This is a genomic window from Xanthomonas hortorum pv. cynarae, from assembly GCF_002939985.1.
GTDB lineage: Bacteria > Pseudomonadota > Gammaproteobacteria > Xanthomonadales > Xanthomonadaceae > Xanthomonas > Xanthomonas hortorum_D.
The window spans coordinates 1-97699 of record NZ_MDFM01000019.1; the positions used below are offsets into that span (position 1 = coordinate 1).

At 64.5% G+C, this 97699-nt stretch carries 90 protein-coding genes, 1 tRNA gene, 1 other RNA gene and 1 pseudogene; 45 read left to right on the forward strand and 48 right to left on the reverse strand.

Annotation, left to right across the window (positions count from 1 at the left end):
• Positions 1–368: 368 nt before the first annotated feature.
• The 3 genes from hda to XcyCFBP4188_RS13740 are packed head-to-tail and all read right to left on the reverse strand — an operon-like array spanning position 369 to position 3345.
• Positions 369–1070 (reverse strand): DnaA regulatory inactivator Hda, encoded by a 702-nt coding sequence (gene hda / locus XcyCFBP4188_RS13730; protein ID WP_104592313.1) that lies wholly within the window; start codon positions 1068–1070, stop codon positions 369–371.
• On the reverse strand, positions 1067–2236 hold the full coding sequence (locus XcyCFBP4188_RS13735) for an AI-2E family transporter (protein ID WP_006453205.1): 1170 nt from the start codon (positions 2234–2236) through the stop codon (positions 1067–1069). The genes hda and XcyCFBP4188_RS13735 overlap by 4 nt, the downstream gene beginning before the upstream one ends.
• On the reverse strand, positions 2233–3345 hold the full coding sequence (locus XcyCFBP4188_RS13740; protein ID WP_104592314.1) for a DUF2066 domain-containing protein: 1113 nt from the start codon (positions 3343–3345) through the stop codon (positions 2233–2235). The genes XcyCFBP4188_RS13735 and XcyCFBP4188_RS13740 overlap by 4 nt, the downstream gene beginning before the upstream one ends.
• Before the next feature lie 22 nt (positions 3346–3367).
• On the opposite strand from XcyCFBP4188_RS13740, the gene purM reads away from it, so the two are divergent.
• The 5 genes from purM (at position 3368) to XcyCFBP4188_RS13760 (ending at position 6942) form a co-directional block, all read left to right on the forward strand.
• Positions 3368–4501, forward strand: a complete 1134-nt coding sequence (purM, locus tag XcyCFBP4188_RS13745; RefSeq protein WP_172839265.1) for a phosphoribosylformylglycinamidine cyclo-ligase — start codon at positions 3368–3370, stop codon at positions 4499–4501.
• A gap of 14 nt (positions 4502–4515) precedes the next feature.
• Positions 4516–4650: a hypothetical protein gene (locus tag XcyCFBP4188_RS23585; protein WP_267929414.1), complete on the forward strand. Its 135-nt coding sequence runs from the start codon at positions 4516–4518 to the stop codon at positions 4648–4650.
• Between the two features lie 36 nt (positions 4651–4686).
• Positions 4687–5340 carry a phosphoribosylglycinamide formyltransferase gene (gene purN / locus XcyCFBP4188_RS13750; RefSeq protein ID WP_006453201.1) on the forward strand — a complete coding sequence of 218 codons (654 nt, stop codon included), beginning with the start codon at positions 4687–4689 and terminating at the stop codon, positions 5338–5340.
• Between the two features lie 66 nt (positions 5341–5406).
• On the forward strand, positions 5407–6255 hold the full coding sequence (locus XcyCFBP4188_RS13755) for a DUF3108 domain-containing protein (protein WP_043911315.1): 849 nt from the start codon (positions 5407–5409) through the stop codon (positions 6253–6255).
• 3 nt (positions 6256–6258) lie between these two features.
• Positions 6259–6942: a DUF3108 domain-containing protein gene (locus XcyCFBP4188_RS13760; protein ID WP_006453199.1), complete on the forward strand. Its 684-nt coding sequence runs from the start codon at positions 6259–6261 to the stop codon at positions 6940–6942.
• Positions 6943–7824: 882 nt separating this feature from the next.
• Here XcyCFBP4188_RS13760 and XcyCFBP4188_RS13775 read toward each other — a convergent pair.
• The 3 genes from XcyCFBP4188_RS13775 to XcyCFBP4188_RS13785 all read right to left on the reverse strand — a co-directional run bounded on the left by XcyCFBP4188_RS13775 (position 7825) and on the right by XcyCFBP4188_RS13785 (position 9765).
• Positions 7825–8148 (reverse strand): hypothetical protein, encoded by a 324-nt coding sequence (locus XcyCFBP4188_RS13775; protein ID WP_006449248.1) that lies wholly within the window; start codon positions 8146–8148, stop codon positions 7825–7827.
• Positions 8145–9419 (reverse strand): UDP-N-acetylglucosamine 1-carboxyvinyltransferase, encoded by a 1275-nt coding sequence (murA, locus tag XcyCFBP4188_RS13780; RefSeq protein WP_006449247.1) that lies wholly within the window; start codon positions 9417–9419, stop codon positions 8145–8147. The genes XcyCFBP4188_RS13775 and murA overlap by 4 nt, the downstream gene beginning before the upstream one ends.
• A 118-nt stretch (positions 9420–9537) precedes the next feature.
• Complete coding sequence (locus XcyCFBP4188_RS13785; protein ID WP_016905061.1) at positions 9538–9765, reverse strand: BolA family protein; 228 nt, start codon at positions 9763–9765, stop codon at positions 9538–9540.
• A 53-nt stretch (positions 9766–9818) separates the two neighbouring features.
• On the opposite strand from XcyCFBP4188_RS13785, the gene XcyCFBP4188_RS13790 reads away from it, so the two are divergent.
• From XcyCFBP4188_RS13790 to XcyCFBP4188_RS13865, 16 genes are all read left to right on the forward strand, one after another.
• Entirely contained in the window at positions 9819–10820 is a 1002-nt protein-coding gene (locus XcyCFBP4188_RS13790) for a KpsF/GutQ family sugar-phosphate isomerase (RefSeq protein ID WP_104592315.1), read from the forward strand.
• Between the two features lie 48 nt (positions 10821–10868).
• A complete protein-coding gene (locus tag XcyCFBP4188_RS13795) occupies positions 10869–11417 on the forward strand; it encodes a KdsC family phosphatase (protein WP_046933221.1) in 549 nt (182 codons plus the stop codon).
• Positions 11414–11989 carry an LPS export ABC transporter periplasmic protein LptC gene (lptC, locus tag XcyCFBP4188_RS13800; protein WP_104592316.1) on the forward strand — a complete coding sequence of 192 codons (576 nt, stop codon included), beginning with the start codon at positions 11414–11416 and terminating at the stop codon, positions 11987–11989. The genes XcyCFBP4188_RS13795 and lptC overlap by 4 nt, the downstream gene beginning before the upstream one ends.
• A complete protein-coding gene (lptA, locus tag XcyCFBP4188_RS13805) occupies positions 11967–12530 on the forward strand; it encodes a lipopolysaccharide transport periplasmic protein LptA (RefSeq protein ID WP_104550254.1) in 564 nt (187 codons plus the stop codon). The genes lptC and lptA overlap by 23 nt, the downstream gene beginning before the upstream one ends.
• Positions 12530–13249 carry an LPS export ABC transporter ATP-binding protein gene (gene lptB, locus XcyCFBP4188_RS13810; RefSeq protein WP_006451272.1) on the forward strand — a complete coding sequence of 240 codons (720 nt, stop codon included), beginning with the start codon at positions 12530–12532 and terminating at the stop codon, positions 13247–13249. Before lptA ends, lptB begins: the two co-directional genes overlap by 1 nt.
• Before the next feature lie 40 nt (positions 13250–13289).
• A complete protein-coding gene (locus XcyCFBP4188_RS13815; RefSeq protein ID WP_006451271.1) occupies positions 13290–14729 on the forward strand; it encodes an RNA polymerase factor sigma-54 in 1440 nt (479 codons plus the stop codon).
• 87 nt (positions 14730–14816) lie between these two features.
• The gene (gene hpf / locus XcyCFBP4188_RS13820) at positions 14817–15134 is read left to right on the forward strand and encodes a ribosome hibernation-promoting factor, HPF/YfiA family (RefSeq protein ID WP_006451270.1); all 318 of its coding nucleotides are present in this window, start codon (positions 14817–14819) and stop codon (positions 15132–15134) included.
• Between the two features lie 21 nt (positions 15135–15155).
• A complete protein-coding gene (locus XcyCFBP4188_RS13825; RefSeq protein ID WP_006451269.1) occupies positions 15156–15614 on the forward strand; it encodes a PTS sugar transporter subunit IIA in 459 nt (152 codons plus the stop codon).
• Entirely contained in the window at positions 15611–16561 is a 951-nt protein-coding gene (hprK, locus tag XcyCFBP4188_RS13830) for an HPr(Ser) kinase/phosphatase (RefSeq protein ID WP_006451268.1), read from the forward strand. The genes XcyCFBP4188_RS13825 and hprK overlap by 4 nt, the downstream gene beginning before the upstream one ends.
• Positions 16558–17430 (forward strand): RNase adapter RapZ, encoded by an 873-nt coding sequence (gene rapZ / locus XcyCFBP4188_RS13835; RefSeq protein WP_023904637.1) that lies wholly within the window; start codon positions 16558–16560, stop codon positions 17428–17430. Before hprK ends, rapZ begins: the two co-directional genes overlap by 4 nt.
• Positions 17431–17758: 328 nt before the next feature.
• A complete protein-coding gene (locus tag XcyCFBP4188_RS13840) occupies positions 17759–18151 on the forward strand; it encodes a PTS sugar transporter subunit IIA (RefSeq protein WP_006451266.1) in 393 nt (130 codons plus the stop codon).
• Positions 18144–18413 (forward strand): HPr family phosphocarrier protein, encoded by a 270-nt coding sequence (locus XcyCFBP4188_RS13845; protein ID WP_005913389.1) that lies wholly within the window; start codon positions 18144–18146, stop codon positions 18411–18413. Before XcyCFBP4188_RS13840 ends, XcyCFBP4188_RS13845 begins: the two co-directional genes overlap by 8 nt.
• Positions 18414–18471: 58 nt before the next feature.
• Positions 18472–20202 carry a phosphoenolpyruvate--protein phosphotransferase gene (gene ptsP, locus XcyCFBP4188_RS13850; protein WP_043909400.1) on the forward strand — a complete coding sequence of 577 codons (1731 nt, stop codon included), beginning with the start codon at positions 18472–18474 and terminating at the stop codon, positions 20200–20202.
• Positions 20203–20263: 61 nt separating this feature from the next.
• A non-coding RNA gene (locus tag XcyCFBP4188_RS13855) (sX9 sRNA) lies at positions 20264–20341 on the forward strand.
• 152 nt (positions 20342–20493) lie between these two features.
• Positions 20494–21855, forward strand: coding sequence for a magnesium transporter (gene mgtE, locus XcyCFBP4188_RS13860; protein WP_006451264.1), 1362 nt, complete (start codon positions 20494–20496; stop codon positions 21853–21855).
• Between the two features lie 54 nt (positions 21856–21909).
• Complete coding sequence (locus XcyCFBP4188_RS13865) at positions 21910–22770, forward strand: carboxylesterase family protein (protein WP_006451263.1); 861 nt, start codon at positions 21910–21912, stop codon at positions 22768–22770.
• 34 nt (positions 22771–22804) lie between these two features.
• Here XcyCFBP4188_RS13865 and cydB read toward each other — a convergent pair whose 3' ends face one another.
• The 7 genes from cydB to XcyCFBP4188_RS13900 form a co-directional block, all read right to left on the reverse strand.
• On the reverse strand, positions 22805–23821 hold the full coding sequence (gene cydB, locus XcyCFBP4188_RS13870) for a cytochrome d ubiquinol oxidase subunit II (RefSeq protein WP_043909397.1): 1017 nt from the start codon (positions 23819–23821) through the stop codon (positions 22805–22807).
• The gene (locus XcyCFBP4188_RS13875) at positions 23821–25218 is read right to left on the reverse strand and encodes a cytochrome ubiquinol oxidase subunit I (protein WP_006451261.1); all 1398 of its coding nucleotides are present in this window, start codon (positions 25216–25218) and stop codon (positions 23821–23823) included. Before XcyCFBP4188_RS13875 ends, cydB begins: the two co-directional genes overlap by 1 nt.
• 442 nt (positions 25219–25660) lie before the next feature.
• On the reverse strand, positions 25661–26890 hold the full coding sequence (locus XcyCFBP4188_RS13880; protein WP_006451260.1) for a membrane dipeptidase: 1230 nt from the start codon (positions 26888–26890) through the stop codon (positions 25661–25663).
• 333 nt (positions 26891–27223) lie between these two features.
• Positions 27224–28612, reverse strand: a complete 1389-nt coding sequence (locus XcyCFBP4188_RS13885; protein ID WP_046932764.1) for an amino acid permease — start codon at positions 28610–28612, stop codon at positions 27224–27226.
• Between the two features lie 277 nt (positions 28613–28889).
• On the reverse strand, positions 28890–29951 hold the full coding sequence (locus tag XcyCFBP4188_RS13890; RefSeq protein ID WP_104592317.1) for a pectate lyase family protein: 1062 nt from the start codon (positions 29949–29951) through the stop codon (positions 28890–28892).
• A gap of 609 nt (positions 29952–30560) precedes the next feature.
• Positions 30561–31502, reverse strand: coding sequence for a proline iminopeptidase-family hydrolase (locus tag XcyCFBP4188_RS13895; protein WP_104592318.1), 942 nt, complete (start codon positions 31500–31502; stop codon positions 30561–30563).
• Between the two features lie 185 nt (positions 31503–31687).
• Positions 31688–32452 (reverse strand): LuxR family transcriptional regulator, encoded by a 765-nt coding sequence (locus XcyCFBP4188_RS13900; RefSeq protein WP_074057357.1) that lies wholly within the window; start codon positions 32450–32452, stop codon positions 31688–31690.
• 194 nt (positions 32453–32646) lie between these two features.
• On the opposite strand from XcyCFBP4188_RS13900, the gene XcyCFBP4188_RS13905 reads away from it, so the two are divergent.
• The 4 genes from XcyCFBP4188_RS13905 to XcyCFBP4188_RS13920 all read left to right on the forward strand — a co-directional run bounded on the left by XcyCFBP4188_RS13905 (position 32647) and on the right by XcyCFBP4188_RS13920 (position 37402).
• On the forward strand, positions 32647–34032 hold the full coding sequence (locus XcyCFBP4188_RS13905) for an APC family permease (RefSeq protein ID WP_104592319.1): 1386 nt from the start codon (positions 32647–32649) through the stop codon (positions 34030–34032).
• A gap of 344 nt (positions 34033–34376) precedes the next feature.
• Positions 34377–35774, forward strand: a complete 1398-nt coding sequence (locus XcyCFBP4188_RS13910; RefSeq protein WP_006449228.1) for a trypsin-like serine peptidase — start codon at positions 34377–34379, stop codon at positions 35772–35774.
• 127 nt (positions 35775–35901) lie between these two features.
• On the forward strand, positions 35902–36306 hold the full coding sequence (locus XcyCFBP4188_RS13915; protein ID WP_006449229.1) for a hypothetical protein: 405 nt from the start codon (positions 35902–35904) through the stop codon (positions 36304–36306).
• Positions 36307–36394: 88 nt separating this feature from the next.
• The gene (locus XcyCFBP4188_RS13920) at positions 36395–37402 is read left to right on the forward strand and encodes an MBL fold metallo-hydrolase (RefSeq protein ID WP_104592320.1); all 1008 of its coding nucleotides are present in this window, start codon (positions 36395–36397) and stop codon (positions 37400–37402) included.
• 15 nt (positions 37403–37417) lie between these two features.
• On the opposite strand, the pseudogene XcyCFBP4188_RS13925 reads toward XcyCFBP4188_RS13920, so the two are convergent.
• The 4 genes and pseudogenes from XcyCFBP4188_RS13925 to XcyCFBP4188_RS13940 form a co-directional block, all read right to left on the reverse strand.
• Positions 37418–38936, reverse strand: a pseudogene (locus XcyCFBP4188_RS13925) (tryptophan halogenase family protein).
• A 40-nt stretch (positions 38937–38976) separates the two neighbouring features.
• Complete coding sequence (locus XcyCFBP4188_RS13930) at positions 38977–40005, reverse strand: cupin-like domain-containing protein (RefSeq protein ID WP_104592322.1); 1029 nt, start codon at positions 40003–40005, stop codon at positions 38977–38979.
• A gap of 25 nt (positions 40006–40030) precedes the next feature.
• Positions 40031–40792: a SapC family protein gene (locus tag XcyCFBP4188_RS13935; RefSeq protein WP_104592335.1), complete on the reverse strand. Its 762-nt coding sequence runs from the start codon at positions 40790–40792 to the stop codon at positions 40031–40033.
• A 448-nt stretch (positions 40793–41240) separates the two neighbouring features.
• Positions 41241–44399 (reverse strand): TonB-dependent receptor, encoded by a 3159-nt coding sequence (locus XcyCFBP4188_RS13940; protein WP_167393551.1) that lies wholly within the window; start codon positions 44397–44399, stop codon positions 41241–41243.
• Between the two features lie 445 nt (positions 44400–44844).
• Between XcyCFBP4188_RS13940 and XcyCFBP4188_RS22635 the strand changes: the two genes are divergently transcribed.
• Positions 44845–45198 (forward strand): hypothetical protein, encoded by a 354-nt coding sequence (locus tag XcyCFBP4188_RS22635; protein ID WP_160113179.1) that lies wholly within the window; start codon positions 44845–44847, stop codon positions 45196–45198.
• Here the strand turns inward: XcyCFBP4188_RS22635 and XcyCFBP4188_RS13950 are convergent.
• Together XcyCFBP4188_RS13950 and soxR are read right to left on the reverse strand one after the other, a co-directional pair.
• On the reverse strand, positions 45195–47201 hold the full coding sequence (locus tag XcyCFBP4188_RS13950; protein WP_104592325.1) for a M1 family metallopeptidase: 2007 nt from the start codon (positions 47199–47201) through the stop codon (positions 45195–45197). The genes XcyCFBP4188_RS22635 and XcyCFBP4188_RS13950 overlap by 4 nt on opposite strands.
• Before the next feature lie 593 nt (positions 47202–47794).
• Complete coding sequence (soxR, locus tag XcyCFBP4188_RS13955; protein WP_043907482.1) at positions 47795–48241, reverse strand: redox-sensitive transcriptional activator SoxR; 447 nt, start codon at positions 48239–48241, stop codon at positions 47795–47797.
• 112 nt (positions 48242–48353) lie between these two features.
• Between soxR and XcyCFBP4188_RS13960 the strand changes: the two genes are divergently transcribed.
• Entirely contained in the window at positions 48354–49724 is a 1371-nt protein-coding gene (locus XcyCFBP4188_RS13960) for an MFS transporter (RefSeq protein ID WP_104592336.1), read from the forward strand.
• 374 nt (positions 49725–50098) lie between these two features.
• Here XcyCFBP4188_RS13960 and XcyCFBP4188_RS13965 read toward each other — a convergent pair whose 3' ends face one another.
• From XcyCFBP4188_RS13965 to pdxH, 9 genes are all read right to left on the reverse strand, one after another.
• Positions 50099–51265 carry a glutathionylspermidine synthase family protein gene (locus XcyCFBP4188_RS13965; protein WP_104592326.1) on the reverse strand — a complete coding sequence of 389 codons (1167 nt, stop codon included), beginning with the start codon at positions 51263–51265 and terminating at the stop codon, positions 50099–50101.
• A 1-nt stretch (position 51266) separates the two neighbouring features.
• A complete protein-coding gene (locus tag XcyCFBP4188_RS13970; protein ID WP_006449069.1) occupies positions 51267–51845 on the reverse strand; it encodes a DUF1190 domain-containing protein in 579 nt (192 codons plus the stop codon).
• 12 nt (positions 51846–51857) lie between these two features.
• Complete coding sequence (locus XcyCFBP4188_RS13975; RefSeq protein WP_006449070.1) at positions 51858–52262, reverse strand: DUF350 domain-containing protein; 405 nt, start codon at positions 52260–52262, stop codon at positions 51858–51860.
• A gap of 37 nt (positions 52263–52299) precedes the next feature.
• Positions 52300–52977 (reverse strand): YjfK family protein, encoded by a 678-nt coding sequence (locus XcyCFBP4188_RS13980; RefSeq protein ID WP_006449071.1) that lies wholly within the window; start codon positions 52975–52977, stop codon positions 52300–52302.
• Positions 52974–54056, reverse strand: coding sequence for a potassium channel family protein (locus XcyCFBP4188_RS13985; RefSeq protein ID WP_006449072.1), 1083 nt, complete (start codon positions 54054–54056; stop codon positions 52974–52976). The genes XcyCFBP4188_RS13980 and XcyCFBP4188_RS13985 overlap by 4 nt, the downstream gene beginning before the upstream one ends.
• A gap of 25 nt (positions 54057–54081) precedes the next feature.
• The gene (locus XcyCFBP4188_RS13990) at positions 54082–54852 is read right to left on the reverse strand and encodes a PspA/IM30 family protein (protein ID WP_006449073.1); all 771 of its coding nucleotides are present in this window, start codon (positions 54850–54852) and stop codon (positions 54082–54084) included.
• A 12-nt stretch (positions 54853–54864) separates the two neighbouring features.
• Positions 54865–55281 (reverse strand): YjfI family protein, encoded by a 417-nt coding sequence (locus tag XcyCFBP4188_RS13995; RefSeq protein WP_006449074.1) that lies wholly within the window; start codon positions 55279–55281, stop codon positions 54865–54867.
• Positions 55282–55407: 126 nt separating this feature from the next.
• On the reverse strand, positions 55408–55878 hold the full coding sequence (gene aac(6'), locus XcyCFBP4188_RS14000; protein ID WP_104592327.1) for an aminoglycoside 6'-N-acetyltransferase: 471 nt from the start codon (positions 55876–55878) through the stop codon (positions 55408–55410).
• Positions 55875–56474: a pyridoxamine 5'-phosphate oxidase gene (pdxH, locus tag XcyCFBP4188_RS14005; protein WP_006449076.1), complete on the reverse strand. Its 600-nt coding sequence runs from the start codon at positions 56472–56474 to the stop codon at positions 55875–55877. Before pdxH ends, aac(6') begins: the two co-directional genes overlap by 4 nt.
• A gap of 206 nt (positions 56475–56680) precedes the next feature.
• On the opposite strand from pdxH, the gene XcyCFBP4188_RS14010 reads away from it, so the two are divergent.
• The 4 genes from XcyCFBP4188_RS14010 to hemE all read left to right on the forward strand — a co-directional run bounded on the left by XcyCFBP4188_RS14010 (position 56681) and on the right by hemE (position 59837).
• Positions 56681–57223, forward strand: a complete 543-nt coding sequence (locus tag XcyCFBP4188_RS14010) for a shikimate kinase (RefSeq protein ID WP_006449077.1) — start codon at positions 56681–56683, stop codon at positions 57221–57223.
• Positions 57220–58332, forward strand: a complete 1113-nt coding sequence (aroB, locus tag XcyCFBP4188_RS14015; RefSeq protein ID WP_104592328.1) for a 3-dehydroquinate synthase — start codon at positions 57220–57222, stop codon at positions 58330–58332. Before XcyCFBP4188_RS14010 ends, aroB begins: the two co-directional genes overlap by 4 nt.
• Before the next feature lie 179 nt (positions 58333–58511).
• Positions 58512–58763: a WGR domain-containing protein gene (locus tag XcyCFBP4188_RS14020; protein ID WP_006449079.1), complete on the forward strand. Its 252-nt coding sequence runs from the start codon at positions 58512–58514 to the stop codon at positions 58761–58763.
• 9 nt (positions 58764–58772) lie between these two features.
• Complete coding sequence (gene hemE, locus XcyCFBP4188_RS14025; protein ID WP_006449080.1) at positions 58773–59837, forward strand: uroporphyrinogen decarboxylase; 1065 nt, start codon at positions 58773–58775, stop codon at positions 59835–59837.
• Between the two features lie 483 nt (positions 59838–60320).
• Here hemE and XcyCFBP4188_RS14030 read toward each other — a convergent pair whose 3' ends face one another.
• From XcyCFBP4188_RS14030 to XcyCFBP4188_RS14060, 7 genes are all read right to left on the reverse strand, one after another.
• Complete coding sequence (locus XcyCFBP4188_RS14030; protein WP_006451927.1) at positions 60321–61751, reverse strand: replicative DNA helicase; 1431 nt, start codon at positions 61749–61751, stop codon at positions 60321–60323.
• A gap of 219 nt (positions 61752–61970) precedes the next feature.
• Complete coding sequence (locus XcyCFBP4188_RS14035) at positions 61971–62525, reverse strand: NADPH-dependent FMN reductase (protein ID WP_006451926.1); 555 nt, start codon at positions 62523–62525, stop codon at positions 61971–61973.
• Positions 62526–62783: 258 nt separating this feature from the next.
• Entirely contained in the window at positions 62784–64724 is a 1941-nt protein-coding gene (gene asnB / locus XcyCFBP4188_RS14040) for an asparagine synthase (glutamine-hydrolyzing) (RefSeq protein ID WP_006451925.1), read from the reverse strand.
• A 40-nt stretch (positions 64725–64764) separates the two neighbouring features.
• Positions 64765–65409 (reverse strand): glutathione S-transferase family protein, encoded by a 645-nt coding sequence (locus tag XcyCFBP4188_RS14045; RefSeq protein ID WP_043910040.1) that lies wholly within the window; start codon positions 65407–65409, stop codon positions 64765–64767.
• Between the two features lie 266 nt (positions 65410–65675).
• Complete coding sequence (locus tag XcyCFBP4188_RS14050; protein WP_104592338.1) at positions 65676–68243, reverse strand: DUF3857 domain-containing transglutaminase family protein; 2568 nt, start codon at positions 68241–68243, stop codon at positions 65676–65678.
• Positions 68244–68301: 58 nt separating this feature from the next.
• The gene (locus XcyCFBP4188_RS14055; protein ID WP_174555976.1) at positions 68302–69477 is read right to left on the reverse strand and encodes an acyl-CoA dehydrogenase family protein; all 1176 of its coding nucleotides are present in this window, start codon (positions 69475–69477) and stop codon (positions 68302–68304) included.
• Positions 69478–69649: 172 nt separating this feature from the next.
• Positions 69650–70441 (reverse strand): glycine zipper 2TM domain-containing protein, encoded by a 792-nt coding sequence (locus XcyCFBP4188_RS14060; protein ID WP_006451921.1) that lies wholly within the window; start codon positions 70439–70441, stop codon positions 69650–69652.
• Positions 70442–70586: 145 nt separating this feature from the next.
• Between XcyCFBP4188_RS14060 and XcyCFBP4188_RS14065 the strand changes: the two genes are divergently transcribed.
• Together XcyCFBP4188_RS14065 and XcyCFBP4188_RS14070 are read left to right on the forward strand one after the other, a co-directional pair.
• Positions 70587–70802, forward strand: coding sequence for a DUF6116 family protein (locus XcyCFBP4188_RS14065; RefSeq protein ID WP_006451920.1), 216 nt, complete (start codon positions 70587–70589; stop codon positions 70800–70802).
• Positions 70802–71584: a TatD family hydrolase gene (locus XcyCFBP4188_RS14070; RefSeq protein ID WP_006451919.1), complete on the forward strand. Its 783-nt coding sequence runs from the start codon at positions 70802–70804 to the stop codon at positions 71582–71584. The genes XcyCFBP4188_RS14065 and XcyCFBP4188_RS14070 overlap by 1 nt, the downstream gene beginning before the upstream one ends.
• A 36-nt stretch (positions 71585–71620) precedes the next feature.
• Here the strand turns inward: XcyCFBP4188_RS14070 and XcyCFBP4188_RS14075 are convergent, their stop codons facing one another.
• On the reverse strand, positions 71621–72457 hold the full coding sequence (locus tag XcyCFBP4188_RS14075) for a tRNA threonylcarbamoyladenosine dehydratase (RefSeq protein ID WP_006451918.1): 837 nt from the start codon (positions 72455–72457) through the stop codon (positions 71621–71623).
• 76 nt (positions 72458–72533) lie between these two features.
• Between XcyCFBP4188_RS14075 and XcyCFBP4188_RS14080 the strand changes: the two genes are divergently transcribed.
• Together XcyCFBP4188_RS14080 and XcyCFBP4188_RS14085 are read left to right on the forward strand one after the other, a co-directional pair.
• Entirely contained in the window at positions 72534–72962 is a 429-nt protein-coding gene (locus tag XcyCFBP4188_RS14080) for a hypothetical protein (protein WP_043910037.1), read from the forward strand.
• A gap of 121 nt (positions 72963–73083) precedes the next feature.
• The gene (locus tag XcyCFBP4188_RS14085) at positions 73084–73563 is read left to right on the forward strand and encodes an outer membrane lipoprotein (RefSeq protein WP_104592329.1); all 480 of its coding nucleotides are present in this window, start codon (positions 73084–73086) and stop codon (positions 73561–73563) included.
• Positions 73564–73651: 88 nt separating this feature from the next.
• On the opposite strand, the gene XcyCFBP4188_RS14090 is transcribed toward XcyCFBP4188_RS14085, so the two are convergent.
• Positions 73652–73867: a cold-shock protein gene (locus tag XcyCFBP4188_RS14090; protein ID WP_003483561.1), complete on the reverse strand. Its 216-nt coding sequence runs from the start codon at positions 73865–73867 to the stop codon at positions 73652–73654.
• Positions 73868–74094: 227 nt separating this feature from the next.
• Between XcyCFBP4188_RS14090 and XcyCFBP4188_RS14095 the strand changes: the two genes are divergently transcribed.
• The 3 genes from XcyCFBP4188_RS14095 to XcyCFBP4188_RS14105 all read left to right on the forward strand — a co-directional run bounded on the left by XcyCFBP4188_RS14095 (position 74095) and on the right by XcyCFBP4188_RS14105 (position 77218).
• A complete protein-coding gene (locus XcyCFBP4188_RS14095; protein WP_006451915.1) occupies positions 74095–74580 on the forward strand; it encodes a DUF456 domain-containing protein in 486 nt (161 codons plus the stop codon).
• Between the two features lie 221 nt (positions 74581–74801).
• Positions 74802–75935 (forward strand): phospholipase A, encoded by a 1134-nt coding sequence (locus tag XcyCFBP4188_RS14100; RefSeq protein ID WP_043910034.1) that lies wholly within the window; start codon positions 74802–74804, stop codon positions 75933–75935.
• Positions 75936–76105: 170 nt separating this feature from the next.
• Complete coding sequence (locus XcyCFBP4188_RS14105) at positions 76106–77218, forward strand: sterol desaturase family protein (RefSeq protein ID WP_104592330.1); 1113 nt, start codon at positions 76106–76108, stop codon at positions 77216–77218.
• A 459-nt stretch (positions 77219–77677) separates the two neighbouring features.
• Here the strand turns inward: XcyCFBP4188_RS14105 and XcyCFBP4188_RS14110 are convergent, their stop codons facing one another.
• The 4 genes from XcyCFBP4188_RS14110 to XcyCFBP4188_RS14125 form a co-directional block, all read right to left on the reverse strand.
• Complete coding sequence (locus XcyCFBP4188_RS14110; protein ID WP_172839264.1) at positions 77678–78391, reverse strand: carbonic anhydrase; 714 nt, start codon at positions 78389–78391, stop codon at positions 77678–77680.
• 112 nt (positions 78392–78503) lie between these two features.
• Positions 78504–79139 carry a glutathione S-transferase family protein gene (locus tag XcyCFBP4188_RS14115; protein ID WP_006450878.1) on the reverse strand — a complete coding sequence of 212 codons (636 nt, stop codon included), beginning with the start codon at positions 79137–79139 and terminating at the stop codon, positions 78504–78506.
• Between the two features lie 14 nt (positions 79140–79153).
• On the reverse strand, positions 79154–79615 hold the full coding sequence (locus XcyCFBP4188_RS14120; RefSeq protein WP_225306883.1) for a hypothetical protein: 462 nt from the start codon (positions 79613–79615) through the stop codon (positions 79154–79156).
• 159 nt (positions 79616–79774) lie between these two features.
• Complete coding sequence (locus XcyCFBP4188_RS14125) at positions 79775–81292, reverse strand: fumarate hydratase (protein WP_006450877.1); 1518 nt, start codon at positions 81290–81292, stop codon at positions 79775–79777.
• A 264-nt stretch (positions 81293–81556) separates the two neighbouring features.
• Here XcyCFBP4188_RS14125 and XcyCFBP4188_RS14130 point away from each other — a divergent pair, with 264 nt between their 5' ends.
• Both XcyCFBP4188_RS14130 and XcyCFBP4188_RS14135 read left to right on the forward strand, forming a co-directional pair.
• Positions 81557–83437, forward strand: a complete 1881-nt coding sequence (locus tag XcyCFBP4188_RS14130; protein ID WP_006450876.1) for an ABC transporter ATP-binding protein — start codon at positions 81557–81559, stop codon at positions 83435–83437.
• Positions 83438–83645: 208 nt separating this feature from the next.
• Positions 83646–84425 carry a ferredoxin--NADP reductase gene (locus XcyCFBP4188_RS14135; protein WP_006450875.1) on the forward strand — a complete coding sequence of 260 codons (780 nt, stop codon included), beginning with the start codon at positions 83646–83648 and terminating at the stop codon, positions 84423–84425.
• Between the two features lie 158 nt (positions 84426–84583).
• Here the strand turns inward: XcyCFBP4188_RS14135 and XcyCFBP4188_RS14140 are convergent, their stop codons facing one another.
• Positions 84584–85081, reverse strand: a complete 498-nt coding sequence (locus XcyCFBP4188_RS14140; protein ID WP_006450874.1) for a glutathione peroxidase — start codon at positions 85079–85081, stop codon at positions 84584–84586.
• 495 nt (positions 85082–85576) lie between these two features.
• Between XcyCFBP4188_RS14140 and XcyCFBP4188_RS14145 the strand changes: the two genes are divergently transcribed.
• Positions 85577–87775 (forward strand): M3 family metallopeptidase, encoded by a 2199-nt coding sequence (locus XcyCFBP4188_RS14145; RefSeq protein ID WP_174705845.1) that lies wholly within the window; start codon positions 85577–85579, stop codon positions 87773–87775.
• 93 nt (positions 87776–87868) lie between these two features.
• On the opposite strand, the gene XcyCFBP4188_RS14150 is transcribed toward XcyCFBP4188_RS14145, so the two are convergent.
• From XcyCFBP4188_RS14150 to XcyCFBP4188_RS14160, 3 genes are all read right to left on the reverse strand, one after another.
• Complete coding sequence (locus XcyCFBP4188_RS14150; RefSeq protein WP_006450872.1) at positions 87869–88369, reverse strand: MarR family winged helix-turn-helix transcriptional regulator; 501 nt, start codon at positions 88367–88369, stop codon at positions 87869–87871.
• Between the two features lie 66 nt (positions 88370–88435).
• On the reverse strand, positions 88436–89281 hold the full coding sequence (locus tag XcyCFBP4188_RS14155) for a DUF3298 and DUF4163 domain-containing protein (protein WP_104592333.1): 846 nt from the start codon (positions 89279–89281) through the stop codon (positions 88436–88438).
• A gap of 49 nt (positions 89282–89330) precedes the next feature.
• The gene (locus tag XcyCFBP4188_RS14160; protein ID WP_006450870.1) at positions 89331–89615 is read right to left on the reverse strand and encodes a GNAT family N-acetyltransferase; all 285 of its coding nucleotides are present in this window, start codon (positions 89613–89615) and stop codon (positions 89331–89333) included.
• A gap of 215 nt (positions 89616–89830) precedes the next feature.
• Between XcyCFBP4188_RS14160 and XcyCFBP4188_RS14165 the strand changes: the two genes are divergently transcribed.
• Entirely contained in the window at positions 89831–90019 is a 189-nt protein-coding gene (locus tag XcyCFBP4188_RS14165; RefSeq protein ID WP_006450869.1) for a hypothetical protein, read from the forward strand.
• 159 nt (positions 90020–90178) lie between these two features.
• On the opposite strand, the gene XcyCFBP4188_RS14170 is transcribed toward XcyCFBP4188_RS14165, so the two are convergent.
• Positions 90179–90787 carry a rhomboid family intramembrane serine protease gene (locus XcyCFBP4188_RS14170; protein ID WP_006450868.1) on the reverse strand — a complete coding sequence of 203 codons (609 nt, stop codon included), beginning with the start codon at positions 90785–90787 and terminating at the stop codon, positions 90179–90181.
• Between the two features lie 7 nt (positions 90788–90794).
• Entirely contained in the window at positions 90795–92360 is a 1566-nt protein-coding gene (locus tag XcyCFBP4188_RS14175; protein WP_043909084.1) for a POT-type proton-dependent oligopeptide transporter, read from the reverse strand.
• Between the two features lie 296 nt (positions 92361–92656).
• Here XcyCFBP4188_RS14175 and XcyCFBP4188_RS14180 point away from each other — a divergent pair, with 296 nt between their 5' ends.
• The 3 genes from XcyCFBP4188_RS14180 (at position 92657) to XcyCFBP4188_RS14190 (ending at position 97016) form a co-directional block, all read left to right on the forward strand.
• Positions 92657–94426, forward strand: coding sequence for a M14 family metallopeptidase (locus XcyCFBP4188_RS14180; protein WP_006450866.1), 1770 nt, complete (start codon positions 92657–92659; stop codon positions 94424–94426).
• A gap of 123 nt (positions 94427–94549) precedes the next feature.
• On the forward strand, positions 94550–96787 hold the full coding sequence (locus tag XcyCFBP4188_RS14185) for a beta-glucosidase family protein (protein ID WP_046932638.1): 2238 nt from the start codon (positions 94550–94552) through the stop codon (positions 96785–96787).
• 142 nt (positions 96788–96929) lie between these two features.
• Positions 96930–97016 (forward strand) — tRNA-Leu (locus tag XcyCFBP4188_RS14190).
• A 210-nt stretch (positions 97017–97226) separates the two neighbouring features.
• Here the strand turns inward: XcyCFBP4188_RS14190 and XcyCFBP4188_RS14195 are convergent.
• Positions 97227–97475, reverse strand: coding sequence for a hypothetical protein (locus XcyCFBP4188_RS14195; protein WP_139051623.1), 249 nt, complete (start codon positions 97473–97475; stop codon positions 97227–97229).
• Positions 97476–97699 lie beyond the last annotated feature (224 nt).

Sequence of the window (97699 nt, forward strand, 5' to 3'; positions counted from 1 at the left end):
GGCCCACGTCGGCTCTCGACACCCAGACTGGCAGAATCCGAACAGATTAAGGCTCGGTGGCGGCATCCATGCCGCCACACGGTCCTGCAAGCGGCGAGGACACCGCACCAGAAAGTTAGTCGGATGCTTTGTTGAAAACATGCACACCGACCATCTCCACTGGCCCTTGTCCGCCCACCGTCGCGGGACCTTACGCGGCATGGATGCCGCGTAAGAGCCTACATGGATGTACTTGCGGCGTGTCCCGCGATGGTGGGCGGGCAAGGGCCCTGCAGCCAAACAGCAGATCAGCCGCCCTGAAACTGATCTATCAGTAGTGTTCAAGACCCCTCGGAACACGCGGTAAACGCAGTCGTTTGGTAGCCGCTCTAAGACCCACGACCCTCAAGCACCCGCCGCAAAAACGGCACCGTGATACGGCGCTTGGCAGCCAGCGATTCGCGATCCAGCCGATCCAGCAAGGCCACCAGCCCAGCCAGTTCGCGCTCGCTATGGATCAGCAGCCAATCGATTGCTGCCTCGTCCAATGCCAGCCCCCGGCGTTGCGCACGATCGCGCAACACCGCAGCACGCCCCGCATCGTCGAGCACCGGCAGGCTGATGCGGATGCATTGCGACAGCCGCGAGCGCAGATCCGGCAGTACCAACGCCAGGCCATCGGGCATCTGCCGCGCGGTGTACAGCAGCGTCGTGCCGGCAGCGCGCGCTCGGTTGTGGAAATCGAACAAGGCCACTTCGTCGTCGCGCTGCCCGGCAATGGTGTCCAGACCATCCAGCACGACCAGGCTGCGCCCTTCCAGTGCTTCGAGCGCGTCGCGCAATCGACCTGCCGCCGCATGCAGCGGCAGATAGGCCGAAGCGCGGCCGGCCTGCTCGGCTGCCGCGCACAGCGACAACGCCAAATGCGTCTTGCCGGTGCCGGCGGGGCCAGCCAGATACAGCCAGTCGCTCACCTGCCCCGCAGCCAAGGCCTGCAATTGCGCGAGTAACCCCCCGGGCGCGGCGATGTAACTATCGAAGCGCTGATCGGGCGGCGCGCGCAACGCCAGTGGCAACTGCGGAACACTCACAACCGCTCTGCATCCTTGCCGGGTTCGACGATCACGCTGCGCTCGGTGGTACCCGATTGCAGCACGATGCCGGCGCGCTCGCCTGCGTACAGATCGCTGTGGGTGTACTGCTCATGTGCGTAGCGCAGCAACACGTTGGCCACCGCTGCCACCGGCAGCGCCAGCAGCATGCCGAGGAAGCCGAACAACTGGCCGCCTGCCATCACTGCGAAGATCACCGCCACCGGATGCAGGCCGATCTTGTCGCCGACGATACGCGGAGTCAGCACATAGCTTTCCAGCAATTGGCCGACCGTGAACACCACACCCACGCCGATCAGCAACTTCAGATCTAGGCCCTGCGCCTGCACCACTGCTGCCAGCAAAGCGAGCACGATGCCGGTGGTGGCCCCCAGATACGGAATGAAGCTGATGAAGCCGGCAATGATGCCGATCAGCAGCCCCAGATTGAGCCCGATGATAGACAGGCCGGTGGCGTAGATCACGCCCAGCGCCAGCATCACCAGGAACTGGCCGCGGATGAAGCCACCGAGCACATCGTTGGATTCGAGCGCCAGCCGGCTCACGGTGCCGATGTAGGCACGCGGGATGACCGCTGCCACGCGCTCGACCAGGCGGTCCCAGTCGCGCAGGAAGTAGAACGCCAGGATCGGCAGTAAAGCCAGGTTGATTACCCAGGTCACCATCGCAAAGCCCGAGCGCTGCACGTAACCGAAGAAGGTCTTGGCGGCGCCGCCGGCCTGCTCCCAATGGCTGCGGATCCAGTCGATCAGACGCTCCGGGTCCAGCCAGCCCATCAGCTCCACGCCGGTTTTGGCTTCCAGCCATGGAATCGCGGTACTGATCGCCCAGGTGCGCATCTGCGGCAGCGCATCGATCAGGGTCATGATCTGGCGCTCGATCATCGGCACCAGAATCATCAGCGCCAGCACGAACAACAGCAACGCCAGCACGAATACCAATGACACCGCCATGTTGCGCGAACGCCCGGCGCGCTCGATGCGATCCACCAGAGGGTCGCCCAGCCAGGCCAGCAGCAGCGCCAGCACGAACGGTGTCAGGATCGGCGATAGCAGCGATACCACCCACAACACGCCGACAATCACCGCCACCCATTTGAGGCGGCGCAGGAACAGGGCGATTTCGGCTTCAGGAGTCAAAGTCATTTCAGGCGGTACTCGGCGTGCTCGTTTTCGAGAATGATCGGGCCCTCGGTCGGTACCGAAACGGGTACCAACGGGCTGTTGTCGCCGAGCATACGGTTGAGGCCGGAAATGCCCGTGAGCAACTCCAGATCCACTTCCATGCGGTCGCCGTTGGCACTGACCGGGCGGATGCTGCGCACCACCGACACGTTCTGCAGCGCAGCCGAGACACGCAGGTAATCGTCGGCGCTGGCGATGCCGGTGATGACCGCGCGGTACACGCCGGGCACGCCCGAATCCACGCGCTTGGCGTAGCGCTTGACCAATGCATCGGCCGCGCCGTCGGCACCAGCGGCCATGGCGCGACGCGCATCACCGTCGCTGCTGGTCCAGCTGGACAGCACATTGCCGTTGTCGACGAAGACCCAATCGGCGGTCCAGCCGGCATCGGTGCGGTAGAGCTTGCCGATCAACTGCATCGGCGGGCTGTATTTGGCCGAGGCGCGCGACACCGCAGCGGTGTCCTTGCGCCAGATTGCGCCGGCCAGTGCCTGCTCGGCGGCCGCGCCACTTGGCAGGCCGAGCCGGTAGCCACGCTCAATGGCCCGGTCCAGCACGCTGCGCGCGGCATTGGCCTGGGTCACGCTGACCAGACGCGGGCCGCTGCCGTCGTCGATGGCCAACCACAGCACCGGCTTGGGACGCGGCAGCGGCCACACCGGCAAACCCAGCGCCGCGATCAGACTGTCCACATCGGTTTGCCGGAAGCGCGCCACCAGGGTGGTACGGAAGGTCGGCGCGCCGGTGCGCGAGGTGCCCTGATCCTGGCGGTAATCGTAGCTTTCGACGTAGTTGGGCGCATTGCGCAGCGCCTGCGACACCCCGGGGCGGCTCATCGCGCCGCGATCGCCGGACACCTTGCCCAGTACCGCGCCCAGCGCGCGCGCCAGGGCGCCAGGGCGATCGGACTCGCTCTGGCTGTTGACCGGTACCTCGGCATCGTAGGCACTTTGCGCCTTGGCGACATCGCCTTCGGTACGCAGATCGGCCTGTGCGAGGGCCGGCAGCACGGGCGCGGCGACCACGAGGGCGAGAAAGAAAGCGAGACTGCGGCGCATCGACGGTTCCATGACTTAAGCGTATCCGGGTGAATTGTTGCCCGAATGGGACGCCAGCGCCAACGTGGCTGCTAAAATCGCCGCCTTTACAGCCGAGCCCTCCCCGCCCGTGACCAGCCCAACGCCTTCCAATTCCTCGCCCATGACCTACCGTGAGGCAGGTGTCGACATTGATGCCGGCAACGCGTTGGTCGAACGCATCAAGCCGCTGGTCAAGCGCAGCTTCCGGCCGGAGGTGATGGGTGGCCTGGGCGGTTTTGGTGCCTTGTTCGACCTGTCGGGCAAATACAAGGAGCCGGTGCTGGTGTCCGGCACCGACGGCGTCGGGACCAAGCTCAAACTGGCGCAGCAGTTGGGCCGGCACGACACCATCGGCATCGACCTGGTCGGCATGTGCGTCAACGACGTGCTGGTACAAGGCGCCGAGCCATTGTTCTTTTTGGATTATTTCGCCACCGGCAAGCTGGATGTGGACACCGCCGCAGCCGTGGTCGGCGGCATTGCGCGCGGCTGCGAGCTGTCCGGCTGCGCCCTGATCGGCGGCGAAACCGCCGAGATGCCCGATATGTATCCGCCGGGCGAATACGACCTGGCCGGCTTCACCGTGGGCGCGGTGGAAAAATCGCAGTTGCTGGATGGCGCGCAGGTGCGCGCAGGCGACGTGCTGATCGGCATTGCCTCTTCCGGCCCGCATTCCAACGGCTATTCGTTGATCCGCAAGATCTACGAGCGCGCCGGCGCCCCGGCCGAGCTGGTGCTGGAGGATGGCGTCAAGCTGATCGATGCGCTGATGGCGCCGACCGCGCTGTACGTCAAGCCGATCCTGGCGCTGCTCAAGTCGCACGGCGAGACGATCCACGCCATGGCGCACATCACCGGCGGCGGACTGACCGAAAACATCATCCGCGTGATTCCCGATGGTCTGGGCCTGGACATCGATGCAAAGGCCTGGACGTTGCCGCCGGTATTCGCCTGGCTGCAGCGTGAAGGCGCAGTGGCCGATGCCGAAATGTGGCGCACCTTCAACTGCGGCATCGGCTTCGTGCTGATCGCCGCGCCCGAGCAGGCCGCCGCGCTGGACCAGGCGCTGGATGCACAGTCGCTGGCGCATTGGCGCATTGGCCAGGTAGTGACGGCGCAGGGCGATGAGCGCGTGCGGATCGGTTGATCCAGGAGACCTGCATGGACGCTTCCCCACTCACCCGGCAGTTCCTGCGCCTTCCTGCCATCGGCAACGTGCTCGACGTATTTAAGCCGGTAGTGCTGCTGCGTCCGCAGGTCAGGGCACTGTTCGTGCCTTTCACCGCTGCAGCGTGACACGCACTGCCCCATGACATCAGCGAATCCGACCGAATGAGTCTGCGTCTGGCCGTGCTGGCTTCCGGCCGCGGCAGCAATCTGCAAGCCATCCTCGATGCGATCGCCTGCGGCCGCCTGCAGGCAGAGGTGGTCGGGGTATTTTCCGATCGCCCGCAGGCGCCGGTCCTGCAGAAGGTGGGCGAGGAACGGCGCTGGAGCGCCAGCCCGCGCGACTTCGCCGACCGCGCTGCCTTCGATGCCGCGTTGGGCGATGCCATCGCCGCCGCGCAGCCGGATTGGGTGATCTGCGCCGGTTACATGCGCATCCTCGGCGAGCCGCTGGTGCGTCGCTTCGCCGGGCGCATGCTCAATATCCACCCCTCGCTGCTGCCCAAGTACCGCGGCCTGCACACCCACGCCCGCGCACTGGAGGCCAGCGATGCCGAGCATGGCGCCAGCGTGCACCTAGTGGTGCCGGAACTGGATGCCGGCACGGTGATCGCACAGGCACGCGTGCCTGTGCTACCCGACGACACCGCCGACCAGCTGGCCGCCCGCGTGCTGGCGCGTGAACACCCGTTGCTGCTGGCCACGCTGAACCTGCTCGCGAGCGGGCGCGTGGCGGTGCACGGCGACAGCGTCCACATCGACGGTCAGTGCCTGTTTACGCCACTGCGACTAGAGTCCGATGACACCGCACTCGCCTGAATGCGGATACGCCCTCCTCATCCTGCCTCGGACATCCTCGCGGGCCCCGTGCCCCGCTCTCAGCGCATGAACGTCATCCCGATCGCCGCCGCGCTGTTGACCACCGCCCTGCTCGCCCAAGCCGGTACCGGCCGTGCGCAACAGGCCCCTGCCGTGCCTGTGCCAGCGACTCCTGCGCAAGCTACTCCTGCTCCTGCCCCGGTTGCGGCGCCGCCGGCTGCGCCGGCCTCTGCAGCTGCACTGCCTGCCAGCACCTGGACGCCACCGCCACTGCAACCCTTCGTGGCGACCTACCAGGCGTTTTATCGCAGCAAGGAAGCCGGCGATGCCACCATGCAGGTCAGCCATGGCGAGGGCAGCCAGTGGCGCATCGACATGTCGGTGCGCGGCCGCAAGGGCTTTGCCAGCATTCTGGGGTTGAACCTGGAGCAGAGCACCGTGTTCCGGGTCGATGGCGACACCTATGTGCCGCTGAGCCAGAGCACCGTGCGCAAGGCGATGTTCTTCGGCAAGAAGGTCACCGGCGTCTACAACTGGCAGACCGCCAGCGCGCAGTGGGACGGCGATCTGAAGAAAGAGCGCCAACAGCCGATTCCGCTGCAGCGTGGCGACCAGAGCGCGCTGTCGTTGAACCTTTCGCTGATGCGCGACGCGCAACCCGGGCGCAGCCTGAGCTATCGCTACGTCGATGTCGGCCGGGTGCGCAAATACGATTACAAGGTCGCCGATGCCACCGAAGTGGTGCAGGTCGGCGACCTGAGCTACGACGCGTTGCGCGTGCACCGCGTCAACAGCGGCGACAACGAAACCATCCTCTGGATCGCCAACGGGGTTCCGACTCCGGTGCGCATCCTGCAACGTGACAAAGGTGAGGATCAGGTCGATCTGCGCCTGGTCGAATATCAAGGAGCCTGACCCATGAAATCCATTTCCCGCACGTCTTCGCTGATTGCCGCTGCCGCACTGGCCGTGGCCAGCCTGCCCGCACTCGCCGTGCAGCCGTTCCAGGCCGATTATTCGGCCAACTACATGGGCATGCAGGCCAACGGCACCATGACCCTGGCCGCGGCCGGCGACAAGCAGTGGCGCTACACGCTCACCATCCAGAACCAGCTGGCCAATCTGACCCAGAGCACCGTGTTCGAAGAGAGCAACGGTCAACTGCGCCCGGTCAGCAGCAACGACACCTCGTCGATGATGGTCAAGCGCCGCAACGTCACTGCCAATTACGACTGGAAGACCAGCCAGGCGACCTGGGGCGGCGACATCAAGCCGGACCGTCGCGGCCCGGTCAAACTGCAGCCCGGCGACATGGATGCATTGCTGATCAACCTGGCGATCACCCGCGACCTGGCCGCCGGCAAGCCGCTCAACTACCGCATGGTGGACGAAGGCCGCATCAAGCCGATGAGCTACAAGGTTGTCGGCAAGGAAACCATTACCGTCAACGGCAAGCAGGAACAGGCGACCAAGGTGTCGCGCGTGGACGGCGACAAGGAACTGATCGCCTGGGTGGTCAAGGACCTACCGGTGCCGGCACGTTTGCTGCAGAAGGAAAAGGGCCAGGACGCACTGGACCTGACCATCAAGGCGCTGCGCTGAGCGCGCCAAAGTTTCGACCAGAGGCTTCATTGCCAGCGTAGTTCCGGTCGTAAAGTTGTTTAGTGCAGTTGGTAGAGTTGTTTAGTGCAGTCAAATGCTTGCTGAGTCGAGGGCGCGGTGCCCTCGCCGCTCGCGGGACACGCCGCAAGTACGTCCATGTAGGCTCGGTGGCGGCATCCATGCCGCCACACGGTCCCGCAATCGGCGAGGACGCCGCACCAGGAAGTTTGCCGGCTGTTTTATTGAAAACCATGCACACCGACCATCTTGACTGGTCCTTGCCCGCCCACCGTCGCGGGACCTTACGCGGCATGGATGCCGCGTAAGAGCCTACATGGACGTACTTGCGGCGTGTCCCGCGATGGTGGGAGGACGAGGGCCCTGCAGCAAAGCCGCAGATCATCTGCTCTAGAAGCGANCTATCCGCATTGTCCAACTACTCAAAGCCAACCAATCTTTCGAGTCGGCGCGTCGTCATAGATGCAGTCAAATGCTTAGGTCAAAAGTCAAGTTAGTCGAGCGTGCGGTGCCCTCACCGCACCAGAGAGTTAGTCGGTTGCTTTCTTAAAAGCTTGTTGGTTGCTCGGCTTGCGTTGGAAAGCTGACCGAACTCACCGTTATCCGAACAACATGCATCGTGCATTGCTTGCACCATGCACACCGACACTCTCGAATGGTCCTTGCACGCCCGCCGTCGCGGGACCTTACGCGGCATGGATGCCGCGTAAGAGCCTACACGGACGTACTTGCGGCGTGTCCTGCGATGGTGGGCGGGCAAGGACCCTGCAGCCAGACAGCAGATCAGCCGCTCCACAAGTGATCTGTCCGCACAGACTGATCACTTGCCCCAAAGGTGATACATCCGCACCCACCTATCACCCCTCAGGGCTTGGCCGCAGCCTTGTCATCGCCAGTACTGAACACCGTGCGGCAATCCACGCGGATCTGCGCATCGGTGCTACGCCAATAGAACAGGTCGCAATGGCGCTTGCCTTCCACGGTCTTCTTGACCGCCACCGCATAGAACGACTGCGCAATCTCGTCGCGGCTGGCAGTGCCGTCGTTGTTCCAGTCCATGTCCTTGAACTCGACGCCTTGGGTGATCGCCATGCCCACCGACCAGGCGTAGGCCAGCCACGCCAGGATCAGCACGATCACGCCAAGCAACACCTTGCGGCGGGTGGTGAAGCGTCCGCGCAGGATCATGCGGTGCGCTGGATGGTCGCGCCCAGCGCCCCCAGCTTCTCCTCGATGTTTTCGTAACCACGGTCCAGGTGGTAGATGCGATCGATGGTGGTATCGCCGTCGGCGACCAGCCCGGCCAGGATCAACGACGCCGAGGCGCGCAGATCGGTTGCCATCACCGGCGCGCCGCTGAGGCGTTCGGCGCCGCGCACGATCGCGGTGTGGCCTTCGACCTGGATATCCGCACCCAGCCGCAGCAGCTCGTTGACGTGCATGAAGCGGTTTTCGAAGATGGTTTCGTTGATCACGCCCACCCCGTCGGCCACGCAGTTGAGCGCCATGAATTGCGCCTGCATGTCGGTCGGAAATGCCGGGTACGGCGCGGTGGTCAGGCTCACTGCGCGCGGGCGCTTGCCGTGCATGTCGAGCGTGATGCTGTCGGCGGTGGTGGTGATCGTCGCGCCGGCTTCGGTGAGCTTGTCCAGCACCGCGTCCAGGGTTTCCGGACGCGCGCGACGCACGGTGACGCTGCCGCCGGTCATTGCCGCAGCGACCAGGAAGGTGCCGGTCTCGATACGATCCGGCAGCACCGCGTGGTGCCCGCCACCCAGGCGCTCGACGCCCTGCACCACGATGCGCGGCGTGCCGGCGCCTTCGATCTGCGCACCGAGCGCGATCAGGCAGTCGGCCAGGTCGGTGACTTCCGGCTCCATCGCCGCGTTCTCCAGCACCGTGGTGCCTTCGGCCAGCACCGCAGCCATCAGCACGTTCTCGGTGCCGGTGACGCTGACCATGTCGAACACGTAGCGCGCACCCTTCAGACGCCCATTGCTGGTGGCCTTGATGTAGCCGTTTTCCACGTTGATGTCCGCACCCAGCGCCTGCAGGCCCTTGATGTGCTGGTCGACCGGGCGCGAGCCGATCGCGCAGCCGCCAGGCAGCGACACTTCGGCGTTGCCGTAACGCGCCAGCAGCGGACCGAGCACCAGGATCGAGGCGCGCATGGTCTTGACCAGCTCGTAGGGCGCGACCTGATGGGTGACCGAACGCGGGTCGACCAGGATCGAGCGGCCCTTGGCCAGCGTGCCCTCGTCGATGGTGACCTCGGCGCCGAGCTCGCTGAGCAGCTTCACCGTGGTGATCACATCGTGCAGGTGCGGCACGTTGCTGATCTCCACCGGCGCATCGGCCAGCAGGGTCGCGCACAGGATTGGGAGCACCGCGTTCTTGGCGCCGGAAATATTGACCTCACCGTGCAGCGCTTGGCCGCCGGTCACTACGATTTTTGCCATGGGATCTCAGGGAATCTGAAAAGGATGTCGGGGGGAATGAGATGGGTCGCCGGGAGCCTGTCGGGCGCTTGCGATCGAGGCGGATGAGCAGCCCGACCAGCCAAGACCCGACAAACGCTCAGCCTTCGTCGGGGGTCAGCGTCTTGAGCTGCAGCGCGTGGATCGCCCCGCCCATCAACTCGCCCAGGGTCGCGTAGACCATGCGGTGGCGCGCCAACGGTGCCTTGCCGGCGAATGCGGGGCTGATCACGGTCGCCTCGAAGTGCACGCCGTCGTCGCCGTGCACGTCGACGCGGGCTTCGGGCAAGCCGGATTCGATGAGTTTACGGATGGTTTCGGCGTCCAAAGGGCGTTTCCTCATAAAATGAGCGCACATTCTACTCTTCACCCGAGTCCCGCATGGCCGTCTCGCACCTGCCCACCGCCACCGTCAGCGACGCCAGCCTGGTCGCCAGCGGCCAGCGCGTGCTCGAGATCGAGCGCAAGGCGCTGGCCGGCGTAGGCGCGCGGATCGGCAGCGAATTCGCCGCGGCCTGCCGGCTGGTACTGGCCTCGCGCGGGCGTGTGGTGGCCACCGGCATGGGCAAATCCGGGCATATCGCGCGCAAGATCGCCGCCACCCTGGCCTCCACCGGCACCCCGGCGTTCTTCGTGCATCCCGGCGAGGCCGGGCACGGCGACCTGGGCATGATCACCGAGGCCGACATCGTGCTGGCGCTGTCGTACTCGGGCGAATCCGACGAAGTGCGCATGCTGCTGCCGGTGCTCAAGCGCCAGGGCAACTCGATCATTGCCATGACCGGGCGGCCGGCCTCGTCGCTGGCCCAGGCCGCCGATGTGCATCTGGATGTGAGCGTGTCCGCCGAAGCCTGCCCGCTGCATCTGGCGCCCACCTCCAGCACCACCGCCTCGCTGGCGATGGGCGATGCACTAGCCGTGGCGTTGCTCGATGCGCGCGGCTTCACCGCCGATGACTTTGCGCGCTCGCATCCGGCCGGCAGCCTGGGCCGGCGCCTGCTGCTGCATATCACCGATGTGATGCACAGCGGCGATGACCTGCCGCGCGTGCGCGAGGACGCCAGCCTGAGCGAGGCACTGATGGAAATGAGCCGTAAGCGGCTGGGCATGACCGCGGTGGTGGACAACGAGGGGCGGCTGATCGGTCTGTTCACCGACGGTGACCTGCGCCGCGCACTGGACAGCGACATCGACGTGCGCAGCGCCGGCATTGCGCAGGTGATGACGCGCAACCCCCGCACCATCGGCGCCGACCAGCTGGCCGCCGAGGCGGCGCGGCTGATGGAGGATTACAAGATCAACGGTTTGATCGTGGTCGATGCGCAGCAGCGCGCGGTCGGCGCATTGAACATTCACGACCTGTTGCGCGCCAAGGTGGTTTAACAGGTTCAGTTTCAAACGTTGGAACCCCGTTCTCACCGATTCGTACCGATGCCCTATTCCCCACTGCAGCACCTGCCCGCCGAGCTGATCGACCGCGCCGCGCGCGTTCGTCTGGCCTGTTTCGACGTCGACGGCACCCTGACCGACGGCCGCCTGTATTACGACCACGCCGGTAACGAGAGCAAATCCTTCAACGTGCTCGACGGCCAGGGGCTCAAGCAGCTCGACCATGCCGGCATCCATGTTGCGCTGATCACTGCGCGCGCCAGCCTGTCGGCGGAAAAACGCGGCCAGGATCTGGGCCTGCATGTGCAGATCGGGGTCAAGAACAAACGCCTGGCGGTGCTGGCCCTGTGCCAGGAGCACGGCCTGTCGCTAGACCAGGTGCTGTTCATGGGCGACGACCTGCCCGACCTGCCGGCCTTGCTGGCGGTCGGCCTGCCGGTGGCACCCGCCAACGCGCATCCGTGGATCGCCGAGCGCGTGCAGTGGCATACCCAGGCCCGTGGCGGCGAAGGTGCCGCGCGTGAAGTCTGCGATGTGGTGCTGGCTGCGCAAGGCCAGGTCGAGGGCATCATCGAAAGGTTCTCCGCATGAGCTGGAACTGGCGCACCACCCTGGGCGTGGTGCTGTTCGCCGCCGCCGTGATCTCCGGCTGGTCGGCCTGGCAACAGCGCGCCCGCCCGGTGGCGGCGGCGGTCGACGACTCGCGCGCCGATTACGTGTTGCGCGATTTCGAACTGATTGCGCTGGACAAGCAAACCGGCAAGGAATCGATGACGCTGCGTGCGCCGGAAATGCACCGCAACCGCGCAGACCAGACCTCGGACATCACCACGCCGGTGTTTCTGCTGCCCGACAACGCCAACCAACCGTGGACGCTACGTTCCAAGACCGGCTGGATCAGCCCCAAGGGCGACGAACTACGCCTGCGTGGCGATGTCTCCGGCGACAGCCCCACCACCGGCGCGACGCCGCCGACCACGTTCCACACCCAGAGCCTGGACGTGTTCCCGCAGCAGAACCTCGCCAAGACCGCCGCCCCGGTGAGCATGAGCCGGCCGGGTATCATGCAGAGCGGGGTCGGCTTCGAGGCCGACCTCAAATCACGCCAGTACAAGCTCCTTTCTCAGGTCAAGACCCGCTATGAACCGAATGCTGCCCGCTAAACTGGCGTTTGCCGCGCTGCTGCTGCCCGCCCTTGCGATGGCCAAGACCAGCGACCGCAATCAGCCGATGGCGATCGATTCCAACGCCAACGATTGCAACATGCTCGACGACAGCGGCAAGTGCCGCTTCAGCGGCAATGTGGTGATCACCCAGGGCACGCTGGAAATCCACGCCGACACCGCCGATATCTTCCAGAAAAACGGCCAGACCGACCGTGTGGTGCTGGTCGGCAAGCAGGCCACGCTCAAGCAGCAGATGGACGACGGCGCGATGATGAACGGCCAGGCCGACAACATCGAATACCAGGTCGCCAACGAAGTCATCGTGCTGACCGGCAATTACAAGGTCGACTCGCCCAAGGGCACCAACGCCGGCCAGCGCATGGTCTACAACACCAAGACCGGCAACATGCAGAGCGGCGGCGACGGCAGCCGCGTGCGCACCATCATCCAGCCGAAGAATGCGGCGCCTGCGGCGGCGACGCCTGCTCCGGCACCTGCGGCCAAGCCCGCCGCTGCCAAGCCGCAGGGGAAGAAGTAATGCTGGTCGCCACCGGTCTGCGCAAGAAGTACAAGCAACGCGAAGTGGTCAAGGAATTCGGCCTCACGCTCGAGGCCGGCGAAGTGGTCGGCCTGCTCGGCCCCAACGGCGCCGGCAAGACCACCTGCTTCTACATGATCGTCGGCCTGGTCGAGGCCGATGCCGGGCGTATCGAGCTGGACGGCCGCGACCTCACCGCCGAGCCGATGTACGCGCGCGCCAAACTGGGCGTCGGTTATCTGCCGCAGGAGCCCTCGATCTTCCGCAAGCTCACCGTGGCCGACAACATCCGCCTGGTGCTGGAGCTGCGCGAAGACCTGGACAGTGCGGGGCGCGAGAAGGAACTGACCTCGCTGCTGGAAGAACTGCAGATCACCCATGTGGCCGACCAGTTGGGCGCCAGCCTGTCCGGTGGCGAGCGGCGCCGTTGCGAAATCGCGCGCGCGTTGGCCGCCAAGCCGCGCATGATGCTGCTCGACGAACCCTTCGCCGGTGTGGATCCGATTTCGGTCGGCGAGATCCAGCGCATCATCATCCACCTCAAGGAACGCGGCATCGGCGTGTTGATCACCGATCACAACGTGCGCGAAACCTTGGGAATCTGCGATCGCGCGTATATTCTCGCTGAGGGGGGCGTGCTGGCGCAGGGGGCACCAGACGCATTGCTAGCCAATCCCGACGTCCGTCGCGTGTATCTGGGGGAAACTTTCCGCCTTTGAGTGCGTCGCCGCGACATCGATTTTCTCAGTCATTGCCTGCATGAAAGCCCGGCTTCAGACATCGCTAGGACAACAGTTGGTCATGACGCCGCAATTGCGTCAGGCGATCAAGCTATTGCAGATGTCCACCACCGAGCTGGAACTGGAAATCGCCGAAGCGGTGGAGACCAATCCGCTGCTGGAGTGGGCCGACGAAGCCGCGCATGCGGCCAGCGAATCACCGATCGCATCATCGTCGGCCTCCTCCACCGACGACACCCCGCGCGAAGACCCGACGCCTGCAGAGCGCGACGACGACTGGTCGCAGGACGAACTGCAGTGGACCGGCTCGGGCAGCGGCGGCAGCTTCGACGACGACGAGTCCGGCGATGCCGCCGAGCGGGTGGCCGAGTCGGAAACGCTGGCCGATCACCTGCTGTGGCAGTTGCATTTATCTCCGCTGTCGCCACGCGACCGCCAGATCGGCGCGATGCTGATCGATGCGCTGGACGAAGACGGCTACCTGCGCGAACCGCTATCGGCCATCCTCGAAACGCTGGCGCTCGGCGCGGCGGTGGACGAGGCCGAAGTGCTCACCGTGCTGCACCAGATCCAGCGCTTCGATCCGGTCGGCGTGGGTGCGCGCAATCTTGGCGAATGCCTGGCGCTGCAACTCGCCGTGCTCGACCCCGCCACGCCAGGACGCGAGTTGGCGTTGCAGATCGTCGCCGGCCCGCTGGAGCGTCTGCCGCGCAGCGGCGTGGCCGGGCTGGCCCACGAACTCAAGCGTTCCACCGTCGATGTCGACCAGGCAGTTCAGCTGGTGCGCTCGCTGGACCCGCGCCCGGGCAAGCAGATCGGCGACCTGTCGCAGGACACCTACGTGGTGCCGGACTGCGTGATCTGGCGCCAGCGCGGCGTGTGGCGGGCCTCGCTGGCCGGCCGCGCGCAGCCCAAGGTCACCATCCACCGCGGCTACGAGAACCTGATCCGCAGCTGTGGCGAATCCGATGCCGGCTATCTGCGTGGGCAGCTGCAGGAGGCGCGCTGGCTGCTCAAGAGCCTGGAAGCGCGCGGCGAAACCCTTCTACGGGTGGTGCGCTGCCTGCTGAAGCACCAGGCCGGGTTTCTGGAATTCGGCGCGCAGGCCTTGCGTCCACTGACCCTGCGCGAGATCGCCGGCGAGCTCGGCCTGCACGAATCGACCATTTCCCGCGCGATCGCCCGCAAATACGTGCGCACCCCGCGCGGCACCATTGCGCTGCGCTCGTTCTTCGCCTCCGGCATCGACACCGACAGCGGCGGCGAGGCCTCCAGCACCGCCATCCAGGCGATGATCCGGCGCCTGATCGATGCGGAAAACCCGCGCAAGCCGTTATCCGATGCCAAGTTGGCAGATCTGCTGAAAACTTCCGGCGTCCCTGTAGCGCGGCGCACCGTTGCGAAGTATCGTGAAGCCATGAACATTTCCGCCTCCCACGAACGCGTGCGCATCGCCTGACGTTGCAACCACCGCAACGCCGGCCTGTGCCGGGTTTGTCGGATCACCGGAAAGGTTCATTGGCCCACCGACCAATGGAGGTATCCGATGCGTATCGAGACGTATGGCCACCAGCTTGAAGTGACCCCCGCCCTGCGGGAGTACGTGGCAAGCAAGCTGCAGCGACTGCAGCGCCATTTCGACCAGCACTGTGAAGTTCGAACGCAGCTGGCCGTTCGCAAGCCAGACCACCATGTGGTCGCCACCGTCAACCTTCCCGGTCGCACCCTGCACGCAGATGCCAGCGGCTCCACCATGTATGCGGCCATCGACCTGTTGGTCGACAAGCTGGACCGCCTGGTGCTCAAGCACAAAGAAAAGAAATGTAACCACCACGCACGCGAGGTGCGCGACAATCTCGCATGACGCTTCTCGCTTGATGCCCTCATGCCTTTAACCGATCTGATGGCGGCCGTGCGCACCGTGGTGTCGCCGGCCGCCGATCGCGACACTGTCCTGCATACCGCTGCCGATCTGCTGTCCTGTCGTCAGGCCGGCGCCGACGAGCTCTATGCCAACCTGTGCGAACGCGAAGCGCTGGGCAGCACCGCCATCGGCCACGGCATCGCCATTCCGCATGGGCGCTGCCCCAACCTCACCGAGCCACGCGGCGCGCTGCTGCGACTGAACACGCCGGTGGCCTTCGGCGGCGATGAACCGGTGGATCTGATCTTCGCGATGGCAGTGCCTGCGCATTACACCCATCAACATCTGATGCTGCTGTCGGAACTGGCCGAGCGCTTCTCGGATGCGGAATTTCGCCTGCAATTGCGCGCCGCACCCAATGCGGACGCCTTGATGGCGCTGCTCATCGACGCGCCACCACCACAGGCCAGCGCCGCATGAATACCAGCATCACCGCACGCGAACTGTTCGACCAGCAGCGCGACAAACTGGCGCTGCGCTGGGTGGCCGGCCAGAAAGGCGAACACCGCGAGATCGAAGCCGGCAGCAACAATGCGCGGCGCCCGTCGCTGGCCGGTTATCTCAACGTGATCTACCCCAACAAGGTGCAGATCCTGGGCACCGAAGAGCTGGCCTGGCTGGACTCGCTGGATGCACGCCAGCGCTGGGAGACGATCGAGAAGATCATCCAGGTGCAGCCGCTGGCGCTGGCGCTCAGCAAGAATCAGTCGTGCCCGGAAGACCTGCGCGCGGCCGCGGACGAATCCGGTACGCCGTTGTGGATCTCGCCCAAGCGCGGCCACGAACTGCTCAATCATCTGTCCTACCACCTGGCGCGCACGCTGGCACCACGGGTCACGCTGCATGGCGTGTTCATGGAGATCTATTCGATCGGCGTGCTGATCACCGGCGAGGCGGGATCGGGCAAGAGCGAGCTGGCGCTGGAACTGCTCAGCCGCGGCCACCGCCTGGTGGCCGATGACGCGCCGGAGTTCACCCAGATCGCCCCCGACGTGCTCGATGGCACCTGCCCCGAATTGCTGCAGGACCTGCTGGAAGTGCGCGGCCTGGGCGTGTTGAACGTGCGCGACATGTTCGGCGACACCGCGGTGAAGAAGAACAAGTACCTGCGCCTGATCGTGCACCTGACCCGCCCGATGACCGAGCCCACCCCGTCCGGTTACGAGCGCCTGACCGGCGATTCCGGCAGCCGCCATGTGCTGGATCTGGACGTACCGCTGATCACCCTGCCGGTGATGCCCGGCCGCAACCTGGCGGTGCTGACCGAGGCAGCGACGCGGCTGCATATCCTGCGCACCAAGGGCATCGACCCGGCGGCGATGTTCATCGCCCGCCATAGCAACCTGCTGGAGCGACGCACGCCATGAGTACCGCGCCCTCCACGTTGATGATCGTGAGCGGGCTGTCCGGCTCGGGCAAATCGGTCGCGTTGAAGACCTTCGAAGATCTCGATTACTACTGCTCGGACAATCTGCCGGTGGAACTGCTGCCGGATTTCGTGCGCAGCCGGCTGCGTGGCAACCCGCTCGGCGATCAGCGACTGGCGGTAGGCATCGATGTGCGCAGCCGCAGCGATCTCACCCAATTGGCGCAATGGCGCCAGGCCGCGCAGGAATACGGCATCGAAGCACGGCTGCTGTTTTTCGAAGCCAGCGACGAGGCGTTGATCAAGCGCTATGCCGATACCCGCCGCCGCCATCCGCTCAGCCACCTCGGCCTGGCATTGCCGGAAGCGATCACCCGCGAGCGTCAGTTGACCGAACCGCTGCGCGCGCAGGCCGATGCCATCATCGACACCAGCGCGCTCAACGTGCACCAGCTGCGTCGCCGCGTGGTCACCGAGTTCGCGCTCGGCACCAGCGACCGGCTCTCGCTGCTGTTCGAATCCTTCGCCTACAAACGCGGCGTGCCGGCCGAGGCCGACTTCGTATTCGATGCGCGCGTGTTGCCCAATCCGCATTGGGACCCGGAGCTGCGCCCGCTGACCGGCCGCGATGCCGGCGTGCGCGAGTATCTGGACAAGGAGCCCGATGTGGTGCGCTACAGCGCGCAGATCGTGGACCTGCTCGACACCTGGCTGCCACGGCTGCGCAACGACACCCGCAGCTACGTGACCATCGCCTTCGGCTGCACCGGCGGCAAGCACCGCTCGGTGTATCTGGCCGAGCGCATGGCGCGGCATGCACGCGAACAGGGCTGGCCGGAAGTGGCGACGTTTCATCGCGAGCAGGATTGAAATCCCGGGAATCGAGAATGGGGATTCGGGAATCGTCAAAGCGGTGCCTTGCAGTTGTGTGAGGTCTGTAACCAGGGCGTCGCTGCAACTTCGCAGCGCATGCTGGTGCTGCTGCCCAACAGATGCGGACTGCAGCGCTCGCTTGCGGTTCGACACGCATCACGACACACCCCACATCACATGTCATCACGACACCGGCAGCAGCGCGCTGCCTGCACGCGTCATAGTCAACCTGTTGCAGCGCTCGCCTAAACGGCTATTCATCTCGCAACACATCGGTGCCGGCAAACGCTATCGCGCAGTCATGCCGACCTGTTAACGTTTCGGCATGGCCTGTGGCATTCTCCTCATTACTCATCCCGGCATCGGCGCGGCGTTATTGAACGTGGCGACGGGGCTGTTGCGGCATTTGCCGCTGAAGACCGAAGCATTCGATGTACCGCTCGATGCAGACCTGGACGCCTTGCTGCCCCAGGCGTCATCGGCGATGCGTCGGGTCGACAGTGGCGACGGCGTGCTGGTCATGACCGACCTGTATGGCGCCAGCCCCAGCAATCTCGCCAACCGGTTGGCCAAGCTGGGCACGCCGGTTCGCCGGGTGTCCGCGCTGAGCCTGCCGATGCTGCTGCGGGTGATGAACTACCCCGAACAAGGTTTGCAGGAGCTGCCCGCCACCGCGGCGGCAGGCACCCGCAACGGAGCGATCATCGACGATGCTTGAACGCGAACTCATAGTTTCCAACCGACTCGGACTGCATGCGCGGGCAACCGCCAAGCTGGTGCAGACGCTGTCGTCCTATCGCAGCAACGCCACCCTGGCGGCCAAGGGCCGCGAGGTGAATGCCAAGAGCATCATGGGCGTGATGTTGCTGGCCGCCGGCCAAGGCACCAGCGTGGTGGTGCGCCTGGATGGCGAGGACGAAGCCGAGGCCTTGCAGGCGCTGGTGGACCTGTTCGAGCGTCGCTTCGACGAGGACAGCTGAGCATGCGCCACCTCGCTGCGGTGCATACGGACACCACGCGGCTGCGCCAAGGCCGCGCATGAGTCTGCGCTTGCGCGGACACGGTGCCTCGCGCGGCAACGCACTCGGGCGCGCACGCGTGCGCCAGAGCCACATGCTGGAAATCGCCGAGCAGCGCGTGCCCGCCAACCAGGTGGAAACGCAGCTGCAGCGTCTGCATGTGGCCATCGAAGCGGCACGCACCGAAATGCAGCAACTGCGCGACCGCCTGCATGGCGCGCTGGCGCGCGAGGTCGGCGAATTCCTCGAGCTGCATGCATTGCTGCTCGACGACCCTGAGCTGCTGCAAGGTCTGGACGAGTTGATCCGCACCCATCGCTACAGCGCCGACTACGCCTTGCGCGTGCAGCGCGACCGGCTGGCGGCGGTGTTCGACGGCATGGAGGATGCCTACCTCAAAAGCCGCATGGACGATCTGGATCATGTGATCGGCCGCATCCACGCGTTCTTGCACAAGCGCGCGCCCGACCTCAAGGGCGTGGCCGGCGAGATTCTGGTCTGCGACAACGTGGCGCCGTCCGAACTGGCGCAGCTGCAATCGCAGGGCGTGGTCGGCATCGTCACCACCGCCGGCAACACGCTGTCGCATAGCGCGATCCTGGCGCGCAGCCTGCATTTGCCGTTGGTGGTGGGTGTGAGCGATGCGCTGCAGCGCATCGACGATGGCGATGTCTTGATCGTCGATGCCGGTTCGGGCCAGGTGATCGTCGATCCCAAACCCGAACATCTGCGCGACTACCGCGAGCGTCTGCGCGCGCTGGCCAAGGAACAGCGCGAGCTGGGCCGGCTGCGCTCCAAACCCACGCGCACGCGCGACAACGTCGATATCACGCTGCTGGCCAATGCCGAATCGCTGGAAGACGTGGCCAAGGCGCATGCGCTCGGCGCCAGCGGCCTTGGCCTGTATCGCACCGAATTCCTGTTTCTGCAGCGCAACGAGCTGCCCGACGAAGAGGAACAGTTCCACACCTATCGCGACACCGTGCTGGGCATGAGCGGCCGCCCGGTCACCATCCGCACGCTGGACCTGGGCGCCGACAAGGCCGACCGCACCGGCCTGACCCTGAGCGACGAAGACAACCCGGCGCTGGGCTTGCGCGGCGTGCGGCTGTCGCTGGCCCGCCCTGCGGTGGCGCAGGCGCAATTGCGCGCGATCCTGCGGGCCTCCGGCTACGGGCCGGTGCGCATTCTGGTGCCGATGGTCAGTGGCCGCGAGGAAATCCAGCTGCTGCGGCGACAGATCAAGAAGCTGGCCGTGCAACTGCGCGAACAAGGCCACGAGATCGCCGAGCACATTCCGCTGGGCGCGATGATCGAAGTGCCGGCTGCGGCCCTGGCGCTGGACTGCTTTATCGACGATATCGATTTTTTGTCGATCGGCACCAACGATCTGGTGCAGTACCTGCTGGCGGTGGATCGCAACAACGAGGCCTTGGGCGAGTTGTATTCGCCATTGCATCCGGCGGTGCTGCGCCTGATCGCGCAGGTGATCGCCACCGGGCGCGCGTATGGCAAACCGGTGGCGGTGTGCGGCGAGATTGCCGGCGACCCACGCTTCGTGCCGATGTTGCTGGCGTTGGGGCTCACCGAGTTCAGCCTGCATCCGGCCACGTTGCTGGAAGTGCGCCGTGCAGTGCGCGACATCCACCTTGGCGAGTTGCGCGTGCAGGGCGAAAAATTGCTGCGCGCACGCGACCGCAAGGGCATCGAGAAGTGGTTGGCGACCGTTGCGCAGGGTTTGCTGCGCTGAGAGCACCAGTAAACCTGCTGCGCTCACCGCCAGACGGGTACAGCCGATACTCGGCATCCTCATGTATCGCGGATAGACGTCGGCTCCGAGCGCGCCGTCCCTTCTCCAGCTGACGGCCGCTCGCCAGGTTTTTTCAGCCGCTCCGGCTTGGCGGCTGCATCGCGCAGGCGATGTTCAAGCGCGTTGCGCGCGGCACTGTATGTTTCGTCACCATGCGCAAGCGATAATGCCGTGCTGACTCAGCACCGCGTCCTGCACTAGGGACGTGTCTACTTTTCAAGGGAGCTGCGCATGGCCGAAGCCGTCCGCCACGACAAGACCGCGCGCCAGCTCCGATTGCTGTCCGACGCACTGGATAGCGGGCGCCTAGGGCCGGTGCGCCGGCTGGTTAACACGCTGGCACCGGCGGAGATCGGCAACCTGCTCGAATCGCTGCCCCCCGGCAAGCGCGAAGTGGTGTGGGGGCTGGTCGACCCGGAAGACGACGGCGAAGTGCTGCTGCATGTCGGCGACGAAGTGCGCGAAAGCCTGCTGGCCGACATGGACACCGACGAGATCGTGGCTGCGGTCGAAGACCTCGACATCGACGATCTGGCCAATCTGGTCGAAGACCTGCCCGACACCGTCATCGACGAAGTGCTCAAGTCGATGGATCGCGAAAACCGCGAGCGGCTCGAGCAGGTGCTGTCGTATCCGGAAGACACCGCCGGCCGTTTGATGAATCCGGACGTGGTGACGGTGCGCGCCGACGTCAATGTCGATGTGGTGCTGCGTTACTTGCGCCTGCGCGGCGAGCTGCCCGACCACACCGATCACCTGTACGTGGTGAGCCGTCGCCATCAATACCTGGGCCGCGTGTCGCTGGCCGCACTGGTGACGCATGAGGACAGCACGCCGGTCAATCGTCTGATCGACGACGAACAACCGGCGATCGATGTGGGCGATGGCTCCGACGAGGTCGCACGGCGCTTTTCGGATCACGACTGGATCTCTGCGCCGGTGGTGGACGACAACAACATCCTGCTCGGCCGCATCACCATCGATGACGTGGTCGACATCATCCGCGAGCAGGCCGAGCACCAGGCCATGAGCGCGGCCGGCCTGGACGAAGACGAGGACATGTTCAGCCCGGCGCGGCGCGCGTTCCGCCGCCGCCTGATCTGGCTGGGCATCAACCTGTGCACCGCGTTCCTGGCCTCCAGCGTGGTCAGCGAATTCGAAGGCACCATCGCCAAGCTGGTGGCGTTGGCGGCGCTGATGCCGATCGTGGCCGGCATGGGCGGCAACGCCGGCACCCAGGTACTGGCGCTGATGGTGCGCGGCCTGGCGCTGGGCCAGATCGGCTCGTCCAACGTCATGACCCTGCTCAAGAAGGAACTCACCGTGGCGCTGATCAACGGTGTGGTGCTGGGCGTCGGCCTGGGCCTGATCGTGCTGGTCTGGTTCCGTCAGCCGATGCTGTCGCTGGTGATCGGCACTGCGCTGACCTTGAACATGCTCACTGCAGCGTTCGGCGGTGTGCTGGTACCGGTGACGTTGAAACGCCTGGGCTTCGACCCGGCGCTGGCCGGCGGCGTGATTCTGACCACGCTGACCGATGTGATGGGCTTCTTGAGCTTCCTCGGCCTGGCCACACTGATTCTGCTGCCGTAGCGCGGGCTGTGCACGTTGGGATGAAACTGCAACACAAAATCGCCGCACCGCGACATGCCAGCGCACCTGCGTGCGGCGATACTGCAGGCATGTCATCGGTTCGGTCAGGAGTGCTGCGTGATTCGTCGCTGCCTTGTTCTTGTGGTCTTCGCGCTGGTGCTTGCCGGCTGTTCCAGCATGGGTGAGCGCCACCACGATGCACGCCGTGGCCACTTCGTCACCCGCACGCTGGAGATCGAAGGACGGCTGTACCGCTATCAGGTATTCGTGCCGGCCTCGAAGATGCCGCAACCGCTGCCCATCGTGCTGTTTCTGCATGGCTCGGGCGAGCGCGGCGACAACGGGCGCGATCAGGCCGAAGTGGGCGTTGGTCCTCACCTGAGCGAACACACGGCCGAGTTTCCCGCGTTGGTGGTGCTGCCGCAGGTGCCCGACGACGAAGAGTGGCTGGGCGTCAATGCACGCATGGCGATCGCTGCACTGGATGCGACCAGCGCCGAGTTCGCTGCCGACCCGCAGCGCACCTACCTCACCGGCATCTCGATGGGCGGCTACGGCGCCTGGGAAATCGGGCTGATGCAGCCGCAGCGTTTCGCGGCGATCGTGCCGATCTGCGGTGCGCTGAAGGCACCGCGCGACGAGCGCCGCACGCTGTACGTCAGCCTGGTGGCCAAGGAAGCCGACCCGTATACCGCCGCGGCCACCCAGCTCAGGCACGTGCCGATCTGGATGTTTCATGGCGCCAGGGACGATTCGGTACCGCCGCACGACGACCGTGCGCTGTATCGCGCCGCCAAAGGTATCGGCGCCAATGTGCGTTACAGCGAATATCCCGAGGGCAACCACAACACCTGGGACGCGACGTACGCGGATCCGGCGATGTGGGAATGGATGTTCAAGCAGCGCCTGCGTTGACACATGACACAGCGCAACGCCGCCGCATCTCCCATCAATGGTGATACCCGGTGTCCGCCGTGACCTTGCCGCGGAACACGCGATACGACCACACCGTGTAGCCCAGGATCAGCGGCAGCAACACCACCAGGCCGACCAGTGCGAACATCTGCGAAGACGGCGGCGCAGCGGCCTGCCAGATCGTGTAAACCGGCGGCACCAGATACGGCCACATGCCCAGCACCAGGCCCGCAAAACCGAGCACGAACAAGCCCATCGCCAACAGAAACGGCGGCGTATCCGGCCGCCCCGCCTCGGTCGAACGCCAGAGCGCGAACCCCACGAGGGCGACCAGCACCGGCACCGGCATCAGCCACAGATAATGCGCGCCGCTGAACCAGCGCTCCATCACATGCGATTGCAGCGACGGCAGCCAGGCGCTGACCAGGCCGATCAAGATCAACACGCTGATGGTCAGCGGCCGGCTCAACTGACGCGCGAGCTGTTGCACATGGCCTTCGGTCTTGAGGATCAGCCAGGTGCTGCCGAGCAAGGCATAGCCGAACACCAGCGCCGCACCGGTGAGCATCGCGAACGGACTGAACCAGCCCCAGATGCCGCCGACATAGCGGTCGTTCTCGATCGGCAAGCCCTGCACCAGCGCGCCCAGGATCACCCCTTGCGCAAAGGTGGTCAGGATCGAGCCGGCGGCAAAGGCATTGCTCCACAGCCGCCGCGAGCGCTGCGCCTTGAAACGGAACTCGAACGCCACCCCGCGGAACACCAGCGCCATCACCATCAACAACACCGGCAGATACAGCGCCGACAGGATCACCGCATACGCCTTGGGAAACGCAGCCAGCAGCCCTGCTCCGCCCAACACCAGCCAGGTTTCGTTGCCGTCCCAGATCGGCGCGGCGGTGTTCATCATCAGATCCAGTTGCGTCTCGTCCTTGCGAAACGGCGCCAGGATGCCGATGCCGAGCACGAAGCCATCCAGCACCACGTACATCAGCACCCCGAAGCCGATCACCGCGAACCACGCCACCGGCAACACACTCGTCATGTCCATCATGCGGCTCCGTCGATCGGTTCATCGGCCGCTGACAGCGGCCGTGCAGGCGTGTGCTCGCCGTGGTCCAGCTGCGGCGCGTCGTGCGGGGTCGGCCCGATCTTGCCGATCTTGACCAGGTACCAGATGCCCCAGCCGAACACGAACGCATAACCGGCCACGTACACCGTCAGCGAGATCGCGGTCATCAGCGTCGACTGCGGGCCCACCGCGTCGGCGGTACGCAACAGCCCATAGACCACGTACGGCTGACGACCCATCTCGGTGACGAACCAGCCCGACACCAGCGCGATGAAGCCGCTCGGCAACATCCAGCGCCAGGTCGCCAGCAGCCAGCGCCACTGCAGCAACTTGCCGCGCCACCACGCGAACGCCGACACCCAGGCCACCAGCAACATCAACGAGCCGACCCCCACCATGATGCGGAAGGCGAAGAACACAGGCGTCACCGGCGGGCGATCGGCCGCCGGCACCGAGGTCAATGGCGCGATGCTGCCGTCCAGGCTGTGGGTCAGGAGCACACTGCCCAGGCGCGGAATCGCCACCTCGTAATCGTTATGCTCTGCCTGCGCATTGGGCAGCGCAAACAGCACCAGCGGGAAACCCTTGCCCTGCTCTTCGTCATGCCAATGCGCTTCGATCGCCGCGATCTTCATCGGCTGGTGCTTGAGCGTGTTCAAGCCATGCATGTCGCCGACGAAGATCTGCAGCGGCACGGTGATGGCCGCGAAGGCCACCGCCAGCTTGAGCATGCGTAGGCCGGACTCACGATGCACGCCGCGGTGCAGATACCACGCACCGACCGCACCCACCACAAAGCAGGTGGTGATGAACGAGCCCAGCGCCATATGCGCAAGCCGGTACGGAAACGACGGGTTGAAAATGATCTGCAGCCAGTCCTGCGGATGCACAATGCCGTCGACCACCTCATACCCGGCCGGGGTCTGCAGCCAGCTGTTGGACGACAGGATCCAGAATGTGGAGAACAATGTACCCAGCGCCACCATGCAGGTAGCGAAGAAGTGCAGGCGTTCGGAGATACGCCCCCAGCCGAACATCATCACGCCCAGGAAACTGGCTTCCAGAAAGAACGCGGTGAGCACCTCGTAGCTCAGCAGCGGGCCGATCACGCTGCCGGCGATGCGGCTCAGCTCCGGCCAGTTGGCGCCGAACTGGAAGGCCATCACGATACCGCTGACCACGCCCATGCCGAACGACACCGCGAAGATCTTCTGCCAGAAGAAATACAGCTCGCGCCACACCGGCAGGCGGGTGCGCAGCCAGCGCCATTCCAGAAAGGCCAGCAGGCTGGACAGCCCGATGGTGAATGCCGGAAACAGCACGTGGAATGCGATGACGAACCCGAACTGGATCCGCGATAACAGCAAGGCATCCATGGAGAGCCCTCCTGGAAAGTGAGGAAGCATCTGCGCGCAGACGGCAGGTCAATCGCCACAAGACAGTGCGGTGTTCGATCGCGACGTCTGCGCTACGGAATCATCATAAGGACGGTCGTGCTCGTTCCCGATGCGACACGGCGTCGCATCTGCGGCAAATTGCCGCGCTTGCGCTGCAACGCGATGCTACGCCTGGCTTGCGATGCAGCACGGATTTCCTGGGCGCGAATGGGATCGCAGCGAGGCTGTTGCAGCAAGCCGCCACGTCGCTGACCAGCGCACTGAGCGCAGTCGAGCCGACCGTCGACAGTAACCGCGCGCGGATGCCTGCCGACGACGCGGGCAGCGCCGCCGCGTCCCCGACGGCCGTCACCGTAAGGCACGCAACACCGCAGACCTACTCTCTTACTTTCCCATCCGAATGCAGGTGTACTGGAAAACGCTACGGCCGCGCCCGCTCCCAGACCCGTAGGAAATTGCCGCTATACACATCGACGATGCGTTGGGTGGGCCAGCCGGCATCCATCATCGCCTGCGTGAGCCTGGGCAGATCCGCACCGCTGCGCATCCCGGTCGGCAAGCTGGAAATGCCGCCATCGAAATCGCTGCCGAAACTCAAGTGTTTCCACGGATCTTCGACAATCCCCATGTCGGCGATCTGTTGGGCGAAGGCTTCGTAATAGCCGATGACAAACGCCAGATCGGCATCCATGTTCGGCTTGCCGTCCGCCAGATAGGAATGCTGCAAAAAGTAAGGCGCCAGAATGACACTGATGCAGCCGCCGGTCTGCACGATGGCGCGGATGGCCGCGTCGTCGAGCCCGCGGTCGAGATGGCGCGACGGCCGCGTCTGCGCACCACGGGTGATGCTGCGCGATGCGCCATGCGAGGCGAAGGCCGGCACGTTGCGGCGCGCGCAAATGTCGCACGCATCGAGTATTCCCTGGCTCGACGTATGCGAAAGATCCACCAGCAGTCCAACCTCGATACAGCGCTCCACGACCTCCCTGCCGAACGCCGACAGCCCCGCGCCCTCGATCCCGCGCCATGGATTGAGCGGCGCATAGCCGGACTGGGAGATGTCAGTATGGCTGAAATGATTGAGCGTCACATAGGCGGCCCCGGCCTTGGCAGCGATGCCCAGGCGCTCCAATCGCAGCGCCTGGGTGCGGATGCCGCGTGGACCAAGCATATGCGCGCCTTCCAGCGACAAGATGGCGCAGCAAAGACCCTCGGCCCGAATCGCGCGTAGCTCAGCGGCGCTGCGTGCCAGCCGCATCCGACCGTTACTTGCCGCCACCACTGCCTCGACATAGCGCTGGTGATCCACCCAGTGCTTCCAAGGGTCGAGAAAAGGCGCGCCGATGAGGTTTTCCCATAACGCGTGGGCGCTGAAACAGGCGCCGCCATAACCGCCCGCGAGAAAGTCCGGACCACTCACGTGGTGCATCAGCGGTTGATTGCGACCTCTCGGCGAGGTTTTGAACATCAGCCAGATGATCAGCGAGCGCCGATGCGCTTTCCAGTCGCCTTTCCAGAAATCGTAGCCGGCCACGCGCGACAGATACAGGGAGTCCAGATGCGTGTCGACTGGATAGGCCAGCGCATGCACTGCATCCAGCGTGTGGGCGGCAGGCAAGGCAGCAGAATTCTCGGACGAAACGGCATTCATGCACGAACCCCGGCAATGACTCCTGAAACAATCAAAGAATAAAAGCGGCCATCAAAACTACTAGCGGTTACGTTTTGTTAGCCACTTTAAAACGATGCATTTTTATCGTTATTGATTAGTAATTAGATATTCTCTAATCAACGTAATGCAACGGACAGCAGCGACCAAAGGACAGTAACTGAACTGGATCAGCAGATCCAGAAGATCGCCTGTCTGACAGCAAGCAAACCGCAAGATTGCTAGCGTGTTTCTCGTTTCGACGGTGTGCACGAGCGCACTGCCGCCTGTTTACGCTGCTGCATGATCATGCGCTCCGCACGTGGACCCGGATGGTCACGTCCGGCCACGGACGCGTCGCGCCACTTCGCTGACCACCGCAATGACCGCAGTCAAACCGACCATCGACAGGAACTGCGCGCGGGTGTCTGCGGACGAGGCCAGCAGCACGAAGATCACCGCCAGGATCGCCAGCGCCAGCAGGGTCAGAAACGGATACCCGCGCATACGGAATGGCAATGTGATGCCGGCGCGGTCGGCGCGTGCGCGCAGGATCAGCTGCGACAGCAACGAGATCGTCCACACCAGCAGGCAGGTGGCACCGACGATATTGAGCAGCATCGGCAACACCTTGTTGGGATACAGCAACTCCAGCGCCGCCGCCGCGAAGCCGAACAACACGCTGGCGATCACCGCCACCAGCGGCACTTGCTCGCCGCTGGTCCTGCCGAGCAGGCGCGGCGCTTCGCCGCGTTGTGCCAGCGAAAAGATCATCCGCGAGGCACCATATAGATTGGCGTTGAGCGCCGACAACAAGGCCACCACCGCGACCAGGGTAATGGCGGTGGCCGCGCCGGGGATGCGCGCCACCTCCAGCACCGCAGCGAACGGCGAGCTGAGCGCTGCGCTGGTCCACGGCACCACTGCCACGATCACGCTGATCGAGCCGATGTAGAACACCAGGATGCGCCAGGCCACGGTGCGAATGGTGCGTGCCAGGCTGCGGCCCGGATCGGCGGTTTCCGCGGCGGCCACCGCCACGATCTCGGTGCCACCGAAGGCGAACACCACCACCAGCAACGCCGAGCCGACGCCCACCAGACCCTTCGGCGCGAATCCGCCGTGCTGGGTGAAGTTGGATAGCCCCGGCGACACCACACCCGGCAACCACCCCGCCAGCAAGGCCACGCCGATCAGCAGGAACACCACGATCGCAACAACCTTGAGGATGGCGAACCAGAATTCGAACTCGCCGAAGTTGCGCACGCCCAGCAGATTGATCGCCGTAAAAGTGGCCATGAACACCACCGCCAGCAGCGGCACCGGCAACGCCGGCCACACCGAGGCGAGCAAGCCTGCCGCACCGACCGCTTCGGCCGCGATCACCACCACGATCTGCAGCCACCACAACCAGCCCACTGTCGCACCGGCGGTCGGCCCCATCGCATCGGCCGCATACACCGAAAACGCGCCACTAGTCGGCTTGGACGCGGCCATTTCGCCCAGCGCATTCATCACGATGATCACCAGGGCTCCGGCGATTAAATACGACACCAGTACCGCCGGCCCCGCCGCGTGGATGCCCACGCCCGAGCCCAGAAACAGCCCGGCACCGATCGCCGTACCCAGGCCCATCATCATCAATTGCCGCGGTTTCAGCGCATGGCGCAACGCGGGCGCGGCGGACGGAGCGTTCTCAGCAACGGGATCGGTCGGAAGCGGCATGGACGGGCTTGAAGAGATGGAATCGCGACACGATACCGCGTCGCGGCGCCTGCCGCGCCTCTTGACGCGGGCCTGGCGAAAGAGTGGACAAGCCAGGCAATCGCGCCTTGCCTCATCGTATCAGCAGGTCGTTCGCACTGGCCTCCAAGTGCGTGACACGCTCCAGACCTGCTTCACTGCACGCAGCTGGTGGGCAAATCCGCCGCACGCTGCATGCCGCATACAAAGATCCCCGGGCAAGCCGGGGATCTTTGTCACTGCAACGTCTTGTGGCCGATCATTCCGCCAGGTTCTTGCCGGCACCCGCAGTGGCGATCACCTTGGCCTTGACCTGCGCGGCCGGGGTGATGCTGTAGGTGTAGCCCAGCGGTTCCGGGAACACCTTGGTGGTGATCCAGTTGGTGGCGTTGGCGTAGGGCTTGCTGCCATCCGGCGTGCCCCAGGTGATGCCGCTGCCGACGTAGTTGTTGATCAGGTCCCAGTAGCCGATCTCGCTGCTGTCGCGCGAGGTCACCGGGTTCTTGATGTTCTCGAAGTAGTTGGATTCGATCTTCGCCACGCCGCCCATGCGCACGTTGATGCCGGAGGTGGTGACGTTGTTGAAGTAGTTGTTGTAGATATGGCTCAGCCCGCGCCGCTGCAGCGGCACGCGCGACTCGACATTCTCGAAGCGGTTGTGGTGATAGGTGGTGCGCGCGGCCGAGTTCTTGGTGTCGCTGTCGCTGAATCCATTGAGCGCGACCTTTTGATAGTTGTAGACGTGGTTGTAGGACACGGTGACGTGGTGCACGCCCTTCTTCATGTCGATGCCGCCATCGAAGGAGGCATCGCCGGCACCGGAGCACTTGGTCAACGAGGCGAACACGGTGTTGTGATCGACCCAGATTTTGGACGGCGAGCCGCTGGAATTGCCTTCCAACGAAATCGAATCCGCATCTTCGCCGCCTTGCAGCAAGCCGATGGTCATGTTCTGGATGATGATGTTGTTGGCGTTGCCCACTACCCACACACCGAAGTTGGCCGCCGAGCCATTCGCGCCCTTGATGGTGACATCGCTCTTGTTCTTGATCTGCACGGTCTTGGCCGGCAACTTCCACTGCGCGCAGACGTCCTTGATGGTGCTGAAGTCGAACTTGCCGGTGTAATTGAGCACCAGCCCGCCACTGCAGGAATAGCTGTCAATGGCGGCCTGCATCGCTTCGAAGGTGGCGACGTTGACCGGGGTCTTGTTGCCGCCGCCAGTGGTGGCGGCACCGTACCCGACCGGGCCGGCGATGGCACTCGCGGCGCAAGCGGACAGTGCAAGCGCGAGTGCGCCATTGAGTGTCTTGATGATCATGCAGCCTCTCCCAAATGAAATCGAAAAGCGATGCGTGGCGTCGGCGCGATTGCATCGACGGTGGCAAAGCGGTGCGTGGGGGCCGCATTCTTCGCGCGGTTTAAAACATAAAACAATTATCCATCTCTGAAACTTTGACGCAGCACGGTGTTCTCCTCGCAGGACATGCAAAAGAGACAGCGAGAGACACGCAGGACAGGACACTGCGGTGATGTGCGCGATGTTTTTTCTATGTATGCAAACGCATGCCGATGCTGTGGTTGCTCACACGCGTGTTCACTTGCGCGTGGTAATGGCAAATGCGTTTTTCAAGCATGCACGCGGATAACAAGGTGCTGTGCGTGGGAAGCAGCACACGACCGCGCTGTCGAAGTTGTCGGCAAAATTGTCGGCGATATCGACGCGCAGCAGCAAAAGCGCTACCGCATTGTCATGCGTGCAGATTGGGCGCTATGACGCGCCGCCTTGCTGGTGATGGTGCGTGATAAGGCATGCGAAGCGAAAGCAACGCAGCTAACGCGCAGTCGGCACCCGAAACGCTAGGGAGTGCCATGCCGAGCACGCTCAAGCTCGCATCCAGGCCCTCACACGCACACACACGCCATCAACTCACACAGCGCGGTTGGCCAACACCGACGCGTGCACCAGTTGCTCGCCGGGCCATGGGGTGTGATCGTCGAGGAAGTTGCCGACCAGCCGCATGCAGGCTGCGCGCTCTTCCACGTGCGGCATATGACTGGAATTGGCGAACACATGCCACTGGGCGTCCGGGATCAGGCGTGCGTAAGGCTCGACGGTTTCCGGCGTGGCCTCATCGTATTTGCCGGACAGCACCAGCGCAGGCGCTGTGATGCGATGCAGGCGTTCGATGATGCTCCAGTTGCGCAGGCTGCCCACCACATGGAATTCGGTCGGGCCGTTCATGGCGTGATAGACGGTGGGGTCGGCATCGATGGCGGCGAAGGTGCGCGCCACTTCCGCAGGCCATGGCAGCAGGCGACACACATGCTGCGCATAGAACGCCTGGCTTGCAGCGAGGTAGGCTGGGTGATCCAGCGTGCCGGCGGCTTCGTGCTCGTCCAGTGCCGCCTGGATGTCCTCAGGCAGGCGCGCACGCAAGCGCAACGCGGCAGCGCGCCACAAGCCCATCGATGCCGGCGAGTTGGCGATCACCAACGCACGCAGACCGGCCGGCCGGCGCACCGCATGTTCGGCTGCCAGCATCCCGCCCCAGGATTGCCCCAGCAACGCGTACTGCGACAGTCCAAGCTGGGTGATCAGGGTGTGCAGCTCATCCAGAAACAGCCCCACCGTCCAGAAGCCGGGGTCGGCATTGGGAAGATGGGTGGACTTGCCGTTGCCGAGTTGGTCGTAATGGATGACCGCGCGGCCATTGGCAGCCAGGTCCGTGAAGCTGTCCACATAGTCGTGGGTGCAGCCGGGGCCGCCGTGCAGGACGATCAGCGGGCAGGCGTCACTGCGCAGATCGCCGGTGATGCGGTACCAGGTACGGTACCCACGGAATTCGACGTAACCCTCAGTGGACTGCATGACCTGCGCCTGCCTACGGCAATAGTGAGCGCTCAGCCTAGCGACCCGGCCCGCGCGCGCTAACTGGTAAAACTCTCAGGTTCGCAGCAGTTTCAGATGCGCGGTTGCGCGCGCCATGGTGTGTGAACCAGGCGACGCATCCAGCCCGCCGATCGCACGCTGCGATCGATAGCCGCAGGCTTGGTTTACGGCTCCAGCAATCGATAATGCATCCCGCGCACCACTGCCTCGACGCGATTGCGCGCACCCAGTTTGCGTGCGGCCGAGTTCAGATGCAGATTCACCGTGGCGGTAGAGCGATTGAGCGCGGCCGCGATGCTTTTGGCGGTCAGCCCTTTGGCCGAGTACTGCAGGCACTCGCGCTCGCGGCGGGTCAATGCGATGTGGTGACAGCGGCGTTCCTGCGGATCCAGCAGTTCCTGCGCGCGGGCCTGAAACGCGTGTGCCAGTAACAAGAATGGCGACAGCTGCGCTTCGGCCAGCCGTGGTGCCTCGGCCGCAGCCGCATCGACCGCGCCACTGAAGGTCGCGAATGCACCGCCAGGCAAATGCAGGGGCACGGTGACACCGGTTCCCATGCCGCTATCGCACAGATAACGCGTCACCTGCCGATGCTGGCCGCCGACATATTCCACACCTTCCTGATCGCCGTCGGTACGGTACGACCACACGAACGGCGTCATGCGCCGCGTCGCACGCTGCTGAACAGGGTCATGTTGGTAGTAACCGTGCTCGCACCAGACGTGCCGCATGTCGCCCGGCGCGTTGCGCTGCATGAACACCGATGGCGTGATCAGCGCGCCCTCCATACTCAACGGGACCGGCGCGTAGTCGTAGACCAGCGACTGGAATCCAAACGCACAGACGTCGCGAAACACTCGATCCAGGCAGGCATTGAGCGTATGCAGCGCCTGCAAATCTCGGCCCAGGCTGGCCAGCGTGTCGAACATGGTGGGTCCTTCGATGACAGCAGGTGCCGCTGGACGACATCCAGCATGGAAAACCTAGCACTTTTACCAATGGATGGGCTTGCCGGCCACATTATCGTCACAATGCCGGTCAGCTAGCTGCAACGCAGCATTCATGGACAAGCGCCCCACCGCGCCTGTCGTGCGACCCGGCCTTCCTTTGAGCGGATACCTGCATGACCGACACACCACGCCGCGACGACGCGGCCACGCTGGAACGCTTTGGCTACACCCAGGAGCTCAAGCGACAGCTCACGCTCAAGGATCTGCTGATCTACGGGCTGGTGTTCATGGTACCGACCGCGCCGTTTTCCATCTTCGGTGGCGTATTCGATATCAGCGCCGGGATGGTGCCGCTGACCTACCTGGTCGGCTTCGTGGCGATGCTGTTCACCGCCTTGAGCTACCAGCAGATGTCGCAGGCGTTTCCGGTGGCCGGTTCGGTGTATGCGTACGTGGGGCGCGGATTGAGCAGCGGCATGGGGTTTCTGGCCGGCTGGGCGATCCTGCTCGACTATCTGTTGGTACCGACGCTGCTGTACGTGGTTGGCGCCAATGCGATGCACAACGTGTTGCCGGCGGTGCCGCAGCCGGCGTGGATCGCGTTTTTCGTGGTGCTCAATACAGTGGTCAATCTGCGCGGTATCGAAACCACTGCGCGGGCCAATCGTTTCTTTCTGTATGCGCAGTTGCTGGTGCTGGCGGTGTTTGTGGTGCTGGCGAGCCTGGCGATCCAGCGCGGCGTCAACGGTGCGCACTGGAACCTTCGTCCGTTCTACAACCCGCAGGCGTTTTCGCCGCAGCTGATCTTCAGCGCGTTGTCGGTGGCGGTGGTGTCGTTTCTGGGCTTCGATGCGATCTCCACGCTGTCGGAAGAAACCCGTGGCGGCAACCGGGTGGTCGGGCGCGCCACCTTGATGGCGCTGCTGATGGTGGCCGGCCTGTTGGTGCTGCAGACCTGGCTGGCCGCATTGCTGCAGCCGAACCTGCAGCGCTACCCCAGTGCGCAGGCCTCCAACGATGCGTTCTTCGAGATCGGCCGGCTCATTGCCGGGCCGTGGCTGCAGATCGTCATCGCGCTCACGGTGGCGATCAGCGCCGCGATTGCCAATTCGCTGGTTGCGCAGGCGGCCACCTCGCGCCTGTTGTTCGCCATGGCACGCGACCGTCAGCTGCCGGGGTTCTTGCGCTACATCCATCCGCGTACCGGCGTGCCTCAGCGCGCCATCCTGCTGGTGGCGGGTTTGAGCATGGTGTTGGGCGAAGTGTTTGTCGGCCAGATCGCGTTGCTGTCCTCGTTGTGCAACGTCGGCGCGCTCACCGCCTTCATCCTGTTGCACGTTGCGGTGCTGTGGCACTTCCGTGGGCACGACCGCAGCCTGCTATTGCATGGTGCGACGCCGTTGATCGGCATCGTGATCCTTGGCTACGTGTTGATCAATGCCGACCGGCACGCTCAACTCGGCGGCACCGCGTGGATGGCGGTGGGGCTGTTGGTATTGGCATTCCTGAAAGTCAGCGGTCGTTCCACCGAGTTTCGCGCCAGCGACGCGTTGCAGTAATCGCTGCTGCGCAGGGAGTCCGCCGCATGCGGGACTTACGGCGCTATTGCAGGCGATCGCACCGTGCACCGATTGCCCACCTTGGCGGTCGCTGGTCGACCTGTTTTGTTGCCGCCATTCTGGCACTTGTCCGCTTTCATCCACTGACAACGCACACGCTTCGTGGCCACGCGTGCCGACAGGTGCAAATGTGTCTGTATGTTTATTGATCTTTGATCTCTGAACGAGATTTTCAGCACATATTCACCTCTGAACATTCGCTAGCCTCGTTCGGCGCCAACGCTGGCGCTCGGTTGTTGTGGCCCCCGCCGCAGCTCACCGGTCCATGACGACAAGGACTACCCATGAATCGCAAGAATGCGTTGTACCTGGCGCTGTTTTCCGCCCTTTCCGGCTCCGCACTGGCAGCGCCGCCGACCGAGATGGACGCAGCGCCGGTGAGCACTGCGCCGCAAGCGGCCAAACTTGGCGCGGCAACATTGCAATCGGCAAGTCTGCGTGGCGGCATCCTGCCCACGCGCGTGGTGCAACTCACTGCGCCCACCAGCACCGAGATCGGTCGCGTGCGTGAGCGCCGCATTGCACAGGTCAAACATGGGCAGCCGTTGCAGATCGGTTTTTCGCGCGCAGTTGCCAAGCCTTTGGTGAATCTGCGCACGCTCGATTGGCAGATGGCCAATGATGGATCGCGCGTTGCAACCCTGAAGGTCAGCTCTGCACAGGCGGCCTCCCTGCGTGCATCGTTGACCTTGCGTGGTGCCGGCGCAACCCCGGGCGATCCGTCCAAGGTGACGCTGCGCTTTGCCGGCGACGACGGCCGCGTGTTCAAGCAATCCGGTGCAAGCTTCGCTGCCGGCGGCAACGACATCGGTTGGTCGCCGACTGTGAGCGGCGAGAATCTGTTGGTCGAACTCTCGCTGCCGGCCGGCCAGTACCCGGAGAACTTCAGCCTGAGCATTCCGCAGCTCTCGCATCTGGATATCAGCCCCACCGCCAGCGCGCGCGACATGATGACTATTGCCATTGGCGAGAGCGATTCCTGCCAGAACGATATCGTCTGCCGCGCAAATCCCACCGCCGGCTTCACCAGTGCGGCCAAAGCAGTGGCACGCATGGTGTTCACCACCAGCCAGGGTTCGTTCCTGTGCACCGGCACCTTGCTCAACAACACCAACTCGCCCAAGCGCAATCTGTTCTGGACTGCGGCGCATTGCATCAGCACGCAGACCGTTGCCAACTCGCTGCAGACCTACTGGTTCTACGATGCGGCCAGCTGCAACGGCAATACCGCCAGTTCGCAGGCAACCACGCTGACCGGCGGTGCGTTCCTGCGTCACGCCAACACCACACGTGACACCGCGTTGCTGGAGCTGAAGACCGCACCGCCGAGCGGCGCGTTCTACGCCGCCTGGAACAGCGCGGCGATCGGTGCGACCGGCACTGCCATTGTCGGCATCCATCACCCGTCCGGCGACGTCAAGAAGTACTCGCTGGGCAGCGTCAACGGGCTGAATACCTCCATCGACGGCAAGAGCCCGCTGTACCGCGTGGTCTGGAACGATGGCGTGACCGAAGGCGGCTCGTCCGGCTCGGGCCTGTTCACCGTCGCCAGCGGTGGTGCGTACCAGCTGCGCGGCGGCCTGTATGGCGGCTACTCGTTCTGCAGCGCGCAGACCGATCCGGACTACTACTCGCGCTTCTCGGACGTGTATTCCAGCATCTCCACCTACTTCGGCCCGTAAGCGGTTGATGCACGTGGCAGGCGGTGTCTCGCCTGCCACGTGCAGCTGCGCTTGGCGGGTGTGCAGCACTTCATCTGCATCGGCTTGATAAGGCAGACTTGGCAGCTCGTCCTTCACCTGGATCGGCATGCCCGTTCAACGCAATCGCTCTCTCATCGCCGCACTTGCACTGGCGACCTTGTCGCTGCAGGTCACCGCCAGCGCAGCCGGCAAGCCCGCCAATCGCGAAGAGGTCAAGGCATACGCGCTGCAGCTGTGCCTGGACAACAACTACGAGCGCAGCGGCAAATATGCTTCCGATCAGCTGCGCGATCGCTCGTATCTGCTGACGACCTATGCGCTGGACAATGCCAAGGCCGGCGCCACCGACCGCCTGCATCGCTATGTCGCCGAGCAGACGGAGGACTTTTATCGCGCCGAAGTGCCGATGAAGGACGAAGCGCGGCGAGGCCCGTTCAACAGGATCTTTGCGCAATGCATGGGCTTCTATCGTTCGCCTGCACTGAGCGAGTTCATTGCGCAAACACTCTGACTTGTCTTGCGTCGTCGCACGCCTGACGGGCTCGCGCTAGTCTGATACAGCCCCAGCACACTTACTCGATACGTCGACAGGAGCCGCAATGCCCGCACCTTCTACACGCCGTTCCCGTCGCGAGGTGCTGCGCATCGCGCTGGCTGCGGGCACGCTGAGCATGGCAAACCAGCTCGGTGCTGCAATCCGCGGCGGGCAGAAGGATGCAGATTCGTCATCGGATCCGCTCTCGCCAGCGCCGTTCCCGGCCAACGGCAGCGTGCTGGTCCTGCTCGGCACCAAGGGCGGCCCGACGCCCTCACCGCTGCGCGCGGCAGCCGCCAATGCGTTGGTCATCGACGGGCAGCCCTACCTGATCGATTGCGGCAACGGGGTTGCGCAGCAACTGGCCAAAGCCGGCATCCGCCTGCCTACGTTGCGCGATATCTTTCTCACCCATCACCACTCCGATCACAACGCCGACCTGCTCAACGTGGTGTGGCTGGCATGGGCAAGCGGGCTGCAGACGCCGGTGCATCTCTACGGACCGCCCGGTATCGCAAGGATGGTGGATGCGTTTGTCGAGATGAATGCCATCGACATCGATGCGCGCATTCGTGAGGAAGGCCGCCCACCGTTCAAGCAGCTGATCAAGGTGCACGAGTTCGACCAACCCGGCACGGTGCTGCAGAACGACCAGGTCACCGTCACCGCTACACTGGTGGATCACTACACGCTCAAACCTGCATTTGCGTACCGCTTCGCCGCGCGCGACCGCACGGTGGTGTTCTCCGGCGACACGCGCTATCTGCCCGCGTTGGCCGAGTTCGCAAAAGACGCCGACATCCTGGTGCACGAGGTGATGTATTTGCCCGCGCTGGAAAAGATGCTCAAGACCAACGATAACGCGCCGACCTTGCTCGACCATCTGCTCAAGAGCCATTCCACCAGCGAGGAGGTGGGCAAGATCGCTGCAGCGGCCAACGCAAAGATGCTCCTGCTCAATCACTTCGTCCCCGGTGGCGACCCGGCGATCACCGATGCGATGTGGAGCGAAGGCGCGCGCAAACACTACGCCGGGCCGATCGTGGTCGGCAAGGATTTGGTGCGGTTGTAGCTGGCCAGATGGGCACTACGCCACCACCGGGCTACGCAGCCCCCCACGCGCTTGCGCCAGCTTTGCAGTACGCATCGATAAACGCCTGCTGCGATGGCATCTGTTCCACAGCGCGCTGGATCGGCTGCGCGATGCCGTCCAGCAGGCGATGCAGATCGCGATCGGACACTGCGCGCGCCAGCGGGTGATGCTGCGCAGGGATGAGGCCCTGCCCCATCAATACATGCGTCCAGGAGTCGACGCGAAACAATTCATCGGCGCCTTGCCAGGCATGCGCACGTTCGCGCCAGGCGCGTAGGCGCAAGGCGAGCGATTCGGGCAGTTCCATCTCACGGCATTGGCGCCATAGCGGTTCGTCGCGCTGGGTGGCGTGGTAATGCAGGATGATGAAGTCGCGCACGTGTTCCATTTCGGCGCGGCTGATGTCGTTGAACAGTTGCACCTGCGAGGGTGCGATGCCGTCTGCGGGGAACAAGGTGATCAGGCGCACCACCGCGGCGATGGTGAGATGGATGCTGGTGGATTCCAGCGGTTCGATAAAGCCGCTGGCCAGACCTAGCGACACCACATTCTTGTTCCAGGCCTTGCGCCGGCGGCCGGTGCGGAACGGCACCAGCCAGGGATCCTTGAGCGCAGGCGCGGCCGCATCGCGCAGCAGCTTGGCGTGGGCTTCGTCATCGGAGAGATGGCGGCTTGAAAACACCAGGCCGTTGCCGACACGATGCTGCAGCGGAATATGCCAGCGCCAGCCGGCCTGGTGCGCGATGGCGCGGGTGTATGGCACCGGCGGACCGGCGGCTTCTGTCTGCACCGCCACCGCGCGGTCGCACGGCAACCAGTGGCTCCAGTCTTCGTAACCGGTGTGCAACGCCTGCTCGATCAGCAAGCCACGAAAACCGCTGCAATCGATGAACAGATCGCCATCGAGGACCTGCCCGTCTTCCAGCACCAGCGTGGCGACGTCCCCGCTGTCCGGTTGCAGGGTCACTTGCTGGATCTTGCCTTCGATGCGCTTGACGCCAAACGCTTCGCTGCGTGCGCGCAGAAACTTGGCATACAACGCCGCGTCGAGGTGGTAGGCGTAATTGACCGCAGGCTCGCGCAACAGTGCGAAGCGATCCACGCGCGAGGCCACGGTTTCCAGACAGTAATCGCCGAACGTGCCAGGCATGCCACGCCGCTGACTTTCCAGCCATAGATGGTGAAAGGCGCACACCAGCGTGCTTTGCCCGGTGATACCGAACGGATGGATATAGCGCTCGCCCTGGCGACGCCAATGCTCGAAGAAGATCGACAATTTGAAGGTGCCGGCCACTGCGCGCAGAAACTCCTGCTCGTCGATCTGCAGGAAACGATGAAAGGTGCGGATCGGCGGCACCGTGGACTCGCCCACGCCCACGGTGCCGATCTGCTCGGACTCGACCAGGGTGATCTCGAGCAGCTCGCGGAACTGGTGCGACAGCGCGCAGGCAGCGATCCAGCCGGCAGTGCCGCCACCGACGATAACGACCTTGCGAATCGGGGCCTGGGTCACTGCGCACTCCTGTGGGATGCATTTAGGGCGGTATGGACCATCAGCGGTTGAGCTTGCCGATCAGCATCGCGCGCAGCTGTCGCGCGAGGATCGGGTCGATCGGGCCCAACACGTGTCGCGCCTGTTCGGGCAGGTGTTCGCCAGCACGCTCGGCGGGACCGAAGACGTAGTAATCGAACAAGGCGCGCCAGGCGTCTTTTTCGGACGCGGGCCGGTCGCGAATCGCCCATAGCGCGTGATACAGCGCAGGCATCGGCGCCGGCAACTGCGCGGGTGCGCTGCTCCACCAGTAGTTGACCAGCACATTGAACGGCTGCAGCGATTGCACGTGATGCCACCACATGCTGGGAATGAACAACGCATCGCCGGGTTCCAGCACGGTGGTACGCGCATGCGCCAGCGCAGCGGCAAATCGCGGATAACGCTGCAGATCCGGGTTGGCGATATCCACCATGCTCACCACCTGCCCGCCCGGCGTGGGATCCAGCGGACCGGGATACAGGTTGGCCACCTGCTCCGGCGGAAACAGCGTAAAGCGGCGCTGCCCCACTGCGCAGCACGCCAGGTTGTTGGGCGCATCGTAATGACACGAAGCGATGACGCGATTGCCGATCCAGATGCTGGGCTGTACGGCGATGCCGCCGGCGGCGAAATCAAGATCGTTGCTTGCACGCAGGCCGGGCAGGTGGTCGTCGACCGGCAACGACGCCAGATAGTACGTGGGCGGCTGCGGGTCATCGCGATGCGCGGCGATGGCCTCCAGCAAGGAGCTCAGCGTGCCACGCTGCACATCGAAATTCAGCGCACTGCAGTCGTCGGTGTAAAACGGCCGGCTGGCGATTTCCGGGCCGCCATGGGAATACTGCAAGGCATGTCCGCTGTCGTGCGCGCGCAGCACCGCCATCGCCTCGTGAGGGCTGCGCAGCCCGGCCTGCACCAGCGACCAGTCGCGTGCGATGCCACGCACTACCACTGGTTCGGCGGCGGCGCAGAGCGCAGAAAGCGGCAGCGCGTCAGGTCGGCAGTCTGTACGCTCTGCGATGGGCGCGATTGCGGCAATTGAAGACATGATGGAGGCGCTCACAGCCATGCGCTCAGGCATACGCTTCAGCAGCGGGCGCGGCCTGCGTGTGTTGCAGGCGACGTTGCTTCTCTGCCATCAGCCGACGCACGTTATGTAGCGATGCCAGCATCAAGAATGCGCCTTCCAGATAACCGGCCTGATGCAGTTGATGCAGCGCCTGCGCATCGAGCGCGGCAAGCCGCTCGCGGTCGATCGCGAACAGACCTTGCAGATGAGTGGCGTGGTTGGCATCCAGCGTCACGTCCAGCTGCACCGGCTGGATCAGGCCCAGCGCATCGAAGGCGGCCGCCATCGCCTGGCCCGCGTCCACGCCGTCGCGAATGCCACGCAGCACACTGATGATGTGCTCCAGATACGGGCTATGACCTCCCTGCGGCAGAAACACCGCCTCGCCTTCGTCGCGGCTGACCCGCGGGTGCTCCAGGTCGACATGGATCACCGGCTCCTGCACCAGGGCACCGTCGATGCGTTGCTCCTGGAAACCGATCAGAAACGGCCCCTTGGCGACGATGCCCGGCAGGTAACTGGCAGTCCAGCGCCCGTCCTGCAGAAACAGATTCTCGTCCTGTGCAAAGCCCAGCAGCGCCACCGCCTGGTAGCCGCCGGTGGCAGGATCCTTGCGAAAAAACAGCGGGTATTCGCGTTGCAGCTCGGCGAATTCGGTGACGAAGGCCGGCACCAGGCCGAGCGCGTCGCCGAACTCGGCGCCAAAGCGCAGGATGACGCGGATGTCGTGATGCGCCACGTTGTTGAGCACTGCGTATCGCGTCATCTGAAGCTCCAGCAGTGATCCGCGATGGACGACCGCATTGCGGGGATATGAATCGATCATGCGGCGACATGCGATGCCTGCTGGTGTCGAGCATTGCCAAAAAGCAGAGAGCCAGCAAGCGGCACAGCAGCATTGGTGGCAGGCCTGCACAACCGGCGTCGCGGCGATGCCCCGGCCACCATTGTGCTGGCGGCAGTTGCGTGTCGGCGATCGCAGCGGATGCGCCTGGGCATCCAGCCCCGCAGTGCAGTCGCGGCCGCCAGCCGGATCAGTGGCCGCGCAGGCATCACGACTTAACTCTCTGCGCGGAGCGGCCAACCAACTCCAATGCGCTGCCGTCGGAGCGCACGAACGGTGCGCTCTGAGCAGCATGCGCACGGGCATTCCCACCCCGCCGCACACCGCACAACGCGCACCTGAGGTGCGCGCAGCGGCTTGTCAGTCGCTCTCAAAACGCGTAACGCACACCCAGCGTGTAACGCGGTTGCTGGTCGATCAGGCGGATCATCTGCTTGTCAGAACGCCCATGCCAACGCACGTCTTCACCGGTCAGGTTGATCGCCTCAAAGCCCACCGACAGCTGCTTGCTGAAGCTGTAGCTCACGCTCAGGTCCCACTGCTGGTAGGCCTCGACGTAGTAAGGATTGCGGTTGGCGCCATCCTGGTTTGCCGCGATCAGATACTCGTCGCGCCAGTTCCAGGCCAGACGTGCGCTCCAACCGTACTTTTCGTACATCAGCATGGCGTTGGCGGTGTCGCTCAAACCGAGCAGTGCGAACTGGTCGCGATCGATCACAGTGTTGTCGAAGCCCACATCGCCTTCGACGATGGTGTAGTTGGCGTAGATACCGAAGCCAGTGGTGTCGAAGAAGTACTGCCCGCCCAGTTCCCAACCATGGATGTTGGCCTTGTTCTGGTTGACCGGCCGCGACACATCGAACTGATACAGCGGGTCGGAGGCATTGCCAACGATGTCGTAGGCATTCTCCAGGGCCAGGCTCTGCGCGGAACTGCCGTTATAGGCGGCCAATCCACCGGTGGCCGCGGCGTTGCGCAACAACGCCATCGCCGCGAACAGCGAGGTGTCGTTGGCCGAGCAGGCGCCCGCAACGTCGTTGCCGGAGGCGCCAACCTGCGCAGCGCAGGCACCGCTCTGCAGGAAGGCCAGGGCCGATTGCGCATCCGGCCCCGAGGTGGGATCGGTCAGCCCATACAGCGATTCGCGCGACACCGTGTTGCCGATGAAGTTGCTGACGCGCTTGTTCCAGAATGTGGCAGACACATAGCTGGCGTCGGCGAAATACCATTCCAGCGCCAGATCCAGGTTGTCCGATTCCAACGGATCCAGCGTCGGGCTCTGCGAGCTGCCGGAGGCACGGGTGGAGGGGTTGATCAGGATCGAACCGCTCGGTGTATTCGGCGTCGGGCCGGCGATCAGATTGTTGTAGGGCGCACGCGCAATGGTCTGGCCAAACGAAGCGCGTCCTTTCAGCTGATCGGTGATGTCGATGCTGAAGTCGAGATTGGGCAGGATGTAGTTGTAGCTGGTCTTTTCGCTGAAGGGCTGCAGCTCGGTGGAGCGCAACAGCTGGAAGTCGTTGTTGGCCTGCCAGAGCAACGCAGTGGGCGTGGCCACCTGCGAGGTGGATTCCACATCGGTGCGCTCGTAACGCAAGCCCAGCCGTGTGTTGGTGGTCATGCCGGAGATATCGCCCTTCAGTTCAAGCTGCACGTAGGCGGCGCGGGTCTTCTCTTCCACTTGATTGTCGGCGCTGTAGTTCGGGTTGTAACGGGTGGTGGCGCCGTACTGGCTGCCACCCCACAGGGCCAGCTGATCGGCATCGCCGCGCCAGGCATTGGGCGCCGCACCGTTGGCGTTGAAATCCTTGAACATGCCGGTGATGCTCACCGGCCGCAGCAACGCCTGCATACCGGGCTCGTTGCCGGCATTGGCCACACTCCAGTCGCCAAGCGTGGAGTTGGTGTCGCTGGTGAGCCGGTTCATGGTGGTGTTGGCGCTGCTCACGCCGAACTGAAAGCGGCCGTCGTCGAAGTCGAAGGTGCCATCCATGCGCCCTTCCTTGATCTCGGTCACCTGCGATTGATAGTAGATGCGCAGCACCTGCGAGCCGAGCTCGGCGGGGGTGAAGTCCGGATTGACCACGCCGTTGGTGCCAGCCAGGGAATCGGCAGCGGTGGGATACCAGGTGCGTGCGCCGATCGGCAAGGAATTGTTGAACGACAACTCCTGCCCCCATTGACCGCCGCAGGACGGGCCGTTGACGCAGTTGTTGGTGCCGGCGAAGCTGAAGTAGGTGGCACTGCCGCCGGTGACCGGGTCGTTGGGCATGCTCTTGGTTTTCGAGTTATGCGCATCGAACGACAACTGAAAGCGGTCGCTCACCTGCCAATCGGCATTGAAGCCGAGCGAGCCGAGCGTGTACTTCTGCTCGTTGCGCTGCTGCTCCATGCCGAAGTCCTTGGCACCGTTGGGCACATCGCGCAGATAGATCGGCGTTGCCACCGCCTGGCCGGTATCGAAGGTCAGATCGGTAAAGCTGTTGGCGCGTTGCAACCAGATGCCCTGCTCGCCGCGTTCTTCGCGGATCTCGTTGGACGAATAGGTGTAATCCAGGGTCAAGGTCAGGCTGTCGCTGGGTGCGAACTGCACCACTGCCTGGCCGTTGGTGCGCTCGCGCTGGAAGTCGGCGAATGCATAACGCAGGTCGTTGGGCATGCCGTACAACTGGCCGATCGCCGGTGCGTTGGTCACCACCGCATCCGGGCGCAGCGCCGGGTCGGTCCCGGTCCAGCGCTGGATGTTCCAGGTGTTTTCGGTGGCCTGCACCGAGCCGCCATGGCGCTTCTGGTAACTGCCGCTCAAGCCGATCCCGAAGGTCTTGTCGGGATTGGTATAGCTGAAAATACCCGACACTTCCGGGGTGAGCGAATCGCCGAACGGCTGCGAACGGTCGGACACCATCTTGGCGCCGGCATTGGCCACCACACCCTCATGATTGAACGGCTTGTCGGTCTGGATATTGATGGTGGCGCCGATACCGCCGCTGGGCGCGGTGGCGCGGCTGGTCTTGTAGACCTCGATCCCGGTGATGGCTTCGGAGGCGAGCTGGGCGAAGTTGAAGGCGCGCGTACCCACATCCACGCCGCCGATCGGTGTCTGGCCGGGTGCACCGAATGCGTCGGCACCGGGAATCAGCCGGCCGTTGAGCGTGACCGTATTGAACTGCGGGCCGAAGCCGCGCGCGGTGACCTGCGCGCCTTCGCCATCGCGACGTTCGATCGAGATACCGGTGATGCGTTGCAACGACTCGGCCAGGTTGGTGTCGGGAAATTTGCCGATGTCTTCGGCACTGATCGCATCCACCACACCGGCGGCATCGCGCTTGATGCCCATCGATTGATCCAGGCTGCTGCGAATGCCGGTGACGTTGACCGCATCGAGCGTGGTGGTGGTTTGCGCGCTGGATTGCGGCGGCGGCACTGGCGGCGCGGGAACGTCCTGCGCAAAGGCCGGATTGATGACCAACAGGCCACCGACGAAGGTAAACATGGCCTTGGAATTGAAATTGCTCAACGTACGACGCATCGATCTATCCTCGGGTCTGGAGTCCAACACCCACGGCCGTAGTCGCAGAATGCGACGCGGCGACTGTCTGGCCACGCGCCTTGCACGGCACGCGACATACCTTCCGTTGCAGAACGTCATCTGATCCACCGCATCGAACCAACGGCGGATCCCCCTGATGCCAACCGTGCGCGTGCCACGTCCATGACGGACGCAGCCTGCGACGATCTGTACAGCACGTGCGACTGCCTTCCCTACCCTTGGATATATTGCCGCCGCAGCCCCTGTGCGCCACGGCGTTCAATCGGCTGCTACCGCTCCATCAAGCGTGATAGCGCTACCACGCGGCGCAGACTAGTCATGCGTGTCGGTGCTTGTCACCCTGCGTTGCAACAAACATGCGGTGACACATCCAGACACTCAACAACACGCGCGCTTGAGCCCGTACGGCATACGCAGACCTGCCGTGGCTGTAAGCGTTATCAGCAGCGACTGCAGTGATTGCGCTCTGGTATTGGCGCTTCACGCCGGGGCGATGATCGCCACAACGCCGCTGTCAGAAGTTGCGCAAATTGTTATTGCGATCGCACTACGCAAGCGCGGCACAACGGCACTGTTGACGCTGCAAGGCGACACCATCGCGCAACCATGCGAGCACATCCGCTACAGCAATGCGCGGCTTCGATGGACATGCAAGCAGATACAAAAAACGGCGCAATCGCTGAAATCGATTGCGCCGTTTTTCGGTACGCATCTGTCGTGTGCTGCACATCGCTCATCCGCGCCATTGCAGCGCGGACGATTGCATCGGCGCCGCTAGCCGATCACGTCCAGCTGGTTGTCGCCCCGCTGTGCATCGGGCAACACGTGATCCGGATCCAGTCGCACATGCAGCACTTTCTGCGTGGTCGGCAGCGTCAGCGTGGGTGCGGTGTTCTGCAGCCAGGTTTCCACCGGCACGCGACGATCGAGGTGGCTGCCGTCGGCCAGATCCACGCGCACGGTGGCCGGCATCACCAGTTTCTGGCTGCTGCGCAGCGTGAGTTGCACGCCCTTGGCAGGATCGTGATCGACGTAATGCGCCGCGCTGATGCCCATATCCAGCTGCCAGTTGTTGAGATACCAACCGCGCCACCACCAGGCCAGATCTTCGCCGCTTTCGCTTTCCATCAACCGGAAGAAATCCGATGGCGTGGGATGTTTGTAGGCCCAGGTGGCGATGTATTTGCGAAAGGCCGGATCGAAGCGTTCCGGCCCCAGGATCTGCTCGCGCAACAGCACCAACCCCAACGCGCCCTTGAAATAGGTCAAGGAATGGCGGTAGGTCTCGCTGGTGGAATCGGCGTTGTCCATCAGCGTCGGCGCGCTGGTGTCGGCCAGCAACGGCAGGATTTCGTCGACCGGGTTGCCACCCTTGGGCGCATATTCCGAATCGCGCTTGGGCGCGTATTCGCCCTTGTTGAAGGCATCCGATGCGTACACGTCGATAAAGGTATTGAAGCCTTCGTCCATGAAGGCGTGGCGGCGCTCGTTGGAACCGACGATCATCGGGAACCAGGTGTGGCCGATCTCGTGTGCGGTAATCCAGAACAACTCTTTGCCGCTGTCTTCGAAACCATCGAAAACGATGCCCGGATACTCCATGCCCGCGCCATAACCGCCCAGATTGATCGCGGCCGGCCACGGATACGGGTACCACTGCGAGAAATGTTCGATCGCGCCTTTGACGTATTCGGTGGAGCGGTTCCACTTGTCCGCGCCCATACCTTCCACTGGATAGACCGACATCGCCAGCGATTGTTTGCCGCCCGGCAACTTGATGCGTGCAGCATCCCAGACGAATGCAGGCGATGCAGCAAACGCCACGTCACGGGTGTTGTCCATATGGAAGCGCCAGGTCTGGGTGCCCTTGCCCGTCGGCTTGGCCGCACGTGCAGTCACCTCGGCAGGCGTGCGGATCAGCACCGTGCGATCGCTGCCGCGGGCCTGCTCCAAACGTTGCTGCTCGGTGCGGCTGAGCACCTCGGCCGGATTGGTCAGCGCGCCAGAGCCGGCGACCAGAAAGCCTTCCGGCACGGTCACCGCGTAGTCGAAGTTGCCGTATTCCAGATAGAACTCCGAGCCCAGATACGGCTGCGTGTCCCAGCCGCGCAGATCGTCATACACCGCCATGCGCGGATACCACTGCGCAATCTCGTAGATCTCGCCCTGCTTGCTGGCACTGAACGCGGTACGCCCGCCCCAGGTACCGGGAATCGTGTAGCGGTAGCGGATATGCACGGTCAGCGCCTTGCCCTGCCCGGCCAGCGGCTGCGGCAGGTCCACGCGCAGACGGGTGTCGTCGACGACGAAGTGGGCCGGCTGGCGGCGCCCGCCATCGTCGATCTCGATGCTGGCGATCTGCATGCCGTCGGTGAACTGGGTGCGGCGCGATGGCCGGCTGGCGGCAGCGCGTGCATCGGCGCGGTAGATGTTCTGGTCCAGCTGCAGCCACAGCACGTCCAGCGTGTCCGGGCTGCGGTTGGTGTAGCGGATCGCCGCCTCGCCGGTGAGCGTGTGGGTCGCCGGGTCGATGCTGGCCTTCAGGTCGTAATCCGCACGGTTCTGCCAGAACAGCGGGCCGGGCACGCCGCTGCCGCTGCGGTAGGCGTTGGGTGCATCGGGCAGTTGCAGCGGCGCGAACAAGGCCAGCGGATCGAAAGGGCTGGCCGGTGCGGGTGCTGCGGTTGCGGAACTGGCTGGTGCGGGAGCGGCAAGTGCGGGCGCGGCAACGCACGCCAGTGACAGTGCAACGGTAAGCGATCGGCGCACGGTGGGGGTCATGCGAAATCCTGCGGCGTGGGGGACTCCCATCCTACGGCGCGCCTCGCCGCGCGCGGGAATGCCATTGGTCCCGGATGGCGCTACACGATTCCGCGGCAGCAGCGCTCCGCTCGACGATCTGCGCGACGGCCATGCCGGTGATGCTGAGAGCGGCTACCAAAACTAACCCACGCCTGACTACCGCAGAGCGGCTGGTCTGTTGATTGGCTGCGGGGCCCTTGGCCGCCCACCATCGCGGGACACGCCGCAAGTACGTCCGTGTAGGCTCTTACGCGGCATCCATGCCGCGTAAGGTCCCGCGACGGTGGGCGGGCAAGGACCAGTCGGGATGGTCGGTATGCATGGCTTTGAGTAAAGCAGCCGGCAAACTCTCTGGTGCGGTGTCCTCGCCGATTGCGGGACCGTGTGGCGGCATGGATACCGCCACCGAGCCCCCAGGGACGGGTTCACGGCGTGTCCCGCGAGCGGCGAGTGCGCCGCGCCCTCGATCCACGCAGCGTTTGACCTGGACTTCTGACGCCATCCACCAAGACGCGGCCGACAACACCAGACTCACCGCCAGGCGCCCGCTCGCGACGTTTTGTTAGCCACTCTTATTCCGCAATCAAGCTGCCCAGTCGCAAAGCCCCCTCACCGTCGTGGCCCAGGGTGTCGCCCGGATTGCTCAGCCGGCAGCGGCGCAGCGACAGACACCCGCAGCCGATGCAGTCGGTGAGCTGGTCGCGCAGCGCCTGTAGTTCGCTAATGCGCGCATCCAGTTGCCCGCGCCAGCGCGCCGACATGCGCGCCCACTCCGCACGTGTTGGGGTGCGCTGCTCCGGCAACACCGAGAACGCCTCCAGCACCTGCTGCAAGGGCACGCCAAGCCGCTGCGCCACGCGGATCACCGCAATCCGCCGCAACACATCGCGCGCATAACGGCGTTGGTTGCCTGCGGTACGCAGGCTGCAGATCAAGCCCTTGCGCTCGTAGAAATGCAATGCCGACACCGCCACGCCACTGCGCTTGGCCACTTCGCCCACGGACAACTCACGCTGCATTGCCTTGACCTCAACCTTGGTTGAGGCAGGATGCTGCGCGGCCATGACCGGTGCAAGTACCGATGTCATGGCTGTGCTCACGCTCGTTCCTGGATCTTCGATGCCCACCGACATGCCTACCGCAATCACCACGCCCGCCACGCCCCTGGGCGCCACGCAACCCACTTCCATTCTCGCCGCGCCGTATCGCGCCGCAACGCTGGGCATGGTCGCGCTGGTATCGCTCAATGCCTTCGAGTCGCTGGCGGTTGCCGCCGCCATGCCGACAGTGGCGCGCGAATTGAACGGGCTGCCGCTGTACGCGCTGGCCTTCGGCGGCACCTTGGCGACCAGCGTGGTCGGCATGACCGCCGCCGGGCGCTGGAGCGACCGGCGCGGCCCGGGCGGCGCGCTGGGTGTGGGACTGCTGTGCTTTGTGATCGGGCTGTTGATCGCCGGGTTGGCGCCAAGCATGCCGCTACTCATCGCAGGCCGCTTGCTGCAAGGCCTGGGCGCCGGCGCGTATTCGGTGGCGCTGTACGTCATCGTCGGGCGCCTGTATCCGGAAGCGTTGCGGCCGCGCGTGTTTGCCGCGTTTTCGGCCGGCTGGGTGGTGCCCTCGTTGATCGGGCCCGGCATCAGCGGGTTGATCGTGCAGCACGTCGGTTGGCGCTGGGTGTTTCTGTCGGTGCCGTTGCTGGCGATTCCGGCCGGGCTGATGTTGTGGCCGGCCATCCGCGGGCGCGCGTGGTCGGGCGAACCGTCCGCCGACTCCAACGCCGCGTTCGGCTGGGCGATCGGTGCGGCATTGGGCGTGCTCGGCGTGTATCTGGGCGGGCAGCTGCACGGCGTGCTGGCGTTGCTGGCGATGACGCCAGCGCTATTGCTCACGCTGTTCTGCGCCTGGCACCTGTTGCCGGGCGGCACGCTGCGGCTGGCGCGTGGCCTGCCCAGCGTAATCGCGCTGCGCGGCATTGCGGCGGCGGCCTTCTTCGGGTTCGAAGCGTTTCTGCCGTTGCTGCTGTCGCGCGAGCGTGGCCTCTCGCCGCTGCTGGCCGGCGTGGCGCTCAGCGTGGGTGCGCTGGGGTGGTTCAGCGGCTCGTGGTACCAGGGCCATAGCCGCGCCGGTTGGTCGCGCGCACGCCTGCTCAAGACCGGTGCGTTGTTGATGTCGCTGGGCATCGTGATCAGCGCGGGCGCGGTGTGGCCGCTCATTCCGGTGCCGGTGGCGATTGCCGGCTGGGCGCTGGCAGGCCTAGGCATGGGTCTGCTGTATCCGAGTCTGTCGGTGTTGACGTTGTCGTTGTCGCCACCGGCGCAACAAGGCGCGCACAGTTCGGCGCTGCAGTTGAGCGAAGCGATTGCGGTGGCCGGCATGCTGGCGCTGGCCGGCGCGTTGTTCGCCGCGCTGCTGGCTTCCGCGACGTTGGCCGCGTACCTGAGCGTGTTCGCGTTGGCGTGGCTGCTGGCGGTGGCGAGCTTTTTCGTGGCGCGGCGGGTGTGATGGTGTGCAACCGGCTTTGCCGATCCTGCCGGGATCGTTCAAATCTCGATTGGAAACCATCGCCGCGAGCGGCTGGTCATTTTTTCACCACCCATCTTGACAGCGTTGCAGGCCGGGGCCTGCGCTCACTTGTCCACAACCTTGTGCAACTTCCATCCACAGGGGGTGTGGAAAACCTGCGCTGCTCGGCCTGCACTGAAGGGCTTGCGCGCAACCAAGGCGTATGTAAGGCGATGAAGAGCGTTCTCTGCGCTGTGCAGGGCGGAACCATTGCGCAGAGCGCAGCCACGTAACCGGCGAACCTCACCAACGGCCACCGCTGAGGCAATCGCAACACCGCCACCTTGCGGTGGCGATGCGCACTCACTACTGCATCAATCCACGATCACGTGCGGTACGAAGCGCGAGGTGTCGCGGGTGATCGGGCCATCGTCGTCGCGCATGCCCAGCCCGGCGGGGCGATCGGCCACGACCCAACTGCCCACCAGCGCATGCCGCCCGTCGAACACCGGCAACGGATGGTACGCCTGCAGAATCGCCGGCCCGTCCACATACGGCCCATCGGTCTGCGCGGCATCGCCCTGTGCGGTGACCAGAGAGATATTGGCACCCTCGCGCGAGAGCAGCGGCTTGCGCACCCAGCCTGCCGTCGGCGCTTCGCCGGCTTGCGCAAAGCGTGCAGGCAGCAGGTTGGGATGGCCTTGATGGCGCTCCCACAGCAGCGGCAGGATGCCCTTGTTGCTCAGCACCGATTTCCACGCCGGCTCGATCAGGCGCACACGGTTGGCAATCAATGCCGGTCCGAAGCGCTCTTCCATCATGAATTCCAGCGGGTAGAGCTTGAACAGCGCATGGATTACCCGGTCCTGCTCATCGGTGAACCAGCCATCGGCGCTCAGGCCGATATCTTCGATGGCCACTTCCTCGGTGCTGATGCCCACCTGGTGCGCGCAATCGCGCAGATACCGCACCGTGGCGCGATCCTCCAGCGAATCGCGTACCGCTGAAAAATGCATCTGCGGCCCGATCGCACCCTCCACCGCCAGCGCGCCCAGGGTTTCGCACAGCAGGTCCTGGATCAGGTTGTACTGGTCGGTGCCCTTGGGCAACGCACCGGCGGCGATCTGTTGCTCCAGCCACAACCACTGGAAATACGCCGATTCGTACAGCGAGGTCGGCGTGTCGTAATTGAGTTCGTACAGCTTGGCCGGGCCGTCGCCGGCATAGGCCAGATCCATGCGTCCATACAGATGAGGGTCGCGGTCTTTCCACGAATTGGCGATCCAGTCCCAGTAGAACGGCGGGATCGCCAGCTGCGTCATCAGTTGTTCCGAGCCCACCACCTCGTCCACCAACTGCATCGCCATATCGTGCAGGTCCTGGGTGGGCGCCTCGATGTCGTCCTCGATCTGGCGCAGCGAGAACGCGTAATACGCGCTTTCGTCCCAATACGGTTCGCCGTCGATGGTGTGGAAATGGAAGCCGAGCGACTCGGCCTGTTCGCGCCAATCGGCACGTTCTGCAATTGCGATCCGTTGCATGTCAGCCGCCGTATCCGGAACTGCGCCCGCCGCTGCCGAACGAACTGCGCGCCGCCGCACTGGAGCCGAAACCCGAGCGCGACACTGTGATCGCACGCGACGGCATGTCGATGGCGCCGCTGCGCCCGCGCACGGTGCCGATACGGTTGCTGGCCAGATCGCCATTGGGTTTGTAGTAACCGCCGCTGCGGTAATCGCGATACAGCGGCATCGCGCCGCCGTAGCGGTAGCCGCCGCCACCGCTCATGTTGCCCAGCGCATAGCCCAGCAGAAACCCGCCCATCGGCGGAATCCAGCTGTGCTGGCCCTGGGTCTGCCCCGGCACCTCGGTGCAGCTGCCGAACTGCGCATCGCACTCGTAGCGCGAATTGAAGCGCGGCGCAGCCTGCTGATGCTTGGCCACCGCCTCGTCGTAGGCCTTGAGGCATTGCTGGATGTCGGTCTGTTCCTGCTTGATCTGGTAGCAGTCGGAGGCCGACTGCAGCACCACACCTGTCTCTGGTTCAGAACCACAACCGGTGACGAGGGCGGCCGGCAAGGCGGCCATCAAGGTGAGCTTGAGATTGCGTGAGCGCTTCATGCCTGTACTCCGTTACGGCGTGATCGCCGCAGCATTGATCAGCCCGACCGCGATCGACACGCCGGCCGAAAAGATGCCCGCCGCAGCGACGTTGTCGGTGATCTGCCGCGAGATGCGCCCGGCCACCACGTTGGCCAGCAGATACGCCACGATCTGAATCCCGCAGGCGACCGCGCCCCAGATCAGCGCATCGACCAGGCTCACCGAATGAGTGATGGCCGAATGCAGCGGCAATGCCACACCGATGAAGTTGCCGGCCAGCGCGGTGGCCGCAGCCACGTTGCCCTGCCGCAGCAAGGTGAAGTCCTTGTGCGGGGTGACCAGGGTCACCAGCACCACCGCGACGATCAACACGCCCAGACCGGTGCCGAAATAGGAGAGAAACGCGAGAAAACTCTGCAGGTTGATCGGGTTCATGACAGGACCAAGGTAAGTGGAAGACGAGCGCGCACGCTCAGGTGATATCCAGATCGGCGACGGTGACATCGATGCCGACCGCGTAGGTGACGCAGAATTCGTTGGGGCCGGAATCCTCGCCGGTGACCAGCAGAAATTCCTCACGCTGCAGCTCCGGCACATCACGGCTGTAGAGCATGGCGTAATGGGTCAGATCGCCATCTCGACGCGGCGGCTGATAGCGGTACAGCACTTCGTCGTAGGCGATCGGCGGGATCCGCGCGGCATCGTCGGTGGACTGGGTGGCGCGCTCCCAACGTTTGCCGGCGTAGTCGATCTGCGCCGCACCCAGATGCGGATGCTGCATCACGAACTCCTGAAACGCCTGCTTGCTGGGCGGATTGACCGTCTCGCAATACACGAACGCCTTCATCGCCTCCAGATCGCCGCCCACGGTGGTGACCTGCAAGAACGCATCGTCGTCCAGATAGAACCGATGCAGGGAATAGCCATCGCCCAGATTGACGTGGCCATAGCACGGGATGCCTTGATGGCCGCCCGGCAGCTCGGCGGTCATGGCCTCCGGCGCCATGCGATACAGGGTGGTGTCGATCTCTACCTGCCCCCCCACACGCAAGCCCAACGGCAGCGTGTGGCCGATCGCGCCGGTGCCGGACGTGGGCGCCGCGGGCGGTTGTGGTTGACCGAACAACTTGCTGAAAAAACTCATCGTCATGCACCTTGTGGCGATGGGGAATGGGGAACGGCGGCAGTGCGCAGGGCGTGCCATGCGATGGCGTGCGCAGGCACGCGCTGCTCGGCCAGGTAATACAGCATGGCACCGGCCGCCACAGCGGTGTGTGCGGGCGGGTTCAACCGCAACGCACCATCTGGCGCGCGCAGGCCCAGCAACAAGGCGCCGCGCTGGCTGAAGTCGGCCGCCACGACGCGGTAATCCAGCGGGCCTGCATCGGCCGGAACCGCAAGACTGAACTGGGTGGGGCCATCGTCCACAGACAGCAGCTCGGCAGTGATCGCCGCGCTGCCGGGATCTTGCGCAGCGCGCGCCAGGATCTCGGCGGTCATCGGGCGGGTGCATTCGATGGCCGGATAGTGGCAATTGACCAGCCGCGCGGCGCTGCCCGAATCGAAGTGCGCCACGATGTGCGCACGCGGCGCATGCGCCATCAGCGCGAACACCGCCGCCAGGGTCTGATCGTCGGATGGCGGATTGACGATCACCCGCGCCGCGCCCGCGATGCCCGCACGCAGATACACGTCCGTGTGCGTATACGACTCGGCGGCGATAAAGCGCATGTGGTCGGGCATCGGGTTCTCGGCCACGCCCTCGGCGATCAGCACCACGCCTTCGTCATCCGTGGCGGTGTCCGAGAGCAACAGCTCCAGCAAACGCGCGGAGGCGGCGCCCTGCCAGCCGATCAGAATGGTGTGCCCGTGCAGATCGGCGTAAGCCATCTTGCCCATGTGGTGGCGCCTCCAGAAAGTGATGAGCACACCGCTGGTCTTGGCCAGCACCGTGGCGAACAGCGCCACCGCGCCTGGCATCAACACGAACGCGGCGATATAGCGCCCGGCCACCGAGCCCGGCGACAGGTCGCCATAGCCGATGGTGGTGGCGGTGGTCATGTAGTAGTACGGAAATGCATCCAGGCCGACGAGCTTGTGCTCGCCAGCCATCAACAACAACGCCCAACTCACGCCCATATGCGCCAGCAGCGCCAGCGCCACCACGCCCCAGCTGACGCGGCGCACATGGCGCCGCAATACCTGGAACAACCGTCCGACGATGATCATGGCGCGTCCTGTGCCGTGCGGTGGATCAGCTGTCGCTGCGCGGAACCTGCTGTACGTCGCGCACCTGGCCGATCAGCGGCGCGGTGCCGCTCGCGCTGTCGTGGCCGAGTTGGGCCGGCTTCTTGAAGCGTGCCAGCACTGCGGCAGCGTTGGACTCGCCTTCCATCAGGCCAGCCGCGGCCAGACGCCGATTAAGATCGCCATCGCCGCTGGACGATTCGAGCTCTTCGGCCGATTCGATGCGTGCAGAAGTCTCGGCCTGACGCGCCTTGATGCGCTCCAGCGATTCCAGCGCCGAGCCCATCTTGCTGCTGGCACCGGAATGCCGCGCGGCAATCGCCGCCTGCGCCTTTTGCACCGCGTCGGTGGCCTTGACCGTATCGATCTGCTGGCGCATGCCGCGCAGCTGGTTTTCGGTCTTCTGGATGGTGGCCTTGAGCGTCACCACCGACTGGTCCAGCGCCGTCTTGGAGGCCTTGTCGCCGGCGTCTTCGCTTTCCAGCGCGGCGAGCTTTGTCGCCACATCGTGGGCCAGCGATTCATCTCCCTTGGCCAGCGCACCTTCGATGTAGCGCGTGTATTCGGCCATCTTGCCGGCACGCGCGTCGATCTTCTGCTGGGCCAGCTTGCTCTGTGCCATCAGCTTGGTGAGCTCTTCGCGCGAACGCGTGAGCTGGGCACCGGCATCGCGCATTTCCTGGTCCAGGATGCGCAGCGCATTGGCGTCGACCGCCTTCTGGCCGGTTTCGTGTGCAGTGCCACGCAGCAGCGTGATCAACTTTGAAAAGATACTCATGACAACACGCCTTTAGGAAAAGTACGGCTTGAGAGATTCGGCGGCATCCAGCGTATTGGCCGCCAGGGTCTGGATTTCCTCGTCGATCTGGTCGAGCGTGGACGACGCCGACAGCTCGCCAAAGACCACGTAGCTATCCTTGCCGTCGACCTGCACCAGGCCCAGGTTGGATAAAGGATTAAGCGGATTGAGCCGCAGGCAGGCGTCGTTGAAGGCGGCGCGGTCGCTGACCTGGTCGGCATTGGCCAGCAGCGTGGAAACGAACACCTGCGAGCCGGAGGCGGCAACCTGGATCTGCATGTCGCCGTGGTCGGCCAGGGTGAGGTTGATGGCCGGTTCCAGCCCGTCGATCAGCTCGACCTCGATCGGCTGGTCGCGGTAGCGCTCGGCCAGCAGGCCGTGCAATTCGACAGTGGTGTACTGCGTCATACGATGTCCTGTCCTTTGGTCATGCAGCGGTGGTCGAGCAGCTGCGGTGATGCAGCAATGCTCGTGCAATGGGCGGACATACTACAGACTGTCCGCAACCGGCAGAAAGGGCCGGAAGTCAGCTGGTCAGGCCAGCTGCAGGCGGAAGCAGACCACCCGTTCAGTTGGCTCGAAGCCGCACGCCGCATGTGCCGCCTGGGCGCCGCTGTCTTCCAGCCGCGCATCGGAAGCCAGCTCCGCGCAGCCCTGATCACGCGTCCACGCGACCGCCGCCGCCACCAGGGCACGACCGAGCCCGCGGCCGCGCCAGGCCGGAATCACATACCACCCTTCCAGAAAGCCCACCGGCGTGCTTTCGGTGCCATTGACGTACTCGTGGCGCACCGACACCTCGGCAAACCCCAGCGCCGTATCCACGTCGTCCACCACCAGCAGGTGGCCGGCATCTGATTGCGCCAGCACGGCCTGCAGTTCGGCGACGCTGTCGTCGGCAACGCCATCATCGGCATCGGGCCACAAGGCCAGGCGCAAGGCCAGCAAGGCCCGCGCATCGGCACCGACCGCCGCGCGCACCCGCCACCCGGCTGGCGCACTCACGGATACAGCATCCGCTTGCTCCAGCGGCTGGCCGCATCGGCTTCGTAGCGCCAGCGCTCGTGCAGGCGGAAGTTGGCGCCGTACCAGAACTCGAACGCCTGCGGCACCACCCGGAACCCGCCCCAGCCATCCGGGCGCGGCACCTCGCGGCCCTCGAACGTGGCCTCGACCTTGGCGATGGCCGCGTCGAACTCCTCGCGCGAGCCCAGCGTCTGCGATTGCAGCGAGGCCCAGGCGCCGATCTGGCTCATGCGCGGGCGCGAGGCGAAGTAGGCATCGGATTCGTCCGCACTCACCAACTGCGCGCCACCTTCGATGCGCACCTGGATGCCGGCCTCGCGCAGGCTGCGCCACAGAAACAGCAATGCCGCCTGCGGATGGGTCTGCAAATCGCGGCCCTTTGCGCTGTCCAGATGGGTGTAGAACACGAAGCCGCGCGCATCGAAGGCCTTGAGCAACACGGTGCGCGCGCTCGGCCGGCCATCCACGTTGGCGGTGGCCACGGTCATCGCGCTGGCTTCCAGTTCAGCGCTGTTCTGCGCCTCGGCATACAACGCGGTGAAGGTGGCAAGGGCTTCTGCGTACAGATCGGTCATGACGGTGCGTGGGCAGCAAGATTGGCGCCTATTGTGGGCGCATCGCGTGTGCTTCGCCTATGTCCGCACTGTCGCAGCCATCGGTCTGCCTGCGGCGGCGACAGGTGTCGATGCCGAGGCACGCAGTCGCAAGTCACACCGCACGAATGGTTTCAGGCCGCGTCAATCGGCCCGGCGCGGGGGCGTGAATGCTACGATCCCTGCGCATGAACCCCGCTCCCAATCTCGTGATGGTCGGCCCGATGGGCGCCGGAAAAAGCTGCATCGGCCGTCGTCTGGCCGAGCGCTTCGGGCTGGAGTTCGTCGATGTGGATCAGGCCATCGTCGAGCAGGCGGGCAAGAGCATCCCGGCCATTTTCGAACAGCACGGCGAAGCGCGGTTTCGCCAGCACGAAGTCGAGACCTTGCAGGCGCTGCTGCAGCAGGACAACAAATTGATTTCCACCGGCGGCGGCGCGGTGCTGGATCCGCTCAACCGCCAGCGCATCCGCGAGCGCGGCTTTGTTGTCTATCTGCATGTGAGCGTGCCGGCGCAGCTCACCCGGCTGGCGCGCGATCGCAATCGCCCGCTATTGCAACGCGCCGACCGCGAGCAGGTGCTGCACGCGATGGCCGCGCACCGCACCCCGCTGTACCAGGAGGTCGCCGACCTCAGCCTGGAAACCGATCTTTTTTCCCCCGCCGAGGCCACCGCGCAGCTAGTGCTGCGTCTGGCCGCGCAATGGCGCATGTCGAGTACCCCTGCATGACACTTCCCCGTTCCTCGCGCAGCGTCGATGTCGACGGTGCGCAGCCCTACACCATCACCATTGCACCCGGCCTGCTGGCCGATGGCGCGCGCCTGGCCAGCCATGTGCGCGGCCGCCACGTGCTGCTGCTCAGCGACTCGCAGGTGGCCCCGCATTACGCGGCCGCGGTGCGCACTGCACTGTTGCAGGCGCGCCCGGACCTGCAGCTCGGCGAGCTGGTGATCGCCGCCGGCGAAGCCTCCAAGACGCTGGATAACTTCGGCGCTGCGATCGCCGCGCTGGCTGAGTTGGGCGCCACCCGCGACGCCTGCGTGTTCGCACTCGGCGGCGGCGTGGTTGGCGACCTGGCCGGCTTCGCAGCGGCCTGCTGGATGCGCGGGGTGGACTGCGTGCAACTGCCCACCAGCCTGCTGGCGATGGTGGATTCGTCGGTCGGCGGCAAGACTGCGGTGGATATCCCGCAGGGCAAGAACCTGGTCGGCGCGTTTCATCCGCCACTCGCGGTGATCGCCGACACAGACACCCTGCGCACCCTGCCACCGCGCGAGCTACGTGCGGGTCTGGCCGAGGTGATCAAGTACGGCGCCATCCGCGACCCGTTGTTCTTCCAGTGGCTGCATGCCGAACGCCGCGCACTGCTGGACAGCGACGCCGCAGCGCTGGCCCAGGCCATTGCGCGCAGCTGCGAGCACAAGGCCGAGATCGTGGCGCGCGATCCGCTGGAAAAAGGCGAGCGCGCCCTGCTCAACCTGGGCCACACCTTCGGCCACGCGATCGAGACCGAACAAGGCTACGGCGCGCCCGGCAACGACAACCTCAACCATGGCGAAGCCGTGGCGGTGGGCATGGTGCTGGCCGCACGGCTGTCGGCCGCGCTGGGCATGAGCACTGCGCAGGACACCGAGGCGCTGCGCGCCCTGCTGCACGACTTCGACCTGCCCACCGAGATCCCGGCCGGCCTGTCGCCGGAAGCGCTGCTGGGGCGCATGCGTCTGGACAAGAAGAACATCGCCGGCCGCCTGCGCCTGGTGTTGTGGCGCGGCATCGGCAAGGCCGAGGTGGTGCCGGATGTCGACGAGGCCGCGGTGCTGGAGATTCTGGCGAGCTGAGGTGCACGCGGTTGGCCGGCTGCGGCAGCAAGCGCGATCCAACATCCCGGAAAACGCAGCGTCGCTCGTACCCACGCTGTCAGGTCGGGCACGCTGCAGACTGCCTTATCCAATCCCGAATCCCTACGCCCTAATCCCTGCCTCCCAGCCTTCAGCACCGCCCGGCTACAATCGGCGCCATGCGCATCCACTTGCAACACGATCCCGGCGGCAATGCGCCGCTGCGTTATGTCCAGCTGACCCTGCAACCGGATCTGTTCGGTGGCTGGGAGCTGCTGCGCGAGAGCGGCGAGATCGGTGGACGCTCGCAGCTGCGACGCGACCAATACCTGCTGCAGGATGAGGCGGACCGGGCCTTCGACAAGGCACGCGACACCCACCTCAAACGCGGCTTCCAACTCATCACCGGCGGCGCCGACGCGCCGCGCTGAGGAACACCCATGCTCAAGAACGATCGCCTGTTGCGTGCACTGAACCGTCAGCCCGTCGACCGCACCCCCGTGTGGCTGATGCGCCAGGCCGGCCGGTATCTGCCCGAATACCGCGCCACCCGCGCGCGCGCCGGCAGCTTTTTAGGCATGGCCAAGAACCCCGAGATCGCCTGCGAAGTGACGCTGCAGCCGCTGCAACGCTTCCCGCTGGACGCGGCGATTCTGTTTTCCGACATCCTGACCATCCCCGATGCGATGGGCCTGGAGCTGTACTTCGTCGAAGGCGAAGGCCCCAAGTTCCGCCATCCGGTGCGCGATGCCGCAGCAATCCATCGGCTGGGCGTGCCGGACATGGAAACCGATCTGCGTTACGTGATGGATGCGGTGCGTTTGATCCGTCGCGAGCTGGATGGTGCGGTGCCGCTGATCGGTTTCTCCGGCAGCCCGTGGACGCTGGCCTGCTACATGATCGAAGGCGGCGGCAGCAAGGAATACGCGCGCATCAAGGCGATGGCCTTCAACGCGCCGGAGGTGCTGCATCACCTGCTCAGCACCGTCACCGATGCCGTGATCGCCTATCTGTCCGCACAACGCGCGGCCGGTGCGCAGGCGCTGCAGGTGTTCGACACCTGGGGCGGCGTGTTGTCGCCGGCGATGTACCGCGAGTTCTCGCTGCCCTACCTCACCCGCATCGCACGTGAGCTGGAGCGTGGCGACGGTGCCGAGCGCACCCCGCTGGTGTTGTTCGGCAAGGGCAACGGCGCCTACGTGAGCGAACTGGCCGCCAGCGGCGCCGAAGCGGTGGGCGTGGACTGGACCATCTCGCTGGCCGACGCCGCACAGCGCGCCGGCGGCCGCGTCGCCCTGCAGGGCAACCTGGACCCGGCCACCCTGTACGGCTCGCCCGAGGCGATCCGCGCCGAAGTCGGCAAGACCCTGGACAGCTACGCCCAAGGCAACGGCGGCTCGCGCGAAGGCCACGTCTTCAACCTCGGCCACGGCATGTCGCCGGACATGAATCCCGAACATGTTGGGGTGTTGGTGGAAGCGGTGCAAACGCTGAGCAAGCGCTGATCCAGGCGCAATCGACAGCGCGCGAGTAGCGCTGTCGATGGCTCGCTCAGAAGCCGATCAGTCAACCAGACGCCGCTCTCTTTCCTACAGCCACCGGCAACAACCGGTGGTGCTTGCATGCGTACCGGCGTGGGACCTTATGCGGCATGGGATGCTGCAGAAGAGCCTACAGAGATGTACTTGCGGCGTGTCCCACGCCGGCACGCGTGCAAGCACCCTTAGTAACCGAGCATTTCGCACAAAACCGGCAGACTTCATGTGCGCGGTCGATCGGAGCGCGGTGCCGTATCCGGTGTCGGGACACGCCGTGAATCCGTCCGTGGAGGCTCGGTGGCGGCATCCATGCCGCCACACGGTCCTGCAAGCGGTAAGGCCATCGCGCCTGCCAACATTGTCGTGGACTGACGGGAACCACAAAGCCGGCCGCACCCGCCTTACAGTGAACGTGGTCGGTTCTGTCAGCGACACTAAACGCAGACCCGCTTACTCGAAACTGCCCACCGAATCGTGCGCCAGATTGTCGAAACGGGTGTATTCGCCGAAGAATTTGAGCTTGCACGAGCCGGTAGGACCACCGCGGTGCTTGCCGATGATGATCTCGGCCAGGCCCTTGTCCGGCGAGTTTTCCTTGTTGTAGTAATCGTCGCGGTAGATGAACACGATCATGTCGGCGTCCTGCTCGATTGCGCCGGATTCGCGCAAGTCGGCCATCACCGGGCGCTTGTCGGTACGCGTTTCCAGCGAGCGATTGAGCTGCGACAACGCAATCACCGGCACGTTGAGTTCCTTGGCCAGTCCCTTCAGACCACGCGAAATCTCCGAAATTTCGGTCGCGCGGTTTTCGCTGTTGCCCGGCACCGACATCAGCTGCAGATAGTCGATGACGATCAGGCCCAGATCGTGTTCGCGCTTGAGCCGGCGGCACTTGGAGCGCAGCACTTCCGGCGACACGCCCGGCGTGTCGTCGATGAAGATCTTGGTTTCCTTCAGCATCTTGATCGCACCGGTCACGCGCGCCCAATCCTCGTCTTCCAGCGCACCGGTACGCAGGCGTTGCGCGTTGATGCGGCCATTGGAGGAGATCAAGCGCATCGCCAACTGCGAGGCCGACATTTCCATCGAAAACACCGCAACGCCCTTCTTGGACTTGATCGCAGCGTATTCGGCAATGTTCAGCGCCAGCGTGGTCTTGCCCATCGCCGGACGCGCGGCCAGGATGATCAGATCGGTCGGCTGCAGCCCGGCGGTCATCGCATCGAAATCGGTGTAACCGGTCGGCAGGCCGGTGATGTTGCCGCCGTTTTCGAAACGGTTACGCAGCTCTTCGAAGGCGTCCTTCAACGCGCCCGGCATCGCCACGAAGTCGGTACGCCCGCGCGCGCCGGCTTCGGCGATCTTGAACACCGCTTTTTCCGCCGATGCCAGCAGCTCCACACTCTCGCGGCCTTCCGGCTGGAAGCCATCGTTGACGATGGTGGTGCCGACCTCGATCAACTGCCGCAGCACCGCCTTGTCGCGCACGATTTCGGCATAGGCGGCGATGTTGGCCGCCGACGGCGTGGTGCTGGCCAGCTCGATCAGATAGGCGCCATCGGCCACCTGCTCCAGCTTGCCTTGCGACTCGAACCATTCGCCCAGCGTCACCGCATCGAACGGGCGGTCTTTCTCGTTCAATTCGCGAATCGCGCGGTAGATCAGCCGGTGGTCGCGGCGGTAGAAATCGTTGTCGGTGAGCTGGTCGTTGACCCGGTCGAACGCCTCCGGCGCCAGCATCAACCCGCCAAGCACAGCCTGCTCGGCCTCGACCGAATGCGGCGGCACACGCAGCTGGTCCAGCCGCGGCTCGGGACGATCGTAATCGTCGTCGTCGCGATCACGATTGCGTTTGGAACGGAAACCAGGACGAGCGGACATGGACAAACAGACCTGACGCTAGGGAGACGAGGGCAGGAAGCATAGTCATCGATGGCGTCGACGACCATGCACAACTCTGTGGATAACCGGTGCACAGCCGGTGCATCACGTTCTACGCGCCGGCTGTCGCAGCAGCCGCGACCCTTGCCCGGCCTGCGCTTTGGCCGCGTGAGCGGCCCGCCCGGCGCAGTGCGTTAGGCGGACCACATCACCTGCGACTCAGCGCTTGAGCTGCGCGATCAAGCCCAGGAACGAGTCGATAAAGCCCTGCAGAAACGCGCGACTGTCGGCATTGGCAATCTGATCGTCGGCACCGAACAAACCTTCCTTGTACTGCAGGAACACTTCCGGCTGGCCGAGCACATGCATGTTCAGATACGACAGCACATTACGCAGATGCTGCTGCGCGGTCGCCGTACCGATCGCTCCGACCGAGATGCCGACCACCGCCGCCGGCTTGCCGGAAAACGCGCTATCGCCATACGGCCGCGAGCCGGTGTCGATGGCATTCTTGAGCACGCCGGGGATCGAGCGGTTGTATTCGGGGGTCACGAACAACACCGCGTCGGCGGCACGCACCTGCTGCTTGAAACGGGTGCCCTGAGCCGGGAAATCCGCATCGTTGTCCTGGTTGTACAGCGGAATATCGCCGATCTCCAGATACTCGAACACCGCCTTGTCGCCGGCCAGGTGCTCCAGCGCGCGCGCCAACTGGCGGTTGTAGGACGCTGCGCGCAGGCTGCCGACCAGGACGGCGATGGTGATCTTGCTCATGGGGGACGCTCCGTGGAAACAGGGCCCCACCCTACCCAGCGCGATGCTCAGAGCCGGTGAAGTGCCGCCCGGCACCGGGCGATCAACCGCAGCTGCACGCACACGGCGGCGTCTCAATCTGCAAGGCGTTAACGCCCCTACCCGGCCTGATGTCCGAGCGGCAGCTTCAAGCGTCAGAAACAACTCGGCAACGGCAGCGCGGTCTCGCACACCGCGCAACGATTGGTCGCCGCGCGCAAGATCAACACGTGACCAAGATCAGCGCGTCATCGCCGCCCGCTGCGCACGCCAGTGCGCCTGCCAGGCCTGGAACATCAGCACCGTCCATAGATGCGTATGCCATTTGCGCTCGCCGCGGTTGAAGTCGCGCCACAGCCCGGCCACGGTGTCGGCAGCAAACACACCTTCGCGCTCCAGCGTGCCGTGCGCCAGCAGATCGTCGGCCCAGCCGTTCAGATCGCCGCGCAGCCACGCGCTGACAGGCGCGCCAAAGCCGCGCTTGCCGCGGTAGACCATCGGGTCGGGCAGGTAGCGGCACAGCACGCGCTTGAGCAGGTACTTGCTGACCCCGTCGCGGTACTTCAACGACAGCGGCAGCGACCAGGCGAACTCGGCCACGCGCCAGTCCAGCAACGGCGCGCGCGCTTCCAGGCCCACCGCCATGGTGGTGCGGTCCACCTTGCACAGCAGATCGTCGGGCAGATAGGCGGCGAAGTCGGCCAGCATCATCGCGTCGGCCGGGGTGCCGGAGCCATGCAGCGGGTCGGCCAGGCTGTAGAAACTGTCGGGTTCGGTCGCGCCCAGCACCACCGCGGCCGGGTCGCGCCAACGCGAAATGCGATTGCGATAAATATCCCCGATGCCGCGTGCGCCGGCTTCGGCTACCAGCGCGGCCAGACCACCGGTGCGCGAGGATTCGCCATTGCGACGCGCCGCCAACGCCATCAGCTTTCGCAGCGGGCCCGGCACCAACCCGTGCATCCGCCAATTGCGCAGCGCACGCTGGTAGCGGCCGTAGCCGAAGAACAATTCGTCGCCGCCGTCACCGGACAGCGCCACCGTCACCCCGCCACGCGCCAGTCGTGCGACCAGCGCGGTGGGCACCTGCGAGGCATCGGCAAACGGCTCGTCGAACATGTCCGGCAAGCTCGGCACCACCGCCAGTGCGTCGGCACCGCTGACGTAGAGCTCGGTGTGGTCGGTGTGCAGATGCGTGGCCACTTCGCGCGCCAGCGGCGCCTCGTCGTGATGCGAGCCTTCGAATCCGATGCTGAAGGTGTGCACCGGCTGGCTGCTCTGCGCCTGCATCATCGCGGTGACGATCGACGAATCGGTGCCGCCGGACAGGAACACACCCACCGGCACATCCGCCACCATGCGCAGCGCCACCGCATCGCGCAGCACCGCATCGAGTTGTTCTTCGGCCTGCGCGTCGCTGCCGGTGAACGGCGCAGCCAGGGCGCGCTGCATCGCCTCGCGCGCGTTCCAGAACGGTTGCTGCGCCTGATCGGGGCGATGCGCTGCCGCGCCAGCCGCCACCGCCTGCGCATCCAGCCGCAGCACCCGGCCTGGCATCAGCTTGAAGGTGCGCTCATGGATGCAGGCCGGCGCCGGGATGTAACCCAGCCGCAGCAGCAAGGTCAGCGCATCGCGGTCCACGCCGTTGTCGAAATCCGGGTGCTGCCACAACGCCTTGAGCTCGGAACCGAACACCAGCGTGTCGCCGGCCCAGCCGTAGTACAGCGGCTTCTTGCCGACGCGGTCGCGCGCCAGCGACAGGCAGGTATCGCGTTCGTCCCACAGCGCGAGTGCGAACATGCCGTTGCAGCGGGTCAGGGTGTCGTCCAGGCCCCACTCCACCACCGCAGCCAACAGCACTTCGGTATCGGAGTGGCCACGGAAACGATGCCCGAGCGCCGACAAGGCCGCGCGCAGCTGGGCGAAGTTGTAGATCTCGCCGTTGTAGGCCAGCACATAACGGCCGTCGGCCGAGCGCATCGGCTGATGGCCGAGCGGCGACAGATCCAGAATGCTCAGCCGCTGATGCGCCAGCGCCACGCCCGCCTGCGCATCGCACCAGGTGCCGGCATCGTCGGGGCCGCGATGGCGCAAGGCCGCGCCCATCGGCCGCACCAGCGCGTCGAGTTGTTCGCCATGCAGGCGCGGCGACGCCAGCAGCAGTCCTGCCAATCCGCACATCGTCAGCGCTCCTGCAGGCGGCGCGTGAGGCGCATGCCGCTCATGCGCTCACCGAGGTGAACGCAGGCGCCGGCATCGCGATGAAACCAGGCAAGGCCTGCACGCGCTGCAGCCATGCGCCGATCGCCGGCCAGCGTTCCAGATCGAAGCCGCCGTCTTCGGCGCAATGGGTGTACGCGAACAGCGCGATGTCGGCGATGCCGTACTCGCCGCCGGTAAACCAGGCGTGTTGCTGCAAATGCTGCTCCATCACCGCCAGCGCCTGCTCGCCACGTGCGCGCAACTGCGGCAGTTCGGCGCGACGCGACGCATCGCGCGGCGTCCACAGACTGATGAATCGCGCCACCGCCACGTACGGCTCATGGCTGTACTGCTCGAAGAACATCCAGCTCAATGCCTGCGCGCGTTGCCACGCATCGGTGGGCAGGTAGGGCGTGCCTTCGGCCAGCCAGAACAGGATCGCGTTGGACTCGGTCAGCACGCGGCCGTCGTCGCGTTCCACCATCGGCACCTTGCCGTTGGGATTTTTGGCCAGATACTCCGGCGTGCGGGTTTCGCCCGCGGCGCTGTCGACCTCGACCCAGTGATAGCGGCTGCCCAGTTGCTCCAGCAACAGCCGCACCTTGTAGCAGTTGCCGGAACTGGACATGCCATGGACGGTCAACGGGGGACGCACGGTCGACATCAAGCTGGCTCCGCGGCAATAATGAGGGGGCTGGCAGTGTCACAGCCCGGCGCATCTTTGCAAAGCCCTGCCGGATTGCGCGACACAGCCGCACAACGGTTACCTGGACCAATGCATCTACTGGCAGGCGCGCCAGCGCTGACGAGTACGCAACGCAGACCATGCCGACACGTCCGCAGTGTGACCAGGGCATCCGATTGCCGCATGCCGAAGCCGCAGACGGCTCGGCACACCGCCGTCGCCACCACGGGAGCAGGCGCAACGTGTCAGTACATCGCCACCAGGGCCACCGGTACACCCAGCACCGCGATCAATACGCCCAGCACCGACAGCGTCAACGCCAGCGCGCCGAATGCGCGTGCGCGCCCGCAGCCGGCCACACCCGCCACCGCCTGGGTCGCGGACACCGACCACCACAGCACGCCCAGCATCAGCAACAGCGCGCACATCGCCAGCTGCGCCACGCCGGCCGGATCGCTTGCACCGGTGTGCAGCAACGCCACATTGCCGGCGAGTGCGACCAACGCCGCCAGCAGGCAGACCAGCCACGGCAAGGCGCAGCCCAGCACGGCCGGTAACAACCGCCCGACCTGCGCCACGCACCCCATCCAGCGCAGCACCTGCCTGAGCAACACGCAGCTCAGCACAGCGATCGCCACCACCGCCACGACACCCAGCGCCTTGGCCCACCACGGCAAGGCATGCAGCCCCATCCAGGCCGACAACAGCGTGGCCAGCGCAAACACGCTCCAGGCGCTCCAGCGCAAACCGGCCTGCTGGGGCATGCGCTGCGCGGTGGCGTATGGATCGAACACCATCCCGCCCAGGCCACCTCCGCGCCACCACACCAGGCACGCCAGCAGCAACACGATCAACACCAGCAGCCCTGCCGCCGGGTAGCTCAGCGCACTCCAGTCGGCCTCAGGCCTGCGCCGCTGCGGCTTGAAATCGTGATTGAAGTACAGCAGGTCGCGCGCACGCTCCATGTCGGCCCCTGCACGCGCCACGCCATCGGCGGGAATGCGGTCGGTGAACCGCTGCCACTCGCCCACGATGACGATGCGCCCATCGTGCATGGAGACCGTGCGCGAGAACCGGAACCACGGGTTGGCGACGATCTGCTCTTCCGGTTTCACCCGTATCACCGGATCGGTCTGCACCCGTACTGTCTGCCGCGCCAGTTGCGGCCCGCCCAGCGCCAATGGCCGCTTGCGCGCCTGTTTCGGCAAGGCATCCATCCACTCGCCGAGTTGAAACAGCGGGAAGCCGACCTCGTCGCCCTCCTCTGCCGGCCATTCCAGGCGATAGGTTTCGTGCGTGCGCACATCGAGCGCATCGGCATCGTCGATGCTGGGCACCCCGACCTGCGTCAGCGCGGTGTAGTACTTCTGCATGAATTCCAGATAGTGCTCACCAACCGTTTCTGCGCCATGGTCTTCGAAGCTGGCAGACACGCGATCGCCGCGGCCTTGGCGATAACGCGTGTCCACGGTAAAGCTCACCACGCGCTGCGGTTTGTGCAGTGAGATCACCACCTCCTCGTTCACTTCGATCTGCGGCAGCGTCGGCATCGGCGATGGCACTGCGACCAATCCGCTCTGCCCGGCCAGCACCGGCAACCCGCGCACGAACGGCAATGGCCGGCGCTGGGCCAGCGCGCCGTCTTCGCGATCGCGCGTGGCATCCACCCAGACCTCGCCCTGCGGCAGATGCGCGCGCACCACCACATGATCGAACGCGTAAGGACTGGGCAGCCGTGCATCCAGGCCATGACCCTGGTCGCTGTTGACCAGCACCGGTTCGGCGCGAATGCCTGCCAGTTGCAGCAGCGCGATCAACAGCGTCGCCTTGTCCTTGCAGTCGCCATAGCGATTGCGCAGCGTCACTTCCGGTGCGTGCGGGGCATGCGAGTTCTCGCCCATGTCCAGGCCGACGTAGCGGATCTCGCCCTGCACGAACGCCACCGCACGCAACAACGCACCCTGCGGGTCGTCGCTGCGCAGTTGCAGACTGCGCACCATGCTGGCGGCAACCTGCGCATCCTTGAACGCGCGCGGATACAGCTGCGCCGCCCATGCCGCCACCGCTTCCCAATTGCCGGCGGTGGAGAGTTCGATCAAGCCGTAGGCATCGACATCGTCCGGCGCGTCTTTTTCTTCCTGCACGGCGGCGATATTGCGTGCGGCGATCTCCAACGTGCTCACATCACCGGCGCGGCTGACGTTACGGCTGAAGCCCGGCGCGCTCACCCGCCACTGCAACGGCATGGCGGCGGGATACCGCACGCGCACGCGGCGCTCGCCCAGCGCCACGCCATAGCGCGCCTCGAACACGTCGTAATAGCCCTTTCCGAACACCGGATTGCTGCCGGTGGTGGTCACGGCATAGTCGACGCGGTCGCCGACGCGCAGGTCCGGCAAGGTGATCGACAGCGTCAGCGCGCCATCGATCAAGCCTTGTTCCAGCCCGCTCTCGCGACGCAACTTGGCGTAGTGCGCGCGGCTGCGCATGTCGATGCGCTTGCCGTCGCGCCAGACATCCAGGCTATTGAGTTCCAGGCGCTGGTATTGCGGCTGGTAATCGATGGAAATCTGCCCGGCTTCGTCCAGGCTTTTGGCGCGCTGCACGCTATAGCTGAGCCGGCGATACGCCTGCGGCGCGGCGCCGGTCAGATCGATCTGATCGGACACCAGCTCATAGCGCATACCGTTGGCGCCAGGCACCTTGTCGGGCACTGCATCGGCCACCACCCAGGCCGGCGGCGGCGCCATGTTTGGCGCCTCGTTGGCCTGCACCGGCGCGACCATCGCGATTGCAGCGATCACACACAGCATCCAGAACACGCCTCGCAGGCGCCGCCTCACATCCTTGCTGATCAACATCCACTCCTTGTCAGAACGCATTGAGTCCGGTCAGCGCACGCCCCACCACCAACTGATGCACGGTTTCGGTGCCCTCGTAGGTGATCACCGATTCCAGGTTCAGCGCATGCCGGATCGCCACATGCTCGGTGGTGATGCCGGCCGCACCCAGCAGATCGCGGCACTCGCGTGCCACGTCCAGCGCCATGCGGCAATTATTCCATTTTGCCAGCGAGATCTGTTCCGGCCGCAGCGTACCGGCTTCTTTCAGCCGCCCCAGCTGCAGCGCCAGCAATTGTGCGGTGGAAATCCGCCGGGCCATGTCGGCCAGTTTGATCTGCGCGCTTTGCGTGGCCGCCAGCGGCCGGCCGAACAGAATGCGCTGCCCGCTATAAGCCAGCGCCTCGCGCAGGCAGGCCACCGCCGCACCGATCGCCCCCCAGGCGATGCCGTAGCGCGCCTGATTGAGGCAACCCAGCGGCGCCTTCAAACCGGCCGCGTTCGGCAGCCGCATCTGCTCCGGCACGAACACGTTGTCCAGGAACAGGCCCGAGGTCACCGACGCGCGCAGGCTCATCTTGTGGGCGATGTCCTGCGCACTGAAACCGGCGCTACTGGTCTCGACCAGAAAGCCGCACACGCCATCGTCGGTATGCGCCCAGATAATCGCAAGGCCAGCGATGCTGCCGTTGGTGATCCACATCTTGGACCCGTTCAAGCGCCAGCCATCGCCCTCGCGCACCGCACGGGTGGTCATCGCCGCCGGGTCCGAGCCGCCCTGCGCTTCGCTCAATCCGAAGCAGCCGATCAAACGGCCCGCCGCCATCTCCGGCAACCAGCGTTGCCGCTGTTCGTCGCTGCCGTAGGCATGGATCGGATACATGCACAGCGACGATTGCACGCTGACGAAACTGCGCAGGCCGCTGTCGCCGCGCTCCAGTTCCTGGCAGATCAGCCCGTAGGCCACCGCACCCAGACCGGCGCCACCATCGCGCACTGGCAGGCTGGCGCCCAGCAATCCCAGCTCTGCCAGTTCCGGCACCCATTCGCTGGGGAAGCGTCCCGCATCGAAGGCATCGCCGATCGCCGGCAACACCCGTGTGTCGGTGAAGCGGGCCACCGCGTCCTGCACCGCACGCTCCTCATCGGTCAGCAGCGCGCGTACATCGAACAGATCATCAGGGCGCACCGGCATGCTGGCTTCCACCACAGGAGAAGCGGCGATTATCTGCCAGTTGCCGGCCGAACATTGCATCTCCTTACTCAGCGCGTCCGCCTGCATGCGCTGGTCGCAGGCAGTACCTGAAAACGAAAAGAGCCGGCAATGCCGGCTCTTTTCTTGCTATCGCAGCGATCCTGGGCGGATGACTGCCAGCGATTTACTGCCGCGTGCTGCCCGCATCCACACGAACGCCCCTGTCGCCGGCCGTCGAAGCGGTCTGGGTCACCAGCTGACCGTCGACCACCGGCAGACGATCGCTGGCCGGCTTGTCGTTCATGCGCACTGTCTTCTCGAAACCGTCGTAGCGGTAGGTCACGTCGTAGGCCACCACGTTGTCGGCATCGCCCAGCGAGATGCGCTCGCCCGGCTTGCTGTCCATGCGCATGGTGCCGGTGGTGCCATCGGCGTTGCGGTAGGTCACGTCATAGCCGACCACACGCGAGGACTGCGAGTTGGCGTTTTCGGTATGGCACTGGCGCTCGGTGCGGTCCACCACGCGGCCGCCGACATGGTTGCGGTCCACACGATTGCCGACCATGCCGCCACCGACTGCACCGGCCACCGTGGCCAGCTTGCGGCCATTGCCGCCGCCGACCTGGTTACCCAGCAGGCCGCCGATCACCGCGCCGGCGACGGTGCCGCCGACATTGCCATCACGCTCGGGCAGGCGTTCCTGCACCACCACGTCGCGGCAGACTTCGCGCGGCGAGGAGCTGGTGGTGGTTTCGCGGATGGCGGCGCTGTTGACGACCTGCGCGTACTGCGGCTCGCGCTCGGTGATCGGGGCGACCTTGACCACGTCGGCGTACTCCAGACCACGCGGTGCCGGCTCGCCGTTGGCGACGAAATCGCCGGACGACGGGCGATTGTTCATGAAGGCGGCCGTGGCCACGCCTCCGACCAGCAACGCACCAGCAGCGACCAGTATAGTTGTCGTATTGCTCTTCATGATCCAGCTCCGTGCGGACACGCCGCGTTGTTGACGGCGTGATTCCAGCACGTGAACCCTGAACGAAAACGCCCTCGCTCATGAATGCCGTCGTTAAGTTCAGCTAGCGGTTACTTCATGCACTTCTAACAGCCGGAGCATTCGCATGCGAAATCCCCTGACCTCGCGCGCCCTGGACTGGGCCAGCAAGCTGCGCTACCCCACCTTGTTCAAGCTGGCGGCGGCGCTGTTTTTGGTGGACCTGGTGATCCCGGACCCGATCCCGTTCCTGGACGAACTGCTGTTCGGCCTGACCACGCTGCTGCTGGCCAACTGGAAAACGCGCAAGGCGCCGCTGCCCGCCCCAGTCCGCCGCGATTGATGCAGCTGGTCGATAGCCACTGCCATCTGGATGCCGGCGAGTTCGACCACGATCGCGCCGCCGTGATCGCACGCGCGCAGGCCGCCGGTGTCGGGCAGCAGGTGATCCCGGCGATCACCGCCGCCAGTTGGCCGGAACTGCGCACCGTCTGCACCCAGGCACCGGGGCTGCACCCCGCCTATGGGCTGCATCCGATCTTTCTGGATCAGCATCGTCCCGAGCATCTGGAGCTGCTGGCCGAGTGGATCGAGCGCGAGCGCCCCTGCGCCATCGGCGAGTGCGGGCTGGATTTCTATCTGGACGGCCTGGATGCGCAGCTGCAGCGCGATTACTTCGAAGGCCAATTGCAGTTGGCCAAGCGCTTCGACCTGCCGCTGATCGTGCATGCGCGCCGCGCCACCGAAGAAGTCATCGCCCGCATCAAGGCGGTCGGCGGCTTGCGCGGCGTGGTGCACAGCTTTGCCGGCAGCCCCGAACAGGCGCAGCAGCTGTGGAAGCTGGATTTCATGATCGGCCTGGGCGGCCCGGTGACCTACCCGCGCGCCAACCGCCTGCGCGGCTTGGCCGCGACGATGCCGCTGCAGTACCTGCTGCTGGAAACCGATGCGCCGGATCAGCCCGACGCCGGCATCCGCGGCCAACGCAACGAGCCGGCATACCTGCGCACGGTGCTGGCCTGCATCGCGCAGCTACGCGGCGAGCCGGAAGAGCGCATTGCCGCGCAGACCAGCGCCAACGCGCGGCGGCTGTTCGGATTGCCTGGCCTAGCTTTGCCCGGCTGATGCCGGCGCGCTGCCGAAGCGCGCCATGCACAAACGTTACGAACTTGCAGCCACCTCGGCGGCCGGCGACGCAGCGGCGGCAACCACCTTCGGCTTGAGCAACATCTCCAACGCCTTGCCCACTGCTACAAACGCGAAGGTGCCGGTGATATGCGTGGCGGCGCCCAGCCCTGCCCCGCAATCCAGCTTGAGCGTGGCATCGGCATCCAGTTGCGGGCGGATGCCGCACACGCTGCCGTCGGCCTGCGGATACTTGACGTTCTCCAGCGAGTACACCGCCGGCACGCCGAAGTAACGCTGCGGATTCTTCGGGAAATTGAACTCGCTGCGCAACTTCTTGCGGATCAGCGCCAGCATCGCATCGTGCTCGGTGCGCGAGACATCGCGCACACGCACCAGCGTGGGGTCGGTGCGCCCACCAGCGGCGCCCACCGTGAGCAAGGGCAACTTGCGCCGGCGGCACCAGGCGATGGTTTCCACTTTCACCCGGAAGCTGTCGCAGGCATCGATCACCAGATCGAAGTCATCGCCAAGCAGGCTTTCGATATTGCCGGCGGTGAGAAACGACTCCACCGCATCGGCGGCGATCTCCGGATTGATCGCCACACAGCGCTCGGCCATCGCGCGCGCCTTGTTGCGTCCGTATTGCCCGGCCAATGCCGGCAATTGCCGATTGGTGTTGGACACGCACAGGTCGTCGGCATCGATCAGGCGGATGTGCCCGACGCCGGTACGCGCCAGCGCCTCCACCACCCACGAGCCCACGCCACCCATCCCGACCACCGCCACACGGCAGGCCGACAGCCGCTCCACCGTGCCGACTCCGTACAGCCGGTCGATACCGGCAAAGCGTTCACGCCATTGTGCTTTCATCGGCCTATTTTACGCGCGCCGCTCAACAAGCGCTTGCTTACCCCGCGCCTTCACCGGCGCCTTCAGTGGAGCCACCATGTCCGCCACACCCCCTCACCAATCACGTGCGTCTCGCTACGCGTTCATGCTGATCCTGGGCTTGTTGATCGGCCTGGTCTGCAGCGTGATGGTGGCGCGCGCGCTGCAGGCCAGGCGCAACCCGGTGCCGGACAGCCTGATGCAGGTGATGGCCTACCAACTGCGCTCTTTACAACCCGGTGCCGGCGAGGTGTGCAACCCGACGCAACAGCAAGCACGACTGCAATCGCTACGTCTGCTTGCAGACGAACTGGAACCCGCATTTGCAGACATCGGCGAAGACCGCCGCTTTGGCGAGCATGCGCAGGCGCTGCGTGCCGCGCTGGATCAGGCGCAGCGCGCGCCATTGCACGATTGCGCCGCGATTGCTGCAGTCAAAACACCGCTGTCGGACACCTGCGACGCCTGCCACCGTGACTTTCGATGAAGAACGCGCTCGGGTTTCGTTAAGCCTGGAGCGATCCAGTTGGCAGACCGTTCACCTGGACCACCACAGGATGACGTCGCCGCGGCCCTGACCGCTTTTCGAACCACCCCGGAGAGATTTCATGAAGACCCGACTGCTCATCATTGGCCTGGCTGCAACCGCGACCCTGGTTGGCTGCGCCACCTCTCAACCTCAGTACGGCAGCTATCGCGGCGACCGCGGTTACGACCAGGGGCAGTCGCAGCAGGCGCGCTGCGTGGATTGCGGCATCGTGACCCGCATCGATGAAGTCGGCCCCACCCGCAGCGCGCCCACCGGCACCGGCGCAGTGCTCGGCGGCATCGTCGGCGCGGTGGCCGGCCGTCAGATCTCCAAGGAGACCGGTGGCAGCAAGGGCAACAAGAACGTCTCGGCCGTAGCCGGTGCCGCCGCTGGCGCGCTGGCAGGCAACGCGATCCAGAACAACGTCACCAGCGACAGCTTCGATGTGCAGGTGCGCATGGACGATGGGCGCGTCATCGTGGTGAACCAGCGCGACCTGGCCGGCGTACGCGAAAACGCCTATGTGCGCGTGGTCAACGGCAAGGTCGTGCTGCGCTGATTGGCTTACCCACTGAGTGACATGACAGAAAGGCCCGGCAACGGGCCTTTCTGCTGTTTGGATGGTGGCTCGAAGTGCTGCGCTGCACTCAGACCACCTGTACCGCATCGGCCTGCAGGCCCTTCTGTCCCTGCACGACGGTGAAGCTGACCTTCTGACCTTCCTTGAGACTCTTGAAACCCTGGATCTGGATCGCGCGGAAATGGACGAACACGTCCTCGCCGTTTTCGCGACTGATGAATCCAAAACCCTTGGCATCGTTGAACCACTTCACGACACCATTCTCGCGTTCGATGTTGGACATCTCGACTGACTCCCTACGACACTGTGGTGGACTGGCGGTGGTCGCTGTGATTGCAAGGAGGAGCCGAGGTACAAGGATGTAGCGGATCGGACGATCTACCGCATCAGGCCACGATTCACGGTGACCGTTGCAAACAGCAGCGCTGGCAACTTAACCCGCACAAAACGATTTTTCAAGAACCCCTTGCGCATTTTTGTCAAGCCTGAAACGAGATATTTCCAAACCATATGGACACCACCGTCGTTTATTACATCCTGGCCGGCGTGCTGGTGCTGATCGGCCTGGCCGGAGTCATCCTGCCGGCGCTACCGGGCCTGCCACTGGTGTTCGTGGGGTTGCTGGTGGCCGCCTGGGCCGATGACTTCGTCCACGTCGGCTGGGTCGCGCTGGTGATCCTGGGTCTGATCACCGCGCTGTCGTTCGCGATCGACTTTCTGGCCACCGTGTACGGCGCAAAGCGCGTCGGCGCCAGCAAGATGGCGTTGTGGGGATCGGTGATCGGCTCCGTCGTCGGCATCTTCTTCATGCCGATCGGCTTGTTTGTCGGTCCGTTTGCCGGCGCGTGGATCGGCGAATACTGGCAGACCCGCAAATCCGACCAGGCCACCAAGGTCGGCATCGGCACCTGGATCGGCATCATGCTGGGCACCGCGAGCAAGCTGGCGCTGGGTCTGTGCATGCTTGGCGTGTTTGCGATCGCCTGGTTTTTCTAGTCGCTCCAGCGACCACTGGCGTTGGTGGCGCCAGACGGCTGTTTGAGCTAGACGGCTGTTTCGATGTTGGCAGCGCGGGCAGGCATTGACCTGTCGCTGCCCCGCCGACATAGCCGCCTGATCGAATGTTATGCCGCCGTGTACACACCGCGTATGCAGGCGCGACCGTTAAGCTACAAACCTCTGCGCCTGCCTGGCGCCTTCATTCGGCCAGACTGCCCATGTCAAAGCACCGCACCCGTCCCTTGATGCTGATTGCGCTGGCGGCCGCGCCGCTGGCGCACGCGCAGGAAATCGCCGCAACCCCCGCCTCGCCGCAGGCCTGCACCTCCGTCACCTCGGATGCGGCGCGGCTGGCGTGCTACGACCAGGCGCTGGGCTACACGCCGCAGCTGACCGCAGAAGCCGACGCCGCCGCGCAACTGGCCAAGCAGAAAGAGGCCAAGCCACAGGACGAACGCGCCATCAGCCGCGTCGGCGATTTCTTCCGTGCCGATGGACAGGACCAACCCAAGGCCGAGGCGGTCGCCAATGCCGGCCGTGGCTCGCTGCTGGATCGCCGCTGGGAGCTGGCCAAGGATTCCAAGCTGGGCACGTTCCAGCTGCGCGGCTACAAGCCGGTGTATCTGTTGCCGGCGTTCTGGACCAGCGACTCCAACCGCACCCCGCAGTCGCCGAACCCGGCCAACTCGGTGTCCACCCCGCAGCAACTGGACAGCGCCGAGCTGAAGTTCCAGCTCAGCTTCAAGACCAAGGTGGTCGAAGATATGTTCGGCGACAACGGCGATATCTGGATGGGCTACACCCAGAGCTCGCGTTGGCAGGCCTACAACACCGATGCCTCGCGCCCGTTCCGCGAAACCAACTACGAGCCGGAGGCGATGTTGGTGTTCCGCAACAACTACAGCCTGTTCGGCTGGAAGGGCCGCATGAGCGGCATCAGCATCAATCACATGTCCAACGGCCGCGAGGACCCGCTGTCGCGTTCCTGGAACCGGGTGATCCTCAACATCGGTCTGGATCGCGAGAATTGGGCACTGACGCTGCGCCCGTGGTTCCGCATCAAGGAAGACCGCGCCGACGACAACAATCCCGATATCGAGGATTACATGGGCCGCGGCGACGCGACCCTGGTCTACAACAAGGACGGCCACGAGTTCGCATTGATCGCACGGCATTCGCTGCGTGGCGGCGACCGCTCGCACGGCTCGGTGCAGCTGGACTACGGCTTCCCGATCACCAACCTGCTGCGCGGCCATGTGCAGGTGTTCGACGGCTATGGCGAAAGCCTGATCGACTACAACCACAAGGCGACCTATATCGGCCTGGGTGTGTCGTTGCTGGAGTGGTTCTAACCGCGTGCCGTTTCACTGGCCGGCGCATTGCCGGCCAGTCCTAGCGCCAACGTTTGATCGGAGCTGGCGTGCTCGTCGCAAAACGCTTGCGGCCGAGCACGCGTACTGGGAGCATGGATGTACGCACTCCGTGCACGGCCAACCAGGCCGCCCCGTCGACAGGACGTCCCATGGCTCGCCCGCACCACCGCTCCTTCTTCGCCCATGCCTCTGCGCTGCTGGGCGTGCTCAGTCTGATGGGTGTGGTGTGTTTCCACTTTCCCGATCTGTTGACCAGCCGCGAGTTCCGCGCCGCCTATAACGAGCAGTTCGCACGCCATCTCCTGCTGGTCGGGCTGGTTGCCGCGTTCCTGCTGGGTACCTTCACCATTCTGCGCGACCGCAACAAGCGCATTGCGATGGTTGGTGTGGGCAGCGCAACGTTGGCGGTGTTGTTCGGTGGCACCAACGTGCAGTTCGATACGATCGGGCGCACGCCCTATTCGCTTGGCCTGGACTGGTTTGTGATTTCGCTGTTCTTCTCGGCACTGGTGTTCGTGCCGCTGGAACGCTATCTGGGCAAGCGCCGCATTTCGCCGTTACGTCCGGGCTGGCGCACCGATATCGGCTATTTCTTCATGAGCCATGTGCTGGTGCAGTTCATCCTGATTCTGGTCACCGCCTCCACGTCGAGTATCGCCGGGCTGGCCGCGTTTCCAGCGCTGAAAGCGGCAATCCAGTCCCTGCCGGTGTGGGGACAGTTTCTGATTGCGGTATTCGTCGCCGACATGGCGCAGGCATCGCTGCATCGGGCATATCACAATATTCCCTGGCTCTGGCGCTTCCACGCGGTGCATCACTCCAGCCGCGAGATGGATTGGTTGGCCGGGTCGCGCATCCATTTTGTGGAAATCGTGCTGACCCGCAGTGCGGTGCTGCTGCCGCTGTTGATTCTCGGTTTTTCGACCCCGGCGGTGAATGCGTACGTGATTCTGGTCGGCCTGCAGGCGGTGCTCGCACATTCCAACCTCGGCCTGCGTTTTGGCTGGCTGGAATACGTGCTGGTCTTGCCGCGTTATCACCACTGGCATCATGCGCGCCAGCAGGACTATATCGACGTCAACTACGCCATCCATCTGCCCTTGGTGGACATGTTGATGGGCACGTTCAAGCTGCCGCCGAGCCGCGATGCGTGGCCGCAGGAATATGGCGTCATGAAACTGGAAACGGTGCCCAAGGGGCTGATGCGCCAGCACCTGATGCCATTCCGTCGGCGCAAGACGTTCGACGATTATGTGGACTAAAACTCGAAATACGGTTTGCGTTGGAGTGTTTGTCCAGCGCGGATAATCATGTGCAGAACGGCTGATCTGCCACTTGGCTGCAGGGCCCTTGCCCGCCCACCATCGCGGGACACGCCGCAAGTACGTCCGTGTAGGCTCTTACGCGGCATCCATGCCGCGTAAGGTCCCGCGATGGTGGGCGGGCAAAGACCAGTCTGGATGGTCGGTGTGCATGGTTGCTAGCAGTGCATGCGGCGCGGCTGTCCGATGAGCTGCGGTTTGATCAGCGCCTTTCGATCTGATCGATGTTGCGACCATTCCAGACATCACTCCATTCGGTCAACGAACGCGACACGTTGCCGTCATCGATACAGTGTGCGGGAGGTTGTGTCAGAGCTGACGACCGCGCTGCACCGCACATATGAAAACAGCGCAGGAGATCATCCTGCGCTGTCATTGCCCGAACCACTGCAATAACCATCAGACGTCGAAGAAATCCACCTTGCCGTCTTTCAGGGTGTAATACGCGCCGACAACGCGGACATTGCCTGCGCGCAGCGGTTCCAGCAGTGCCGGCTCGGAAGCGGCACGCAGGCGGTCGACGGTGCGCTTGACGTTGGCCTTGACCGAGTCGGCCAGCAGGTCAGCGCCGCCCTTGCTCTTGGCAGTCAGCACGGCGGGGACGATCGGCTCGATCATCGAGCCGATCGCGCCGGGGAAGAACGCGCCCTGCTCCACCACCGACACCGCGGCGGCAACCGCGCCGCAACTCTCGTGGCCCATCACCACCACCAGCGGCACGCCAAGCTGGCTCACCGCATATTCGATCGAACCCAATGCAGTGGTATCGACGGTGTTGCCGGCGTTGCGAACGATGAACATCTCGCCAAGGCCGCGACCGAACAGCAGTTCCGGCGGCACGCGCGAATCCGAGCACGACACCAGGATCACGAACGGAGTCTGGCCCAGCGCCAGTTCCAGCCGGCGCTTGCCGTCGGAGATCACCTTCTTGGGACGGTTCTCGACAAACGCAGCGTTGCCGTCACGCAGGGTCTGCAACGCCTGCTCGGCGTCTAGATCGGTTTTCTTCGACGGCGCGGCGCGCACAGCGAATGGTAGTGACGCGGCTGCGGCCGCGACCGGCGCGCAACAGGCGCATTGCAGCAATTTTCGACGGGATGCGGAATGCGACATGGACGAGCCCCTGCTCTCTGGTTGGTGTCGCGATCGTACTACGCGGCAAGCGCGGCGGAACGCTTTGAAGCGCGCTGATGGACGCCGCTCAACGCCTGCTGCGGCTGGAGATTCAGGTCCAGTCCGTTAGACCCTCGCGGCGATAGGTTTCCTGAAACGCCGGCCGGGCTTTCATTCGCTGCGCATGCGCGTGCAGCGCCGGCCAGGTATCGCTGGGCCGGGGCATATTGCGCGACCAGCGCATCATCATGGTCAGCATGAAATCGGCTGCCGACAACGTCTGGCCAAGCAGATACGGACCATTGGCTTGCAGGTGCGCATCGACCTGGGTCCAGGCCGCTTCGAGTTTTTGCTGTGCCTTCGCCTGCGCCGCATCGCTGTGCGCAGCGCCCGCCGGCTCGCTCGGGTAGAACCAGGCGCGATACGCCGGCTGCAAGGTGTTGGCACAGAAGAACATCCACCTGTAGTAGTGCGCACGCGCAGGCGTGCCGACCGGCGGTGCCAGCCCGGCCTGCGGATACAGGTCGGCCAGATGCAGCACGATTGCTGCAGCTTCGGTCAACACCTGGCCCTCCAGCACCAGCGTCGGCACCACGCCGGCTGGATTGAGTGCCAGATATTCAGGCGATTTCTGCTCGGCGCGATCGAAATCCAGCGGATGCAGCACATGCGGCACATCCAGTTCGATCAGCAGCCAATGTACGACCAGGGCTGCGGTGCTGGGGGAATGATAAAGCGTTGTGGTCATACGGATTCCTGAAGTCAGTTGGTGCAGGCGCGCAAGCAGGCGAGCTTGCGTGGTTCACAGCGATTGTCGTCGCTCTGTTGGCTGCAATCGAAGACCTGCGCGAGGCAGTTGGCCCGCTGTGCCGGATTCTGCACGTCATCGCAGCGTTTTCCGCGCGGCGCCACCGAGGCGCTGCAACTGCTCTCGCTGGGCCGATCGGCGCGGCATTGCCTGGCACTCTGATTGCACTGCGCGATGCAACGGTCCGACGCTGCGGGCCCGCTGAATCGTGTGGAGGGCTCGCTTGGCCTGAGTGGCTTTTTTTCTTCAAACGGCACCGGCGCGGCCGGTTTTGGCGCGTAGTTGCCGGAAGGAAACAGCACAGTCGGTGCTGTCTTCTGTTGCGCTGCCACACCCTGGCTGAGGCAGACCAACAACGCGATGCAGATAAGTCGGAGCATTCCTGTTCTCCTGGGACCGGTCAGTACGCCGAGCATATCGGGTTGTCGCTCGGCGTTGCCTGGCCGCGTGGTCGATCCGGCAGGCCGTCTTCATCCCGATAGACAGACACCGGCTGATGACGGGGACCTAAGCGTATTAACTTGTTTGCGGGACGCGGCGACGCAGTGCAGTTGCGTCGCCGCTCTAGGCCAGGCTTATTCCACCACCACCGGAATCTTGCCGATGCGCGACTGCCACAAACGCGGCCCGGTCTTGTGCACCGACTCGCCGGTGGAATCCACAGCAACCGTGACCGGCATGTCCTTGACCTCGAATTCGTAGATCGCTTCCATGCCCAGATCTTCGAACGCCAGCACGCGCGCGGCCTTGATCGCCTTGGACACCAGATATGCCGAGCCGCCGACTGCCATCAGATAGACGGCCTTGTTGTCGCGGATCGCATCGATCGCCGCATCGCCGCGCTCGGACTTGCCGACCATGCCGAGCAGGCCGGTTTGTTCCAGCATCTGGCGGGTGAACTTGTCCATGCGGGTGGCAGTGGTCGGGCCGGCCGGGCCGACCACTTCGTCGCGCACCGGGTCGACCGGGCCGACGTAGTAGATGAAGCGGTTGGTGAAATCGACCGGCAAGGTTTCGCCCTTGTTGAGCATGTCGATCATGCGCTTGTGCGCGGCGTCGCGGCCGGTCAGCAGCTTGCCGTTGAGCAGCACCACTTCGCCTGGCTTGAAGCTGGCGACTTCCTCGCGGGTGATGGTGTCCAGGTTGACCCGGCGCGCGTTGGTCGGGTTGTAGGTGAGCTTGGGCCAGTCTTCCAGCGACGGCGGATCCAGCATCACCGGGCCGCTGCCGTCCAGGGTGAAGTGCGCGTGGCGGGTGGCGGCGCAGTTGGGAATCAGCGCCACCGGCAGGTTGGCGGCGTGGGTCGGGTAATCCTTGACCTTGATGTCCAGCACCGTGGTCAGGCCGCCCAGGCCCTGCGCGCCGATGCCGAGCGCGTTGACCTTTTCGTACAGCTCCAGCCGCAGTTCTTCGGCGCGATTGGAGGCACCGCGCGCCTGCAGATCGACGATGTCGATCGGCTCCATCAACGCTTCTTTGGCCAGCAGCATGGCCTTTTCGGCGGTGCCGCCGATGCCGATGCCGAGCATGCCCGGCGGGCACCAGCCGGCGCCCATGGTCGGCACGGTCTTGAGCACCCAGTCGACGATGGAGTCGGACGGATTGAGCATGGCGAACTTGCTCTTGGCCTCCGAGCCGCCGCCCTTGGCCGCGACGATCACCTCGACATGGTGGCCGGGCACAATCTTGGTGTTGACCACCGCAGGCGTGTTGTCCTTGGTGTTCTGCCGCGTGCCGGCCGGGTCGGCCAGCACGCTGGCGCGCAGCTTGTTGTCGGGGTGGTTGTAGGCGCGGCGCACGCCTTCGTTGACCATGTCTTCCACACCCATGGTGGCGTCGTCCCAGCGCACCTGCATGCCGATTTCCAGGAACACGGTAACGATGCCGGTGTCCTGGCAGATCGGGCGATGGCCTTCGGCGCACATGCGCGAGTTGATCAGGATCTGCGCGATGGCGTCCTTGGCGGCCGGCGACTCTTCGCGCTCGTAAGCGGCGGACAGATTCTTGATGTAGTCGACCGGGTGGTAATAGCTGATGTACTGCAGCGCGTCGGCGACGGACTGGATGAGGTCTTCCTGCTTGATCGAGGTCACGGCTGGCTCTACGGCTGGCGGGGGCAATCCGGGCATTTTAGTCCAAACTTCCAGCGCGTCCTGCGGCCGCGTCAATGGCTGCGATTGACCAGGCCAAGGATTGCGTGGCGCCCGACCCAACGCCCGGGTGCCCTGAGATACACCGGCCGCACCGATTTGCGAGTGCGCAGTCAGCGACAGAGCAGCTATCGCGCGCCAATGCAGGGATGCGCACTGGCGCCTTCCAACACTTCACGCCTACGCAAAGCGCTGCACACTAGTGCGATGTCAGCATCCCGTTCCGGCGCCACCGCGCCCGCCGCACCCCGTGCCGGCCCCACCCTGCGCGAGCGCTTGAATGCGTTGCGTAACCTGCCACCGTTTCTGCGCCAGATCTGGCAGACCAGCCGCTGGCTGAGCGCCAGCAGCATCGGCCTGCGCGTGCTGCGCGCGTTGATGCCGGTGGCTTCGCTGTATATCGGCAAATTGATCATCGACGAGGCGATCCATCTGGTTGGCCAACCGCCGGCCTTCGATTCGCTGACCCAGGCGCTGAGCAGCGGACGTCTGAACCGGCTGCTGGAATTGCTGGCGCTGGAACTGGCGCTGGCGATCGGCTCGGACCTGCTCGGCCGGCTGGTCGGCTACGCCGATGCGCTGCTGTCGGAGTTGTTCAACAACGCCGCCAGCGTGCGCCTGATGGAACACGCCGCGCAGCTGGACCTGGAGGACTTCGAAGACCCCGACCGGCAGGACAAGCTGGATCGCGCGCGGCGCCAGACCATGAACCGCATGAACCTGATGAGCCAGTTGTTCGGCCAGGTGCAGGACGCCATTACCGTGGTCAGCCTGGCGGTGGGTCTGGTGGTGTATGCGCCATGGTTGATCCTGCTGCTGGCGATCGCCCTGATCCCGGCCTTCATCGGCGAGGCGCATTTCAATGCGCTGGGCTACTCGCTCAACTTCCAGTGGACGCCGGAGCGGCGCCAGCTCGATTACCTGCGCCAGGTCGGCGCCAGCGTCGAGACCGCAAAAGAAGTCAAGATCCTCAACCTGCACCGCTTTTTGATCGCACGCTATCGCCGGCTGGCCGACAAGTTCTTCCAGGCCAATCGCGCATTGGCGCGCAAGCGTGCGTTGTGGGGCGCGCTACTGGCTGCGCTGGGCACCTTGGGCTATTACATGGCCTATGGCTATATCGCCTGGCGCACCGTGCGCGGCGATTTCAGCATCGGCGATCTGACCTTTCTGGCCGGCAGTTTCCTGCGCCTGCGCCAGTTGCTGGAAGGCCTGCTGATCGGGTTTTCGCAGGTCGCCGGGCAGGCCTTGTATCTGGACGATCTGTATTCGTTCTTCAACATCGTGCCGGAAATCCGCTCGCGCCCGAATGCGCTGCCGGTGCCGCGACCGATCCGCCAGGGCTTCGTGTTCGAGGATGTGGGTTTTCGCTATCCGGATGCCGAACAATGGACCGTGCGGCACCTGGATTTCGAGCTACGGGCGGGCGAAGTGCTGGCGCTGGTCGGCGAAAACGGCGCCGGCAAGACCACCCTGGTCAAGCTGCTGGCGCGGCTGTACGACCCGGACGAAGGCCGCATCCTGCTCGATGGGCAGGACCTGCGCGATTACGATCTGGACGATCTGCGCGCCAACCTGGGCGTGATCTTTCAGGACTTCGTGCGCTACCACCTGAGCGTGGGCGAGAACATTGGCGTCGGCCAGGTCGATGCCATGGGCGATGCACCGCGCATCCGCGCCGCCGCCCAGCGCGCGATGGCCGGCGAGCTCATCGACAGCCTGCCCGATGGCTACGATCAATTGATCGGCCGACGCTTCAAGAACAGCGTGGATCTGTCCGGCGGGCAATGGCAGAAGATCGCCATCGCACGCGCCTACATGCGCGATGCGCAGCTGATGATCCTGGACGAACCCACCGCCGCACTGGATGCACGCAGCGAGTTCGAGGTATTCCAGCGTTTCAAGGAATTGTCGGACAACCGCACTGCGGTGCTGATCTCGCACCGCTTCTCCAGCGTGCGCATGGCCGACCGCATCCTGGTGCTGGCCGCTGGCCGCATCGAGGCCAACGGCACGCATGCGGAGTTGATGGCGCAGGGAGGCCGGTATGCGGAGTTGTTCGAGCTGCAGGCGGCGGGGTATCGGTGAGGCGGGGATTCGGGATTCGGGATTGGAGATTTGGGATTGGCCTGAGCTGCCGGTCCATCGCGGGCCCGAGAACGTCCAGGCCCCAAGGATCCGCTCTTGCGAATCACCAATCCCGACTCCCGAATCCCGGCCACCTAAATGAGAGTTCATCTCATTTGACCGGCTTGAGGTAGAATTGGCAGGTACTCTTCCCACGACACTCACCGGCATGTCTTCCGCTTTCGGCGCCCAAACGGTGCTCGAGGTCCGTCACTGGACCGACGCCTACTTCAGCTTCACCACGACCCGCGATGCCGGTTTCCGTTTCGAGAACGGCCAATTCGTGATGATCGGCCTGGAAACCGAGACGCGCCCGTTGCTGCGTGCGTACTCGATTGCCAGCGCCAACTGGGAAGAGCATCTGGAGTTCTTCAGCATCAAGGTGCCGGACGGCCCGCTGACCTCGCGGCTGCAGCACATCAAACCGGGCGATCAGGTGCTGGTCGGCAAGAAGCCCACCGGCACGCTGCTGATCAGCGATCTGCACCCTGGGCGCAACCTGTACCTGCTGGGCACCGGCACCGGCCTGGCGCCGTGGCTGTCGGTAATCAAGGATCCGGAAACCTACGAACGCTTTGACAAGGTGATCCTGACCCAGGGCGTGCGGTTTGTGCAGGATCTGGCCTACCGCGACTATTTCGAGCGCGAGCTGCCGCAGCATGAGTTTCTCGGCGACCTCCTGCGCGACAAGTTGCTGTACTACCCGGCGGTGACGCGCGAAGCATTCACCAACCAGGGCCGCCTGACCGAGCTGATGGAAGACGGCCGCATGCAGCAGACGCTGGGCTTGCCGCCGCTGGATCCGGCCAACGACCGCTTCATGATCTGCGGCAGCCCGCAGATGCTGGCTGACCTGCGCAACGTGCTGGATGCGCGCGGCTTCGAAACCTCGCCACGCATCGGCACGCCGGGGCATTACGTCTTCGAGCGCGCGTTCGTCGAGAAGTGATGCGGCGCGCGGAGTAGCCGCCACCGCACCGTCGTAGGAGCGCACCTGGGCGCGATGAAGCAGTCCCGGTAACGCTTCATACTTGGCGTACGCCTCACATCATCGGTAACGCTTCATCGCGCCCGGGTGCGCTCCTACGATCCAGGCGCGTTCAAAAGTTAGGCGTGCGTTTGCGCGCCCAGCGCGCGCTCGATATCTGCAGCCAACGCTTCCGGCTTGGTGGTCGGCGCATAACGCTCCAACACGCGGCCATCGCGCCCGATCAGGAACTTGGTGAAATTCCACTTGATCGCCTCCGAACCCAGGACGCCGCGTTGTTCGTGCTTGAGGTGCTGCCACAGCGGATGCGCGCCACTGCCATTGACCTCGATCTTCTCGGCCAGCGGAAAATCCACCGAATAATCGAGCGAGCAGAACTGGCGGATCTGCGCCGCATCGCCCGGCTCCTGATGGCCGAACTGATCGCACGGGAATCCGATCACCACCAAGCCACGTTCGCGATAGCGCTGCCACAGCGCCTGCAGGCCTGCGTATTGCGGGGTAAAGCCGCATTTCGAAGCGACATTGACCACCAGCAGCACCTTGCCGGCATAGTCGCGCATCGACTGCGTGCGACCGTCCAGGTCGGTGAATTCGAACGTGGAGATGTCGCTCATGGCGTGCTCGGATGCTCAGGGAAACTGCAGCGTAGCCCAGCTGTCGACATTGCGGCACTGCATCGCACTGCGCGTGCTCAGCACGCGCGCGCCAGCAGAAAGGCGCGACAGATCGACGCTCTGTTGGGGCCATCCCCACATTTCATCCAATGTCACCGAATCATTGTTGGCGCCGCAGGTGAAACGCCAGGCGGCCCCACAAACGAACGAGACCCAAGCGAGCCATCATTAGACCAGCCCAGATGGTGCACCTCGCCGCAGCGTTTGACTACGGCATTTCACGGTAACGCAGCGTCTTGTGAGTCGCGGTCCAGCGGCGCCAGCTAACGGCAGAGCCCGCGTGCACTGCCGCCGGCCAGCTGGTCGAGCTCGGCCTTGTCCACCGGCGACGTTCGCGGATTGGCTACACGATGACCCTATAGCCATGCCTTTTGTCACACGCCTGTCCGACCCGGCTGGGTTAGCCTCGGGGGTTCGCACTTTGGAGCCACTCTCTTGACCACCCGTCTCGCCTTTGCCCTGGCCGCTTCCCTGGGACTCGCCATGCCGTCCTACAGCATCGCCGCACCTGCCGCCACGCAGGCCGCCACCCAAGCCAACCCCTTTTTTGCCGACAGCACGTTGCCGCTGCACTACCCGCAGTTCGACAAGATCACCGACAGCGATTTTGCTCCCGCCTTCGACGCCGGCATGGCCGAGCAGTTGAAGGAAGTGGAAAAGATCGCCAACCAGAAGGCCAAGCCGAGCTTCGACAACACCATCATTGCGCTGGAAAAAAGCGGCGCCACGCTCGATCGCGCCACCACGGTGTTCTTCAACCTGGTCGGTGCCGACACCAACGATGCGCGCAAGAAACTGCAGGCCGATTATTCGGCGAAATTCGCCGCGCACCGCGACGCGATCTCGCTCAATAGCAAGCTGTTTGCACGCATCCAGACCTTGTACGACCAACGCAGCAAGCTGGGCCTGGATGCGCAAGGCCTGCGCCTGGTCGAGAAGTACCACAGCGACTTCGTGCGCGATGGCGCCAAGCTCTCCGATGCCGACAAGACCACGCTCAAGGCGATGAATGCCGAGCTGGCCAACCTGGGCACCACCTTCAGCCAGAACGTGCTGGCCGAAGTGAATGCCGCCGCCGTCGTCGTCGATGACGTCAAGCAGCTCGATGGCCTGTCAGACGAGCAGATTGCCTCCGCCGCCGAAGCCGCCAAGGCGCGCAAGCTCGACGGCAAGTACGTGATTGCGCTGCTCAACACCACCGGCCAGCCGCCGCTGACCCAGCTGAAGAATCGCGAACTGCGCAAGAAGATCTACGACGCTTCGGTGTCGCGTGGCAGCCACGGCGGCCAGTACGACAACACCGCGCTGGTCGCACGCATCATGAAGCTGCGCGCCGACAAGGCCAAGCTGCTCGGCTTCCCCACCTACGCCGCCTATTCGCTGGAAAACCAGACCGCCAAGACCCCGGAAGCGGTCAACGCGATGTTGGGCAAGCTGGCACCGGCCGCAGTAGCCAACGCCAAGCGCGAAGCGGCCGATCTGCAGGCGATGATCGACAAGGAACAAAATGCCGCACGCAAGCCCACCTTCAAGCTCGAAGCATGGGATTGGGCCTACTACAGCGAGAAGGTGCGCCAGGCCAAGTACAACTTCGACGAGTCGCAGCTCAAGCCGTATTTCGAGCTGAAGAACGTGCTGGAAAACGGCGTGTTCTATGCGGCCAATCAGGAATACGGCCTGACCTTCAAGCAGCGCACCGACCTGCCCACCTATCGCGACGACATCACCGTCTACGACGTGTTCGATGCCGACGGCAAGCAGCTGGCGATCTTCATCGCCGACATGTACGCACGCGAATCCAAGCGCGGCGGCGCGTGGATGAACTCGTATGTATCGCAATCGGATCTGACCGGTTTCAAGCCGGTGGTGGCCAATCACCTCAACATTCCCAAACCGCCGGCCGGCCAGCCCACGTTGCTGACCTGGGATGAAGTGACCACCATGTTCCATGAGTTCGGCCATGCGCTGCACGGCATGTTCTCGGACGTCAAATACCCGTATTTCTCCGGCACCAGCGTGCCGCGCGACTTCGTCGAGTTCCCCTCGCAGGTCAACGAAATGTGGGCCGATGAGCCGACCATCCTCAAGAACTACGCCAAGCATTACCAGAACGGCACGCCGATGCCGCAGGCGCTGCTGGACAAGGTGATTGCGGCCTCCAAGTTCAACCAGGGCTTTGCCACCACCGAGTATCTGGGTGCGGCGATGCTGGATCAGAACTGGCACCAACTCAGCGCCAACCAGGTGCCCGACGCAGCCGGCGTGATGGCCTTCGAAGCCAAGGCGCTGCAGCAGGACGGCATTGCCTACGCACCGGTGCCGCCGCGCTACAAGACCCCGTATTTCAGCCACATCATGGGCGGTTATGCGGCCGGCTATTACGCCTACATCTGGTCCGAAGTGCTGGATGCCAACACCCAGCAGTGGTTCAAGCAGCATGGCGGGCTGAGCCGCACCAATGGCGATCGGTTTCGCCAGACCCTGCTCGCGCGCGGTGGCAGCGTGGATGCGATGGAGCTGTTCCAGAACTTCGCCGGGCATGCGCCGCAGATCGAGCCCCTGCTCGAAAAGCGCGGCCTGAGCGCGCAAGGCGGCGATGGCGCTACGCCGGAAGCACCGCAGTCCAAGCCGTAATCGGACTTGCGAAAATCAAGACGCCGCCCGGAGCGATCCGGGCGGCGTTTTCATGTGTGCGATGGCGCGTGTGGCGGGGCAGATCCGTATCGATCAGAGCTCGACCGCGTCCACACCATCGAGCAGTTTTCTCAGCAATTTCTCCAGGCGCACCTGCTCGGCTTCGCTCATGCCGGCAGTTTCTGCATTTAACAACGTGCAGGCATCGGGAAGTAGATTCTTGATCAAGGCCAGGCCTGCAGGCTGCAGCGTCAGCACGATCTTGCGCCGGTCGTCGGGGCTGCTGCCGCGCGCGATCAGTCCCTTTTCGCAGAGCTGATCGGTGAGCCGGGTGATGTTGGCCGGCTTCTCGCTGGCCGCTTCGGCCACTTCGGTAGGCGTGATGGCCTGCTCCGGCGTGCCGTAGAGCATCATCAGAATTTCGTATTCCGGTGGACTGATTCCGTAAGGCTTCAGCCGCACGGAGCCCTGCGTATGCAATCGCTTGTAGAGATGCTTGATCAACCTCACCAGGACAGCCGGCTCCCGCGGGAACGCCGGGTAACGCACGCAAGTGTGGTCCACGCGACTTGCGGTTGGATCGAAACTGCTCATATCACCCGTTCGATTACATTACTGAATGGCCAAGCCATTCAATCACATCATCTGCGGGGTGACATCTCAGCGAGCGAAGAGATGTACATATTCCGGCGCGATCCACGGTAACAATGTGGCTGCCGAGACCTGCGCTATCTGCGTGCCATCCGAGTATGGTCCCACCTGATACGGCGGAAACACGAAGCGCAGCGCAGCGATCTGCCCGGCAGGATTGAGCACCGGCACGAACTGGGCAAAGTTGTCGACCTGTGCCGCCGTGCCTTCGGCAATCATGCGGTCTGCCGAGGCGACCTGCTCGGCCTGATCCTCGACCGGCACGCGATCGGCTTCCACACGCTGGGCGGCGGCATTGTGCAACTGCGCGGCGACCTCGCGTGCGATCTTTTCCCAGCCCGCCGGGTCGGGAATCAGCGCCTGCGCCGTCAGTTGCTTGCGCTCCTTGACCAACCACACGAAGCGCGCCACCAGCGGCTCGCCGTGCGCACCGCCGGTGTAGCGGCTGCCATCGGCAGATACCACGATCAGGTCGGCGGTCTGCAGCACGGTCTCGAATGCCAGCGACAGCTCGTAAGGCGCGGCCGGTTTGTCGTTGCCAAGACCAGCGACGGCCTCCATCAATTCGGCACGCGCATCCTGTGAATAGCTGCGGATCAGTGCGGCCAGTTCCGGGTACGCGTCCAACCCGCGCGGATAGCTGATGCCGACCATGTAGGCAGGCGCATGCTCGATCACATCTTCCAATGGGCCACTCTGCACGACGACGGGCTCCGGAGGCGGCATCGCCTGCGCTGTTGCGTCCGCTGCCGGCTCCGTCGTTTCTGCCGTTGTAGGTGCGCGCTGTGTACACCCTGCCAGCAGAGCCAGCATCAGCACGCCCCGCATTCCATTCACTGCAAACAACCGCCCCATCCCACCTGCCCCTCATCGAAGTCACGCTGCAAAGACACGCTGCCGGCGATCAGGCCAGCAGATCCTGAAACTGTTGATGCCGACGTACATACGCCTCGGCGTAGCTGCACTCGGGTACGACCTTCCACCCCGCCTGGCGCGCGTAATGCAAAGCGGCCTCGACCAGCACTGCGGCAATGCCGCGTCCACCGATCGCGTCCGGCACATGCGTATGCGTGATGGTCATGCGCTCGCCTTCGCGCCGGTAGGCCAGCTCGGCGTGATGTCCATCGGTGTCTACGCTGAAACGTTGCTGGGTTGGATCGTGTTCTGCGTGCACTGTCGCCGCCTCCATCGTGGTCTGCGCCCGGCAGTGTGTGGTGGTGAGTGTGACCAGCGCGGCGCCGCGCCTGCGTGAAAATGAATCGATGCTGTGACTCGCAGCCCAGCTTGCCGAACGCGCTCTTAAGTTCGCTCGCAAAACGCCGATAGCTCAGCCAAGGGCATTGGCTGTTTCTGGTCTGTTGACCGTCTGCCGAGGTCCTCGCCTTACCTACGAGGAGTCACCGCATGAACAACGATTCGGCAGGACACAGCACAGACAGCGATAGCTCGTTGCTGGAGGGCTTGTTCCAGTTCGCCATCAATGGCGATACCCACAACCCGGACTTCGCGCAGCTCAACGATACGGTGTACGAGCGCTTGCAGCAGGCCTACGGCAGCACTGCCGTTGCCGACCAGGAACGCAACGCGGCCTGAGCCACGCGTCGCGTTAACCGCCAGGGCCAATCGCATCAATGGCCCTGGCCGGTTGCCTCAGGCAACCCAGCCATCACGATTTCCGATCACCGCCGCGCCGCCTGACGGCCACGCCGTCCTTCGGCAATCCGGCTCAATCGACGCGCTCAACCGACGCGCTTATCCGAAGCGCGGATTGGACAGCTGCTCCAGAAACACCTGCCACACCCGCGGCTCCATGATCAGCATGAACATCACACCGAAGGCCGCACCGGCCAGATGCGCGCTGTGGTTGATGCGATCGCCGCCACGGCGGTCCATCCACAGGCTGTAGCCCACGTAGAACACCGCATAGATGATCGCCGGCGCCGGAATGAACAGCACCAGGATGATCGTCCACGGCTTGAGCAGGATGAAGGCGAACAACACCGCCGACACCGCGCCGGAAGCGCCCAGGCTGAGGTAATTGGGGTTCTTCTGATTCTTCAGATAGCTGGGCAGGATCGACACCACCAGCGCGCTCAGATAGAACAGCGGATAGGTCAGCACGCTGCCGCTCAGCCGCGTCATCACGTCTTCGATGTACCGGCCGAAGAAGAACAGCGTGATCATGTTGAAGACCAGATGGCCCAGGTCGGCATGGATGAAGCCGTAGGTCACCAGGCGGTCGTATTGCTTTTGCTTGTCCAGCGCCGGCGGCCACAGCACCAGCCGGTCGGCCAGCTTGCGGTTGTTGAACGCCATCCACGAGACGATGCCGGTGATGGCGATCAGGATCAAGGTAATCATGCGGACCTCAGGCAGAACGGTAATTGTCGACCATGCGATACCGGCGTGCGTACAGGCCGAAGGCCAGTGCCGCCAGAAACGCGAAGGCCGCGAAGAAGAACATCAAAAATGCCGCTTCGCTGAGCCCAGTATCGGCGATATGTGCGGTCACCGTCTCGTTACGCACCGCCACGTTCGACAACAGCACCCATAGATTGCCCACCGTGGTGGTCAGGTACCAGAAGCTCATCACCACGCCCTTCATCGACGGCGGCGCCTGGCTGTAGGCGAACTCGATACCGGTGGCCGACACCAGCACCTCGCCGAAGGTCAGCAGCGCATAGGGCAGGATCTGCCAGGCGATATGCATCGGCTCGCCGCCGTCCATGCCGATCTGGATGGCGCCGACCGCGATCCAGGCCAGGCCGCCGAAGGCGATGCCGCAGGTCATGCGGCGCAGCGCGGTGGGCTCCCAGCCGCCACGCCGCAGCAGCGGGTACAGCACCAGATTGTTGAACGGGATCAGCAGCATCACCAGCAGCGGATTGAGCGCCTGCATCTGCGAGGCAGTGAACCAGGCCGGCATGGTCATCTCGCGCCCCTGCAGGACCCAGGTCGAGGCCTTCTGGTCGAACAGCGAGAAGAACGGCGTCACCAGCGCGAAGATCACCAGCACCCGCAGCAACGCACGCACGCCTTCGACCGCCGTATCGGGATGGATGCCGCGCGCACGCTCCAGCTGCCACCAGGTGCCGCCACCGATGCCCGCCAGCAGCAACACCAGCGCCATGCACAGGCAGATGACGATGCCGAGCTGTTCGACCAGCGCGAAGCAGGCCAGCGCCAGCAGTACCGACACCACTGCCAGCATCAGGCCGGGACGGCCCTGCCCCGGCGCATGCGCCAGCAAGGCGGTGCGCATCACCGCACCGAAGCCGTGCGGATCCTTCGGTGGCAGCGGCACCCGCACATAGCGCTTGCGGCCCAGCCAGAACACCAGCGTGGCCACGAACATCAGGATGCCGGGAATGCCGAACGCCCATGCCGGACCCAGATGTTTCAGCGCCAGCGGAATCAGCAACGAGGCGAACAACGAGCCGAAGTTGATGATCCAGTAGAAGGCGTCGAACACCACCTTGGCCCGGTGCTTGTTGGACTGGTCGAACTGGTCGCCCATGAACGAGGCAACCAGCGGCTTGATCCCGCCCGCGCCCAATGCGATCAGCCCCAGCCCGACGAAAAATCCGCTGCGGCTGCCTTCGAACAGCGCCAGGCAGGCATGGCCGGCGCAATACACCAGGCTGAACCACAAAATGGTGTTGTATTTGCCGAAGAAACGATCGGCCAACCAGCCACCGAGCAGCGGGAAGAAATACACCCCGATCATGAAGCTGTGCAGGATGTGCTTGGCCTCCGCCTCGCGGCCGGGTCCGCCGACTTCCTGCAGCAGCAGCGAGGTGATCAGGAACTGCACCAGGATGTTGCGCATCCCGTAGAAGCTGAAGCGCTCGCAGGCCTCGTTGCCGATGATGAAAGGAATCTGGCGCGGCAACCGCGCGCCGGCAGTAGAGCCCGGCAAGGTGGAAGTGGTCAAAGGCAGTCCGGTCGAGCAGAAAACACGCGCTATCGTACCGGCGGCTGCGGGTTGGCCGCCATCGCGACCATTGGATAAGGCTTTCGGTGTAGGACGTTGCATGCGTCGACCCCGCTGCGGCCGTTGCTACGGTCGTAGCTCGGTTCGGAAAGTCGTTCGGCCAGGCGCATGCTGAAAAACACGTATCGAACCCCGCTGCCAAGCCGATCACACGCAAGTCATGACGCAGTGCAGATTGGCCTGCTGCGCCTGCTCGGCTACATTGCAAACGTTTTCCTGGAACACTGGACCGCTGGATGCCCCGCTTCACCCGTCTGGCCCTGAGCCTGTTGCTGCTGACCACCGCCCCTGCCGCACTGGCCGCCGAACCGCTGACTACCCAGGCCGAGCGCAGCGGCTTTGCGCAAACCGGACGCTACGATGAAGTCATCGCGCTATGCGATGCCTTCGCGCAGCGCTATCCGCAGGCGGTGCGCTGCATCGAGTTCGGCACCACCCCGGAAGGCCGGCCGATGAAGGCGCTGATCGTTTCCACCAGCGGCGCGCTGGATGCGGCCAGTGCCGCGCAGCGCAAGTTGCCGGTGGTGCTGGTGCAAGGCGGCATCCATGCCGGCGAGATCGACGGCAAAGATGCGGGCTTTCTGGCGCTGCGCGAGTTGCTGGACGGCAAGGCCGGCAAGGGCGTGCTCGACAAACTGGTGTGGGTATTTGTGCCGGTGTTCAACGTCGACGGCCACGAGCGCTTCGGCGCCTGGAACCGCCCCAATCAACGTGGCCCCGAACAGATGGGCTGGCGCACCACCGCGCAGAACCTCAATCTCAATCGCGACTACCTCAAGGCCGACGCACCGGAAATGCAGGCGATGCTGCGGCTGGTGCAGCAGTGGGATCCGCTGATGTATGTGGACCTGCATGTCACCGATGGCGCCAAGTTCGAACACGATGTCTCGGTGCAGGTGGAACCGGTGCATGCCGGCGATGCCATGCTGCAACGCGACGGCACGCGCTGGCGCGATGCGGTGATTGCCGATCTGGCCAAACAGGGCTCGCTGCCGCTGCCGTATTACCCCTCGTTCGTGCACGAAGACGACCCGACCTCCGGGTTTGCCGACGACGTGTCGCCGCCGCGTTTTTCGCATGGCTATTTCCTGCTGCGCAACCGCTTCGGCATGCTGGTGGAAACGCATTCGTGGAAGACCTACCCGGTGCGTGTGCGCGTCACCCGCAACGCGATCGTGTCGGTGCTGCAGCAGACCGCGCGCAACGGTACGAAGTGGCGCGCGGATGCGCTGGCGGCCGATCAGCGTGCCGCCAAACTGGCTGGCGAAATGGAGCCGTTGAGCTTCGCTGCCGGCCCGGGCGCACGCACTGTTGCCTTCCGCGGCTACGCCTACACGCGCACGCCTTCGCCGATTTCCGGCGCGTTGATGACGCGCTACGACGAGACCAGACCACAGATCTGGAAGGTGCCGTTACGCGATCAGATCACCCCCGACGTGGTGGTCGACGCGCCACGCGGCGGCTATCTGGTACCTGCCGCGCAGGCCGCGCTGGTGGCGGAAAAACTACGCCTGCACGGCATCGCCTTCGACACCATCGCCACTGCTGGCGAGTATCCGGTGCAGAGCTTCCGTGCCGACAAGGCAACGTTTGCCGCACGCTCCAACGAAGGCCATCAAAACCTGGAAATCGCCGGCCAATGGCGCGATGAAACCCGCAGCGTGCCGGCCGGCTCGTTGTTCGTCCCGATCGCCCAGGCCAGGTCGCGCCTGGTGATGGCGATGCTGGAGCCGCAGGCACCGGATTCGCTACTGCAATGGGGTCTGTTCAACACCGCATTCGAGCGCAAGGAATACATGGAGGATTACGTCGCCGAGGACGTCGCCCGCGACATGCTCGAGCGCGACCCGGCAGTGAAGGCGCAATTCGAACAACGCCTGGCCAGCGATGCCGCCTTCGCCGCCGACCCGAAAGCACGCCTGGAATTCTTCGCCCGCCTGCATTCCTCCTGGGACGAACGCTACCGCTTGTATCCGGTGTTGCGCACGGCACAGACGCAGTTCTGATGCCGCGTCCGATTACGGCAACCCCCTGATTCGGCGCGCACGCGCGCCATTCGAACTTGGGCACTGCGGTGCCCTCCCCTGATTGCAACCGCACCACAAGGACCACCCGTGCCACACCCTCATATGAAAACGTTTACACGCGCCACGCCGCGCCGTCTCGCGCTCGCCATTGCACTCGGCATGAGCGTCGCGTTTGCCGCCCCGCTCAGCGCACAACCCGCCGCTGCAGCGCAGCCGTGGATGGATACCGCCTTGACTGCAGATCAGCGCGCCGACCGCCTGCTCGCGCAGATGAGCGAAGACGAAAAATTCCAGATGCTGCGCAGCTACTTCGGCCTGGGCACCGACAAAATTCCCAAGCCCGAGGGCGCGCTGGGCTCGGCCGGCTACGTGCCCGGCATTCCACGCCTGGGCATCCCGGCGCAGCAGCTGGCCGACGCCGGCGTGGGCGTGACCAATCCCGGCGGCATCCGCAAGGGCGACTTTGCCACCGCGATGCCATCCGGTCCGTCCACGGCATCGAGCTGGAATCCGCAACTGGCCTATGCCGGCGGCAAGACCATGGGCCGCGAATCCTGGCAGCAGGGCTTCAACGTGCTGCTGGCCGGCAGCGTCAACCTGCAGCGCGACCCGCGCAACGGGCGCAATTTCGAATATGCCGGCGAAGACCCGCTGCTGGCCGGCACCATGGTTGGCGAATCGATTCGTGGCGTGCAGAGCGAGCACGTGCTGTCGACGATGAAGCACTTCGCGCTCAACGACATGGAAACGCGGCGCAACTTCCATAGCGCCGAGATCGGCGAGCAGGCGATGCACGAATCGGATCTGCTGGCATTCGAGATCGCGTTGAAGATCGGCGACCCCGCATCGGTGATGTGCTCCTACAACAAGATCAACGGCATCTACGGCTGCGAGCACGATTACCTGCTCAATCAGGTGCTCAAGCAGGAATGGAAATACCCCGGCTATGTGATGTCCGACTGGGGCGGCGTGCACAGCGGCTCCAAGGCGGCGCTGGCCGGGCTGGATCAGCAATCGGCCGGCGAAGTGTTCGATGCGGCGGTGTTCTTCGATGCCCCGCTGCGGATGGCGGTGTCGGCCGGCGTGGTGCCGCGCGCGCGCTTCGACGATATGGTCAAGCGCGTGCTGCGCAGCCTGTTCGCGCATGGCGCGTTCGATCACCCAACCCAGCGCCAACCGATCGACGGCAAGGCCGGGCTGCTGGCCGCGCAGCATGTCGCCGAAGAAGGAAGCGTGCTGCTGCGCAACGAGCAGGCGACCCTGCCGTTGTCCAAGGACGTGCGCCGCATCGCGGTGATCGGTGGGTACGCCGACAAGGGCGTGATGTCCGGCGGCGGCTCCTCGCGGGTGGACTACACCATCAACGGCGGCAACGCCGTGCCCGGCCTCACCCCGACCACCTGGCCCGGCCCGGTGATCATCCATCCGTCCTCGCCGCTGCAGGCGCTGCGCGCCGCATTGCCGAACGTGCAGATCGATTATGTCGACGGCAAGGACCGCGCTGCCGCAGCACGCGCGGCCAAGGCCGCCGATGTGGCCATCGTGTTCGCCACCCAATGGGCCGCCGAATCGGTGGACCTGCCGGACATGCAACTGCCCGACAACCAGGACGCACTGATCGAAGCGGTGGCCAAGGCCAACCCCAAGACCACCGTGGTGCTGGAAACCAACGGCCCGGTGCGCATGCCGTGGGCCGAGCGCGTGCCGGCGGTGTTGCAGGCGTGGTATCCGGGCATCGGCGGAGGCGAGGCGATCGCCAACCTGCTGACAGGCGCCGTCAATCCGTCCGGCCATCTGCCGGTGACCTGGCCGGTGGACGAATCGCAGCTGCCGCGCCCGTCGATCCCGGGCCTGGGCTTCAAGCCGGCCAAGCCGGGCGAAGACAGCATCGACTACGCCATCGAAGGTGCCAATGTCGGCTACAAGTGGTTCGCCGCGCGCAAGCTGACCCCGCGTTACCCGTTCGGCCACGGCCTGTCGTACACCCAGTTCCGCATGGGCGGGCTGCGCGTGGAAGCCAACGGCAGCCAGCTCACGGCCAACTTCGAAGTGGAAAACATCGGCCAGCGCGACGGCGCCGCCGTGCCGCAGCTCTACCTCACCCTGCCCGACGGCCACGCCACCCCGCTGCGCCTGATCGGCTGGCAGAAGCTCACGCTCAAGCCGGGCGAAAAGCGCAACGTGCAGGTGATCGCCGAACCCAAGACGCTGGCCGACTTCGATGCCAAGGCGCGTCACTGGAACATCGCGGCCGGCACCTACCGCGTGCAGTTGGCGCGTTCGGCAAGCGAACCGGTGCAGAGTGCGGAAGTCACCTTGCAGGCGGCGCAGCTGCCGTAATCAGATCTCGCGGCGGACGTGCAATGCGCACGTCCGCCGCGCCGTCTTCTCACGTCGCCGGCAGGCGACAGCCACCACGAAGAATTTGTGCGAGATGCGTTGACAGCTTCGTGCGCAACTTGCACAATTCGCCCCCTGAGTCGCCCAGGTGGCGGAATTGGTAGACGCACTAGCTTCAGGTGCTAGCGGGGGCAACTTCGTGGAGGTTCGAGTCCTCTCCTGGGCACCACGACTCACGGTAGATCGTAAAAAACCTCGCTCAGGCGGGGTTTTTTGCGTTTGGTCCATACGATTGGACGATGGTCTGTCGGCATTGCTGAGCATGCCGATAGGCAGCGCTACAGGAATGCGCCACCAGTGACTTTCGACATGCGAACACGTATCACAGAGCGGGGCCATGCTGCCTACCGGTGCGCGTCCATCTCGCAAAGAATGCAGATCATTGTTTTCCAGGCAGGGCGGGCATGTTCTTGATGCTCTGCCTGATGCCGCTTGAATGGGCGAGATCTCCGTTTGCCTCATACGCCTCGGCAAGACTGCTCAGCGCATTGCTGGACGCAGGAAACAGCAGCACATTCGATGCAAACACGCGAATCGCCACATCTGCGCCGAGATTTGCCAGAACGGCATAGCCCGTCGTGTTGACCACACCCTTAGAATTGGATGCTGTTGTCGGCACGCAGTGCATCGACAAACACCTGCATGTCGTTATCAGCAGACGACTGCAGCGCGAAGGCGATGAGCTTCTCTGAAACAGCTTTTGCTGGTTGCTTTGAGAAGCGCTAAGCACACCGACCATCTTGATTGGTCCTTGCCCGCCCACCGGCGCGGGACCTTACGCGGCATGGATGCCGCGTAAGAGCCTTATCTGTTCGGATTCTGGCAGTTTAGGTGTCGAGAGCCGGCGTGGGC

Coding starts and splice junctions, on each gene's coding strand:
- XcyCFBP4188_RS14045 (WP_043910040.1), bottom strand. CDS start 65,409: ATGTCGACCGTGCGTCCCCCGTTGACCGTCCATGGCATGTCCAGTTCC.
- pdxH (WP_006449076.1), bottom strand. CDS start 56,474: ATGACCGATCTGTACGCAGAAGCCCTTGCCACCTTCACCGCGTTGTAT.
- XcyCFBP4188_RS13940 (WP_167393551.1), bottom strand. CDS start 44,399: ATGCGTCGTACGTTGAGCAATTTCAATTCCAAGGCCATGTTTACCTTC.
- hemE (WP_006449080.1), top strand. CDS start 58,773: ATGCTCAAGAACGATCGCCTGTTGCGTGCACTGAACCGTCAGCCCGTC.
- XcyCFBP4188_RS13935 (WP_104592335.1), bottom strand. CDS start 40,792: ATGACGCGATACGCAGTGCTCAACAACGTGGCGCATCACGACATCCGC.
- XcyCFBP4188_RS14105 (WP_104592330.1), top strand. CDS start 76,106: ATGGCTCGCCCGCACCACCGCTCCTTCTTCGCCCATGCCTCTGCGCTG.
- XcyCFBP4188_RS14170 (WP_006450868.1), bottom strand. CDS start 90,787: ATGATTACCTTGATCCTGATCGCCATCACCGGCATCGTCTCGTGGATG.
- XcyCFBP4188_RS23585 (WP_267929414.1), top strand. CDS start 4,516: ATGGACGCTTCCCCACTCACCCGGCAGTTCCTGCGCCTTCCTGCCATC.
- XcyCFBP4188_RS13985 (WP_006449072.1), bottom strand. CDS start 54,056: ATGATCATCGTCGGACGGTTGTTCCAGGTATTGCGGCGCCATGTGCGC.
- XcyCFBP4188_RS13760 (WP_006453199.1), top strand. CDS start 6,259: ATGAAATCCATTTCCCGCACGTCTTCGCTGATTGCCGCTGCCGCACTG.
- XcyCFBP4188_RS13825 (WP_006451269.1), top strand. CDS start 15,156: ATGCCTTTAACCGATCTGATGGCGGCCGTGCGCACCGTGGTGTCGCCG.
- XcyCFBP4188_RS13875 (WP_006451261.1), bottom strand. CDS start 25,218: ATGGATGCCTTGCTGTTATCGCGGATCCAGTTCGGGTTCGTCATCGCA.
- XcyCFBP4188_RS14185 (WP_046932638.1), top strand. CDS start 94,550: ATGAAAACGTTTACACGCGCCACGCCGCGCCGTCTCGCGCTCGCCATT.
- XcyCFBP4188_RS13905 (WP_104592319.1), top strand. CDS start 32,647: ATGACCGACACACCACGCCGCGACGACGCGGCCACGCTGGAACGCTTT.
- aroB (WP_104592328.1), top strand. CDS start 57,220: ATGACACTTCCCCGTTCCTCGCGCAGCGTCGATGTCGACGGTGCGCAG.
- XcyCFBP4188_RS13995 (WP_006449074.1), bottom strand. CDS start 55,281: ATGACGCAGTACACCACTGTCGAATTGCACGGCCTGCTGGCCGAGCGC.
- XcyCFBP4188_RS14060 (WP_006451921.1), bottom strand. CDS start 70,441: ATGAAGAGCAATACGACAACTATACTGGTCGCTGCTGGTGCGTTGCTG.
- XcyCFBP4188_RS13980 (WP_006449071.1), bottom strand. CDS start 52,977: ATGACGATGAGTTTTTTCAGCAAGTTGTTCGGTCAACCACAACCGCCC.
- XcyCFBP4188_RS13865 (WP_006451263.1), top strand. CDS start 21,910: ATGCCAGCGCACCTGCGTGCGGCGATACTGCAGGCATGTCATCGGTTC.
- ptsP (WP_043909400.1), top strand. CDS start 18,472: ATGAGTCTGCGCTTGCGCGGACACGGTGCCTCGCGCGGCAACGCACTC.
- XcyCFBP4188_RS14065 (WP_006451920.1), top strand. CDS start 70,587: ATGCGAAATCCCCTGACCTCGCGCGCCCTGGACTGGGCCAGCAAGCTG.
- XcyCFBP4188_RS13990 (WP_006449073.1), bottom strand. CDS start 54,852: ATGAGTATCTTTTCAAAGTTGATCACGCTGCTGCGTGGCACTGCACAC.
- XcyCFBP4188_RS13930 (WP_104592322.1), bottom strand. CDS start 40,005: ATGTCTTCAATTGCCGCAATCGCGCCCATCGCAGAGCGTACAGACTGC.
- XcyCFBP4188_RS14050 (WP_104592338.1), bottom strand. CDS start 68,243: ATGCTGTGTGTGATCGCTGCAATCGCGATGGTCGCGCCGGTGCAGGCC.
- XcyCFBP4188_RS14130 (WP_006450876.1), top strand. CDS start 81,557: ATGTCAGCATCCCGTTCCGGCGCCACCGCGCCCGCCGCACCCCGTGCC.
- XcyCFBP4188_RS14085 (WP_104592329.1), top strand. CDS start 73,084: ATGAAGACCCGACTGCTCATCATTGGCCTGGCTGCAACCGCGACCCTG.
- XcyCFBP4188_RS14075 (WP_006451918.1), bottom strand. CDS start 72,457: ATGAAAGCACAATGGCGTGAACGCTTTGCCGGTATCGACCGGCTGTAC.
- XcyCFBP4188_RS14035 (WP_006451926.1), bottom strand. CDS start 62,525: ATGAGCAAGATCACCATCGCCGTCCTGGTCGGCAGCCTGCGCGCAGCG.
- murA (WP_006449247.1), bottom strand. CDS start 9,419: ATGGCAAAAATCGTAGTGACCGGCGGCCAAGCGCTGCACGGTGAGGTC.
- mgtE (WP_006451264.1), top strand. CDS start 20,494: ATGGCCGAAGCCGTCCGCCACGACAAGACCGCGCGCCAGCTCCGATTG.
- XcyCFBP4188_RS13950 (WP_104592325.1), bottom strand. CDS start 47,201: ATGACCCCCACCGTGCGCCGATCGCTTACCGTTGCACTGTCACTGGCG.
- XcyCFBP4188_RS13890 (WP_104592317.1), bottom strand. CDS start 29,951: ATGATCATCAAGACACTCAATGGCGCACTCGCGCTTGCACTGTCCGCT.
- XcyCFBP4188_RS13755 (WP_043911315.1), top strand. CDS start 5,407: ATGAACGTCATCCCGATCGCCGCCGCGCTGTTGACCACCGCCCTGCTC.
- XcyCFBP4188_RS14135 (WP_006450875.1), top strand. CDS start 83,646: ATGTCTTCCGCTTTCGGCGCCCAAACGGTGCTCGAGGTCCGTCACTGG.
- XcyCFBP4188_RS13845 (WP_005913389.1), top strand. CDS start 18,144: ATGCTTGAACGCGAACTCATAGTTTCCAACCGACTCGGACTGCATGCG.
- XcyCFBP4188_RS13740 (WP_104592314.1), bottom strand. CDS start 3,345: ATGGAACCGTCGATGCGCCGCAGTCTCGCTTTCTTTCTCGCCCTCGTG.
- XcyCFBP4188_RS13960 (WP_104592336.1), top strand. CDS start 48,354: ATGCCTACCGCAATCACCACGCCCGCCACGCCCCTGGGCGCCACGCAA.
- XcyCFBP4188_RS14080 (WP_043910037.1), top strand. CDS start 72,534: ATGTCCGCCACACCCCCTCACCAATCACGTGCGTCTCGCTACGCGTTC.
- hpf (WP_006451270.1), top strand. CDS start 14,817: ATGCGTATCGAGACGTATGGCCACCAGCTTGAAGTGACCCCCGCCCTG.
- XcyCFBP4188_RS13895 (WP_104592318.1), bottom strand. CDS start 31,502: ATGCAGTCCACTGAGGGTTACGTCGAATTCCGTGGGTACCGTACCTGG.
- lptB (WP_006451272.1), top strand. CDS start 12,530: ATGCTGGTCGCCACCGGTCTGCGCAAGAAGTACAAGCAACGCGAAGTG.
- XcyCFBP4188_RS13790 (WP_104592315.1), top strand. CDS start 9,819: ATGGCCGTCTCGCACCTGCCCACCGCCACCGTCAGCGACGCCAGCCTG.
- XcyCFBP4188_RS14155 (WP_104592333.1), bottom strand. CDS start 89,281: ATGGGGCGGTTGTTTGCAGTGAATGGAATGCGGGGCGTGCTGATGCTG.
- XcyCFBP4188_RS14150 (WP_006450872.1), bottom strand. CDS start 88,369: ATGAGCAGTTTCGATCCAACCGCAAGTCGCGTGGACCACACTTGCGTG.
- XcyCFBP4188_RS14120 (WP_225306883.1), bottom strand. CDS start 79,615: ATGCTCGGCGTACTGACCGGTCCCAGGAGAACAGGAATGCTCCGACTT.
- XcyCFBP4188_RS13900 (WP_074057357.1), bottom strand. CDS start 32,452: ATGTTCGACACGCTGGCCAGCCTGGGCCGAGATTTGCAGGCGCTGCAT.
- XcyCFBP4188_RS13880 (WP_006451260.1), bottom strand. CDS start 26,890: ATGAATGCCGTTTCGTCCGAGAATTCTGCTGCCTTGCCTGCCGCCCAC.
- soxR (WP_043907482.1), bottom strand. CDS start 48,241: ATGCAGCGTGAGTTGTCCGTGGGCGAAGTGGCCAAGCGCAGTGGCGTG.
- asnB (WP_006451925.1), bottom strand. CDS start 64,724: ATGTGCGGATTGGCAGGACTGCTGCTGGCGTCGCCGCGCCTGCATGGC.
- rapZ (WP_023904637.1), top strand. CDS start 16,558: ATGAGTACCGCGCCCTCCACGTTGATGATCGTGAGCGGGCTGTCCGGC.
- XcyCFBP4188_RS14165 (WP_006450869.1), top strand. CDS start 89,831: ATGAACAACGATTCGGCAGGACACAGCACAGACAGCGATAGCTCGTTG.
- XcyCFBP4188_RS14070 (WP_006451919.1), top strand. CDS start 70,802: ATGCAGCTGGTCGATAGCCACTGCCATCTGGATGCCGGCGAGTTCGAC.
- XcyCFBP4188_RS13975 (WP_006449070.1), bottom strand. CDS start 52,262: ATGAACCCGATCAACCTGCAGAGTTTTCTCGCGTTTCTCTCCTATTTC.
- XcyCFBP4188_RS13915 (WP_006449229.1), top strand. CDS start 35,902: ATGCCCGTTCAACGCAATCGCTCTCTCATCGCCGCACTTGCACTGGCG.
- XcyCFBP4188_RS13775 (WP_006449248.1), bottom strand. CDS start 8,148: ATGATCCTGCGCGGACGCTTCACCACCCGCCGCAAGGTGTTGCTTGGC.
- XcyCFBP4188_RS14140 (WP_006450874.1), bottom strand. CDS start 85,081: ATGAGCGACATCTCCACGTTCGAATTCACCGACCTGGACGGTCGCACG.
- cydB (WP_043909397.1), bottom strand. CDS start 23,821: ATGGACATGACGAGTGTGTTGCCGGTGGCGTGGTTCGCGGTGATCGGC.
- XcyCFBP4188_RS13840 (WP_006451266.1), top strand. CDS start 17,759: ATGGCCTGTGGCATTCTCCTCATTACTCATCCCGGCATCGGCGCGGCG.
- lptA (WP_104550254.1), top strand. CDS start 11,967: ATGAACCGAATGCTGCCCGCTAAACTGGCGTTTGCCGCGCTGCTGCTG.
- XcyCFBP4188_RS13795 (WP_046933221.1), top strand. CDS start 10,869: ATGCCCTATTCCCCACTGCAGCACCTGCCCGCCGAGCTGATCGACCGC.
- XcyCFBP4188_RS13965 (WP_104592326.1), bottom strand. CDS start 51,265: ATGCAACGGATCGCAATTGCAGAACGTGCCGATTGGCGCGAACAGGCC.
- XcyCFBP4188_RS14100 (WP_043910034.1), top strand. CDS start 74,802: ATGTCAAAGCACCGCACCCGTCCCTTGATGCTGATTGCGCTGGCGGCC.
- hprK (WP_006451268.1), top strand. CDS start 15,611: ATGAATACCAGCATCACCGCACGCGAACTGTTCGACCAGCAGCGCGAC.
- XcyCFBP4188_RS14115 (WP_006450878.1), bottom strand. CDS start 79,139: ATGACCACAACGCTTTATCATTCCCCCAGCACCGCAGCCCTGGTCGTA.
- XcyCFBP4188_RS14160 (WP_006450870.1), bottom strand. CDS start 89,615: ATGGAGGCGGCGACAGTGCACGCAGAACACGATCCAACCCAGCAACGT.
- XcyCFBP4188_RS14195 (WP_139051623.1), bottom strand. CDS start 97,475: ATGCACTGCGTGCCGACAACAGCATCCAATTCTAAGGGTGTGGTCAAC.
- XcyCFBP4188_RS13920 (WP_104592320.1), top strand. CDS start 36,395: ATGCCCGCACCTTCTACACGCCGTTCCCGTCGCGAGGTGCTGCGCATC.
- purN (WP_006453201.1), top strand. CDS start 4,687: ATGAGTCTGCGTCTGGCCGTGCTGGCTTCCGGCCGCGGCAGCAATCTG.
- XcyCFBP4188_RS13885 (WP_046932764.1), bottom strand. CDS start 28,612: ATGCCGCTTCCGACCGATCCCGTTGCTGAGAACGCTCCGTCCGCCGCG.
- XcyCFBP4188_RS14180 (WP_006450866.1), top strand. CDS start 92,657: ATGCCCCGCTTCACCCGTCTGGCCCTGAGCCTGTTGCTGCTGACCACC.
- XcyCFBP4188_RS13970 (WP_006449069.1), bottom strand. CDS start 51,845: ATGAAGCGCTCACGCAATCTCAAGCTCACCTTGATGGCCGCCTTGCCG.
- XcyCFBP4188_RS14030 (WP_006451927.1), bottom strand. CDS start 61,751: ATGTCCGCTCGTCCTGGTTTCCGTTCCAAACGCAATCGTGATCGCGAC.
- XcyCFBP4188_RS13910 (WP_006449228.1), top strand. CDS start 34,377: ATGAATCGCAAGAATGCGTTGTACCTGGCGCTGTTTTCCGCCCTTTCC.
- XcyCFBP4188_RS14010 (WP_006449077.1), top strand. CDS start 56,681: ATGAACCCCGCTCCCAATCTCGTGATGGTCGGCCCGATGGGCGCCGGA.
- lptC (WP_104592316.1), top strand. CDS start 11,414: ATGAGCTGGAACTGGCGCACCACCCTGGGCGTGGTGCTGTTCGCCGCC.
- XcyCFBP4188_RS14110 (WP_172839264.1), bottom strand. CDS start 78,391: ATGTCGCATTCCGCATCCCGTCGAAAATTGCTGCAATGCGCCTGTTGC.
- XcyCFBP4188_RS14095 (WP_006451915.1), top strand. CDS start 74,095: ATGGACACCACCGTCGTTTATTACATCCTGGCCGGCGTGCTGGTGCTG.
- XcyCFBP4188_RS13815 (WP_006451271.1), top strand. CDS start 13,290: ATGAAAGCCCGGCTTCAGACATCGCTAGGACAACAGTTGGTCATGACG.
- XcyCFBP4188_RS13735 (WP_006453205.1), bottom strand. CDS start 2,236: ATGACTTTGACTCCTGAAGCCGAAATCGCCCTGTTCCTGCGCCGCCTC.
- XcyCFBP4188_RS14020 (WP_006449079.1), top strand. CDS start 58,512: ATGCGCATCCACTTGCAACACGATCCCGGCGGCAATGCGCCGCTGCGT.
- XcyCFBP4188_RS14090 (WP_003483561.1), bottom strand. CDS start 73,867: ATGTCCAACATCGAACGCGAGAATGGTGTCGTGAAGTGGTTCAACGAT.